Source organism: Marinobacterium sp. xm-g-48 (genome assembly GCF_013282925.1).
GTDB lineage: Bacteria > Pseudomonadota > Gammaproteobacteria > Pseudomonadales > Balneatricaceae > Marinobacterium_E.
This window is the reverse complement of record NZ_WBYQ01000001.1, coordinates 1-115,343: the sequence shown is the minus strand read 5'-3', so window position 1 is coordinate 115,343 and position 115,343 is coordinate 1. Positions and strand designations below refer to the sequence as shown.

106 protein-coding genes, 1 rRNA gene and 1 pseudogene (1 of these 108 running past the window's edge) are annotated in these 115,343 nt (G+C 48.6%); 50 read left to right on the top strand and 58 right to left on the bottom strand.

Annotated features, from left to right (window positions below):
• The 6 genes from XMG48_RS00540 to XMG48_RS00515 all read right to left on the bottom strand — a co-directional run.
• Positions 1 to 495 carry the 5' portion of a hypothetical protein gene (locus XMG48_RS00540; protein WP_173480122.1) on the bottom strand. It extends 111 nt beyond the left edge of the window, so only the first 495 of its 606 coding nucleotides appear in the window; it begins with the start codon at positions 493 to 495; its stop codon lies beyond the left edge, outside the window.
• A gap of 47 nt (positions 496 to 542) precedes the next feature.
• Complete coding sequence (locus XMG48_RS00535; protein ID WP_173480121.1) at positions 543 to 971, bottom strand: hypothetical protein; 429 nt, start codon at positions 969 to 971, stop codon at positions 543 to 545.
• A 104-nt stretch (positions 972 to 1,075) separates the two neighbouring features.
• Positions 1,076 to 1,513: a hypothetical protein gene (locus XMG48_RS00530; RefSeq protein ID WP_173480120.1), complete on the bottom strand. Its 438-nt coding sequence runs from the start codon at positions 1,511 to 1,513 to the stop codon at positions 1,076 to 1,078.
• A 1-nt stretch (position 1,514) separates the two neighbouring features.
• The gene (locus tag XMG48_RS00525) at positions 1,515 to 3,488 is read right to left on the bottom strand and encodes a hypothetical protein (RefSeq protein ID WP_173480119.1); all 1,974 of its coding nucleotides are present in this window, start codon (positions 3,486 to 3,488) and stop codon (positions 1,515 to 1,517) included.
• Between the two features lies 1 nt (position 3,489).
• Positions 3,490 to 5,508, bottom strand: coding sequence for a hypothetical protein (locus XMG48_RS00520; RefSeq protein ID WP_173480118.1), 2,019 nt, complete (start codon positions 5,506 to 5,508; stop codon positions 3,490 to 3,492).
• A complete protein-coding gene (locus XMG48_RS00515; RefSeq protein WP_173480117.1) occupies positions 5,501 to 7,093 on the bottom strand; it encodes a site-specific integrase in 1,593 nt (530 codons plus the stop codon). The genes XMG48_RS00520 and XMG48_RS00515 overlap by 8 nt, the downstream gene beginning before the upstream one ends.
• Before the next feature lie 106 nt (positions 7,094 to 7,199).
• Between XMG48_RS00515 and XMG48_RS00510 the strand changes: the two are divergent.
• Positions 7,200 to 8,309, top strand: a pseudogene (locus tag XMG48_RS00510) (O-acetylhomoserine aminocarboxypropyltransferase/cysteine synthase family protein); the annotation flags it as partial.
• A 70-nt stretch (positions 8,310 to 8,379) separates the two neighbouring features.
• Here XMG48_RS00510 and can read toward each other — a convergent pair.
• From can to pilM, 11 genes are all read right to left on the bottom strand, one after another.
• Entirely contained in the window at positions 8,380 to 9,078 is a 699-nt protein-coding gene (gene can, locus XMG48_RS00505; RefSeq protein ID WP_173480115.1) for a carbonate dehydratase, read from the bottom strand.
• Between the two features lie 58 nt (positions 9,079 to 9,136).
• Entirely contained in the window at positions 9,137 to 10,201 is a 1,065-nt protein-coding gene (hemE, locus tag XMG48_RS00500) for a uroporphyrinogen decarboxylase (RefSeq protein WP_173480114.1), read from the bottom strand.
• A 109-nt stretch (positions 10,202 to 10,310) separates the two neighbouring features.
• On the bottom strand, positions 10,311 to 11,735 hold the full coding sequence (locus XMG48_RS00495) for an FAD-dependent oxidoreductase (protein WP_173480113.1): 1,425 nt from the start codon (positions 11,733 to 11,735) through the stop codon (positions 10,311 to 10,313).
• A gap of 59 nt (positions 11,736 to 11,794) precedes the next feature.
• Positions 11,795 to 16,249, bottom strand: coding sequence for a glutamate synthase large subunit (gltB, locus tag XMG48_RS00490; protein WP_173480112.1), 4,455 nt, complete (start codon positions 16,247 to 16,249; stop codon positions 11,795 to 11,797).
• Positions 16,250 to 16,431: 182 nt separating this feature from the next.
• Positions 16,432 to 17,514 (bottom strand): 3-dehydroquinate synthase, encoded by a 1,083-nt coding sequence (aroB, locus tag XMG48_RS00485; protein ID WP_173480111.1) that lies wholly within the window; start codon positions 17,512 to 17,514, stop codon positions 16,432 to 16,434.
• 14 nt (positions 17,515 to 17,528) lie between these two features.
• The gene (gene aroK / locus XMG48_RS00480) at positions 17,529 to 18,053 is read right to left on the bottom strand and encodes a shikimate kinase AroK (protein WP_305792067.1); all 525 of its coding nucleotides are present in this window, start codon (positions 18,051 to 18,053) and stop codon (positions 17,529 to 17,531) included.
• A gap of 14 nt (positions 18,054 to 18,067) precedes the next feature.
• Positions 18,068 to 20,131, bottom strand: coding sequence for a type IV pilus secretin PilQ (gene pilQ, locus XMG48_RS00475; protein WP_254442890.1), 2,064 nt, complete (start codon positions 20,129 to 20,131; stop codon positions 18,068 to 18,070).
• Positions 20,132 to 20,134: 3 nt separating this feature from the next.
• Positions 20,135 to 20,683: a pilus assembly protein PilP gene (locus tag XMG48_RS00470; protein WP_173480110.1), complete on the bottom strand. Its 549-nt coding sequence runs from the start codon at positions 20,681 to 20,683 to the stop codon at positions 20,135 to 20,137.
• 4 nt (positions 20,684 to 20,687) lie between these two features.
• Complete coding sequence (locus tag XMG48_RS00465; RefSeq protein ID WP_173480109.1) at positions 20,688 to 21,305, bottom strand: type 4a pilus biogenesis protein PilO; 618 nt, start codon at positions 21,303 to 21,305, stop codon at positions 20,688 to 20,690.
• Positions 21,302 to 21,853, bottom strand: coding sequence for a PilN domain-containing protein (locus tag XMG48_RS00460; RefSeq protein WP_173480108.1), 552 nt, complete (start codon positions 21,851 to 21,853; stop codon positions 21,302 to 21,304). The genes XMG48_RS00465 and XMG48_RS00460 overlap by 4 nt, the downstream gene beginning before the upstream one ends.
• Positions 21,840 to 22,904 carry a type IV pilus assembly protein PilM gene (gene pilM, locus XMG48_RS00455; protein WP_173480107.1) on the bottom strand — a complete coding sequence of 355 codons (1,065 nt, stop codon included), beginning with the start codon at positions 22,902 to 22,904 and terminating at the stop codon, positions 21,840 to 21,842. Before pilM ends, XMG48_RS00460 begins: the two co-directional genes overlap by 14 nt.
• A gap of 132 nt (positions 22,905 to 23,036) precedes the next feature.
• Between pilM and XMG48_RS00450 the strand changes: the two genes are divergently transcribed.
• On the top strand, positions 23,037 to 25,499 hold the full coding sequence (locus tag XMG48_RS00450) for a penicillin-binding protein 1A (protein ID WP_173480106.1): 2,463 nt from the start codon (positions 23,037 to 23,039) through the stop codon (positions 25,497 to 25,499).
• Between the two features lie 76 nt (positions 25,500 to 25,575).
• Here the strand turns inward: XMG48_RS00450 and XMG48_RS00445 are convergent, their stop codons facing one another.
• From XMG48_RS00445 to rpmE, 3 genes are all read right to left on the bottom strand, one after another.
• Positions 25,576 to 26,823 carry a malic enzyme-like NAD(P)-binding protein gene (locus XMG48_RS00445; RefSeq protein ID WP_173480105.1) on the bottom strand — a complete coding sequence of 416 codons (1,248 nt, stop codon included), beginning with the start codon at positions 26,821 to 26,823 and terminating at the stop codon, positions 25,576 to 25,578.
• A 154-nt stretch (positions 26,824 to 26,977) separates the two neighbouring features.
• The gene (locus XMG48_RS00440) at positions 26,978 to 27,730 is read right to left on the bottom strand and encodes a thermonuclease family protein (protein WP_173480104.1); all 753 of its coding nucleotides are present in this window, start codon (positions 27,728 to 27,730) and stop codon (positions 26,978 to 26,980) included.
• Between the two features lie 13 nt (positions 27,731 to 27,743).
• Complete coding sequence (gene rpmE, locus XMG48_RS00435; protein WP_173480103.1) at positions 27,744 to 27,962, bottom strand: 50S ribosomal protein L31; 219 nt, start codon at positions 27,960 to 27,962, stop codon at positions 27,744 to 27,746.
• Positions 27,963 to 28,191: 229 nt separating this feature from the next.
• On the opposite strand from rpmE, the gene XMG48_RS00430 reads away from it, so the two are divergent.
• The 8 genes from XMG48_RS00430 (at position 28,192) to XMG48_RS00395 (ending at position 36,640) form a co-directional block, all read left to right on the top strand.
• The gene (locus XMG48_RS00430; RefSeq protein ID WP_217363794.1) at positions 28,192 to 30,381 is read left to right on the top strand and encodes a primosomal protein N'; all 2,190 of its coding nucleotides are present in this window, start codon (positions 28,192 to 28,194) and stop codon (positions 30,379 to 30,381) included.
• 76 nt (positions 30,382 to 30,457) lie between these two features.
• Positions 30,458 to 32,215, top strand: coding sequence for an arginine--tRNA ligase (argS, locus tag XMG48_RS00425; RefSeq protein ID WP_173480102.1), 1,758 nt, complete (start codon positions 30,458 to 30,460; stop codon positions 32,213 to 32,215).
• A gap of 2 nt (positions 32,216 to 32,217) precedes the next feature.
• On the top strand, positions 32,218 to 32,868 hold the full coding sequence (locus XMG48_RS00420) for an SPOR domain-containing protein (RefSeq protein WP_173480101.1): 651 nt from the start codon (positions 32,218 to 32,220) through the stop codon (positions 32,866 to 32,868).
• A gap of 62 nt (positions 32,869 to 32,930) precedes the next feature.
• On the top strand, positions 32,931 to 33,461 hold the full coding sequence (hslV, locus tag XMG48_RS00415) for an ATP-dependent protease subunit HslV (RefSeq protein WP_173480100.1): 531 nt from the start codon (positions 32,931 to 32,933) through the stop codon (positions 33,459 to 33,461).
• A 10-nt stretch (positions 33,462 to 33,471) separates the two neighbouring features.
• Positions 33,472 to 34,800 (top strand): HslU--HslV peptidase ATPase subunit, encoded by a 1,329-nt coding sequence (gene hslU / locus XMG48_RS00410; RefSeq protein ID WP_173480099.1) that lies wholly within the window; start codon positions 33,472 to 33,474, stop codon positions 34,798 to 34,800.
• A 14-nt stretch (positions 34,801 to 34,814) separates the two neighbouring features.
• On the top strand, positions 34,815 to 35,192 hold the full coding sequence (locus XMG48_RS00405; RefSeq protein WP_173480098.1) for a gamma-butyrobetaine hydroxylase-like domain-containing protein: 378 nt from the start codon (positions 34,815 to 34,817) through the stop codon (positions 35,190 to 35,192).
• Positions 35,193 to 35,253: 61 nt separating this feature from the next.
• Positions 35,254 to 36,009, top strand: coding sequence for a bifunctional demethylmenaquinone methyltransferase/2-methoxy-6-polyprenyl-1,4-benzoquinol methylase UbiE (ubiE, locus tag XMG48_RS00400; protein ID WP_173480097.1), 756 nt, complete (start codon positions 35,254 to 35,256; stop codon positions 36,007 to 36,009).
• Between the two features lie 25 nt (positions 36,010 to 36,034).
• Complete coding sequence (locus tag XMG48_RS00395; protein WP_173480096.1) at positions 36,035 to 36,640, top strand: SCP2 domain-containing protein; 606 nt, start codon at positions 36,035 to 36,037, stop codon at positions 36,638 to 36,640.
• On the opposite strand, the gene XMG48_RS00390 is transcribed toward XMG48_RS00395, so the two are convergent.
• The 3 genes from XMG48_RS00390 to XMG48_RS00380 all read right to left on the bottom strand — a co-directional run bounded on the left by XMG48_RS00390 (position 36,637) and on the right by XMG48_RS00380 (position 39,022).
• On the bottom strand, positions 36,637 to 37,050 hold the full coding sequence (locus tag XMG48_RS00390) for a CopD family protein (RefSeq protein ID WP_173480095.1): 414 nt from the start codon (positions 37,048 to 37,050) through the stop codon (positions 36,637 to 36,639). The genes XMG48_RS00395 and XMG48_RS00390 overlap by 4 nt on opposite strands.
• 17 nt (positions 37,051 to 37,067) lie before the next feature.
• Positions 37,068 to 37,769, bottom strand: a complete 702-nt coding sequence (locus XMG48_RS00385; protein WP_173480094.1) for an SDR family NAD(P)-dependent oxidoreductase — start codon at positions 37,767 to 37,769, stop codon at positions 37,068 to 37,070.
• Positions 37,770 to 37,834: 65 nt separating this feature from the next.
• Complete coding sequence (locus XMG48_RS00380) at positions 37,835 to 39,022, bottom strand: MFS transporter (RefSeq protein ID WP_173480093.1); 1,188 nt, start codon at positions 39,020 to 39,022, stop codon at positions 37,835 to 37,837.
• Positions 39,023 to 39,133: 111 nt separating this feature from the next.
• Between XMG48_RS00380 and XMG48_RS00375 the strand changes: the two genes are divergently transcribed.
• From XMG48_RS00375 to XMG48_RS00365, 3 genes are all read left to right on the top strand, one after another.
• Positions 39,134 to 39,415 (top strand): pyrimidine/purine nucleoside phosphorylase, encoded by a 282-nt coding sequence (locus XMG48_RS00375; protein ID WP_173480092.1) that lies wholly within the window; start codon positions 39,134 to 39,136, stop codon positions 39,413 to 39,415.
• 221 nt (positions 39,416 to 39,636) lie between these two features.
• The gene (gene serA, locus XMG48_RS00370; RefSeq protein WP_173480091.1) at positions 39,637 to 40,869 is read left to right on the top strand and encodes a phosphoglycerate dehydrogenase; all 1,233 of its coding nucleotides are present in this window, start codon (positions 39,637 to 39,639) and stop codon (positions 40,867 to 40,869) included.
• Between the two features lie 228 nt (positions 40,870 to 41,097).
• Entirely contained in the window at positions 41,098 to 43,263 is a 2,166-nt protein-coding gene (locus XMG48_RS00365; protein ID WP_173480090.1) for a malate synthase G, read from the top strand.
• 46 nt (positions 43,264 to 43,309) lie between these two features.
• On the opposite strand, the gene XMG48_RS00360 is transcribed toward XMG48_RS00365, so the two are convergent.
• Positions 43,310 to 43,981: a 2OG-Fe(II) oxygenase gene (locus XMG48_RS00360; RefSeq protein ID WP_173480089.1), complete on the bottom strand. Its 672-nt coding sequence runs from the start codon at positions 43,979 to 43,981 to the stop codon at positions 43,310 to 43,312.
• Positions 43,982 to 44,057: 76 nt separating this feature from the next.
• Between XMG48_RS00360 and XMG48_RS00355 the strand changes: the two genes are divergently transcribed.
• Positions 44,058 to 44,900, top strand: coding sequence for an NAD-dependent protein deacetylase (locus XMG48_RS00355; RefSeq protein ID WP_173480088.1), 843 nt, complete (start codon positions 44,058 to 44,060; stop codon positions 44,898 to 44,900).
• 51 nt (positions 44,901 to 44,951) lie between these two features.
• Positions 44,952 to 46,337 carry an ATP-dependent RNA helicase DbpA gene (gene dbpA, locus XMG48_RS00350; protein ID WP_173480087.1) on the top strand — a complete coding sequence of 462 codons (1,386 nt, stop codon included), beginning with the start codon at positions 44,952 to 44,954 and terminating at the stop codon, positions 46,335 to 46,337.
• Here dbpA and XMG48_RS00345 read toward each other — a convergent pair.
• Positions 46,334 to 47,317, bottom strand: coding sequence for a serine/threonine protein kinase (locus tag XMG48_RS00345; RefSeq protein WP_173480086.1), 984 nt, complete (start codon positions 47,315 to 47,317; stop codon positions 46,334 to 46,336). The two genes, dbpA and XMG48_RS00345, sit on opposite strands and share 4 nt — an antisense overlap.
• Positions 47,318 to 47,413: 96 nt before the next feature.
• On the opposite strand from XMG48_RS00345, the gene XMG48_RS00340 reads away from it, so the two are divergent.
• Positions 47,414 to 47,743 (top strand): hypothetical protein, encoded by a 330-nt coding sequence (locus tag XMG48_RS00340; protein WP_173480085.1) that lies wholly within the window; start codon positions 47,414 to 47,416, stop codon positions 47,741 to 47,743.
• Positions 47,744 to 47,790: 47 nt separating this feature from the next.
• On the opposite strand, the gene fba is transcribed toward XMG48_RS00340, so the two are convergent.
• Genes fba through tkt form a run of 4 tightly spaced genes read right to left on the bottom strand, consistent with a single transcriptional unit; the run spans position 47,791 to position 53,140 of the window.
• Positions 47,791 to 48,855 (bottom strand): class II fructose-bisphosphate aldolase, encoded by a 1,065-nt coding sequence (fba, locus tag XMG48_RS00335; protein ID WP_173480084.1) that lies wholly within the window; start codon positions 48,853 to 48,855, stop codon positions 47,791 to 47,793.
• Between the two features lie 31 nt (positions 48,856 to 48,886).
• Entirely contained in the window at positions 48,887 to 50,053 is a 1,167-nt protein-coding gene (locus tag XMG48_RS00330; RefSeq protein WP_173480083.1) for a phosphoglycerate kinase, read from the bottom strand.
• Positions 50,054 to 50,074: 21 nt separating this feature from the next.
• Positions 50,075 to 51,097: a type I glyceraldehyde-3-phosphate dehydrogenase gene (locus tag XMG48_RS00325; RefSeq protein WP_173480082.1), complete on the bottom strand. Its 1,023-nt coding sequence runs from the start codon at positions 51,095 to 51,097 to the stop codon at positions 50,075 to 50,077.
• 48 nt (positions 51,098 to 51,145) lie between these two features.
• Positions 51,146 to 53,140 carry a transketolase gene (tkt, locus tag XMG48_RS00320; protein WP_173480081.1) on the bottom strand — a complete coding sequence of 665 codons (1,995 nt, stop codon included), beginning with the start codon at positions 53,138 to 53,140 and terminating at the stop codon, positions 51,146 to 51,148.
• Between the two features lie 229 nt (positions 53,141 to 53,369).
• Here tkt and metK point away from each other — a divergent pair, with 229 nt between their 5' ends.
• From metK to XMG48_RS00275, 9 genes are all read left to right on the top strand, one after another.
• A complete protein-coding gene (metK, locus tag XMG48_RS00315; protein WP_173480080.1) occupies positions 53,370 to 54,560 on the top strand; it encodes a methionine adenosyltransferase in 1,191 nt (396 codons plus the stop codon).
• 118 nt (positions 54,561 to 54,678) lie between these two features.
• Entirely contained in the window at positions 54,679 to 55,410 is a 732-nt protein-coding gene (locus XMG48_RS00310; RefSeq protein ID WP_173480079.1) for a 16S rRNA (uracil(1498)-N(3))-methyltransferase, read from the top strand.
• Positions 55,411 to 55,422: 12 nt separating this feature from the next.
• On the top strand, positions 55,423 to 56,376 hold the full coding sequence (gene gshB, locus XMG48_RS00305) for a glutathione synthase (RefSeq protein WP_173480078.1): 954 nt from the start codon (positions 55,423 to 55,425) through the stop codon (positions 56,374 to 56,376).
• Positions 56,373 to 57,323 carry an energy transducer TonB gene (locus XMG48_RS00300; RefSeq protein ID WP_173480077.1) on the top strand — a complete coding sequence of 317 codons (951 nt, stop codon included), beginning with the start codon at positions 56,373 to 56,375 and terminating at the stop codon, positions 57,321 to 57,323. The genes gshB and XMG48_RS00300 overlap by 4 nt, the downstream gene beginning before the upstream one ends.
• A gap of 65 nt (positions 57,324 to 57,388) precedes the next feature.
• Positions 57,389 to 57,952 carry a YqgE/AlgH family protein gene (locus tag XMG48_RS00295; protein WP_173480076.1) on the top strand — a complete coding sequence of 188 codons (564 nt, stop codon included), beginning with the start codon at positions 57,389 to 57,391 and terminating at the stop codon, positions 57,950 to 57,952.
• Positions 57,953 to 57,962: 10 nt separating this feature from the next.
• Positions 57,963 to 58,430: a Holliday junction resolvase RuvX gene (gene ruvX, locus XMG48_RS00290; RefSeq protein WP_173480075.1), complete on the top strand. Its 468-nt coding sequence runs from the start codon at positions 57,963 to 57,965 to the stop codon at positions 58,428 to 58,430.
• Positions 58,420 to 58,932 carry a bifunctional pyr operon transcriptional regulator/uracil phosphoribosyltransferase PyrR gene (gene pyrR / locus XMG48_RS00285; RefSeq protein ID WP_173480074.1) on the top strand — a complete coding sequence of 171 codons (513 nt, stop codon included), beginning with the start codon at positions 58,420 to 58,422 and terminating at the stop codon, positions 58,930 to 58,932. The genes ruvX and pyrR overlap by 11 nt, the downstream gene beginning before the upstream one ends.
• A gap of 12 nt (positions 58,933 to 58,944) precedes the next feature.
• Complete coding sequence (locus XMG48_RS00280) at positions 58,945 to 59,949, top strand: aspartate carbamoyltransferase catalytic subunit (protein WP_173480073.1); 1,005 nt, start codon at positions 58,945 to 58,947, stop codon at positions 59,947 to 59,949.
• Positions 59,950 to 59,952: 3 nt separating this feature from the next.
• Positions 59,953 to 61,230 carry a dihydroorotase gene (locus tag XMG48_RS00275; RefSeq protein WP_173480072.1) on the top strand — a complete coding sequence of 426 codons (1,278 nt, stop codon included), beginning with the start codon at positions 59,953 to 59,955 and terminating at the stop codon, positions 61,228 to 61,230.
• 61 nt (positions 61,231 to 61,291) lie between these two features.
• On the opposite strand, the gene XMG48_RS00270 is transcribed toward XMG48_RS00275, so the two are convergent.
• Positions 61,292 to 62,425 carry a PilT/PilU family type 4a pilus ATPase gene (locus XMG48_RS00270; RefSeq protein WP_173480071.1) on the bottom strand — a complete coding sequence of 378 codons (1,134 nt, stop codon included), beginning with the start codon at positions 62,423 to 62,425 and terminating at the stop codon, positions 61,292 to 61,294.
• Between the two features lie 12 nt (positions 62,426 to 62,437).
• A complete protein-coding gene (locus XMG48_RS00265) occupies positions 62,438 to 63,472 on the bottom strand; it encodes a type IV pilus twitching motility protein PilT (RefSeq protein WP_173480727.1) in 1,035 nt (344 codons plus the stop codon).
• Positions 63,473 to 63,527: 55 nt separating this feature from the next.
• On the opposite strand from XMG48_RS00265, the gene XMG48_RS00260 reads away from it, so the two are divergent.
• From XMG48_RS00260 to hemW, 8 genes are all read left to right on the top strand, one after another.
• The gene (locus XMG48_RS00260) at positions 63,528 to 64,220 is read left to right on the top strand and encodes a YggS family pyridoxal phosphate-dependent enzyme (RefSeq protein WP_173480070.1); all 693 of its coding nucleotides are present in this window, start codon (positions 63,528 to 63,530) and stop codon (positions 64,218 to 64,220) included.
• Positions 64,221 to 64,236: 16 nt separating this feature from the next.
• On the top strand, positions 64,237 to 65,061 hold the full coding sequence (gene proC, locus XMG48_RS00255; RefSeq protein WP_173480069.1) for a pyrroline-5-carboxylate reductase: 825 nt from the start codon (positions 64,237 to 64,239) through the stop codon (positions 65,059 to 65,061).
• 60 nt (positions 65,062 to 65,121) lie between these two features.
• Positions 65,122 to 65,667, top strand: a complete 546-nt coding sequence (locus XMG48_RS00250; protein WP_173480068.1) for a YggT family protein — start codon at positions 65,122 to 65,124, stop codon at positions 65,665 to 65,667.
• A gap of 65 nt (positions 65,668 to 65,732) precedes the next feature.
• Positions 65,733 to 66,899: a homoserine O-acetyltransferase gene (locus XMG48_RS00245; protein WP_173480067.1), complete on the top strand. Its 1,167-nt coding sequence runs from the start codon at positions 65,733 to 65,735 to the stop codon at positions 66,897 to 66,899.
• Positions 66,889 to 67,479, top strand: a complete 591-nt coding sequence (gene metW / locus XMG48_RS00240; protein WP_173480066.1) for a methionine biosynthesis protein MetW — start codon at positions 66,889 to 66,891, stop codon at positions 67,477 to 67,479. The genes XMG48_RS00245 and metW overlap by 11 nt, the downstream gene beginning before the upstream one ends.
• A 12-nt stretch (positions 67,480 to 67,491) precedes the next feature.
• A complete protein-coding gene (locus XMG48_RS00235; RefSeq protein WP_173480065.1) occupies positions 67,492 to 67,929 on the top strand; it encodes a DUF4426 domain-containing protein in 438 nt (145 codons plus the stop codon).
• Positions 67,930 to 67,931: 2 nt separating this feature from the next.
• Positions 67,932 to 68,534: an XTP/dITP diphosphatase gene (locus XMG48_RS00230; protein ID WP_173480064.1), complete on the top strand. Its 603-nt coding sequence runs from the start codon at positions 67,932 to 67,934 to the stop codon at positions 68,532 to 68,534.
• The gene (gene hemW / locus XMG48_RS00225) at positions 68,535 to 69,680 is read left to right on the top strand and encodes a radical SAM family heme chaperone HemW (protein WP_173480063.1); all 1,146 of its coding nucleotides are present in this window, start codon (positions 68,535 to 68,537) and stop codon (positions 69,678 to 69,680) included.
• Here hemW and XMG48_RS00220 read toward each other — a convergent pair.
• The 6 genes from XMG48_RS00220 to XMG48_RS12135 are packed head-to-tail and all read right to left on the bottom strand — an operon-like array spanning position 69,670 to position 74,152.
• Complete coding sequence (locus XMG48_RS00220; RefSeq protein WP_173480062.1) at positions 69,670 to 70,386, bottom strand: HAD family hydrolase; 717 nt, start codon at positions 70,384 to 70,386, stop codon at positions 69,670 to 69,672. The two genes, hemW and XMG48_RS00220, sit on opposite strands and share 11 nt — an antisense overlap.
• Complete coding sequence (xerC, locus tag XMG48_RS00215; protein ID WP_173480061.1) at positions 70,373 to 71,281, bottom strand: tyrosine recombinase XerC; 909 nt, start codon at positions 71,279 to 71,281, stop codon at positions 70,373 to 70,375. Before xerC ends, XMG48_RS00220 begins: the two co-directional genes overlap by 14 nt.
• 1 nt (position 71,282) lies before the next feature.
• Positions 71,283 to 71,954, bottom strand: a complete 672-nt coding sequence (locus tag XMG48_RS00210; protein WP_254443108.1) for a DUF484 family protein — start codon at positions 71,952 to 71,954, stop codon at positions 71,283 to 71,285.
• Positions 71,951 to 72,784, bottom strand: coding sequence for a diaminopimelate epimerase (dapF, locus tag XMG48_RS00205; RefSeq protein WP_173480059.1), 834 nt, complete (start codon positions 72,782 to 72,784; stop codon positions 71,951 to 71,953). Before dapF ends, XMG48_RS00210 begins: the two co-directional genes overlap by 4 nt.
• The gene (gene lysA, locus XMG48_RS00200) at positions 72,784 to 74,040 is read right to left on the bottom strand and encodes a diaminopimelate decarboxylase (protein ID WP_173480058.1); all 1,257 of its coding nucleotides are present in this window, start codon (positions 74,038 to 74,040) and stop codon (positions 72,784 to 72,786) included. The genes dapF and lysA overlap by 1 nt, the downstream gene beginning before the upstream one ends.
• Before the next feature lie 10 nt (positions 74,041 to 74,050).
• Complete coding sequence (locus XMG48_RS12135; protein ID WP_371740260.1) at positions 74,051 to 74,152, bottom strand: lipoprotein; 102 nt, start codon at positions 74,150 to 74,152, stop codon at positions 74,051 to 74,053.
• 176 nt (positions 74,153 to 74,328) lie between these two features.
• On the opposite strand from XMG48_RS12135, the gene cyaY reads away from it, so the two are divergent.
• Complete coding sequence (gene cyaY / locus XMG48_RS00190) at positions 74,329 to 74,655, top strand: iron donor protein CyaY (protein WP_173480056.1); 327 nt, start codon at positions 74,329 to 74,331, stop codon at positions 74,653 to 74,655.
• Between the two features lie 3 nt (positions 74,656 to 74,658).
• Entirely contained in the window at positions 74,659 to 75,663 is a 1,005-nt protein-coding gene (locus tag XMG48_RS00185) for an NAD-dependent epimerase (protein WP_173480055.1), read from the top strand.
• Here the strand turns inward: XMG48_RS00185 and waaA are convergent.
• Positions 75,660 to 76,901 carry a lipid IV(A) 3-deoxy-D-manno-octulosonic acid transferase gene (gene waaA / locus XMG48_RS00180; RefSeq protein WP_173480054.1) on the bottom strand — a complete coding sequence of 414 codons (1,242 nt, stop codon included), beginning with the start codon at positions 76,899 to 76,901 and terminating at the stop codon, positions 75,660 to 75,662. The genes XMG48_RS00185 and waaA overlap by 4 nt on opposite strands.
• Positions 76,894 to 78,645, bottom strand: a complete 1,752-nt coding sequence (gene msbA / locus XMG48_RS00175; RefSeq protein WP_173480053.1) for a lipid A export permease/ATP-binding protein MsbA — start codon at positions 78,643 to 78,645, stop codon at positions 76,894 to 76,896. The genes waaA and msbA overlap by 8 nt, the downstream gene beginning before the upstream one ends.
• 114 nt (positions 78,646 to 78,759) lie before the next feature.
• Here msbA and lpxL point away from each other — a divergent pair, with 114 nt between their 5' ends.
• Positions 78,760 to 79,707, top strand: coding sequence for an LpxL/LpxP family Kdo(2)-lipid IV(A) lauroyl/palmitoleoyl acyltransferase (gene lpxL / locus XMG48_RS00170; protein WP_173480052.1), 948 nt, complete (start codon positions 78,760 to 78,762; stop codon positions 79,705 to 79,707).
• Here the strand turns inward: lpxL and XMG48_RS00165 are convergent.
• Together XMG48_RS00165 and gmd are read right to left on the bottom strand one after the other, a co-directional pair.
• Positions 79,662 to 80,624, bottom strand: a complete 963-nt coding sequence (locus XMG48_RS00165) for a GDP-L-fucose synthase (protein ID WP_173480051.1) — start codon at positions 80,622 to 80,624, stop codon at positions 79,662 to 79,664. The genes lpxL and XMG48_RS00165 overlap by 46 nt on opposite strands.
• Before the next feature lies 1 nt (position 80,625).
• On the bottom strand, positions 80,626 to 81,747 hold the full coding sequence (gene gmd, locus XMG48_RS00160; RefSeq protein ID WP_173480050.1) for a GDP-mannose 4,6-dehydratase: 1,122 nt from the start codon (positions 81,745 to 81,747) through the stop codon (positions 80,626 to 80,628).
• A 131-nt stretch (positions 81,748 to 81,878) separates the two neighbouring features.
• Here gmd and XMG48_RS00155 point away from each other — a divergent pair, with 131 nt between their 5' ends.
• Positions 81,879 to 82,910: a glycosyltransferase family 10 domain-containing protein gene (locus XMG48_RS00155; RefSeq protein WP_173480049.1), complete on the top strand. Its 1,032-nt coding sequence runs from the start codon at positions 81,879 to 81,881 to the stop codon at positions 82,908 to 82,910.
• On the opposite strand, the gene XMG48_RS00150 is transcribed toward XMG48_RS00155, so the two are convergent.
• Genes XMG48_RS00150 through XMG48_RS00120 form a run of 7 tightly spaced genes read right to left on the bottom strand, consistent with a single transcriptional unit; the run spans position 82,885 to position 89,810 of the window.
• The gene (locus tag XMG48_RS00150; protein ID WP_173480048.1) at positions 82,885 to 83,823 is read right to left on the bottom strand and encodes a glycosyltransferase family 9 protein; all 939 of its coding nucleotides are present in this window, start codon (positions 83,821 to 83,823) and stop codon (positions 82,885 to 82,887) included. The genes XMG48_RS00155 and XMG48_RS00150 overlap by 26 nt on opposite strands.
• Positions 83,820 to 84,209, bottom strand: a complete 390-nt coding sequence (locus tag XMG48_RS00145; RefSeq protein ID WP_173480047.1) for a DUF6165 family protein — start codon at positions 84,207 to 84,209, stop codon at positions 83,820 to 83,822. Before XMG48_RS00145 ends, XMG48_RS00150 begins: the two co-directional genes overlap by 4 nt.
• A 40-nt stretch (positions 84,210 to 84,249) precedes the next feature.
• Entirely contained in the window at positions 84,250 to 85,290 is a 1,041-nt protein-coding gene (locus XMG48_RS00140) for a glycosyltransferase (protein WP_371731427.1), read from the bottom strand.
• Between the two features lie 5 nt (positions 85,291 to 85,295).
• Positions 85,296 to 86,588, bottom strand: a complete 1,293-nt coding sequence (locus XMG48_RS00135; RefSeq protein WP_173480045.1) for an O-antigen ligase — start codon at positions 86,586 to 86,588, stop codon at positions 85,296 to 85,298.
• Positions 86,578 to 87,681: a glycosyltransferase family 4 protein gene (locus XMG48_RS00130; protein ID WP_173480044.1), complete on the bottom strand. Its 1,104-nt coding sequence runs from the start codon at positions 87,679 to 87,681 to the stop codon at positions 86,578 to 86,580. Before XMG48_RS00130 ends, XMG48_RS00135 begins: the two co-directional genes overlap by 11 nt.
• A complete protein-coding gene (gene tviB, locus XMG48_RS00125) occupies positions 87,682 to 88,971 on the bottom strand; it encodes a Vi polysaccharide biosynthesis UDP-N-acetylglucosamine C-6 dehydrogenase TviB (protein WP_173480043.1) in 1,290 nt (429 codons plus the stop codon).
• On the bottom strand, positions 88,962 to 89,810 hold the full coding sequence (locus tag XMG48_RS00120) for an ELM1/GtrOC1 family putative glycosyltransferase (protein WP_173480042.1): 849 nt from the start codon (positions 89,808 to 89,810) through the stop codon (positions 88,962 to 88,964). Before XMG48_RS00120 ends, tviB begins: the two co-directional genes overlap by 10 nt.
• Positions 89,811 to 89,975: 165 nt before the next feature.
• Between XMG48_RS00120 and XMG48_RS00115 the strand changes: the two genes are divergently transcribed.
• On the top strand, positions 89,976 to 90,977 hold the full coding sequence (locus tag XMG48_RS00115; RefSeq protein WP_371731428.1) for a branched-chain amino acid aminotransferase: 1,002 nt from the start codon (positions 89,976 to 89,978) through the stop codon (positions 90,975 to 90,977).
• 36 nt (positions 90,978 to 91,013) lie between these two features.
• Here the strand turns inward: XMG48_RS00115 and glnE are convergent, their stop codons facing one another.
• The gene (gene glnE / locus XMG48_RS00110) at positions 91,014 to 93,869 is read right to left on the bottom strand and encodes a bifunctional [glutamate--ammonia ligase]-adenylyl-L-tyrosine phosphorylase/[glutamate--ammonia-ligase] adenylyltransferase (RefSeq protein ID WP_173480040.1); all 2,856 of its coding nucleotides are present in this window, start codon (positions 93,867 to 93,869) and stop codon (positions 91,014 to 91,016) included.
• Between the two features lie 335 nt (positions 93,870 to 94,204).
• On the opposite strand from glnE, the gene XMG48_RS00105 reads away from it, so the two are divergent.
• From XMG48_RS00105 to XMG48_RS00090, 4 genes are all read left to right on the top strand, one after another.
• Complete coding sequence (locus XMG48_RS00105; protein WP_173480039.1) at positions 94,205 to 95,221, top strand: amino acid ABC transporter substrate-binding protein; 1,017 nt, start codon at positions 94,205 to 94,207, stop codon at positions 95,219 to 95,221.
• A 74-nt stretch (positions 95,222 to 95,295) separates the two neighbouring features.
• Positions 95,296 to 96,516, top strand: a complete 1,221-nt coding sequence (locus XMG48_RS00100) for an amino acid ABC transporter permease (RefSeq protein WP_173480038.1) — start codon at positions 95,296 to 95,298, stop codon at positions 96,514 to 96,516.
• Between the two features lie 9 nt (positions 96,517 to 96,525).
• Positions 96,526 to 97,626 carry an amino acid ABC transporter permease gene (locus XMG48_RS00095; protein WP_173480037.1) on the top strand — a complete coding sequence of 367 codons (1,101 nt, stop codon included), beginning with the start codon at positions 96,526 to 96,528 and terminating at the stop codon, positions 97,624 to 97,626.
• Positions 97,627 to 97,628: 2 nt separating this feature from the next.
• Positions 97,629 to 98,393, top strand: a complete 765-nt coding sequence (locus XMG48_RS00090; RefSeq protein ID WP_173480036.1) for an amino acid ABC transporter ATP-binding protein — start codon at positions 97,629 to 97,631, stop codon at positions 98,391 to 98,393.
• A gap of 39 nt (positions 98,394 to 98,432) precedes the next feature.
• On the opposite strand, the gene XMG48_RS00085 is transcribed toward XMG48_RS00090, so the two are convergent.
• Positions 98,433 to 99,392, bottom strand: a complete 960-nt coding sequence (locus tag XMG48_RS00085; protein WP_173480035.1) for an asparaginase — start codon at positions 99,390 to 99,392, stop codon at positions 98,433 to 98,435.
• On the bottom strand, positions 99,385 to 100,401 hold the full coding sequence (locus XMG48_RS00080; RefSeq protein ID WP_173480034.1) for a CYTH domain-containing protein: 1,017 nt from the start codon (positions 100,399 to 100,401) through the stop codon (positions 99,385 to 99,387). The genes XMG48_RS00085 and XMG48_RS00080 overlap by 8 nt, the downstream gene beginning before the upstream one ends.
• A gap of 119 nt (positions 100,402 to 100,520) precedes the next feature.
• Between XMG48_RS00080 and argE the strand changes: the two genes are divergently transcribed.
• A complete protein-coding gene (gene argE / locus XMG48_RS00075; protein ID WP_173480033.1) occupies positions 100,521 to 101,675 on the top strand; it encodes an acetylornithine deacetylase in 1,155 nt (384 codons plus the stop codon).
• A 2-nt stretch (positions 101,676 to 101,677) separates the two neighbouring features.
• Entirely contained in the window at positions 101,678 to 103,015 is a 1,338-nt protein-coding gene (argA, locus tag XMG48_RS00070; RefSeq protein ID WP_173480032.1) for an amino-acid N-acetyltransferase, read from the top strand.
• Here the strand turns inward: argA and XMG48_RS00065 are convergent, their stop codons facing one another.
• The 3 genes from XMG48_RS00065 to XMG48_RS00055 are packed head-to-tail and all read right to left on the bottom strand — an operon-like array spanning position 103,016 to position 105,559.
• Entirely contained in the window at positions 103,016 to 104,410 is a 1,395-nt protein-coding gene (locus XMG48_RS00065; protein ID WP_254442888.1) for an ATP-binding protein, read from the bottom strand.
• Entirely contained in the window at positions 104,388 to 105,068 is a 681-nt protein-coding gene (locus XMG48_RS00060; RefSeq protein ID WP_173480031.1) for a response regulator transcription factor, read from the bottom strand. Before XMG48_RS00060 ends, XMG48_RS00065 begins: the two co-directional genes overlap by 23 nt.
• Entirely contained in the window at positions 105,065 to 105,559 is a 495-nt protein-coding gene (locus tag XMG48_RS00055; protein WP_173480030.1) for a PepSY domain-containing protein, read from the bottom strand. Before XMG48_RS00055 ends, XMG48_RS00060 begins: the two co-directional genes overlap by 4 nt.
• A gap of 188 nt (positions 105,560 to 105,747) precedes the next feature.
• Between XMG48_RS00055 and ilvD the strand changes: the two genes are divergently transcribed.
• Positions 105,748 to 107,580, top strand: coding sequence for a dihydroxy-acid dehydratase (gene ilvD / locus XMG48_RS00050; RefSeq protein ID WP_173480029.1), 1,833 nt, complete (start codon positions 105,748 to 105,750; stop codon positions 107,578 to 107,580).
• 61 nt (positions 107,581 to 107,641) lie between these two features.
• Here the strand turns inward: ilvD and uvrA are convergent, their stop codons facing one another.
• A complete protein-coding gene (uvrA, locus tag XMG48_RS00045; protein ID WP_173480028.1) occupies positions 107,642 to 110,464 on the bottom strand; it encodes an excinuclease ABC subunit UvrA in 2,823 nt (940 codons plus the stop codon).
• A gap of 141 nt (positions 110,465 to 110,605) precedes the next feature.
• Here uvrA and ssb point away from each other — a divergent pair, with 141 nt between their 5' ends.
• The 3 genes from ssb (at position 110,606) to XMG48_RS00030 (ending at position 112,434) form a co-directional block, all read left to right on the top strand.
• A complete protein-coding gene (ssb, locus tag XMG48_RS00040) occupies positions 110,606 to 111,121 on the top strand; it encodes a single-stranded DNA-binding protein (protein ID WP_173480027.1) in 516 nt (171 codons plus the stop codon).
• A 69-nt stretch (positions 111,122 to 111,190) separates the two neighbouring features.
• The gene (locus XMG48_RS00035) at positions 111,191 to 111,817 is read left to right on the top strand and encodes a LysE/ArgO family amino acid transporter (protein WP_173480026.1); all 627 of its coding nucleotides are present in this window, start codon (positions 111,191 to 111,193) and stop codon (positions 111,815 to 111,817) included.
• An 8-nt stretch (positions 111,818 to 111,825) separates the two neighbouring features.
• Entirely contained in the window at positions 111,826 to 112,434 is a 609-nt protein-coding gene (locus XMG48_RS00030; protein WP_173480025.1) for a LysE family translocator, read from the top strand.
• Here the strand turns inward: XMG48_RS00030 and XMG48_RS00025 are convergent.
• Positions 112,423 to 113,196, bottom strand: coding sequence for a sulfite exporter TauE/SafE family protein (locus XMG48_RS00025; protein ID WP_173480024.1), 774 nt, complete (start codon positions 113,194 to 113,196; stop codon positions 112,423 to 112,425). The genes XMG48_RS00030 and XMG48_RS00025 overlap by 12 nt on opposite strands.
• 35 nt (positions 113,197 to 113,231) lie before the next feature.
• Positions 113,232 to 113,729: a hypothetical protein gene (locus XMG48_RS00020; RefSeq protein ID WP_173480023.1), complete on the bottom strand. Its 498-nt coding sequence runs from the start codon at positions 113,727 to 113,729 to the stop codon at positions 113,232 to 113,234.
• Positions 113,730 to 113,920: 191 nt separating this feature from the next.
• Here XMG48_RS00020 and XMG48_RS00015 point away from each other — a divergent pair, with 191 nt between their 5' ends.
• On the top strand, positions 113,921 to 114,829 hold the full coding sequence (locus tag XMG48_RS00015) for a dienelactone hydrolase family protein (RefSeq protein WP_173480022.1): 909 nt from the start codon (positions 113,921 to 113,923) through the stop codon (positions 114,827 to 114,829).
• A 78-nt stretch (positions 114,830 to 114,907) separates the two neighbouring features.
• The gene (locus tag XMG48_RS00010; protein ID WP_173480021.1) at positions 114,908 to 115,063 is read left to right on the top strand and encodes a hypothetical protein; all 156 of its coding nucleotides are present in this window, start codon (positions 114,908 to 114,910) and stop codon (positions 115,061 to 115,063) included.
• Between the two features lie 159 nt (positions 115,064 to 115,222).
• Here XMG48_RS00010 and rrf read toward each other — a convergent pair.
• A 5S ribosomal RNA gene (rrf, locus tag XMG48_RS00005) occupies positions 115,223 to 115,338 on the bottom strand.
• Positions 115,339 to 115,343: the final 5 nt, after the last annotated feature.

Below are 115,343 nucleotides of genomic sequence, written 5' to 3'. Positions count from 1 at the left end.
ATAAATTTGGTAAAACATATGCCCAAAATAGAGTGCCACACCAACCCATCCAGCATCAAAAATTAGTTGCCCAATAAAAATGTATGCCAGAAACGGCAATACAAACAGTTTTGCAGGAAGGTCGATAGGACTTCCCAGGTTAGGGGTTGTCCAACTGTTATTGTAGGCAATAACTTTCAACATGGTCCCAGCGGTGCCATCTTTAACTTTCTTATCGCCAACCTCATAAGCATGAACCATCATTTTCCGTCCCCCTGTATCGACAAGATGAAGGGTTACTTTGTCGCCAATTGATGCATCTTCCATTAACTGATGCATAAGCTTGCTATCGGTCGTTTCCAACTGATTTACGGACATTTTTAATCCATCAACATCGGTTAGAGTTCCCCCTCCAAGTCCAGGTGTACCGTTTTTAGCTTCTTCATACATAGCCTTTACATTGTCAATCATGGAATTTGTCCACTCGCAGGTGAAGGTAAAGTGACGTTTTGACATAAAAGCCTCCTTTGGCTTTAACTAGATTTTGTTTAATAAAATTTTTTTTACTTCTTGGTGCAGAAGTATTTTCCAATCTCGTTCATTTCTTTAAATTTACGACCTGCTGCTTCACTGGTCATTTCACTGTTAAATTCAGCCGCACCAATAGCGTAAGACGCTTCTTTGTAGCCGTTGTAGTTAATGGTCATAATCAATACCCAAGCCACTGTGCTCAAGTTGTAGAGGTCTTTTAAGCCGATCGTAATGCCTCTATTGGTTGTGATTAACGCCTGAAGCTTCGGATGATCTGCTAGTTTAAGTGAGCGTAGCGGCTTGTTCTTTGCTTTGCTCTCTTCCTTTATCCAGTCGGGTTTCGCGTTTTTGTCACTAATGTGCTTTTGGAGGGCGCTCAAAAGCGGATGAGGCATTGGAGTGGGCTCCATGCCTTCAACCGTATATAGAAAGACCGAATCAGACTTAATGGCTTCCTTCATTTTACCCCTCCATTAGTGTTTTTTAAGAATTAATTCAAAAAAGATTTTCAGCCAATTTAGTTTAGCCTTTGGCTATAGCACCCCACCCGAAGAAGTATCGTTCGTTATTGCTTGTCATTTTCAGCCTCCCGATTCTCAGCTTTATCAAAGTCAATTCCCTCAAAGCGCTCAGATATATCCGTCACGGTAGCAAGAGGGTTTGGCTTAACATCCAGATCTCTCATCTGAGCCTCTAGCGTGTAGAGCCTATAAAGCAGCGATATGTTCTGAGATTTCAGCATGTTATTTTCTTTCTCAAGCGAAGCAATATAAGAGGCATCATTATCAGACTTTCTTTGATTCCGACTACTTACCTTTTTATCCGCAGATTGCATATCAGCACTGTAGATTGAGATCTCTTCAATCAAATCATCATAACCACGACCCTTCCTGAAGATAGATCTCTGACGACCAGCCTCCCTTGCAACAGAAGCCAAATTAACGACTCCACCGTTTTTCTTGAGTCGCTCAAATGCGTCTCTTAGATCGTCTTTTAAAGCCATTTCAACTCCTATTCACAATTTGAATTCGCTCAAGCGCAAGCCTTGTCGCTTTTGCGGTCATAGAGGCAGGATCTTCATACTCAAGAGCGAGATTTACGCCCTCAACAAACGCCTCCAATTTTTCTTCATGTATTATGGAATCAGGACAGCCTTGGGCGCAGGGAGTTATCAACTCTATGCCAAATGATCCGCACAGCTCCGTGCGCATGCAGCCACCGACTGGAGTATTCTGATATACCAGGGGATTCCTTTTATCCTTGATTGCTTTTTGAGTGCTTTCACGATCCAAGAACCTAACAGGAATCTCATTGCGATCTTTTTGAATCTGCAACCCCTTACCTTTTGGTCCTTTTAGCTCAGAGGCATATTTAATAACCCCTTCCTCAAACTTAACGGCATCGCGCTCTACCAAACCATTCTGAAAATCAGTGACAACACCAAACTCAGAGACAGGTTCACCTTTAGATGACAACGGTATAAAACTTGTTGCGTAAGATGATCTGCGAGCGTAAAGAGCAGTCATTACCAGAGAGACGTGCTTATATTGAGATCCAAGAGAAGGGAGAGAAACCATCCCGCTCCTCGATGCGTAAACTGCCAGAGAGCGTCTAAACTGATGCGTATTGAAAGGCCAAACATTACCAACGGCATACTTGTCGTCACGCTTATTAAAAGTAAACAAATCAAATTCACGAAGCTCAACTCGGTCAGACTCAGATATGACACAGCCAAATGCCTCGAAAATATGAGTATTCACACCTTCTTTGATTTTGGGTCGGAACAACGGGTAGTTGAAGTGGTCATTCTTATTTCGTTCTGAACCACCGACGAGCAGAGGCATAAGTTGAGGATTAAACTCAAGCCCTAACATGTAAGTCTTAATTTCAGACACTAATCTCGCCAACCGAATAACTCTTTCAAGCTCTTTGGTAGTTACCCATTGCATCGGAACGGAATAGTTATCTTGAAGAATCTTTCTTGTTCTAGTTGTTAAGAAATAGACCTCACCATATTCACGGATGTTTTGTTTTATAAGACATCCCTCATAAGGGATAACTTCAACCTCAGATGTCCGACAACCAGTAAATGCGTGAATTAGATAAGCACAAACAAGGTGATAGTTTTGTAAGTCAGAGATAGCTTGTGTCCAATGAAGGCTAAGTCCGCTTTCTAAATATTCTTGACAGCGCTTAAGTGAAGAAAAACTATCACCTTTACCATATATTTTCTTTTGAACCATGACATCGCGCAATACCCTTAAACGCTCAAATCCTTCATCAATATATTGAAATCCAGAATCTATAAGGCAACCTAAAATTCGTGTTGGGATAAGTGGCGTAGGAAGAGTGTCATTTGCCTGATTTTTAGCACCTATTAATAGATTGGATATGACCTTATCTTCATGTTCTCCCCATAAAGGCTTAATCCCATATGTTGCCGCATCGGAAGCCTTTGAAATACCATTAAACTCATGCAACGCCGTTATACAGACGGATGCTGATTTCTTATTTTGAAATAAACCACCAGAAGCGATAGAAGCTTTTAATCTAGCTAAAAACTCAGGACTTTGATCTGCATTATTCAAATCAGTCGAACACGCATAGCAAACACTAGCGATTCTTTTTAAGTATCCAAGACGATTTTTTCTAACTGACTTTAACTTTAAATCTGCGCGAATCACCTCAGGAGAATAAAGCCAAAACCACATCATGGCTTTTACTTGAAGAACAAGATTTTTATAAAGATCGGATTCCTTATCTGAATCATGCTCGACATCAAAATCAAAATGAAAATTTGTAGAGTAATTTTTACTAAAGATCCAACTGTTATCTGAAAAAATAGACTGAACAGAACCACCTTCATCTCGACTTATAACAAAATCATGAGGGATATTTTTAGGACACACATCAAAATCATCCCCCTTATATCTCAGATCTATTTTGTCGAAACAGCCAGCCATTGAATAGATAGACATATTAAGAAACCTCCATACCAACCAGTGTTGAGATCCACATTTCCCAGAACGGATCAAGTTCACCATCAAGTATTTCACGCTCACATTCAGCTACCATATTAGCGTGACTCGGACTGATTAATTTAAATTGCGAAATAACATCATTTGCACGATCAATAATTGGAACGAACTTGATATTAAATTCATCTATATCTCTAGTATTTACATAGCCTGATGATCGAACATACTCTTTGAGTGAAAGGAGCTTCTTAATATCAGTTTTATCAGAATGTATTGCGTAGTGTTTACAAAATAAACATGTCGTATGCGCCGTGCATCTTGGCTCTTGAAGCGCCTCACCAAAGCTATCATCGCGTGCGGCTTGCGATGGGTCTTCAGCTGTGCATCCGCCTGATGCTGTTCTGGAAGAATCTTCGACAACCCTGATAGGAACGCCTGTCGAAACAACTTTACTAACCTGTGCCATTAGGTCAAAGAAAGGAGCCAGCTCTACTGCAGCATCCTCTATGCCCATCTTTCTAAGATAGACTTCACGAGTCGTCTGCATTGATCGACCTTGCATCTGTGCGGTTACAGCTAAGTCCCCGCCAGAATGCTTCATTATATTTATGTCACGTAAAGGTCTTATATCCATGAGATTAACGAACTTTATGCTTTCAGGCCATTGAAGTCTGGCTTGGTTGACATCTTCTTGGATTAGCTTGATGTATTTAGCCTTTGAAAGATCATGATCTTGCGCTTTACCGCTTTTTCTTGGACCAATAGACAGGGTTGGAAGGCCAGCCTGATCCCACTCCATCCCGATTAGGTTATTCATAGCTTTCATTAAAGCTTGGAATCTTTTGTAGACAGGTCCGAAGTTTTTTAAATCCCACATCACCGTCTGCATCTTGTTTTTGGCTCTAGCCTTAAAAACCCTCAACCCTTTCCCGCTACGATCTGCGGAAGCACTGCGGTAATCAACATCAAGAAGCGATTGCTTGTTTGCACCAGATTCATAAGCTAGAGCGTAGAGGAAGTGTTTAATTGCTCGTACAAAGAATATTTTGATGGCGTAATCGTCGAAAAAGCGATGTTCACTTCTGAATAGCTTGGATTTTTCACCTATGATCGATTTATATCGCTTTAAGAAGTCAGGCTCAAAACAATTAAAACCAGAATCGACAGCCTCTTGAATAGTCTCCCAAAAATACTCTCTATCTACGATGTGAGAAGGGTCAATATCCCCCTCCTTAACACCAGGAAGACCTTTCTCATCATCCTTAAATATAACAATGGTTGAGTATATGTATGAGTCGCGACCTAAAATATTTCTGACATTAATAGGAACAAGCCTTTCTGCCATACCAAGTTCATCTTTATCGATGATAATCTGCGAATAAACTTTAAAAAGCTCATAATGCAGTGTGTAGTTTATCTGATGAATATCTTCCGATATTCCCAGCTTATATGTGGTTGCTTTTGAGTTTTTTAATGAAATTTGTCTTGCCCAGCGACGGACTGCTGGCACCGTCAAATGATCTTCATATAGTGCAGCTATGTAATATGTTAAAGCCCGTTGTTGTTGCTGTGCAGATCTTCGAGACAGAGGTTTTCCTGATATTGAAGATTCGTCGATGCGCCTTTCAAGGTAGCGATGAAATTCTTGGTAAAATCTTTTCCATTCATCAATACTATCGAAATCAAACTCGGAGCCCTTAGAATCAATCTCATCCAGTATATTTATCAGCCCTTCAAGAATGTATAGAAAGTTAGAACCCTCGTTACTAATCAATCTATTAATGGCAACCTCACGATCAGCAACAAGCGATTCGATACATACCGTATTAATACCTACCCTTGAGAATTTATTAGCCTCAGACTTGAAAAACCTATCCCTGTAGCAGAGCTTATATACCACATAAGTTGATGACCTGTTTTTCCGCAAAACCAGACGAGATGCTGTAGGATAAATATCGACAAGACCAAGCTTTTCAAATGGAAACTCTATAACACCTGAGGGCTTAACCAATTTATTCATCACCTAAACCCTCAAGATTATCAATTGCTAATCCATACTTTTCTATCAACGCATGATTTCGGTCGCTGTGCCCCTTTTGAAGATTACGGGTATATTCCCCGACCATATCAAAGTCCACATAGTGAGCCGACATTAGGGGGCTCTCGTGGCTCATACGTTTCGCTAAAGCATTCATGATTTCAGTTCTGGACCAACCAGCATCCATAGCATCCCTTACAAAGTTAAGCCCATATGTCGCTCTGAGATCGTGAGGTCTGAATCTCCTAAAGCTCTCGTGACGCAGCTGTATCAATTCACATAACTGATTTGTCCACTGCCTAATACTTTCACCTTCTGTGGTTTTCCAGCCAGCAGCGTCCTTATAGTTAATGCGGGTGCTATATTCCGATGACCGCCTATCAGAAAACTCTTTATCAGACGTGTAGTAAGGAACCCCCCTTGAACTCAGGAATACATAATTCTCGTCAGAGACACCATAAAAGCTATTTTCATGCGCCATGCATTGTTGGTGATATTCACTATCGACATACTCAATCAGCAAATCCATTAAAGGAGCGGGAATATAAAGAAATCCAACTTTATTTAATTCATTTTGTTTCTTGAGATCTGTAGAAAATCCTGCACCAATAGGAATAACGTATTCAAAATGGCGTGAACCTTCATCATCAGTTAATCCCTCTACTTCCTCAATAACTCGATTGTCATATGCATACCTAAGATCCTTTATTCTTAATGTACAAGCAGTCTGAATTCGAGCCGAGGTCATGAGTATGACCCATGCAATTAGCTGAAAAGTATAGTTACCCATTAACTTTAGTTGTTCGTTAACAATTACTTGCTCGGCTTCTGAAAGAGGGCGTAAGCGCTCTTTTTCTTCAAGCAACTCACCGTTCAATTCAACAGGAGCCGTCGAAGATGGGATTGCCAGGTCTGTACTGACCTTATTGATAGTTCTTCCCCCAACTTGATCATCTACCGCTATCTTGGCTGTTTTTAATTCATAAGGCGGATAAGGGAACTTTTCTGGCGGGAGAATGTTTTGTAAGAACCGATAAAAATCAACGACAGCATTAATTCTGTTGGATGCGGTAGAGAAGCTAAGATTTTCATTGGGGTCACGAGCTCGCTCGACCAAATCCCTTCGGTACATATATGTAATGCGCTGAGCCTTTGGGCGTGGTAAGTAAAATTCATCAACAAGCTTGCTAGCAGGAAGATTGGGGGTTTTGTCGATTTGCTGCTGCCTAAATCTTTCAATAAAAGAAATGAAATCAGTAATATGAGTAGCAAGAACTCTAAAGGTGCTGACAGGTGGCTTTTTTAAAGCTGCGACTTCATCAAATTTACAAATTAGATATAGGTTACCCATCTCCCATGGCTCACCGTTACCCTTAAAAATAAAGGGGAATTTATCTATTCGCCCGTCGAAAACCGTAGCGCGCCTAGTGTAGTCATAGAAAGACCATGGAGTATAAACAGCAACAGCTTTTCCATCTTCTTCAAAGAATTCTATATCCATATGATGAAACTGCTTGATGTGGGTCCTACGCGCTTCACCTGTAAAAGCATTAGTTCGTCTAGGCATTGACATACTCCCTTTAATATGTCAACATAATATCATATTAAGTATAGGATGTCAACATTAGATCGCTTATTATGGATGGGTTGTCAACACTATCTTATTAGGGATGATCATGAACCCAACGACTGACGTTTTAGAGCAGCGTGTCGCAGCGCTAGAAGGTGGCATTGCCGGTCTTGCCGTCGCTTCAGGTATGGCAGCGATCACTTATGCGATTCAGACCATTGCTGAAGTCGGTGACAACATCATCTCTGCAAGCGATCTATACGGCGGAACTTACAACCTATTTGCACACACACTGCCTCGCCAAGGCATTGAGGTGCGTTTTGTTGCCAGCAATGACATTGCCGCTATCGAATCTAAGATTGATGCGCGTACCAAAGCACTCTACTGCGAATCGGTTGGCAACCCATCGGGTCGTGTTGCGGACATCGAAGCACTGGCAGAGGTTGCACACCGTCACGGCATCCCGCTGATCTGTGACAACACGGTTCCAAGCCCTGCGCTTTGGCGTCCAATTGAACAGGGTGCAGATATCATTGTGACTGCTGCCACTAAATACATCGGCGGCCACGGCAACTCCATTGGTGGTGTGATTGTCGATTCCGGCAACTTCCCATGGGCTGAGCACGCGGACCGCTTCCCACTACTTAACACACCAGACATCTCTTACCACGGTGTTGTCTACACAGAAGCCTTTGGTCCGGCTGCATTCATCGGTCGCTGTCGCGTAGTGCCTCTGCGTAATACCGGCGCAGCGATCTCTCCAATGAACGTCTTCTTGTTGCTACAGGGCATTGAGACCTTGCCACTGCGTATGGAGCGCATCTGCTCAAACGCACAGAAAATCGCTGAGTTCCTTGAGAATCACGATCAGGTAACTTGGGTGAAATACGCAGGCCTTGCCTCGCACCAAGATAACGCACTGGCTAAGAAGTACATGGACGGTAATGCGTCTGGTGTCATGAGCTTTGGTGTCAAAGGTGGACGTGAAGCAACGCGTAAATTCTACGATGCTCTGCAGATCTTCCTGCGCCTAGTGAACATCGGTGACTGTAAGTCACTCGCCTCTATCCCCGCCGAAACGACTCACCGTCAGTTGAATGCCGAAGAGTTAGCCTCTGCCGGTGTTACTGAGGATATGGTGCGCCTATCGATCGGTATTGAGCACGTTGACGACCTGATTGCCGATCTGGATCAGGCATTAGCAAGCGTCTAATACGAAGAAGAGCCAACAAAAAGCCCGCTGATGCGGGCTTTTTAATATTTATTAACTGTTCGGGCTCGATCTAATCGTGATCGCAGAAGGTACTGCAAGTATGACCTTCAACCTGCTTGCCTTTCGCTTCGATCAGATTGACCGCGTCGATAAAGGTAGGTCGGATTGACTCTTTACTGCTGACTGTGAAGCCAAGATCACGCAATAGGCCATCACCGAGACCGTAGATCCAACCGTGCACATTAAGCTCTTGCCCCCGCGCCCAAGCATCGGTAACGGTAGTGGTGTTACAAACATTGAGCGCCTGCTCGACGACGTTTAACTCACAAAGACGATCAACCTGGTAGGGTTTCGCTTCCCACTGACCGAGGAACTTGCGATGGTTGTAGTAGACATCACGAATGTGGCTTAGCCAGTTATCGATTAGGCCGTGACGCTCATCTTCCATAGAGGCAACGACACCACCGCATCCGTAGTGACCCACGACCATAATGTCTTTGACTTTCAATACATCGACTGCGTATTGAATCACCGACAGACAGTTCATGTCTGAGTGCACGACAAGATTCGAGACATTGCGGTGAACGAACAGCTCGCCCGGCATGAGATCCACGATCTCATTGGCAGGGACGCGACTGTCAGCACAGCCTATCCAGAGGTACTCCGGTGCTTGCTGTGCTGCCAAGGTTGCGAAAAACTCGGGATTAGCCTGGTGAATCTTTTCCGACCAGCCTCGGTTTTTTTCAAACAGCCCGCTCAGTTTTTTCATCGTCTCTCGTCTACCGCAGTCTCAGTTTAATCGTGGTGCTTCTTATTTGTAGCGCTTCTTATTTATGGTAAGGGGCACTCAGCTCATGCACCGCATCAACAAAGATTTTGGCATGATCTGGGTTCACAAACTGGTGAATACCGTGGCCAAGGTTGAATACGTGACCCGTACCAGACCCGTAACCTTCAAGAATACGGCTCACTTCAGCGCGAATAGTATCAGCCGGCGCATAAAGTACCGATGGATCCATGTTGCCCTGCAGGGCCACTTTATCACCGACACGACGACGCGCATCTGCAATGTCTGTTGTCCAATCAAGACCCAGTGCATCCGCACCCGCATCAGCCATCGACTCAAGCCACTGACCGCCGTTCTTAGTGAACATGATCACAGGTACTTTGCGACCATCGTATTCACGAATCAGGCCATCGGCGATCTTCTTCATGTAGTCGAGTGAGAAGGCTTGGTACATAGGTCCGCTCAGAGCGCCACCCCAAGTATCAAAGATCTGAACCGCTTGAGCACCGCTGCGAATCTGCTCATTTAGGTAGAGCGTAACTGACTCAGCAAGCTTATCCATCAATTTGTGGAGCACTTCTGGTTGTGAATACATCATCGCTTTGATGTGGCGGAAGTCTTTAGAAGAGCCCCCTTCGATCATGTAAGTCGCCAGTGTCCATGGGCTACCAGAGAAGCCGATTAGAGGAACACGGCCGTTCAACTCGGAACGAATGGTCTTCACCGCATCCATCACGTAGCCAAGATCTTTGACTGGGTCTGGAACCGGAATCGCGTCAACGTCTGCCTCTGTGCGTACCTCTTTCTTAAAGCGTGGGCCTTCACCCGCTTCAAAGTAGAGACCTAGACCCATCGCATCTGGAATAGTCAGAATGTCAGAGAATAGAATTGCCGCATCCAGATCGAAACGCTCTAGAGGTTGAATGGTCACCTCACAGGCTAGATCTTTGTTCATGCAGAGTGACATGAAGTCACCCGCCTGGGCGCGTGTTGCTTTGTACTCAGGAAGGTAACGACCCGCCTGGCGCATCATCCATACTGGCGTGTAATCGACTGGCTCTTTCAATAGAGCACGAAGAAAACGATCATTTTTCAATTCAGACATGTTCGCAAATTCCTAAAAATAACTGCGCAGATTGTACCTGCTTTGAGCCTGTTAAGCAGTTAATAAAAAGCCGCTGGGGTCAGCGGCTTTTGATGTAGATCAGCGAGGATTAAACCTCTAGGTAATCAAGAATACCTTCAGCTGCGTTACGGCCTTCGTAAATCGCGGTAACGACCAGGTCAGAGCCACGCACCATATCACCACCGGCAAACACTTTAGGGTTTGACGTCTGGAACGGCAGGCGATCACCCTCTAGTGCAGCATCGACACGACCGTCTTGGTGAAGGTTGATACCGAAATCAGCCATCCAAGGCGCTGGGCTAGGACGGAAACCGAATGCAACCAATACCGCATCAGCAGGTAGGATCTCTTCTGAACCTTCGACCACTTCTGCGCGACGACGACCGTTCTCATCGGGCTCACCCATCTGAGTGGTAACCACTTTGATACCGGTTACTTTGCCGTTCTCACCAACCACTTCAACGGGCTGACGGTTAAACATGAAGTTGACGCCCTCTTCACGCGCGTTTTCGACTTCGCGCTTAGAGCCTGGCATATTCTCTTCGTCACGGCGGTAAGCACAGGTTACGCTCGCCGCTTTTTGACGGATCGAGGTACGGTTACAGTCCATCGCAGTGTCACCACCACCAAGCACAACAACTCTCTTACCTTCCATGCTGATGTATTCAGAAGCATCTTTCTCGTAGCCACGGCAGTGGTTTACGTTAGAGATCAAGAAAGGCAGTGCATCGTAAACACCGTCAAGGTCTTCACCTGGGAAACCACCCTTCATGTAGGTGTAAGTACCCATGCCAAGGAAAACTGCATCGAACTGATCAACCAGTTCCTGCATCGTGATGTCTTTACCCACTTCAGTGTTCAGTTTGAACTCAACACCCATCGCTTCGAAGATCTCACGACGCTGAACCATGACATCTTTCTCAAGCTTAAACTCAGGAATACCGAAGGTCAGTAGACCGCCGATCTCTGGGTTACGATCGAATACCACTGGCTTAACGCCGTTACGCGCAAGGATGTCGGCACAACCAAGACCTGCAGGGCCTGCACCGATGACAGCAACCTTCTTATCAGTCCAGGTTACATTGGACATGTCTGGACGCCAGCCCATAGCAAAAGCGGTATCCGTGATGTACTTTTCTACCGAACCGATGGTCACTGCACCAAACTCTTCGTTGAGTGTACAAGCACCTTCACAGAGGCGATCTTGTGGGCAGACACGGCCACACACTTCTGGCAGTGAGTTTGTCTGGTGCGACAGAGTAGCCGCTTCAAACAAGTTACCCTCTGATACCAGTTTCAACCAGTTAGGGATGTGGTTGTGTACCGGACACTTCCATGAACAGTATGGGTTACCACACTCAAGACAACGGTGTGCCTGTGCATTAACGTCCTCTTGTTCAAACGGCTGATAGATCTCAGCAAACTCGCCACGGCGTACTTCTGCTTCGATCTTTTCTGGGCCCTTACGGCCTACTTCAACAAACTGAAAATTGTTGTGAAGACGGGTAGTCATAGTCCCACCTCTTGTCTAAGCCCAGACGCATCTGGGCGATAATCTAATAAACCTAAATCTTACTCTGGAGCGTGTGTCATGCTGTTTAGCAGAACATCTAGGCTCGCCGCTTTTGGCTTAACCAGCCAGAAACTGCCGAGGAAATCTTCGTAGTTATCAAGAATTTCCTGACCCCACGCACTGCCCGTTTCACGAACGAATTCGATGATCACTGAGCGTAGGTGGTTTTTGTACTGCTCCATGTGCTCGGTGTGGATACGGTGAATATCAACCAATTCGTGGTTGTACTTATCCACGAAGCTACGATCTTTATCCAGTACATAAGCGAAACCGCCCGTCATACCTGCACCAAAGTTGTAACCTGTATCACCCAGAACCGTTACCAAACCGCCTGTCATGTACTCACAACAGTGATCACCGGCGCCTTCAACCACGGCGTGTACACCTGAGTTACGAACACCGAAACGTTCACCTGCACAGCCCGCTGCGAACAACTTACCGCCTGTTGCACCGTATAGACAGGTGTTACCGATAATCGCAGTCTCTTGTGAGGCGTAAGTCACTTCTGAGAATGGTTTGATGACGATCTTACCGCCCGCCATGCCTTTACCAACGTAGTCGTTCGCATCACCCTCTAGAAGAAGGTTCTGACCACCGGCGTTCCAGACACCGAATGATTGACCTGCATGGCCACGGAACTTAAAGGTAATTGGGTTGTTTTCCATGCCCAAGTTGCCGTGTTTCTTAGCGATAGCACCCGAGGTGCGTGCGCCCACTGAACGGTCACAGTTAGTGATTGTCAGTTCAAACTCACCGCCGGCTGCTGAATCGATTGCAGCTTGCGCCATCGCTAACATGTCAGTGTTTAGACGGCCTTCATCAAACGGAACGTTGCGCTCTTGCTGAACCGTCTGTGGACGATCTGCTGGCACACCGGCATCGCTGATGAGTGGCGAAAGATCCAGTGATTTCTGACGATCTGTTTTGCCTTCAATGATCTCTAGTAGATCAACACGGCCAACCATCTCTTCGACAGTGCGCAGACCCAGCTGAGCCATGATCTGACGAACCTCTTCTGCCACAAAGCGGAAGTAGTTCTTAACCATCTCTACAGTACCGCGGAAGTGATCGCTACGTAGACGATCATTCTGCGTCGCAACACCGGTCGCACAGTTGTTCAAGTGACAGATACGTAGGTACTTACAACCCAATGCAACCATTGGCATAGTACCGAAACCGAAGCTCTCTGCACCCAGTAGCGCGCCTTTAACAACGTCTAGACCCGTTTTCAAACCACCGTCTGTCTGCAGACGAATCGCACCACGCAGGTGGTTACCGCGCAGTGACTGGTGAGTATCGGCTAGACCAAGTTCCCAAGGCGAACCTGCGTAGTGAATCGATGTTAGAGGTGATGCCGCAGTACCACCGTCGTAACCAGAAATTGTGATCAAATCTGCGTAGGCTTTTGCTACACCACAGGCAATGGTACCGACACCTGGACGAGAAACGAGCTTCACAGAGACCAGACCTTCAGGGTTCACCTGTTTAAGGTCGAAAATAAGCTGCGCCAAATCCTCAATCGAGTAGATATCATGGTGCGGTGGAGGCGAGATCAATGTCACACCTGGCACTGAGTAACGTAGACGTGCGATTAGGCTGTTAACCTTACCACCTGGCAACTGACCACCTTCACCCGGTTTCGCACCCTGAGCCACTTTAATCTGCATAACATCGGCATTAACGAGGTACTCCGGTGTTACACCAAAACGGCCCGAAGCGATCTGCTTGATCTTAGAGCGCTTAATAGTGCCGTGACGAACAGGATCTTCACCACCCTCACCTGAGTTAGAGCGACCGCCCAGTTCGTTCATAGCAACCGCTAGAGCTTCATGCGCCTCTGGAGAGAGTGCACCCAGCGACATTGCTGCTGTATCAAAACGAGGGTAGATCGCTTCAGCGGGTTCTACTTCGTCAATGCTGATCGGAGTGACATCTTTAAGCTTAAGCATGTCACGAATCGTCGCAATGCCACGTTCGTTAACCAGTTTAGCGTAACGGTCGTAGTGCTTCTGATCACCCGACTTAACCGCTTCGTGGATTGCTTGAACCACGTCTGGGTTGTAAGCATGGTACTCGCCACCAAACTTGTACTTCAGTAGGCCGCCATCAGTGATTGGCTTACGTGCGATGAAGGCTGTTTTAGCCAACGCCGCTTGGTCCTCTTCAAAGTGAGCAAATTTAGAGCCCTGAATACGGCTAGTAACCCCTTTGAAACAGAGATCAACCACTTCATCACTAAGACCGATCGCTTCAAACAACTGAGCACCACGGTACGACGCGATGGTCGAGATACCCATCTTAGACAAGATCTTGAACAGGCCTTTATCAATACCTTTACGGTAGTTCTCATGGCTTTGTAGAGCATCTTGTAGCATCTCACCAGTGCGACAAAGATCAGTCAGCACACGGTAAGCCAAGTATGGGTAGACCGCGGTTGCACCAAAACCGAATAGCACTGCGAAGTGGTGTGGGTCACGAGCTGTACCCGTCTCTACAATGATGTTGGCATCAGTACGGATACCAGTATCGATTAGACGGTGGTGAACAGCACCCGTCGCCATTGCTGCATGGATAGGTAACTTACCCTTCTCGATGTTGGCATCCGATAGGATGATGATCGATTTTCCAGCACGAACCTCAGCTTCCGCCTTATCACAGACAGCAACGATCGCTTTATCAAGCGATAACTCTTCTGGGTTGTAGTTAAGATCGATAACAGCAACTTCAAACCCTTTTTCATCGTTGTCACGAATACGGTAGAACTTGCTTGCAGAGAGTACTGGCATCGTCAATACAACACGACGAGCGTGATCCGCAGTCTCTTCAAATACGTTTTGCTCACGACCTAGGCAGGTCTCTAGTGACATCACGATCGCTTCACGTAGTGGGTCGATTGGTGGGTTGGTCACCTGAGCAAACTGCTGACGGAAGTAATCGTATGGCGAACGAATCTTCTCTGATAACACGGCCATCGGCTTGTCATCACCCATTGAGCCAACCGCTTCCATGCCACTTTCGCCCAACGGACGAAGCACCTGGTCACGCTCTTCAAAACTTACATTGAACATCTTCATGTAAGTCTTAGTCTCTTCTGGGGACATATCACTGAGCGCTTCCGCTTCAACGGAAAGATTCATCGTGTTCTCTAGACGCAGTGTGTTCTCTTTCAACCACTGCTTGTAAGGCTGTGCCTTCTTAAGACGATTATCGACATCATCAGTGTGCAGTACATCACCTGTCTCTGTATCGATTGCTAGAATCTGACCCGGTCCAACACGACCTTGAGCAACAATATCGCTTGGCTCGTAGCTGAATACACCGATCTCAGAAGCGGTACAGATCATGCCATCTTTGGTCATCACCCAACGAGATGGACGAAGACCGTTACGGTCTAGAAGACAGACCGCGTAACGACCGTCAGTCATAACCATACCAGCAGGACCATCCCAAGCTTCCATGTGCATCGAGTTGTACTCGTAGAATGCACGTAGCTCAGTGTCCATGGTGTCAACGTTCTGCCACGCAGGTGGAATGATCATACGAACCGCGCGGTAGATATCGATACCACCAACCAGTAGGAATTCGATCATGTTATCCATTGATGACGAGTCAGAGCCGGTGGTGTTAACGATTGGCTGTAGCTCATCAAGATTTGGAATCAATGGAGTAGCAAATTTAGAGGCGCGAGCACGTGCCCAGTTGCGGTTACCTTCAACCGTGTTGATCTCGCCATTGTGGGCAAGGAAACGGAATGGCTGTGCAAGAGGCCAGCGCGGTGCTGTGTTCGTTGAGAAGCGCTGGTGGTAGGTACACACCGCTGTCTTCAACTCAGGATCTGCAAGGTCTTTATAGAACACAGGAAGATCGACCGGCATCATCAAGCCTTTGTAGCTGATCACGCGCTCAGATAGGGTACAGATGTAGAAATCTGCATCATCAGACAGAGCGATCTCAACTTTACGGCGAGCCACAAACAGCGCAACTTCAAGCGCTTTTGCATCCATGTCTGACACATTGATCAGAACTTGTTCGATCTGTGGAAGCGTCTCTTTCGCGATAGGACCAAGGCAGCTGTCATCCGTCGGAACTACACGCCAGCCAGCAACGGTAAGGCCCTGCGCTTCAAGTTCGCGATTCATGACAGTACGAGCATTGTCAGCCGCCGCGGCATCCTTAGATAGGAATACCATGCCAACAGCAAAGGTGTCAGTTAGGTCGACATTCAACTCATTCTTAGCGGCTGCACGCATGAAATCGCGTGGCATCTGCATCAACAGACCACAGCCATCACCCGTCTTACCATCCGCTGCAATACCACCACGGTGAGTCATGCAGGCCAATGCTTCAATGGCGTTATCAAGTACCTTATGACTTGCTTCGCCCTGCATGTGGGCCATTAGACCAAAACCGCAGTTATCTTTAAATTCATCCGCGCGATACAGACCGTTGCTCATACGCTATTCCTACCTAAAAACTTAAATAAAATCAGGCACTTAAAACCTGAATACACCTCTAGAGAAATGACACAGAGGCAAAATGGGACCGTAATTCTACACTTCTACGGCTCTGGCTACAAATCGACCAAGAAAAAACAAAAAACGCGCCAAGTTGGCGCGTTTTGTAAGTCGGAATTTTTTTATTCGCCGCTGTAGTGCTGCTTTAGTGTCGATTTTAGGGCTTCGGGGTCGACCTCGCTGGTAACGACTGCCTGACCTAGCTGTTGCAGCAAGACGAGTCGAATCTGACCGTCTAAAACCTTCTTATCAACCGACATCAACTCAATAAACCGATCCGGCGTCATATCTGCTGGAGGTGCTATCGGCAACTTCGCTCGACGCAAGAGTGTTTCAACACGTGCTAAATCAGCAGGCTCTAACCAACCGAGACGCATCGAAAGATCTGCAGCCATCCACATACCTGCTCCCACCGCTTCACCATGCAGCCAATTTCCGTAGCCCTGATCAGTCTCAATGGCATGGCCAAAGGTGTGACCAAGATTCAAAATGGCACGAATACCGCCTTCACGCTCATCTTGTGCAACGACCTCTGCTTTGATTTCACAAGAACGTTTAATGGCATATGCCATCAACTCAGGATCACAGTCGTTAAGTCCATCGATGTTCTTCTCCAGCCAAGCAAGAAATTCAACATCGTAGATCAAACCGTACTTGATCACTTCAGCAAGACCCGCGGCCAACTCACGCTCTGGGAGTGTCTTCAAGACATCGGTATCGGCCAATACCGCTTTGGGCTGATAAAAGGCACCGATCATATTCTTACCCAGCGGATGGTTAACGCCCGTTTTCCCCCCCACCGATGAGTCTACCTGAGAGAGCAAGGTTGTCGGTATCTGAATGAAATCGACACCACGCTGATAGGAGGCCGCTGCGAAACCAGTCATATCTCCGATAACTCCACCACCTAGAGCGATCAGTGTGGTCGTGCGGTTGTGGCGCATCTGCAACAAGGCATCGAAAATAAGGTTAAGAGTATCTAAAGTTTTGAATGACTCACCGTCTGGCAGAATCACTTCGTCCACTTGAAGGCCAGGAAGCTGGTCACGCAGCGCGCTCAAGTAGAGTGGAGCAATCGTCTCATTGGTGACGATCATTACCTGCTTACCCCGAACCGCACCCGCAATATCTACTTTCTGAAAAAGATGGTCGCCTACGTAGATAGGGTAGCTACGGTCACCTAAGTCGACTTTTAACTCTTGCATGCGATGAATCCTGACTACGCGCTTTTCAGAACGCGATGTTTTTTAAGGGCTTTGACGATCTCACTGATGACCATACGCGGATGTCTGCGATCAGTGCGCAGTATCATATCGGCGGTGTCGCGGTAGAGTGGATCTCGTTTTTCTAAAAGGGTCTCTAGTGTCTTGCGAGGATCTTGGGTTTGCAGCAGAGGACGGTTGCGATCACGCGCGGTGCGCTCAATCTGCTGATCAATACTGGTTTCTAGGTAGATAACGAAACCACGGCTGCGGAGGAATTCTCGGTTGGCTGGGCGCATCACAGCACCACCGCCCGTCGCTAAGACGATGTCATCTTGCTGAGTGATTAGATCGATAACCGTCTGCTCGCGATCGCGAAAGCCCTCTTCACCCTCAACATCGAAGATCCAAGGAATATCGGCGCCAGCACGGTCAACAATCACTTTATCGGAGTCAATAAACTCCAATTTCAGCTCGTTAGAAAGCAAACGCCCTATGGTGCTCTTTCCAGATCCCATAGGGCCAATTAAAAATATTTTCAAAAAACAGCCTTACACTACCGCACGTTCAGTGACTCACGAATCAGTTTCGGGGTAATGAAGATCAACAACTCGTTCTTCTGTTCTGTTGTCTGTCGATTTCTAAACGCAGCACCAATAACAGGCAGGTCACCTAGACCTGGAACCTTCTGAACACCATCGGATGCTTCAGTACGGAATACCCCACCAAGCACTATGGTATCACCATCGTTAACCACAACCGAAGTAGTTAATTGGTTTGTATTGATAGAAATTTCACCATTAGCCAGGGTTGAGCCCACACTGTCCTGATTAATTGCCAGATCCATAGCGATTCGGTCACCTGGGTTTAGCTGGGGTGTAACGTTAAGCGAGAGCGCGACATCTTTGAATGCGGTTGTCGTTGTACCGTCTTCAACAGTTTGGTACGGAATCTGTTGCCCAGAGGTGATATTCGCCGCCTTACCATTGGTTGTAATCACCTTAGGTTGTGAAATCACCTCACCATTACCTGAGCTCTCAAGCGCAGAAAGTTCAGCCGAGAGCAGTAGCGAGTTTTTGATAAAGCCGACCGCTAGAGAGGGTCCTGCCACACCGAAGTCCACATTCAAACCAGACTGAGTGACGCCCGCCACACCTGGAGCCGTAATGCCTGAACCAAAAGAGAGCTGACCATCACCCAATACGGTGGTTGGGCCATTAGCAAAACCCCATTTAACACCAAGACTTTCTGAGAAGTTCGCCGAAGCCGTGACTACGCGCGCCTCCACCATGATCTGAGCGACTTCAACATCAAAGCGCTTCAGAGTTCGGCGGATATCTTCGATGGCTGCGTTAGTCTCACGCACCATTAGGACGTTGGTTTGGTCATCAGCCAATACAAAACCACGCTCACTGATCAGATTGGCCGCCGAAAGATACTCTTTCATCTCAGAGGCACGGCGGTAGTCGATCTGGATGTATTCGGTTACCAGCGGCGCCAGCTCTTTAACCTGTTGCTGGTTTTCAAGCTCTTGACGTTCACGATCGGCGATTTGTGTTGCATCGCCCACTAGCATGACGTTACCCACGACACGCTTATCCAGCCCGTTGGTCTTCAAAATAATATCCAGCGCCTGATCCCAAGGGACATTCTTCAGACGAAGCGTGGTATTACCGCTCACTTCATCGCCTACCACTAGGTTCTTCTCTGCCACTTCTGCAATGATTTGGAGTACAGAGCGCACCTCTACATTTTGGAAGTTTAGATCGATCTCTTCACCGGTAAACGGGAACAGATCTTTCTGAAGATCCGCTTGAGCACTCAACGAGATCGGTTTGAAATCTAGCACTAGTTGGTTGTTGGATTGGTACGCGAGGTAATCGTAAGGGTCGCTAGAGGGCAGAATCAAAATTGCCGCACTGCCATCAGCATTCATCGAGTCGATAAAGTTAATCGGTGTCGCAAAGGCTTTGACATCAAGCTTTTGAGACAGCCCGGGTGCCAAGGTTGCCCCGACCAGATTAACAATGACGCCGTTACCCTCTTCGATAATATCCAATCCAGCACGATCGTCACTCAGAGAGATCGTCACCCGACCTTGATTGCCTTCTAGACGCTCAAAATCGACACCCACTACTCGTGTTGTGTCATCTACAGTGGTTTTTTGAGCAGGAGCTGCTTTAGATGCCGTTGCTGCAGTAGCGGCTGAAGCTTGAGTTGAGTTACCCATTGAGAGGATCAATTGATTACCCTGCACTGAGGTTTGGTAGCCAACCGATTCCGTCAGCTCGACAACGACACGAAGGCGATCGTTGGTTTCTGCAAAAAGCAGTTTTGATACGGGACCAGAGCCAACACTGATTGAACGATCCAACTGCTCAGATTTATCAACACCCCACAAATCAACCACCAACCTCGCAGGTGTATCCACTGCGTAAATTTTTGGTTCGGCCGGTTGATCCGTGAAGTCAAACCTCAACTCTGTCTGATTGCCCGGCAGCGCAGTCGCAACCACAGCATTTAACGTTTGCGCCGACGCCATCGTCGACATAAGCATCAAAGTGACCAGAGTAACTAAACGCTGAACCGACATATTTAATTTCCATCTCTTCATATTCATGGCTTACTCCAATCCCGGCAGTTTGACGACTCTGGGTCTGCTCATCCAGCCGCCGCGGCCGTTCGATACAATCTCTTTCAACTCAATACCGCGTTCATCAATATTCACTACAACACCATAATCGATGCCCATGCGAGCACCCATTTTAATCTGATGCACTTCAGAGTTACTGTCTCTGACTAGGGCGATCAATTGACCATCCATTGGCGAGGTAATTGTTCCTACCATCTGCAACTGCTCAACCGGAAACTCTTCCAAGTACTCTTTAATACGATTGAAATCAGGCATGATTGTTGGTGCAACCACGACCTCATCGTCATCGAGAAACTGTTGTGGCAATAGCGGTACAAAGGGATCACGCTGCCAAGGTCCTTCATAAACAAAGGCTTCGTAGGCGATCAGCTCAGGCAGCGGTTCAATGCCACCTCCAGGCGCCGCCAGCTTCTCACGAACAAAGAGTTTAAGGTCCGACGAATCATCTACCCAGATACAACCCTGCAAAAGAGATGCCAATAGCGCGATGAGAGAGAGATGTTTGATTGTTCTATTCATCACATCACTCCTCATCATCATAGCGGTAAGTTTTAGCGCTGATGCTCATGGTCAAAAGATCACCATTGGCTGGGCTAAGGTTGAAATCATGTAGGGTTACGATGCGCTTAACGCTGGCAACACCCGACACGAACTGACCCATCTGATGGTAGGTACCTTTAACCTGAATGGCGATCGGTAGCTCGACATAGAATGAGGCTTTGCGTTCTGGCTGCAGCGCGATGGAGTCTATTTCAAGTCCCGCGTTTCGACCTGTCGCACTGATATCCTCGAGCAGACCCGGTACCTCTTTCTCTGTTGGCAGTTGCGCCAGCATCTCAGCAAAGCGCAACTCAACGTCCGCCATTTGACGTCTCAGTGCATCCAGTGAGGCCACTTGGTAGGACTTCGCTTCAAACTGAGTTTTGAGTGTCTGCTCTTTACCAATCTCTCTGTCGAGCGACTCTTTTTGATCCATCACTAAGAAGTTAAAGCCGACACCATTAATAACGATGAACAAAAGAGCAAACGCGATCGCTTTTACGCCATAAGGCCAGCTCCAAGCTTCGGACAGATCTAAGTTATTGATGTCAAAACCGCGAAACGCGCGTTCAAACTTCTGTTTTAGGGAAACTGAGCTCATTGTGCAGCCTCCTCAACATTGGGGCGCTCAAGCGGCACTCGCAAATTAAAACTCTTCAAACCATTCTGTGTCGCGACTTTCGACAACGAGGGCTCACCAAACCAGATGGAGTCATTTAATGTGCGCATCAACGACGAGACATCTTCATTAGCAACCGCAAGGCCATTGATCGACATCTCTTGGCCAGAGCGGTTCAGTGACTGGTAGTGAATGCCATCAGGCATAACCTCTACCAACTCATCAAAGGTGCGAACAATAATAGGACGTGTACCCTGCAGCTCTTGAATTGCAGTCAGTCGTTCTAGCAGGCGTTCACGCTTATTTTTAAGCTCTTGTATCTCTTTCAGTTTGACATCTAGACGCGAAATTTCGCTGGTTAAATAGGCATTTCGATCCTGCTGCCTATTCAACATAACTGTTAGGTAGTAGTAACTCGCTCCGACAATCGAAGCGGCCAACAGAGCAGTGACGATAAGTTGTGTGTAGAAACGTTTTTGCAGGAAAGCATTTCGCTCTTCACGCCAAGGTCTCAGGTTAATGGTTCTCATATTGCCCCCCGACACCACGCAAGGCTAAAGAGAGTGCTTTAGTCAAAGCGTTCTTCTCGGCATTTAATCGATCCATATTAATCTGGGATGCAATCTCTACCCTCTCAAACGGATCTAAACCATGAACCCTGATACCTAACTCACTACTCAATTTATCTTTAATACCAGGTAGAGAGGCTAGACCGCCCGTAATATACAGTGTCGATAACTGCTCTTGGGACCCCGAAGCTGAATAGAACTGCAAAGCTCTAGAGACCTGCTGAACCGCTGAATCAGCAAAGCTCTCCATGAGACTGATAAGCGAGGGATCTAGTTCACCGTGTCGCAGCTGTGCAGCCAATTCATCATGCGGCAGCTCTGTGTAGAGTTGCAGTTGCTGCAGTAGTTCCTCGCCCCCAAAGGTATGCTCACGATGGTAGCTAATCAAGCCATCCTTAAAAGCGTAAAAGGTAAGATTATGAGCGCCAAAATCGACAATCGCACAGGCTCTTCCAGGCACCAGCTCTTCTGGTGGGAGTGCGCGTTCATAGACATAGGTATCTACATCAACCACATCGCATTGGAGCCCAGCCAAATCTAGGCAATCCTCTCGAGCAGAGACGCCGTCGCGACGACAAGCGACAATCCCAATTCGATTAAATGCCGGATTACCTTGCACAGGCCCTAGCACCTCGAAATCCAGTGCAACATCCTCTATTGGATAGGGGATAAATTGATCGGCTTCAATTTTAACTTGCTCTTCAAGGTCAAAGCCGTAGAACAGTTCAGAAATTTGAATCTCTTTTGTGATCACGTCAGAGGCGGCTACGGATGTGATGGCTCGCGTGGCTTTCACACCCGCCAGACGTTGTGCTTTGACAATGGCATCGGCAACCTCTTCAGGTTTCTCAATACTGCCATCTACAAAGGATTTTTCTGGCAGAGAGATGACGCCAAAGCCGTCCAGCACAGGCGTCTTTCCACGAAAGCTTAAAGCAACAAGCTTAAGAGAGGAGTTCCCGATATCAACTCCCAAAACACTTTGTTTGTTACCACCAAAGAGTTTGAACACAAAAATACCTAATAATTAGTGGATATTATCTAACTTCACTCTAGACTAGGTCACAAAAGTTACAAGTGACATTATGGACCTAAATCAAGTTCTCGTTATAATCCTAGCTCAATTTAAGAAATTTGCAGATTAATGCGCATAATTAAAAAAATTATTAAATGGTTGATGGCACTGGCTGCAATTGGATTGCTGGGAGCCGTTTTGGCAGCCTGCGGAATCTACTACTACTTTAGCCCACAATTGCCTGACGCTGAGACCCTGCGTGAGGTTGAGTTTCAAACCCCTCTGCGCGTATACAGTGCAGATGAAAAGTTGATTGCTGAGTTTGGAGAAATGCGCCGAACGCCAATCAGCTATGCCGATATCCCGCAACACTTTATCCATGCTCTTCAAGCCGCAGAGGATGCTCGATTTTTTGAACACCAAGGGATCGATCTTCGCGGGCTTTTTCGTGCAGCCTTTCAGCTAGCCACTTCTGGCAAAATTCAGAGTGGCGGCTCGACCATCACCATGCAGGTGGCTAAGAACTTCTTCCTAACGCGCGAGCGTACCTTTGAGCGTAAATTTGTTGAGATTCTGTTAGCACTCAGCATTGAACAATCACTCTCAAAACAAGAGATCCTTGAGCTCTACATCAATAAAATCTATCTAGGCCACCGATCGTACGGCATACAAGCCGCCGCACAGGTCTACTATGGCAAAACCATTGATCAGCTCAACATCGCTCAACTGGCAATGATCGCAGGCTTACCTAAAGCCCCATCAGCTTATAACCCGATTACTAACCCGCAACGAGCCCTCGAACGTCGAAACTGGATTCTTGGTCGAATGCAGGAGTTAGGCTTCATTACAACAACCGACTACTCCGACTCGGTCAATCAACCGGTTACGGCTAGCTACCACGGTGCTGATATTGAAATCCCTGCGCCTTACGTTGCAGAGATGGTTCGTGCGGAGCTCTATGAAACCTACGGTGAAAAGATCTACACCGAGGGTATGAAAGCCTACACGACCATTGACAGCACCATGCAGCGCAGCGCCAATCAAGCGCTCAGAACGGCGCTGCTGGCTTACACGGAACGTCACGGTTACCGAGGCCCCGAGCAGCACTTTGATCTGACAGAGATCGAACCGTCCGCACTGCAGAAAAAACTAAAAGCGACACCAGCCTATGGCGGACTTGAGGCGGCTCTGGTGAAAGCGGTGGATGATTCTGAAGCGACACTACTACTCGGTGATGGCAGTGAAACGACTCTGCGCTGGTCAGGTATCAGCTGGGCTCGAGCATATAAAGGGGTTAACTCAACCGGCCCTGAACCGAAGAAAGCATCCGAAGTGCTGGCTGTTGGCGATAAGATTCGAATTCGCCAAACCGCTGAAGGTTGGCGTCTCTCGCAACTACCCGAAGTGCAAGGGGCGTTCATTGCCATCAATCCTGAGAATGGCGCGATTCAATCTTTAACAGGCGGATTCAGCTTCTATCTGAACAAGTTCAACCGAGCCACTCAAGCGTACCGTCAGCCGGGTTCTAATATTAAACCTTTCCTCTACAGTGCCGCTCTGAGCAATGGCTACACTCCTGGGTCAGTTATCAATGACGCTCCCGTTGTTTTCCATGACGTCAGCCTAGAGGGTAACTGGCGGCCTGAGAACGATAATGGCAAGTTTGGCGGTCCGACTCGACTTCGTGAGGCGCTATACCGCTCACGTAACCTAATCTCTATTCGTCTGATGCGTGCTTTGGGTATCGAAGAGACACGAAACTTCATACTCGGTTTTGGTTTTGAAGAGGATAAGCTTCCTAAAAACTTATCACTCTCGCTAGGCAGTGCTGATGCCACTCCGCTTCAGGTTGCAACAGGATACGCCTCGATTGCCAATGGTGGATTCAAAATCAATCCTTACATCATTGAGTCGGTGCTAGACCGTGAAGGACTACCTCTGTTTGCTGCCAATCCGAGTATTGCCTGCGGTAGTTGTCCTGAACGCCAGCAAGCAGAGTTAATCGCTCAAGAGCTCGCCGACATGGCTTCCAATGATACAGCTTCTGAGGCGCAAGCCAGCACCGAGAGTGACCCGCAACTAGTGACGTTAACGGGACAACCTCTCGCTGAACGTCTGCTAGATGAACGCACCGCTTACATCATTCACGACATGATGCGCGACGTCATTAAAAAGGGTACTGGTCGTCGAGCACTGGCTCTGAAACGTGGTGACCTAGCGGGTAAAACGGGAACAACCAATGATCAAAAAGACTCTTGGTTCAGCGGTTTTACCCCTAAATTGAGCGCAACGGCTTGGGTCGGCTTTGACCAACCGTCTCATCTAGGTAAGCGCGAATGGGGTAGCACGGCTGCACTGCCTATGTGGATCGACTTCATGGGAGATGCTCTTCGTAACATCCCTGAAAGTTACCTGCCTGAACCGGCAGGTATTGCGACGGCTCTGATTGATCCTGCGACAGGACTACTAGCTTACGAAGGACAGAAAAACGCTTACAACGAGATTTTCAAAGAGGAGCAGGTACCGACTGAGGTCGCTCCTAAACCGGGCAGTGAAGTCGCCCCTCCTACTTCTGAAGAGCTGTTCCGATAATCACTTAGGTTCTGTAATGTGTATAACACAAAAAAAGGGAAGCCAGTGGCTTCCCTTCTTGTTTACCTCAGAGTGATTAGCTCAGTGGGTAGTTCTCTGGCATGCCTTTAACGGCAACACCTGAATCGATCGCTGCTTTAGCCACTGCGTAAGATACCGCGCCCAAAAGACGTGAATCTGTCGCTTTCGGCAGAATGTATTCACGACCGAACTCTAGGCTCTCTAGGCCGTAAGCATCCAGTACCTCTTGTGTAACAGGTTGCTTAGCAAGTTCTGCTAGTGCGATAACGGCTGCGGCTTTCATCTCTTCGTTGATCGCTGTTGCACGAACATCTAGAGCGCCACGGAAGATGAATGGGAAACCTAGCACGTTGTTTACCTGGTTAGGGTAGTCTGAACGACCTGTTGCCATGATGACATCTTCACGAGTCGCGCGAGCAAGTTCTGGCTTGATCTCTGGATCAGGGTTTGCACAAGCGAAGACAACAGGATTAGTTGCCATCTTAGCTAGGTTCTCTGCTGAAAGCAGATCAGGACCTGATAGACCAAGGAATACGTCAGCGCCATCGATAGCATCTTCAAGTGAACGTTTATCCGTTTCAGTTGCGAAGATCGCTTTCTCGGGAGTTAGATCATCACGACCCGAGTGGATAACACCCTTACGGTCGATCATGTAGATATTCTCGTTGCGAGCACCCATGTTGATCAACAGCTTCATACAAGCACTTGCTGCAGCGCCAGCACCAAGACATACAATCGATGCCTCTTCTAGCTTCTTACCAGCAAGCTCAAGTGCGTTGATCATACCGGCAGCGGTAACAATCGCAGTACCGTGCTGGTCATCGTGGAAGACTGGGATGTTACAACGCTCGATCAACGTGCGTTCGATTTCAAAACACTCTGGTGCTTTGATGTCTTCTAGGTTGATACCACCGAAGGTATCAGCGATGCGAGCGACAGTATCGATAAACGCCTGTGGGCTCTCAGCATCCACTTCGATGTCGATAGAGTCGATGTTTGCAAAACGTTTGAATAGAAGCGCTTTACCTTCCATGACTGGCTTAGAAGCCAATGGACCTAGGTCGCCAAGACCCAAAATAGCAGAGCCGTTTGAGATAACGGCAACCAGGTTGCCTTTGGCTGTGTAACGGTAAGCATTTTCAGGATCTTTAGCGATCTCACGCACTGGCTCAGCAACACCTGGAGAGTATGCAAGAGATAGGTCGCGTGAAGTTTCAGCAGGTGTAGATAGTTCTACGCTGATTTTACCTGGCATTGGAAACTCATGGTAATCCAGTGCTGCCTGTTTAAAGTCTTGAGACATTGTAGAATCCTGAATGGTTATAGGCCCATAGGCATAATGCAGATAGGCTAAGTTATGTTCTAGTTAAAGGTCGTTGTGGGATGATATAAAAATAACCTCTCGGTAGAAAGGTCTATTCTTGGAAACTGTCTAAGCAATTGGGCTTATAACCGTTTCACATTTTGATATGCCGTTTATCTAAAACCGGCAGCAAAAAGGGTTTAAATCGCGAGCCCGGCTTTAAAGAGTCACGGCGATCCAAAATCCAGCCTCGTACCTCCAGTGAGTTGCCCAATGTAAAGAAGAGACTCCTGTTCCACTCTTTCGGTATGCGAACCGCCAATCGATCATCCAGTTCGACGTAGAGGTACTTTTTAGCCTGATCAATCTTGGTAATGCGTCCCGACACCAAATTGAAACCACCCTGTTCAATCTCTTTAGCGGCAGCAATGGATTTTGACCATACTCCTTTTCCTAGAGTTCTTGGTCTCTTTTCGGATGAGAAGAGACAATCCGCTAGTCGATCATTAGGGGGAACACTGATCGCCCAACCCAAACCCTCGTGGATCAAACGTTGCGAGAGCGTTTTCGATCCATCGAACAAGTAGCCCAATACACGACCGTAACGATCTTTAGGCTCACGTCCGAAATAGAGCTGCAAAGATTCTGACTCGTTTACCCAAGATTGCAATTGGCGTTTAGCCTGCAGGGCCCCCTCTTCAGCCCTTGGCTTTGAGTAGAGCTCAGGGGTATTAACGCCTATCAAGCGCACCTTTCGCCCATCGGTTAGATGAACGGTATCGCCATCGACCACTTTGGCTACCCGTACCGATTCAGATGCACCTTGTGGGGTACAACTACTCGCTTGCGCTGACTGACAGGCAATAAAAAAGGCACTCGCGATGAGTGCCTTTTTAATGTTCTGCATGCAGAGACCCAAGTTACTTCTTGAGGCTGCGAGCACCGAAGCGCTTGTTGAAGCGATCCACTCGACCACCGGTCTGAGCTTCTTTCTGCTTACCAGTGTAGAAAGGGTGACACTGACTGCAAACGTCGACAGCCATTGTGCTCTCTTTCATAGTAGAGCGAGTTGTCATTACGTTACCGCAAGAACAGTTGAAGGTAACTTCGTTGTACTCTGGGTGGATACCAGCTTTCATAGTATTAAACCTCTATGTTTTATGTGCCGCCACTTAACGCTTGATGCATATATTATGCTGCTTAAGCACCGCACGACTGACGAAAAATTCGCCGGGAAATGTCAAGGCGCGCAATTATACGCAGGCACTGTACGAATAACAACCACTGATCACCCAATACCTTGAAGCCGCTATTTCCAACTGCCCGATGGGTGCTAGACTTGCCCTTCGCTTATTAGACATTTTGACCATGATCGTACGTGTTGCACTACCGGTACCCCTAAACCGTCTGTTTGACTACGCCATTCCGCAAGGAGTGGCTGTGCCCGCTATCGGAGCTCGTGTGCTGGTCAAATTCGGGCAGCGCAGCTTGATAGGGATGATTCATAGTCTTAGCGAGCAGACCGAGGTGCCACTAAATAAGCTGAAACCTTTCGAAGCGTTACTCGATCAGGAGCCCCTCGTCGATGATGAGCAGATACAACTCGGTGAGTGGGCGGCAAGCTATTATAAGTACCCACTGGGCGATGCCTTAATTCACCTTCTACCCAACTTAGCACGCAAAGAGCAGCACCCCTTCTCAGCCCCCGATTACTGGCGTTTAACCGAGCACGCCGATATTGAATCGCTGCCCAAACGGGCCGTCAGACAGCGCGCCCTGTTTACGCTCATTAAAAACCGACAGCCAATCAGCACATCCGCAATTAGAGAGGCTGAATTCACGTCACAAGTGCAAAAGGCACTGATTGAATCGGAGCAGATCGAACCCTGTGAAGCGCCTTTAATCGGTGCACAGCTGGTCAACACTGTCCTACCTAGCGTTGCAGGCTTGGCACTGAATGCTGAGCAACAACGAGCAGTTGATCAGATCAAACAGAGCGAGGGATTCAGCCCAATTCTATTAGTCGGCGTGACCGGCTCGGGAAAAACCGAAGTCTATCTACAATCGATCGAGCAGGCGTTGGCCGACGGCAAGCAAGTGCTGATTTTGGTGCCCGAGATTGGCTTAACCCCACAACTGGTTGAGCGCTTTACTGCTCGCTTCAACACGAACATTGCTTCACTGCACTCAGGCCTTACGGATCGAATGCGCTTTGAGGCTTGGCAGTCGATCCGGTCCGGGGAGACATGCATCGTCATTGGTACACGCTCAGCGATCTTCATTCCTTTTGCTAATCTTGGGATGATCGTTATTGATGAGGAGCACGACCCATCGTTTAAACAGCAAGAGGGTTTCCGCTATCACGCACGAGACCTTGCTCTGGTTCGTGCAAAACAGCTTGATATACCGGTCATCATGGGCAGTGCGACACCGGCACTGGAATCGCTACTTAACGTTCAACAGGGCCGCTTCAAAGAGTTACAACTGACACAGCGTGCGGGTCGAGCAGCGGCGCCCAGCTTTGAGCTGTTTGATACGAAAGGTGTTGAGTTAGATACTGGCCTCGCTCCAGAGATTATCAGTCGCATTAACGATCACATTACCCTTGGCAACCAAGTCCTGGTATTTATCAACCGCCGCGGCTTTGCCCCAACGCTGACCTGTCAGGATTGCGGATCAACCGTTGACTGTACACGCTGTGATGCACGCATGACGCTGCACCGCAAACCACCAAAGCTGCACTGCCATCACTGTGATCGACAAACCCCTATCCCGCGCCACTGTCAGCACTGTGGCAGTGATCAACTAAGACCGGCCGGTAGCGGTACGGAGAGAATCGAACAGAGATTGTCAGAGCTATTCACCCATACCAGCATCAAACGTGTGGATCGTGATTCAACCCACTCTCGCCAAGCCTTTGAGTCCTTGATGAACGAAGTTAACAGTGGCGATCCATGCATCTTGGTCGGTACTCAAATGCTGGCCAAAGGCCATCACTTTCCGAACGTCACACTGGTCGTCATCGTCAATACCGACGCAGGCCTATTCAGTGCCGATGTTCGTGGCATGGAGCGTACCGCGCAACTTATTATGCAGGTTGCCGGCCGAGCGGGGCGAGCGGAACGTCCGGGCGAAGTGGTGTTACAAACCCACCAGGTTGATCACCCTCTACTAAACACCTTGGTAACCTCTGGCTATCTCACCTTTGCAGAACAGGAGTTGATGAGTCGCAAACAGGCTCAACTCCCCCCTTTTGCTTTCCAAGCGATTATCCGTGCTGAAGCGAAAAAACAGGGCTGGGCCGAAGCACACCTTATGCGTTTAAGGAGATCCCTAGAGGCTACCTACCCAAGAGAGCAGCTTCCGATGATCAGCGGCCCCTTCCCCTCCTTCATGGAGAAGCGCGCTGGCATGTTTAGAGCACAATTGATGTTCACTGGAGACTCTCGCACGTCGATCCAAGGCACTCTGAAAGCGGCACAAAATTGGTTGGAGCAAGACAAAGAGTCGAGTCGCGTTCGCTGGAACATAGACATTGACCCTGTCGATAGCTTTTAAGGGCTGCAAAACGATATAATGCAGCCAACTTTGTAGTGACAGACTACACCATCGATCTATTTCACTGAGTAAAGACATGAAAGAACAGATAGCGCTCCTGTTAAACGGCGCCATTGAAGCACTGAAAGCAGAGGGCAAACTCCCTGCTGATCTTGAGCCAAACATCCAAGTTGAAAACACACGTGACAAGGCGCACGGTGATCTTGCGACCAACATTGCGATGACACTGGCCAAACCGGCTCGCCAAAACCCACGCGCTATTGCAGAGATGATTTTGCACGCTCTTCCAGCTTCAACGGTCGTTGATAAAGCTGAGATCGCTGGTCCTGGCTTCATCAACTTCTTTGTCAACGATGCTGCAATCTACTCAGTAGTTGCCGATGTACTGGAGCAGACTGACCAGTTTGGCCGCAGTAAACCAACCAGCGATGATCGTGTACAGGTTGAGTTTGTCTCTGCTAACCCAACAGGACCATTGCACGTAGGTCATGGCCGCGGTGCCGCTTACGGTGCAACACTGGCCGACCTACTGGAAGCCGGTGGTATGAACGTTGAGCGTGAGTACTACGTCAACGATGCGGGTCGCCAAATGAACATTCTGGCGGTCAGCGTCTTTCTTCGCTACCTCGAGTTGCTTGGCGATACCATCACCTTCCCAGCCAACGGCTACCAGGGTGAGTACATTCGTGACATCGCTGCTAGCTTAAAAGCCACTCAGGGTGATGCTCTGCAGTGTTCACTCGATGATCTCTATCTCGATGTCCCTGCTGATGAACCGGCAGGCGGCGATAAAGAGCTTCACATCGATGGGCTTATCGATCGCGCTCAAAACATCCTTGGCGCACAGTACAGAACGCTATTCGATGCCGGTCTGGACTCTATCCTAGGCGATATTCGCGAAGACTTGGGTGAGTTCGGCGTGAACTACCAGTGCTGGTTTAGTGAGCGCTCACTGACTTCCAGCGGTGATGTTGATGAGGCACTGAAACGCCTTGATGATAAGGGCTACCTGTACGAAGAGGGTGGCAATATCTGGTTCAAATCGACCGATTTCGGAGATGATAAAGATCGTGTGGTTAAACGTGCCAACGGCCAAACCACCTACTTTGCCTCTGACATCGCCTACCACATGAACAAATTTGAGCGCGGTTTCCAAACAGTTATCAACGTCTGGGGTGCCGATCACCACGGCTACATTACTCGAGTCAAAGCGGCCATTCAGGCACTTGGGTACGATCCAGAGCGTCTGGTCGTAAAACTGGTTCAGTTCGCCATTCTTTACCGTGGCAGCGAGCGCGTTCAGATGTCGACTCGTTCCGGTTCATTCGTCACACTGCGTGAGCTTCGCGACGAGGTGGGCAATGACGCTTGTCGATTCTTCTATGTCACTCGCAAAGCCGATCAGCACATGGACTTTGACCTAGACCTTGCCAAGTCAGAATCTAAGGATAACCCTGTCTACTACATCCAATACGCACACGCGCGCATCTGTTCGGTACTGCGCAAATTAGAGAGCGAAGGGATGGCTTGGGATCAAGCGATGGGCTTAGCATCACTGGAGCGTTTGGATAGCGAAGCGGAGCGTGACCTTGTCACCGCCCTAGGTAAATATCCAGAGACGGTTAAACAGGCTGCAGCCAACTTCGAGCCCCACCAACTGGCTAACTACCTGCGTGACCTCGCGTCGGACTACCACACCTACTACAACGGCCATAAGATGCTGATTGAGGATGAAGCACTGCGTAATGCACGCATCACGCTTTCCGTGGCGGTGCGCCAAGTCATCGCAAACGGTCTCACCATTTTGGGTGTGTCAGCACCTGAACAGATGTAACCATGTCGAATCGAGACTTTGCATCCAAACCCAAGTCAAATAGGCCTCGAGCTGGTGCCACTCGTACCACTTCGAGCGCTCGCAAAACACCGGCTGCTCCTCAACCTTCAGGAGTATCTGCAGGTTTAGTGCTTGCTGTTGTCGTGGCTTTGGGTCTGCTTGCTGGTCTGATCTTCTTTTTGATTAAACAACCGGCACCAACGAGCAATAGCAAAGCGGTTCAGCAGGTTCCAACACTGGAGCCCGTGATTCCCGCTAAAGTCGAACCCCGACAACCTGGGGAATCTCTGCCTTTAGATAACATCGACCTAGAGTCACAGGATGAGCGGTTTGGTTTCTACAAGCTATTAGAAGAGAGCGAAGTCCAAACACCTGAAGAGTCAGCCTATGTTTCGACCCCCAAAACGGCTTCACTGGATGCCGTTTACCGACTGCAGACAGGCTCATTCCGCAATGCACGCGATGCTGAAGCTCAGCGTGCACGACTGGCACTTTCTGGCCTGCCAAACGTGACCATGTCCCGTACAGAGGGGAGCAACGGCGTTTGGTACCGAGTATCGACTGGAAACTTCTCGACCTATAACGAGTTAAAAAGCGCCACAGCCAAACTCGAAAAGCTGAACATCCACCCAGTTAAGCGCAAAGTAAACTAGCCTTGAAAACGGGCGATTCATCCCAATAAATGCAGATAAGCTTATGATTGGGAAAATCTCTAATGACCACTATTGTTTCTGTTCGCCGCGGTGATCAAGTCGTTGTAGGCGGCGACGGCCAAGTCTCTCTGGGTAATACCGTAATGAAAGGTAGCGCCCGTAAAGTTAATGTCATCGATAAACACAAAGTCATCACAGGCTTTGCTGGAAGTACTGCCGATGCGATTACTCTTCGCGATCTATTTGAGCAACAGCTTGATAAACACCAAGGCAACATTGTGAACGCGGTTATCCACCTTGCTCGCGAGTGGCGCTCGGATCGAGTGTTGCGTCGTTTAGAGGCCTTGATGCTGGTGGCCAACTCTGAGAAGACCTTTCTTATCTCCGGCAGCGGCGATGTGATCGAACCTGAAGACGGTGTTATTGCGATCGGTTCAGGGGGTAACTATGCCCTTGCTGCAGCTCGCGCGCTGGTCGATAACAGTGAACTAAACGCACGTGACATCGTTGAGAAGAGCCTTCAGATCGCAGCAGATATCTGTGTCTTCACTAACGCCAACCTAACCATCGAACAACTCGAGTCTGTCGCTTAAGGAGCCTTTTATGTCAGCTATGACCCCTCGCGAGATCGTATCAGAACTCGATCGTCACATTATTGGTCAGGATTCCGCTAAGCGCTCTGTTGCAATTGCCTTGCGTAATCGTTGGCGCCGCATGCAACTGAATGAAGAGATGCGCGGAGAAGTTACCCCAAAGAACATTCTTATGATTGGTCCAACCGGTGTGGGTAAGACTGAGATTGCACGTCGTTTGGCGAAGCTTGCCAACGCTCCATTCATTAAGGTTGAAGCGACAAAATTCACCGAAGTCGGCTATGTGGGTCGTGATGTTGAGACCATCATCCGCGATCTGGTCGACCAATCGATCAAAATGCTGCGTGAACAGGCGATCGAGAAGAACAAGTTCCGTGCTGAAGAGGCTGCAGAAGAGCGCATTCTGGACGCACTGCTACCTGAAGCACGCCCTATCGGTAGTGAAGAGCTAGACAAAACAGACTCAGCAACCCGCCAAATCTTCCGCAAAAAGCTGCGTGAAGGTCAGATCGACGATAAAGAGATCGATATTGAAATTGCTCAACCCAAAGTTGGTGTTGAGATCATGACACCACCAGGCATGGAGGAGATGACGAATCAGTTGCAGAGCCTCTTCGCCAACATGGGGCAGGATAAGAAGCAGTCGCGCCGTCTTAAAGTATCAGAAGCCTTCAAGCTTCTAACCGAAGAGGAAGCCGCTAAGCTGATTAAAGAGGACGACCTCAAACAGCAAGCGCTAGAAGCGGTAGAGCAGAATGGCATTGTCTTCTTAGATGAGATCGACAAGGTGTGTAAACGCGCCGAGTCTGGTAACGCTGACGTATCACGTGAAGGGGTACAGAGAGATCTTCTACCACTAATCGAAGGGTGTACGGTCAGCACGAAGCACGGCATGATCAAAACCGATCATATACTGTTCATTGCGTCAGGCGCCTTCCACTTGGCTCGCCCATCAGATCTGATTCCAGAACTCCAAGGTCGCTTACCGATTCGTGTAGAACTGGAAGCACTGACACCAGAAGACTTCTCTCGTATTTTGACCGAGCCCAAAGCCGCTCTTACAGAGCAATATAAAGCCCTGATGGCTACTGAAGGCGTTTCGATTGAGTTTACTCAAGAGGGGATTCAGCGCATCGCCGAGCTCGCCTGGTCGGTGAACGAGAAGACCGAAAACATTGGAGCACGACGTCTGCACACGATGATGGAGCGCCTACTTGAGGAGCTCTCTTTCAGCGCTGCGGATAAGAGTGGTCAAACCGTCGAAATTGATCGTAACTTTGTAGACCAATACCTTGGTGAACTGAGCGCCGACGAGGACTTGAGTCACTACATTCTGTAATACGAGGTTACCCCATGAGTTCTGTGCCCATGCCTAAACAGATCCATCTTCACAAGCGCTCTAAGACTCTTGAGTTGGTTTATGAAGATGGCAACTATGAGCTGACCGCAGAGTTTTTGCGTGTTCATAGCCCCTCTGCAGAGGTTCGTGGGCATGGCATTGGTCAAGAGGTCCTTCAGACTGGCAAGCGCTTGGTTGGACTTAAAGGTGTCGAAGCAAGCGGCAACTATGCTCTGAAGCTGATCTTTGATGATGGGCACGACTCTGGGCTCTATACCTGGGCCTACCTCCACGACCTAGCGCACAATCAACAGCAGTATTGGAGTGATTATCTCGCTCGACTTGATGCAGCCGGTGCTAGCCGAGACAACGGAATGATTGCGATAGGTTAACGACAAGCTCCCACTCAGTCGTTACAATAGCCCCATTGAACAGTTAAGTGGATCCAACCCCATGTCAGACAATCAGAAAAACACCACGCACTTTGGCTACCAAGAGGTACCGGTTGATGAAAAAGTTAACCGTGTTGCCGACGTATTTCACTCGGTAGCCGCTAAGTATGACGTGATGAATGATCTGATGTCGGGCGGTATTCACCGTATTTGGAAGCGCATTACGATCGAAAGTTCCGGTGCTCGTCCTGGACATAAAATTCTCGATATCGCTGGCGGAACAGGTGATTTAACACGCCGCTTTGCACAGATCGTTGGCCAATCAGGCAAGGTGGTGTTGGCGGATATCAACGACTCCATGCTAAAAGTGGGTCGCGACAAACTGATCGATAAAGGCGTTGCGGGCAACGTTGAGTACGTTCAAGCCAATGCCGAATGCCTCCCTTTTGAAGACAACACCTTCGATATCATCACCATCGCCTTTGGCCTCCGCAACGTGACCGACAAAGACGCTGCACTGCGCTCTATGAATCGGGTACTGAAGCCAGGCGGTAAATTGATGGTGTTGGAGTTCTCTAAAACTGAGAACCCACTACTGACAAAAGCCTACGACTTCTACTCCTTTAATCTACTGCCGAAAATGGGGCAGTTGATTGCTAACGATGCCGAAAGCTACCGCTACTTGGCAGAATCGATTCGCATGCATCCTGATCAAGAGACTCTGAAAGGGATGATGGACAGTGCCGGCTTTGTTCAGACGCGTTACCGCAACCTGACCCAAGGCATTGTCGCACTTCACACTGGGATTAAACCCTAACAGAGTCGGCTGAGAGGAGAGGTTTATGAATCTGATCGATGCGACTCTAACAGGCTCCATTGAATCAGCGATAAACGCTTATCTCGCTACGCGTCCTAGCGCTCGTAACACGCTCAGCAAGCTCGCCGGTCAGAGTTTAGGAATCACCCTGATACCACAAGAGCAGAGGATCACACTGATTTTTAGCGATGACCAAGTCGCAGTTATGCGTGAATTCGACGGCGAACCTACCACTCATTTAACGGGAGCAGCCTCAGATCTGCTTAAACTGCTGAATGACCCCAATAGCGTCATGTTCGGTCAAGGCGTCGAGGTAAAAGGCGATTCCGCGCTGCTACAACGCCTCTCTCACGCATTTGATAACCCAAGCCTAGATTGGGAAGATTGGTTAGCTGATCAAATCGGTGATCTTCCTGCCGCTATGATCATGAAACCGATCAATCAGTCGATCGAGTGGGCAAACAGCAGCCGTCAGACTCTGACAACGACCGCCAAAGAGTACCTCCAAGAGGAGATCAACTTACTGCCAACGCGCGTTGAGTTTGAAGGGTTTATTGACGACACTCGACAACTGAAGCAGAGAGCTGAGTTGATCGAGCGCCGTTTAGAGAGGTTGTTAAAAGGCGCTTAGAAAGGCTTCACAACAACAAAGATAAGTATCGGCACGAAGATGAGTAGTGGTAACTCATTAAAGAGTCGAAAGTAACGGCCACTCTGAGTAAGCTCATCGCGCTTTAGTCTCTGTAAGTAAGATCGACACCAGAAATGGAAACCGATCAAAAAACCAACAAACAGCAATTTAGCGTGCATCCAGCCACCGCTAAAGCCATATCCTAGCCATAACCAGAGCCCTAAGCCCAGTGTGAAAATCGCCATAATGGTCATAAAACCGTAGAGTTTTGACGCCATAATCGACAAGCGCGCAACATCTTGCCCTGCAGCCTTACCCTCTACATAGTGCACGAATATACGAGGTAGATAGAAAATACCGGCCATCCAGCTCGTCATCGCCAGAATGTGAAACATCTTAATCCAAAGCATACAAACTCCTTAAAGGCTTACCAGGGTATTGAAGAGCCATCCCAAGCTAAAAATTGACCACTCTGCCCCCCGCGAGCACTCTCCATAACATCCAGTAGCGCACTGGCGGCAAAGGTCGTAGTAAAGAGTTTACCTTCCGGTACTCTGGCCTGAAAGGGTTTAGACAGTTCTGTATCGGTTGTACCTGGGTGCAGCGCCAACAGTTGAACCTTAGGGTGAGTTCTTGCAAGTTCGATACTGAGGGTTTTAATCAGCATATTCAGAGCCGCTTTAGATGCTCGATAGCCGTACCAACCGCCTAGTTGGTTATCGGAAATACTGCCAACACGTGCCGATAGAAAAGCTATCTGCAGCTCTGACTGACGCGGAATAAGACGCATCAACTGGGCCAGAAACGCCATTGGGCCGAGGGCATTGACCTGCATTACTTGTGTCATCCAATCAAGATCTATTTCGCGCAGAGACTTCTCTGGACGTTGAGTCTCGTTGTGCAGCAAACCTTGAGAAAAAATGATTCTAACGGGATCAAATTCAAGCTCTTTCAACTGATCGATACAGGGCTTAAAAGTATTAGTATCGGTTAGATCAAGGACTATCGGCTCGTCACCCGATGAGGATCTTGTAGTTGTGAGCACTCGAGTGTCAGGGCTGCGAATGGTGGACTGTTCAGCAAACGCCTGACCAATTCCGCCACTGCCTATGATTAAAAGATCGGCCATGGTGCGTCCAAAATTAAAAGATACGCGTTAAACAGCGTTCTGGATGCAAACTGCTGTCAGGTTCTCTAACCCGCAAGGGCCTGACGTTTTCTCTCTAAGCGGATTGAGTAGCTGAAGGTCAGAACTAACACGATCAAAGAGCCTAAAATCACACCTGGCCAGTGCCAGATCGACCAGAAGGGCTGCAGATAGAAACCACCCAGACTAGCGCCGAGGTAGTAGAAGAGTAGATAGAGTGAAGAGGCGCTCGCTTTGGCATGCGTTGCTTGCTTGCTGACCCAACTGCTGGCAGTAGAGTGGCTAAAGAAGAAGCCAAAGCTATTAATTAAGAAGCCGATGATGATCATAATGAGCGAATCAAACAGAGTGACACAACTGCCCACCGCTAAAATGGCAATACCCAACGCCATCGCTCTCGGCTGAGAAAGATAGTCTGACACTTTGCCCGAAATGGCTGAGCCAAAAGTGCCGGTCAGATAGGTCAAAAACAACATACCCAGCAGACTGGCAGGCAAGTTGTAGGGATCATCCGCCAAAACGAAGGTAATGTAGCTGTACTGATTAATGAAGATAAAGAAGTTGAGGCCGCCAATGAGATACGCGCTCAGCAACATCGGATTGGAGAGGTGATCGCCCATTGATCGTAGCATGGGGCCTACTCTTAACGGTCTGGATTCAAAGCGTTTCGATCTAGGTAGCAGATAAACAAAGGTCGCCACGCAGGCTAGGCTGATCAGCGCCATCACTAGAAAGGCGCCTTGCCACCCCAATGACTCACCCACAAAGCCACCAATTAAGCGACCGCCAATTCCCCCAAGGGTGTTACCGCCAATGTACAGACCCACCGCCAAAGAGAGTGCGCGTGGAGTAAATTCATCGTTCATGTAAGCGATAGCAATGGCAGGCAACCCACCTAATAAAAGCCCTTGAGCGGCCCGTAGTATTAGAAGTTGGTGATAGCCTTCAACCTGACTCAACGCAAATCCACAGCCCATCACACCCGCCAGCGTCAGAATCATGATGCCTCGACGCCCTAAAGAGTCTGACAGTGCACCGTAGAACAACAAGGATAGACCCAAGGTCAGCGTAGTGATGGTGAAGGTCCAACTGGCCTCTAGCGCTGAGACCTGAAACTCTTCGGCTAGGGTCGGTAGGAGAGGTTGAGTGATGTAGACATTGGCAAAAATCATGAACGACCCTAAACAGAGGGCCAAGGTGGCACGCCAATATTCGCGGCTGTTCGCTTCAATCATGGTTAATCTGCAATCCGTGCAATGAATGGGCGAAGCCTACTCCTTTAGATCGGTAGTGACAAACCCAACAACTCTGAATACTATTTGCGTTCAATTTTTTAGGAGACACCCATGCTGTCAGTTAACTCTTACTTTGATGACAATGTAAAATCGATCGGCTTCGAGTCAGCCGACGGTCCTGTGACCTCTGGTGTTATGGCACCGGGTGAATATACGTTTGGCACTAGCCAGAACGAAGTAATGAAGGTGGTACACGGTGAACTGGTTGTTCGCCTCCCTGAAGCCACTGAATTCCAAAGCTTTCCAGCTGGCAGCCAGTTCAATGTTCCCGCTAACAGCTCATTCGATGTCAAAGTAGCAACAGCAACTGCTTACCTCTGCTACTACAGCTAACCGGCATTTTTAAAAGGCCCTCTTCTTAAAGAGGGCTTTTTTATGTCTAAAGATTCGTTCAGAACAAAATGGCGCCTGTTAAATCAAAATTCTTCAGCTTAACCTGAGAATATTTCGCCCACTACGATTGTATAAAAGCCGACCAATCGCCCGTTTGTGCTATAATCGCGCCCCTAAATTTTTAAGCCCTAGTGGTTAAACCTCAGAATCGAGTGGCAAAAATGAGCAAAGAGACGTCTCTAGAAAAAGGCAAAATTAAAATTCTTCTATTGGAAGGTGTGCACCAGTCAGCCGTTGATACATTGAACGCGCAAGGCTACACCAACATTGAGTTCCACACCGGCTCGCTTCCAGAAGAGGAGCTACTAGAGCGCATCGCTGATGCTCATTTCGTTGGCATTCGCTCGCGCACTCAGCTGACTGAAAAAGTATTTGATGCGGCCGAAAAACTGGTCGCAGTTGGCTGTTTCTGTATCGGCACCAACCAGGTTGATCTGCAAGCAGCGACTGAACGCGGTGTAGCGGTCTTCAACGCACCTTACTCAAACACTCGCTCTGTGGCTGAACTGGTTCTTGCTGAGACCATCATGCTGATGCGCGGTGTACCAGAGAAAAATGCGGTTGCACACCGTGGTGGTTGGCAGAAAACGGCTAAGAATAGCTACGAAGTGCGTGGTAAGAAGCTCGGTATTATCGGTTACGGTAGCATCGGTTCTCAGCTAAGTGTTATGGCTGAAGGCCTGGGTATGGAGGTCTACTTCTACGACGTCATCACTAAGCTGCCACTGGGCAATGCGAAACAGGTCGGCACTCTGCACGAGCTTCTAGGCATGTGTGATGTTGTCTCGCTTCACGTTCCAGAGACTGCTGCAACACAGAACATGATGGGGCCAATTCAGTTTGAAGCGATGAAGCAAGGCTCAATCCTAATCAACGCAGCTCGCGGAACCGTGGTTGATATCGATGCACTCTGTGAAACGCTAGAGAGCGGCAAACTACTGGGCGCTGCGATCGACGTATTCCCAGTTGAGCCACGCTCAAACGACGACGAGTTCATTAGCCCTCTACGCAAGTTCGATAACGTCATCCTAACTCCACACGTGGGCGGTTCTACAATGGAAGCGCAGATGAACATCGGCTACGAAGTGGCAGAGAAGCTGGTTAAGTACTCTGACAACGGTTCGTCGATCACCTCGGTTAACTTCCCAGAGGTGGCTCTTCCTGGCCACAACAATGCACACCGCCTTCTTCACGTTCACAAAAACGTGCCGGGTGTCCTTTCTAAGATCAACAACATCTTCTCGGAAAATGACATCAACATCGTCGGTCAGTACCTGCAGACCAATGAAAAAGTGGGCTATGTTGTGATCGATGTCGACGCTGACAGCTCAAAAATTGCGGTTGAAAAACTGTCTGAAATTGATGGCACGATTCGCTGCCGCCGACTCTTCTAAGTCGACTTTAAAGAGTGACCAAAGCCCAGCGATGCTGGGCTTTTTCATTTCTAATTTCACACTACGAAAAAAAGACCCATTTTCCACAGTATGAAATAGAACATTTCACACTTGAGACTAAAGGTGGGTTACATATAAGCAGCAGTCGTTTAATGTTGCATAGCACAAATTGAAACCGCGACCCCATCGGCGAAAAGATGCCGGCCTACGCGAAACTCAGGAGTAATTATGATTCAACGTACCGAAGTTAATGGCCTACAGGTCGCTACAGAACTCTACACTTTCGTTAACGACGAAGTACTTCCAGGCACAGGCGTCAGCACCGATGCATTTTGGAGCTCATTCGCATCAATTATTCACGATCTAGCTCCTCGCAACCGCGAACTGCTGGCTAAACGTGATCAGATCCAAGAGCAGATGGATGAGTGGTACCGCGCGCATCAGGATGGTTACGACTTTGCTGAGTACAAAGCCTTCCTAAAAGAGATTGGCTACCTGGTTGAGGAAGGTCCTGACTTTAAGATCACGACCTCGAATGTCGATCCTGAGATGGCGACCATGGCTGGTCCACAGCTGGTAGTACCGGTAATGAATGCACGCTTTGCACTTAACGCGGCTAACGCTCGTTGGGGCAGCCTATATGATGCGCTGTACGGTACCGATGCGATCTCTACCGATGGCGGTGCCGAGATCACTAAAGAGTACAACCCAGCCCGTGGTGCTAAGGTAATCGCATTCGGCCGCGACTTCCTTAACGAATCCGCACCACTTGCCTCAGGTTCACACGCTGATGTAACAGCCTACACCATTGCAGAGGGTTCACTGGTAGCTACCATTGGTGGCCAAGCCGTTGCTCTGGCTAACCCTGAGCAGTTCGTTGGCTACAAAGGCGATGCTGCAGCTCCAGAATCGGTTCTATTGATCAACAACGGTCTGCACTTTGAAATCCAGATCGACGCATCAAGCCAGATCGGTTCTGAAGACAAAGCCGGCGTTAAAGACATTGTGATGGAGTCGGCGCTAACAACCATCATGGACTGTGAAGACTCTGTTGCTGCGGTTGATGCTGAAGATAAGACGCTGGTTTACCGCAACTGGTTGGGTCTGATCAAAGGCACACTCAGCGAGACCATCGAAAAAGGTGGCAAATCATTCACTCGTACCATCAACGGTGATCGTGAATACACCGGTAAAGATGGTCAGCCTATGGCACTGAAGGGCCGCTCTTTGATGTTCGTTCGTAACGTTGGCCACCTAATGACCAACAACGCGATCATCGACAAAGAGGGTAACGAAGTACCTGAAGGCATCATGGATGGCATGATCACGTCAACGATCTCTATCCACGACGTGAAGCACAATGGCAAATTCAACAACACCGTCACAGGCTCTATCTACATCGTTAAGCCGAAGATGCACGGCCCTGAAGAGGTGGCCTTCACCAACGAGCTTATGGGTCGCGTTGAACAGGCACTAGGCCTAGCAGAGAACACCATTAAAGTTGGCATCATGGACGAAGAGCGTCGTACAACGATCAACTTGAAAGAGTGTATCCGTGCCGCAAGCTCGCGCGTTGTCTTCATCAACACTGGCTTCCTAGATCGCACCGGCGACGAGATCCACACCTCGATGGAAGCGGGTCCAATGATTCGCAAAGGTGATATGAAAGCAGCCTCTTGGATTGCTGCTTACGAAAACTGGAACGTAGATATCGGTCTTGCTTGTGGCCTAAGCGGTAAAGCGCAGATCGGTAAGGGTATGTGGGCGATGCCTGATCAGATGGCGAACATGCTCGATCAGAAGATTGGCCACCCAATGTCGGGTGCAAACACCGCATGGGTTCCATCACCCACTGGTGCAACCCTGCACGCTCTTCACTATCACAAGGTTGACGTCTTCGGTCGTCAGGAAGAGTTGGCTAAGCGCGAACGCGCTTCACTAGACGATATCCTAACCATCCCTGTCGAGCGAAACCCACAGTGGAGTGCAGAAGAGATCCAAGCGGAACTGGACAACAACGCACAGGGTATCCTTGGCTACGTTGTTCGTTGGGTTGATTCGGGTATCGGTTGTTCTAAAGTGCCAGACATCAATGATGTGGGCCTAATGGAAGACCGCGCAACACTGCGTATCTCTAGTCAGCACATCGCGAACTGGATTCGTCACGGCATCTGTTCAGAAGAGCAGGCAATGGAGACTCTAAAACGCATGGCGGCTGTTGTTGATCGCCAGAATGCGAACGACCCAACTTACACGCCACTGTGCGACGACATCGATAACAACATCGCGTTCAAAGCGGCGTGTGACTTGGTCATCGATGGCTGCAAACAGCCAAACGGCTACACAGAACCAGCACTACACGCACGTCGTCTAGAGCTAAAAGCGGCTCGTTAATAGATAACTCCGCACGATCAAAAACGGGCCTCTAGGGCCCGTTTTTTTATCTAGGTGGATCGACTCGATCTGGGGTTGTACCGTTGACGCGGTACCAGCCCGCAATGGAGTAGCGGTCTCGTTGTGCCGGTAACACTTCGTGGGGAAACTCTTCACTCAAAAACAGAACGACCGTGCCCATTAATGGGGTGACTTTAAGTCCTTCGGTATCTGCATCATTTTGGTAAAGCACCAGCTCACCGCCATCATCCGGACCCCAATTTGGATTGAGATAAACAACCAACGACAGCACCCGGTTACGCTGATCTCGGAACGCATCATAGTGACGCTTATAGAAGTCACCAGCACTGTAGTGAGCCAGATGGCTTTCAAATGAGAACAAGCCCAGAAATAGACGACGGTTCAAATAGCCTTGTAACCGATTTGCCCAAGCTAACCAGCGAGCACCTGTCGGAGTCTCGCCTGTAAACCAACAGATACGATCCGTTCGCACAAATTCATTGTGCATGTGCTGATCTTGACGACCAATACCCGCGGCAGTGAACTCAGTTTCATCTAGCCCGTATAACTGTTCACAGATCTCCTGCCCCAGCTCAATCGGCAGTGACGCTGGGCAGATTGCATAGCCCTGGCTTTGCAGGTTATTGGCGATCTGTTCAAATAGAACCTCTTCATCTGCATAGGTTTGCAATTCAGTTAGGGGTTGAGCAGGTGACATAGGGATGAACTCAAAAAGATAAGATCTGCATTTCATGCCTAAATCAGAGAATAAGCAAGCATTTAGAAAGCAATTGATGACAAAATTTAACCCTCAGAGCCAACAGCTGGCCGACTTTATAGAGCGATACCCAAAACTGTTCATACTAACGGGAGCGGGCATCAGTACTGGCTCAGGCATTCCGGCTTATCGCGATGCGGAGGGTAACTGGCAATCGCCTCCACCGGTGCAGCATGGTCAATTCATCAGTCAATTGGGGGTACGCCAACGCTACTGGGGAAGAAGTTTAGCCGGTTGGCATACCATGCGTGATGCTCAGCCGAGTAACGCACACAAAATATTGGCCGCACTTGAGAAGCAGAACCTCGTTGAACTGCTGGTGACCCAAAACGTCGATCGTCTGCATCAAAAGGCGGGCAGCCAGAAGGTGGTCGATCTGCATGGCCGTGCTGATATTGTGGCGTGCATTGAGTGTGATCATGAGATTACCCGAGACGAGATGCACCAGTGGTGTCGTCGTGAAAATCCAGAGTTTAACGTCCCGCTCTCGTCGCCAAGACCCGATGGGGATGCTGACCTTGAAGCCGACTTTAGTCACTTCAATGTGCCGAACTGCCCTGATTGTGGTGGCGTCATGAAGGCACGAGTGGTCTATTTTGGCGATAACGTTCCCAAGGAGACGGTCTTCAGTGCGATTGATGCTTTGGAGGGGTCAGATGCGCTGCTCTGTATTGGCACTTCACTACAGGTGTTCTCCGGATTTCGCTTTAACCGCCATGCACGGCAACAACAGATTCCACAAGCGGCGCTGACGCAAGGAGTGACTCGTGCCGATGAGATGCTAGACCTCAAAATCGATGCTGAGATTAATCACACCCTTGAAGAGGTCGCTAATCTGCTTGGAATAGATTGGCGCTAGTTGATATCAGCTCTGGTATACTTCGCGCACTATCAAGTTGAAGGCATACCCGTGAGCAAATCTAAATCGTTCAAATCCCTCCCCCTTTCTGAAGGCCAGTTAAACAATTTGGCTTCGATCGGCTACGAGTCGATGACCGAGATCCAAGCTGAAAGTCTTCCTTACAGCCTTGAGGGTACTGATCTGCTTGCACAAGCGGCCACGGGAAGTGGTAAAACATTGGCCTTTGGTCTGCCACTGGTGGAGCGCCTAGAGCCCAAACGTTTCTGCATTCAGGCGTTAGTGCTATGCCCAACACGCGAATTGGCCGGCCAGGTCGCCGATGAGCTTCGTAAACTCGCGCGCCACCCCGGTAATATCAAGATCTTATCACTCTGCGGTGGCCAACCTATCGGCCCGCAAATTGGTTCACTAGAGCACGGAGCACACATCATCGTCGGTACACCGGGGCGAATCGTTGATCACCTGCGCAAACGTACTCTCGATCTATCACAAGTCTCAACACTGGTGTTTGATGAAGCGGATCGTATGCTCGATATGGGTTTCCAAGATGACCTAGATCGTATCCTTGGCCAAATGCCGAAAGATCGCCAGACACTTCTGTTTTCGGCTACCTACCCTGAGAACATCCAAGCACTGAGTAAAGAGTATCAGCGCAACCCTAAAGAGGTGCGCATCGCTGCCAAAGATCCCGATATCAGCACGATTAAGCATCGTGCCTACCAGTGCGATCGAACTCAAATGGGGCAAGGCACTTTGGCGGTATTGACGTCCGTAATGCCGGAATCCGCCATCATCTTCTGTAATACCAAAGAGAGCTGTAACCAGTTAGGGCAAGAGCTACGCTCTTACGGTCTAAAAGCGGGCGTGTTGCATGGTGACATGGAACAACGTGATCGTGATCAGGTACTGATTCGCTTCAGTAACGGCACTTTAAGATTTTTGATCGCCACGGATGTTGCCGCACGTGGTTTGGATATCGACTCGGTTGATCTGGTACTCAATGCCAGCCTGCCCGGAGATTCAGCTGTCTACACACATCGCTGTGGCCGAACTGGCCGTGCTGGTCGTAAGGGCCAAGCCATCTCTCTGGTCGGCGCTAAAGATGGATTCCGTTTAGAGAAGATCAATACAGCAGTTGGTTTGTCACTGGAAGCTAAACCGATGCCCCGCCCACAGATTAACAATGTGATTAAACTGCAATCGAACCTGCGCACCATTGCGATCTCAATGGGTCGCAAGAATAAGATTCGCCCCGGAGACATTGTCGGTGCTCTAACCGCAACAAAAGAGATCAAAGGCGATCAGATCGGCAACATTACCGTACAAGACTTCAACAGCTACGTAGCCGTGCCAAGAACACTGGCTGATCGTGCTGTCGAGATCCTGCGCCAGCGTCCTCTTAAAGGGAAGCCAGCACGAGCTCGTAAGATCTAAAGCAGTTTCAGTACAGGCTCATCGAGGGCTGAGAGCTGCACTTTAAGATCGAGCAGATGCTCACCCCAGTAGCGCTCTGTGTTAAACCATGGGAAGGCTTTGGGGAAAGCGGGGTCATCCCAACGTTTTGCGATCCAAGCAGCGTGGTTCATCATTCTGAGTGTTCTAAGTGGCTCTACAAGGTTGAGCTCGCGAGGATTGAACTCAAAGAACTCTTCATAGCCGGCAATCACTTCACTCAGTTGCATCTCCATCTGATGGCGCTCGCCCGTCAAAAGCATCCAGATATCCTGAATAGCGGGAGCCATACGCGCGTCATCGAAATCCACGAAGTGCGGTCGATCATCACGCCAAAGTACATTGCCACTGTGACAATCCCCGTGCACACGAATGGATTCAAGGTCTGAATAGTCTGAGAAACGCTGCTCTACCCTCTCGAGCACCTCTTGTGAGATCGACTCGTAGGCTGCACGGAGGTTCTGTGGAATATGTTCAGACAGTAGCAACTCTCGACTCTGCCAGCCGTAGCTATCGACATCTAAAGAGGGCCTCTCTTTAAACGGCTTAGCTGCGCCAACTGCGTGTATTTGGCCCAGAGCGACACCCAACTGATAAAGGTGTTCAGGATCATCCAGTTCAGGAGCCCTTCCTCCTCGTCGTGGAAAGAGGGTGAAACGAAACTGATCAAAGTTGAGCAGGCTCTCTCCTTCGCTGTTTTTAAGGGGTGCAACGACAGAGATATCGGCATCAGCCAACTCAAAACAGAAATCATGCTCCTCTTGGATTTGCGCATCACTCCATCGGTTCGGGCGGTAAAACTTGGTAATCAAGGGTTCAGCTTGATCGATGCCAACTTGATAGACGCGGTTTTCGTAACTGTTTAACTCAAGAATACGGAAATCACTCAGCCACCCCTGAGACTCAACCGCATCGATGACACGATCAGGCGTCATTGAGTAGAAGGGGGTTTTGCTGTCCATCTTATGGCTCCATCGTTCGGTTATGACGGTATTCTATCATTGCGCCAATCGATTCAGCGTGATGAAACGTAACTATATTCAATTAAGGATCAGATCATGCGCAGAACAACCGATTATCAGCTCAACATAACCGAGGGGACAGGCTGGCCAGAGACCCCTTTCGTCGTCTACTCTTCAACGATCAATGGCAACTCTGATCTACTGGAGTTACTGGGTGAACACCTGCGCAAGATGGGACTGCAGCGAGAGTGGCAATCCCTTCAGATCGTCGATCATCATACCCACCAACAGGGCCTACAAACGCTACACAGTTTTGAAGTGAACTATGAGCAGCTAGAAGCGGGACAGATGGAGTATTTCAGTGCGGTCATCTGGTACGACATCACCGAGCCCTGGAGTAAGTTGCATACAGAATCCATACACTAGAGACAAAAAAGGAGGCCTAAGCCTCCTTGATATCCAGTGAACTTGGATTAATTCACTTTTGCGTCCAGTTCACCTGAGAGGTAACGCTCTGTCATATCTTCAAGGTTGATCGCTTTGATCTTGCTAGCATTGCCCGCCGCACCAAAAGCATCGTAACGCGCGTAAGCGATATCAGACATCGCTGTAATCGTTTTCGCTAGATACTTACGTGGGTCAAATTCAGCGGTATTTTCAGCCAAGAACTTACGCACAGCACCGGTCGACGCTAGACGAAGATCGGTGTCGATGTTGACCTTGCGCACGCCGTGCTTGATACCATCAACCAACTGCTCAACCGGAACACCGTAAGTTTCAGGAATCTCACCACCAAACTGGTTGATCACCTCTAGCCACTCTTGTGGCACGGAAGATGAACCGTGCATAACAAGGTGAGTACCAGGAATACGTTCGTGAATCGCACGAATACGATCAACGGCAAGAATGTCTCCTGTTGGTGGGCGAGTAAACTTGTAAGCACCGTGTGAAGTACCCACTGCAATGGCAAGCGCATCGACCTGAGTCGCTTTCACAAACTGCGCAGCCTCTTCAGGGTCAGTCAGCATCTGATCGTGGCTAAGCTTACCGACTGCACCGATACCGTCCTCTTCACCAGCCTCACCCGTTTCTAGTGAGCCCAGACAGCCAAGCTCGCCCTCGACAGAGACACCACATGCGTGAGCCATCTCAACGGTACGACGAGTCACCTCAACGTTGTAGTCGTAGTCGGTCGGTGTCTTACCGTCTTCACCCAGTGAACCGTCCATCATGACCGATGAGAAGCCTAGTTGAATGGAGCGCTGACAGACTGCTGGGCTTGTGCCGTGATCTTGGTGCATACAGACAGGAATGTGTGGAAACTCCTCAATCGCTGCCAAGATCATGTGGCGAAGGAAGTTAGAGCCCGCGTACTTGCGCGCACCGGCAGAGGCTTGCACGATGACAGGGGCATCGGCACGATCAGCTGCTTCCATAATGGCGCGCATCTGCTCCAGGTTATTCACGTTGAACGCTGGAATGCCGTAGCCATACTCTGCTGCATGATCGAGCAGCTGTCGCATTGAAATAAGAGCCATTTTTTACCTATTTGCTATTAATCGTTTGCTGTTAACCGTTAGCGCGTGCTTCAAGCACAGCGACTGCCGGCAGTACCTTACCTTCAACAAACTCTAGGAAAGCACCACCGCCTGTTGAGATGTAGGATACATCATCTGCAATAGAATATTTATCTACTGCCGCTAAAGTATCACCGCCACCTGCAATCGAGAAGCCGTTACTTTGAGCAATCGCTCTTGATAACGCTTCCGTACCGTTACCAAACTGATCAAATTCAAACACGCCTACTGGACCGTTCCAGATGATGGTACCGGCATTCTGCAATACTTGTGCCAACTGACCCGCAGTCTCTGGACCAATATCCAAGATCATTTCATTGTCGGCGACGTCGTCCGCTGACTTCGTAATCGCTTCCGCACTCTCTGCAAACTCAGTCGCTGTCACGACATCCGATGGAATTGGAATTTCACAGCGAGCCATTAACGCTTTCGCAGTATCAATAAGATCGGCTTCATGCAGTGACGTACCAACGGGCTTGCCCGCTGCAGCCAAGAAGGTGTTGGCGATACCACCACCAACGATGAGCTGATCACACTTCTCAGAGAGTGAGTTAAGTACTTCAAGCTTAGTAGATACTTTTGAGCCACCCACGATAGCCACCAATGGGCGCGCTGGGTTATCTAGTGCTTTACCCAAAGCTTCAAGCTCATTCGCTAGCAGTGGACCTGCACAGGCGATTGGCGCAAAACGTGCCACGCCGTGAGTTGATGCTTGTGCGCGGTGAGCGGTACCGAAAGCATCCATGACATAGACATCACAAAGCGCGGCCATCTTCTTAGATAGCTCTTCGTTATCTTTCTTCTCGCCCGCGTTGAAACGAACGTTCTCTAGAAGAACGACCTGACCCGGCTCTACTGAAAAGCCACCTTCAACCCAATCCTTAATCAGTGGAACATCACGACCCAACAGACCTTCCAAGTGGGCCGCTACAGGGGCTAGTGAATACTGCTCTTCATATTCGCCTTCGGTTGGACGACCAAGGTGTGACATCAACATCACTGTTGCACCCTTTTCAAGCGCTAGCTGAATGGTCGGTAGTGAGGCGCGAATACGAGCATCGGAAGTGACTTTGCCATCTTTAACAGGAACGTTCAGATCTTCACGAATCAATACGCGTTTGCCTGCAAGATCCAAATCTTTCATCAGTTTTACGTTCATTGTTATTCTCCAATCATTTAATTAATTCTGTTTCAGTGCGAGCCAATGCTCAGCAATATCCAACATTCGGTTGGCAAAGCCCCACTCATTATCAAACCAGCAGACCAGCTTCAGTAAACGCTTGCCGGACAATCGAGTCTGGGTGCCATCAACAACGACTGAGCGACTGTCGTGGTTAAAGTCGGTCGATGCATGCGGCTCCTCTGTGTATCCCAACAACCCTTTTAACGGACCTTCAGAGAGCGATTTAAAGAGTTGGTTGATCTCCTCTTCAGTGGTGTCACGCTCTAAGCTGATCGACATATCCATCAGTGAGACATTAAGGGTTGGCACACGTAAATGGAGGCACTTAAATTTCCCTTCCAGCGACGGCAGTAGGCGATCGATCCCTTTTGCCAACCCTGTATCCACCGGAATAATCGACTGCAGAGCACTGCGGGTTAGTCGCAAATCGGTGTGATGGTAAGCATCGATCACTGGCTGATCATTCATCGCCGAGTGAATCGTCGTGGTCACACCCTGCTCAATGCCAAAATGCCTATCGAGCTGATCTAATATAGGTATCACACAATTGGTCGTACAGGAGGCGGCTGAGACCACTTTATGATTCACGTTTATTGAATCTTGGTTTAAGCCAAACACAACGGTAGCGTCTACCTCAGCCGTAGCGGGCTGTGAAAAGAGTAGGCGCTTGGCCCCCTGCTTCAGATGCAACTCAGCTGTTTGACGGTCACTGAACGAGCCAGAACACTCCATCAGCAGATCAATACCCATTTCACGCCAAGGGAGTTGGTCGGGCTTGGGAGTATTTAAGATTTGGATGGCGTGGTCACGAATAACTAGCTGATCATCTTTAAGAGACACCTGTGCCGGGAAGCGGCCATGCGTCGTGTCATAACGCGTCAAATAGGAGACCGTCTCAGGCTCAGCCAACTCATTAATCGCAATGGGTTGAAGCTTAGTCTCTAAGCCACGCTCAAACAGAGCCCTGAGCAGACACTGCCCAATTCGACCATAACCGTTAATCGCTATTCGGTAGCTCATCTCACCTCTCAGAGAGTAAAACGCCGGTTAAAAACCAGCGTGATCAACTTAAACGAGGGCTAGCGCCTTCTGTTTAACATTCTCTACCGTGAAGCCGAAGTGCTTGAAGAGCTCGCCAGCCGGTGCAGATTCACCAAAGGATTCCATACCAACAATCGCGCCACCAAAGCCAACGTACTTGTACCAGAAGTCTGCAATACCCGCCTCAATCGCTACACGAGCTGTAACCGCAGCCGGTAGAACAGACTCTTTGTACTCAGCAGTCTGAGCATCAAAACGATCAGTTGATGGCATAGAGACTACGCGAACCGCTTTGCCTTCTGCTGTCAGTGCTTCGGCTGATGCCATAGCCAACTCAACTTCAGAACCTGTCGCGATTAGGATTAGATCCGGTGTGCCGGCACAATCTTGCAAGATGTAGCCACCTTTAGAGATCGCTGCGATCTGATCACCACTGCGAGATTGGTGCGGCAAATTCTGACGCGAGAAGATCAATGAACTTGGACCATCGGCACGCTCAACCGCGTTACGCCAAGCCACAGCGGATTCAACCGCGTCACAAGGGCGCCATGTCTCCATGTTAGGCGTCATACGCAGGCTAGCTACCTGCTCAACCGGTTGGTGAGTAGGACCATCTTCACCCAAACCGATAGAGTCGTGAGTGTAAACAAAGATAGCGCGCTGCTTCATCAGAGCCGCCATACGAACCGCGTTACGAGCGTACTCCATAAAGATTAGGAAGGTCGCACCGTATGGGATGAAACCACCGTGCAGTGCGATGCCGTTCATGATCGCACTCATACCAAACTCACGCACACCGTAGTGTAGGTAGTTACCGCTCGCATCATCAGCGCTAATTGCTTTAGAGCCAGACCACAGTGTCAGGTTAGAACCTGCTAGGTCGGCAGAACCACCTAAGAACTCTGGCAGGATAGGTCCTAGTGAGTTAAGAGCGTTTTGCGAAGCCTTACGAGACGCGATGGTCTCACCCTTTTCAGCTACTTCTGCAATCCAAGCATCCGCTTTTTCAGAGAAATCGGCAGGCAACTCACCTGACAGGCGACGCATCAACTCCGCTGCAAGCTCAGGGAAGGCTTCAGAGTACTCTGCAAGGCGTTCGTTCCACTCGTTTTCAAGAACACTGCCCGCTTCACGTGCATCCCAACCCTCTGCGATCTCTTCTGGGATCTCAAATGGGGCGTGTGGCCAGTTCAACTCTTGGCGAGCCAAAGCGATCTCGTCGTCACCTAAAGGTGCACCGTGACAATCCTCTTTGCCCTGCTTGTTTGGCGCACCAAAGCCGATGATTGTTTTACAGCAGATCAACGTTGGCTGATCTTCGTTCGCTTGAGCTGCTTCAACAGCAGCAATGATCTGTTCCGCATCGTGACCATCAACGCCACGAATCACCTGCCAGCCGTAAGATTCAAAACGTGCAGGCGTGTCATCGCTGAACCAACCTTCAACCTCACCGTCAATCGAGATGCCGTTGTCATCCCAAAATGCGATCAGTTTGCCAAGACCCAGAGTACCCGCTAGTGAACAAGCTTCGTGTGAGATACCCTCCATCAGACAGCCATCACCCATGAATGCGTAGGTGTGGTGGTCGATAATCTCATGGCCTGGGCGGTTGAATTGAGCCGCTAGTGTCTTCTCAGCGACAGCCATACCAACGGCGTTAGTGATACCTTGCCCCAAAGGCCCAGTCGTCGTCTCTACGCCTGGGCAGTAACCATACTCTGGGTGACCCGCCGTTTTAGCATGCAGTTGGCGGAAGTTAGCCAGATCTTCTGCACTGACGTCGTAACCGGTTAGGTGCAACAAGGAATAGATCAGCATCGAACCGTGGCCGTTTGACAGTACGAAACGGTCGCGATCAAACCAGTGAGGGTTGCTTGGGTTATGCTTCATGAACTCATTCCAGAGTACTTCGGCAATATCCGCCATTCCCATTGGGGCACCTGGGTGACCAGATTTGGCTTTCTGAACAGCATCCATGCTCAATGCGCGGATCGCATTGGCTAACTCACGGCGAGATGACATTAATCTACTCCTGCGGGGGGTATTAAAAATTGAGGAGTAAATTCTCTCGCAGACGGGGCTTAGATTCAAATGACATTAGCTAAAATGACTCAATTTCATGGGTAATGATCAAAGGTTTCATCGAAGAAGAGCTCTTTTTACTTAGAACTCGACTCTTAACCGGTTACAATGGCTGCCACATTTTGAGAGCTGTGCATGTGCGGCTCGACCTAACCCATAGGATTTACTCATGAGCGAATATTCGATTTTCACCTCTGAATCAGTTTCAGAAGGGCACCCAGATAAGATTGCCGATCAGATCTCTGATGCAGTCTTAGACGCGATTTTAAAAGAGGACAAGTACGCACGAGTGGCGTGTGAGACCATGGTGAAAACCGGGGTTGCGATTGTCTCTGGTGAGATCAGCACCACCTCTTGGATTGATCTTGAAGATCTTGTTCGTGACGTGATTAATGACATCGGCTACACCTCTTCAGATGTAGGTTACGATGGTGATACCTGTGGTGTGATCAACATCATCGGTAAACAGTCTGTGGATATCGCTCAGGGCGTTGATCGTGCGAAACCTGAAGATCAAGGCGCCGGTGACCAGGGTTTGATGTTCGGCTACGCGTCGAACGAAACCGATGTTCTAATGCCTGCTCCAATTACCTTTGCCCATCGTCTTGTAGAGCGCCAAGCAGAAGCCCGCAAATCAGGCTTGCTGCCTTGGTTGCGTCCAGACGCGAAATCTCAGGTGACTTGTCGTTACGAAAACGGTAAGCCGGTCGCGATTGATGCGGTTGTTCTTTCGACGCAACACAATCCAGATGTCACCCAGAAAGATCTTCAGGAAGCGGTTCAAGAGCTGATCATTAAGCATGTTCTGCCAGCTGATCTACTGCATGCTGGCACTAAGCTGCACATCAACCCAACCGGTAAATTTGTTATCGGCGGTCCCGTCGGTGACTGTGGTCTGACGGGTCGTAAGATCATTGTTGATACCTACGGCGGCATGGCACGTCACGGTGGTGGGGCGTTCTCGGGCAAAGATCCATCAAAAGTGGACCGTTCAGCAGCGTATGCAGGTCGCTATGTGGCTAAGAATATCGTCGCTGCAGGCCTTGCAGATCGTTGTGAGATTCAAGTCTCTTACGCGATTGGTGTTGCAGAACCGACCTCAGTTTCAATCAACACCTTCGGCACTGGCAAGATCTCGGATGAGAAGATCATCGAGTTGGTTCGCGAGACCTTTGATCTGCGCCCGTACGCAATCACAAACATGCTAGATCTACTGCACCCTATGTACCGCCAGACAGCGGCATACGGTCACTTTGGTCGTGATCCATTTGAGATGACCGTTGGTGATGACACCTTCACGGCCTTCCCATGGGAGAAGACCGATAAAGCAGACGCGTTAAAATCAGCTGCAGGCGTCTAATCGCCAACTAATAGTGGCTAAGGGTAGGCGAAAGCCTGCCCTTTTTTGTGTCTAAATCCAGCCTGACGCACCCTAATTGTCATGGCATAATCAGTGGCAGAGTAACCAGAGAATCAGTATGCGAATACCCCTTGTCTACCTAGACCTACCACTGAGCACCGGAACAGAAATTGAACTGCCAGAAGCCGCTCACAATCACCTAGTGAAAGTGTTGCGTATGAAGCAAGGGTTCAAACTCGTACTATTCAACGGTGATGGTTTTGACTATCAGGCCGAGCTATCGAGCGTGGCAAAGCGTGAATCCAGTGTGCGGATCATTGCGGCCGACCCGAATGATCGCGAATCCCCGATCGACATTCATATTGGGCAGGGACTTTCGCGCGGTGAACGCATGGACTATGCCGTGCAAAAAGCGACAGAGTTGGGAGTACAAAGCCTGACCCCCCTTTTCACGGATCGTTCCGAGGTCAAACTAACAGCCGATCGCCAAGAGAAGCGATCAGCTCACTGGCAGCAGATCGCGATCAGCGCCAGCGAACAGAGTTTTCGGGCTAAGCCGATGAGCGTAAACGCTCCTCTGTCACTGACAGAGTGGATCGAACAGAGTGATGCTGAATTAAAACTGATTCTTCATCCACACCTTGAGCTCACATCGCTCAACAGTGAGCCAAGACCCTCCAGCGTGGCACTGCTGATTGGACCGGAAGGTGGTTTAGAAGAGAGCGAAGTCGAGCTGGCACTGCAAAAAGGATTTAAGCCCTGGTTACTGGGCAGTCGAATATTACGCACAGAGACCGCCCCCGTCGCAGCGGCATCGGTACTAAACTACCTCTGGGGTGACTTCTCATAAAAGGAAAGAGAGATGAGCATTAAACTGGGCATCGTCATGGACCCTATTGACGACATCAACTACAAAAAAGACAGCTCTTTGGCGATGCTCTGGGCAGCGCAGCAGAAAGGGTGGGAGCTGTACTATATGGAGCAGTCCGATCTCTACTCAAGAGATGGGGATGTTCGTGCTCGTATGGCGCCGATTAGCGTCGATATGAACCCGAACAAGTGGTTCGAACGTGAAGCCTACCAAGATCTATCGCTAACAGAGCTCGATGTCATATTGATGCGAAAAGACCCACCTTTCGACAATGAATTTATCTACACCACCCATCTTTTGGCGGTTGCTGAAGCCGCCGGTGTGCTTATCGTAAACCGCACTCAGAGCCTGCGCGATTTCAACGAAAAACTATTTGCCACGCACTTCCCGCAATGCTGCCCGCCGGTACTGGTCAGTCGTTCAGAGGAGCGATTAAAAGCCTTTCATGCTGAGCATAAGGACGTCATTTTCAAACCCTTGGATGGTATGGGTGGCAGCTCTATCTACCGCATCAAAGAGGATGGTTTGAACCTAGGGGTGGTGATAGAGACGCTGACAAAATTTGGCCAAGAGACCATTATGGCGCAGCGCTACATCCCTGAGATTGTCGAGGGAGATAAACGCATATTGATGATCAATGGCGAGCCTATCGACTATGCACTGGCACGCATTCCAAGTCAGGGAGAGACTCGCGGTAATCTAGCCGCAGGGGGACGAGGCGAAGGCCGCCCACTGAGCGAACGTGATCGTTGGATTGCTGCACAGGTGGGGCCCAAACTGCGCGAAGCAGGGCTTCTATTTGTCGGCTTGGATGTGATTGGTGACTACCTAACCGAGATCAATGTCACCAGCCCGACCTGTATTCGTGAACTCAATGATCAGTTCGGTTTGGACATCGGCATGCAGTTAATGGACTGCATCGAGGAGCAACTCGCTCAGCAATGAACTTAACCGCCTCGCCAAAACCGATCAATCGATTAGCTGCATGGTGTGCAGATGCCGATGAGCGTCTGCGCTTTATGCTGGTATTGGCACTGGCTCTGCACGCACTGATCATACTTTTGGTCGGATTTGATGCACTGAAAACAGAGCAATCATCTAAAACACTAGAGATCACCTTTGCGATTAATCAGGATCCACAGGCACCTATAGACCCTGCCTATTTGGCACAGCACCAGCAATTAGGTCAGGGCGATTCACAAACAAACCAAGAGGCGAGTGTTGTTGAGCCTGCGCTGTTCAGGTCTGACAAGATCAACCAACTCTCGGCACAGATCAGTGCACAATCCGGAACGGGCTTAGCTCCTTCGAATGCTGAGGGCGTCAACGACCAAACTCAGCAAGCTAAATCGGGTACCAATGAGCTGTTAGCAGCCAATACCCAAGCGCTGCTTAAAGCCAATCAACAGACTGATTCCATTCAGACTAACGCCTCGAATCCCTTAGCAGGCGACTCAACGGCTCTGTTTAAAGCGTCAGAGGAGATCGCCTCTTTGGAAGCGCGCTTAAAAGATGAGCAGCGAAAATTAGAGAGTCGCTCACGCACGGGGCGTGTCACTTCGCTTTCGACCTTGGCCAAAGCTGATGCACTCTATCTAGAGCGCTGGCGTCAGAAAATCGAAACGATAGGTAATCTCAACTACCCTATCGAAGCGCGACGCAAGGGCATTGAAGGCAGTCTGCAGATGCTAGTCACTTTAGCCGCTGATGGGAGCGTCAAGCAGTTAGAGATCCTCAAAAGTTCTGGCTACTCAATACTGGATGATGCCGCCGTTCGGACAGTTAGGAGCGCTTCACCCTTCGAGCCCTTCCCTAATGAGATGCGCCAGCGGCTGGACCGACTGGAGATCATTCGCACTTGGAAATTTGAGAAAAATACCCAAGTGTACTGATATCGAAACATTTTCAGCTTACACTGAGGGTGTAAAAAGATTCGACGTTGTTAAAGGAGAAAGAGATGAGTAATGCCAACCTACTCAAGCACCACTTCTTGATGTCTATGCCCAGTCTGGAGAGTGACTACTTTAGCAACAGCCTCATCTATCTTTGTGAGCACAATGAAGAGGGTGCCATGGGGATTGTGGTCAATAAGCCGCATGAGATTCCTATGGATGAGATCCTTGATCAGCTCGATCTCCCTGAAAACTCTCCCTTGAACTATCAGCCTGTTTACCAAGGCGGACCGGTCTCTGAAGAGCATGGGTTTATTCTGCACAGACAGGGCGAGCAAGCTTGGAAATCCTCACTACACCTACCCGAGCAACTGACGTTAACCACATCCCTTGATGTTCTAGAGGCCATTTCGCGTGGCGAGGGGCCTGAAGACTATCTGTTCGCTTTAGGTTATGCGGGCTGGGGACCGGGGCAGCTCGATGAAGAGATGTGTCAGAACCTATGGTTAAGCTCACCCGCAAATTTAGATATACTGTTCGATGTTGAACCCGAATTTAGACTCTCATCCGCAGCGTCTACTCTGGGTGTCGACCTAAACCTAATCTCCGCACAGGCGGGGCACGCATAATTAAGGTCCAATGACTGAGTTAACTGAGAGCGCACTGGGATTCGATTTTGGCTTACGCAGAATTGGTGTTGCCTTTGGTCAGTCATTAACAGCCACCGCCCAACCTCTAAATCCAATTGCTGCAAAAGATGGCATCCCCGATTGGAGTTTAGTCGATAAAATTATTGCTGAATGGCAGCCAAAGACGATCGTTGTGGGACTGCCATTGAACATGGATGGCACTATCAGTGATATGGCGCGACGAGCGAGAAAATTCGCCAACCGCCTGCATGAACGATCTAAAATACCCTGCTTTCTTTTTGATGAACGATTAACATCTCAAGAGGCTAAATCGATTCATCTTGAGAATGGCGGATCAGCCGATTTCGGTGCAGAATCTGTCGACGGTATCGCCGCTCAATTGATGTTAGAAGGTTGGTTTCTTCAAGAACAGCGCATACCAAGCCATGCAAGGCTTGAGGACTATTATGACCAGTAAAACTTTGGACGCTGAACAGCTCCTAACAAGAATGTGTGACAGCACACAGCAGTTAATCGAGACACGCGGCTTAGATAACCCGTACATCATTGGCATTCATAGTGGCGGTGTTTGGTTGGCTGAACGTCTTCACCAACACCTGGGGATTCAGGATGAGATGGGGGTGCTGGACATCTCCTTCTATCGTGACGATTTCACTCGCGTTGGATTGAACCCTAAAGTAGGGGTTTCAAAGCTGCCAAGCGCAACCGAAGATCGCAACATTATCTTGGTTGACGACGTGTTAATGAGTGGTCGCACAGCTAGAGCCGCGCTCAATGAACTGTTCGATTTTGGTCGTCCAGCCTCTGTGACACTGGTCACCCTGATTGACCTACAACGCCGCGAACTGCCGATTCAAGCTGATGTCATCGGTGGAACCCTGACGTTATCAAGCGATCAACAGGTAAAGCTAACAGGCCCATCTCCCCTTGAACTGACCATCAGTCAGCGTAGCAAATAATAGGAAGCGAACATGTTTAACTTTCCTGACCCAACTCAAGCGCAGCTAACCGAAGATGGCCAGCTAAAGCACTTTTTAGATATCGAGGGGCTGCCAGAGTCACTGCTATTAGAACTGCTAGATACGGCTGACTCTTTTGTGGATATGAGTGAGCAGCAGGTTAAAAAGGTGCCGCTTCTTCGGGGTAAAACCGTGGCCAACCTCTTTTTTGAGAACAGTACACGTACATTGTCGACCTTTGAGCTAGCCGCTAAGCGCCTATCGGCTGACGTTCTGAATTTAAACATCAGCACCAGCTCCACAAAAAAAGGGGAGACGCTAAAAGACACCTTGATGACCTTGGAAGCGATGCATTCGGATATGTTTGTCGTTCGCCACTCGGATAGCGGTGCGGCTCACTTCATTGCCAGCCAGGTCACACCCAACGTCGCCATCATCAATGCCGGTGACGGTCGTCACGCACACCCGACCCAAGCGATGCTGGATATGATGACTATTCGTCGCCATAAAGGTGGCTTTAAGCATCTAAAAGTCGCGATCGTCGGCGATATACTTCATTCGCGTGTAGCTCGCTCACAGATTCATGCCTTAAGGATTCTCGGTGTACCCGAGATTCGTCTGATCGCACCTCGTACACTGCTACCGCGTAATGTCGAGATGCTTGGGGTCAAAGTTTTTACCGACATGGCACAGGGTCTTCGTGATGCCGATGTCGTCATCATGCTTCGTCTGCAAAAAGAGCGTATGACCTCCGCTCTGTTACCGAGCGAGTCTGAGTTCTTCAAACTCTATGGCCTATCAGAGGAGAAGCTCGCCTTTGCACACCCTGAGGCGATCGTTATGCACCCAGGGCCGATTAACCGAGGCGTTGAAATCGCGTCCTCCGTAGCTGACGGACCTAAATCGGTGATACTGAATCAGGTCACCAACGGCATTGCCGTTAGGATGGCCGTTATGTCGATGGCGATGAGTGGCCAGGTTGCGGAGAGAGCAAAAAAATTAGAGGCAGGAGAGTAAACAGTGCAGATTAAAATTGCCGGCGGGCGCATTATCGACCCTGCACAAAATATAGATCGAATTGATGACCTCTACATTGTCAAAGGACGCATCGCCGCCATAGGAGAGGCGCCAGAGGGCTTCTCTGCTGACGAAGAGTTTGATGCTGAAGGACAGATCGTCTGCCCCGGTCTCATCGATCTATGTACCCATCTGCGTGAACCAGGTTTAACGCAAAAAGGGACTATCGCATCCGAGACTGCCGCTGCCGCTGCTGGCGGCATTACCACACTGGTAGCCTCACCTAACACCAAACCGGTCGTAGACAGCACAGCGGTTGCTGAACTGGTACAAGATCGTGCAACCGATGCCGGTATGGCACGAGTGCTACCGCTAGGAGCGCTGACACAGTCAATGCAAGGCGAGCAGCTTGCGCCACTGCATGCACTGGCGAGCTCAGGCTGTATCGGTTTCACTAACGGTCGTCACCCGATCGATAGCTCGCGTGTAATGCTAAGAGCGCTTGAATACGCGGCCACACATGACCTGTTGGTAGTGTTTCAAGCGGAAGATCGAGCACTGGCTGCCGAGGGTTGTATGCACGAAGGCACCACCGCCACTCGTCTTGGCTTGAACGGCATTCCTTCCGCTGCTGAAACCATAGAGGTATCACGCTGCTTGATTCTGATTGAAGAGACCGGTGTAAGGGCTCACTTCGGCCAGCTTTCCTGTGCTCAGTCAGTTCTATTAATTCAGAGTGCCCGTGAACGAGGTCTCAATGTGACCGCTGATGTGGCGATTCACAACCTGCTTCTGACAGATGAGGAGGTTAATGGTTTTAACAGCCTATTCCATGTCATCCCACCGCTGCGTTCGCAGCTGGATCGTGCGGGACTGCGTCAAGGCTTAGTCACCGACACACTGGATGCCATCTGTTCCGATCATCAGCCTCAGGATGCTATTTCAAAAGAAGCACCTTTCGCGGCGACTGAACCAGGCATTAGTGGACTTGAAACACTATTACCGCTGAGCCTAATGTTGGTAGAGCAGCAGTTGATCGCCCTGCCTCAGCTGATTGAAAAATTGACAGCGGGTCCTGCGAAAGTGCTAGGCATCGAAGCCGGCTCTCTCGAAGTCGGGGCTGATGCAGATGTGTGTGTCTTTGATCCAGAAGCGACCTGGACGGTCAACAGTGAAACGCTCAAATCTCGTGGTAAGAATACCCCGTTCATCAACACTGAACTGAAAGGCCGTGTGACACTGACTCTACTCAATGGTCAGCCAGTACATCGCTTAAGTTAATAGTCTGAAAACGAAAAGACCCAGCCGATGCTGGGTCTTTTTTTGCCTATTTATGGACCAATCAGTGATTCAGAGTATCGTCTGAATCTTGAAGAGTAAATGACGGTAGATCCTCACCTTCTTGCTTACCCCCCTCATCACTGAGTTTGATCATCAAACGCAGATCATTTGACGAGTCAGCAAAGGACAGTGCCACTTCGTAAGTGATGACACCCTCTTTGTAGAGCGCAAACAGTGCCTGATCGAAGGTCTGCATGCCAAGATTGCTCGATTTCTTGATGACATCTTTAATCTCGTGCACCTCACCTTTGCGAATCAGATCCTGAATCAGCGGCGTGTTGATTAGCACTTCAATGGCCGCTCTTCGCCCCTTACCATCCGCAGTGGGCAGCAGTTGCTGCGCGACAATCGCTTTCAAGTTAAGTGATAGATCCATCCAGATCTGATTATGATGCTCAGGGCCAAAGAACGAGATGATACGGTCAAGGGCTTGGTTCGCATTGTTAGCATGAAGCGTTGCCAAACAGAGGTGGCCGGTCTCAGCGAATGCCAGAGCGTACGCCATGGTTTCAGCCGAGCGGATTTCACCCATCAAGATGACATCTGGTGCCTGACGTAAGGTGTTTTTCAGTGCTACTTCAAACGACTCAGTATCAAGCCCCACTTCACGTTGAGTCACGATCGACTTTTTATGATGGTGAATGTACTCAATGGGGTCTTCAACCGTAATGATATGCCCCGCAGCATGCTCATTACGGTAATCAATCATTGATGCCAGAGAGGTCGATTTACCGGTAGAGGTACCACCGACAAATAGGATCAAACCACGCTTCGTCATCGAGAGATCTTTAAGCACCTCAGGAAGTTTGAGCTCCTCCATAGTCGGTATGTGGTTAGCTATAGAACGCAGCACCATTCCCGGCGTGTTTCGTTGCACATAGGCGCTAACACGAAAACGACCGATACCGTTCACACTCAGTGCAAAGTTACACTCATTGGTTGCTTCAAATTCGGCCAGCTGCTTGTCACTCATCGTACTGTAAACCAGTGCACGTGATTGTGATGAGTTGAGCGACTCACGTGTCAGTGGCTTGATCGTGCCGTCCACCTTGATAGAAGGGGGTGCACCCGCAGTGATGAACAGATCTGAACCACCGCGCTCGGTCATTACTTTTAATAGCTGTGTAAAATCCACGGGTTACCTCACTTAAAATATCGAAGGGTCTTTAGCGCGAGCAGCCGCTTGCTCTGGCGTGATAAAGCCTTTTTGAACCAGCTCTAAAAGGGCCTGATCCAAGGTCTTCATACCCACCTGGGAACCCGTCTGAATGGCTGAATACATCTGAGCCACTTTATCTTCCCGAATCAGGTTACGTATGGCCGATGTCCCGATCATGATCTCGTGAGCTGCGACTCGACCGCCGCCTGTCTTCTTCAAAAGGGCTTGAGAGATAACGCCCTGCAGCGATTCAGAGAGCATTGAACGGACCATATCTTTCTCTGCGGCTGGAAAGACATCGATGATACGGTCAATGGTTTTCGCTGCCGAGGTGGTATGAAGAGTGCCGAAAACTAAGTGTCCAGTCTCTGCTGCAGTCAACGCAAGACGAATGGTCTCTAGGTCACGCATCTCACCCACTAGGATGACATCGGGGTCTTCACGCAGCGCCGAACGCAGTGCCGCATCAAATCCAAGGGTATCTCGATGCACCTCACGCTGGTTAATCAGACACTTTTTACTCTCGTGTACAAATTCGATGGGATCCTCAATCGTCAATATATGCTCAGATCGAGAGTCATTGATGTAATCGATCATCGCTGCCAGCGTGGTCGACTTACCGGAACCGGTTGGTCCTGTCACTAGAACCAGCCCTTTTGGCTGGTCGGAGAGCTGCTGGAAGACCTTACCCATGCCAAGATCATCCATAGTCAGCACTTTACTGGGGATGGTACGAAATACCGCTGCCGCTCCGCGGTTTTGAACAAAACCATTAACACGAAAACGCGCCAGCTGAGGTACTTCAAAGGAGAAATCGACTTCTAACTTCTCTTCGTACTCTTTACGCTGCTTGTCATTCATAATGTCATACAGCAACCCATGGACCTGTTTATGATCCATCGATGGCAGTTTGATGCGACGCACATCACCGTCGACACGGATCAACGGCGGCATACCCGCCGTAATGTGCAGATCGGATGCTCCTTGCTGTACAGCAAAGGCTAAAAGTTCGGTAATATCCATAATTGAGTTCACCCTAGCGGAAACGACCGCATCAACCTCATGAGTAGTGACACATATGACTAGCATAGCAGAGAGCCTGAAAAAGGTGAGATCCGAGATAGAAAAAGCCTGCGCTGAGTCAAACCGTTCTGAAAAAGAGGTATGCCTACTAGCCGTCAGTAAGACCCGCAGTGTGGATGAGGTCGTCGAACTGGCTCGCTTAGGGCAACGTGCTTTCGGTGAAAATTATCTGCAAGAGGCGCTGGATAAAATATCCGCTCTTGAGCCCCTTAATCTCGAATGGCACTTTATTGGCCCTATTCAATCCAACAAAACGAAGCCAATCGCAGAGCAGTTTGCCTGGGTCCATAGTGTCGATAGACTGAAAATTGCACAACGTCTGTCGGCACAACGTCCTCATTATGCCGAGGACTTAAACATCTGCTTGCAGGTTAATATTAGCTGTGAAGAGAGCAAATCTGGTTGCCTTCCAGATGAAGCGCTCGAGCTCGCCAAACAGATTGCCGAACTCCCCAAAATAAACTTACGTGGTTTAATGGCTATACCAGAAGCGACTGAGGATGTTGAACTACAAAAAGAGCGTTTTTGTCAGGTGAGAACTCTGTTTGAAGAGATCAAACAAACGATACCCAGTCTGGATACCCTATCAATGGGCATGTCGGGTGATCTGGATGCCGCCATTGAAGAGGGCGCAACCATCGTTCGTATTGGTACGGCTCTATTCGGCCCACGCAACTACAACAAATAATTTTTAGGAGAAAAGTGTGGCACAGCCATCTATCGCATTTATTGGTACAGGCAACATGGCCGGTGCAATCCTTGAGGGCTTAATTGCAACGGGATACCCCGTCGACAAGCTATGGGCCACACGTCGCCAGCTCGATAAGTTAGCAAGCTTTGCTGAGCGTGGCGTTCACACAACGACCGATAACCATCTCGCGATTAACGCTTCGGAAATTGTTGTAATCTCCGTTAAGCCGCAGATGATGCGCGATACACTGACTGAGTTAGCACCCACACTGCAACAGCGTAAACCGCTGTTAATCTCTGTGGCAGCAGGCATTAGCTGCGACTCTTTGGAGCGTTGGGCCGGCGGTGAACTGGCCGTGATTCGTTCAATGCCGAACACGCCATCTCTACTCAAATTAGGCGCCAGCGGCCTGTTTGCCAACCCTAGAGTGAGTGATGAGCAGAAAGCTCAAGCCTCTTCAATTGCAGAAGCGGTCGGCATTGCTACCTGGTGTGATACTGAAGAGGGCATCGATCAGGTAACTGCCGTTTCGGGGTCAGGCCCTGCTTACTTCTTCCTAATGATGGAGAAGATGATTGAAGCGGCACAAGCGCTCGGCATGAGTCCTGAAGCGGCGCGTCAACTAACCATTCAAACCGCCAAAGGGGCTGCAGAGATGGCCGCTCAAACTGGGATTGAACCGGCCCAGTTGCGAAAAAATGTCACCTCCCCAGGCGGTACCACTGAGCAAGCGATTAACAGCTTCGAACAGGATCAACTGGGCGAGGTTGTGTTACGAGCAATGACCGCCTGCAAGAACCGTGCAGCAGAGATGAGTGAGCAACTCGGTAAAGACTAATGGCTGCAAAACAGCTACTCTTAAACACTTGTCATCATTAAGCGAACTATAGGATTGAACATGGCTGGCGATACACTGACATTAATCATTCGAACGATTGGTGAAGTTTTTGCATTTATTCTGCTTCTGCGTTTTTTACTGCAGGCGAGTGGCGCTGACTATTACAATCCGATCTCTCAATCGGTGGTTCGCTTTACCCAAGTTCCTTTGGCTCCACTGCAGAAACTGGTTCCAAGAATTGGGCGTTTAGACATCTCCCCGTTGGTATTGGCCTTCGCAGTTAAAGTGGCTGTTGTTGTCGCGATTATCTTCTTTACACAGGGCAACATCCCCAACATGCTGGGTGCGGCACTGTTTGGCCTATTCGGGGTGCTTGACGGCATTCTCACCATCTATTTCTGGGCTGTTATTGGGTCAGTGATCCTCTCCTGGGTAGCCCCAAACAGCTACCACCCGGGTCCACAGCTCATTATGCAGATCACAGAGCCCGTGTTCTCTTTGGCGCGCAAAGTCATTCCACCTATCGGCGGTCTGGATCTATCACCGATTTTGATCTTTTTAGTGATTCAAATTCTACAATCTCAAATCACTCGTCTGGTCATGTAACTGAACCCGTGGTTTGCTAGAATTAAATACTGTTTCACGTACAGCATTGCACAGGAGATAGCCTAATGCCGGCTAGCTTGCCAACGGATTCCGTCGGTATCGTTACACCAGAATTGATTCACTTTGCCGAGCCTCTCTCTTTGGCTTCAGGCCGAGTGCTGCCTGAATACGATCTAATGGTTGAGACCTACGGGCAACTCAATGCAGATTGCTCAAATGCGGTTTTGATCTGCCATGCACTATCGGGTCACCACCATGCGGCGGGATATCATTCAGAGAGTGATAAATACCCTGGCTGGTGGGACAGTGCTATTGGTCCTGGGAAGCCGATCGACACGAATCGCTTTTTTGTTGTGTCGTTGAATAACCTTGGTGGCTGTCACGGCTCAACAGGCCCGACTTCCATCGACCCAAACACCGGAAAACCTTACGGACCAGACTTTCCTTTTGTTACCGTTCGAGACTGGGTCAACAGTCAGGTTCGACTTGCAGACCACTTCGGTATCCAACGTTGGGCAGCGATTGTGGGTGGCAGCTTGGGCGGTATGCAAGCGATGCAGTGGTCAATCGACTACCCTGAAAGACTGGGCCACGCATTAATCATCGCCTCTTCACCAAAGTTAACGGCACAAAATATCGCGTTCAATGAGGTTGCTAGACAGGCTATTTCGAAAGACCCTCAGTTCCACGAGGGACGCTATTACGATCACGAAACCCTTCCCAAAACAGGGCTCTCACTGGCTCGTATGATTGGCCACATCACCTATCTATCTGATGACGGTATGGCCGAGAAGTTTGGTCGTGAGATGCGCACGGGTGAGCTGAGTTTCGACTTAAATACTCAATTCCAAGTCGAAAGTTACCTTCGATACCAAGGTGAGAAGTTTTCGACGGCGTTCGATGCAAATACCTACCTGTTAATGACAAAAGCGCTGGATTACTTTGATCCCGCATCAGAGTATGGCGATGATCTTTCAAAGGCATTAAGCCAGGCTAGCTGTAAATTTCTCGTCGTCTCGTTTACAACAGACTGGCGCTTCTCTCCCGAGCGCTCGCGTGAGATTACCGATGCACTGGTCGCAGCCGATAAAGATGTCAGCTACGCAGAAATCGACTCTGATCACGGACACGACGCCTTCTTAATCGACAGCCCTCGATACATGGCTGTATTTAGAGCCTACATGAACCGTGTAGCCAATGAACTCAATCTAGGAGTCACCCATGAGAGCTGATTTAGAGATCATTGCAGACTGGATTCAACCCGAGGCGCGCGTCCTTGATATGGGTTGTGGTGACGGTGAACTGCTCGATTTTCTCTCCCAGCAAAAGCAGGTTGATGGCTTAGGTTTAGAGATCGATCATGACAATATCACTCACTGTATTGCGCGCGGTGTGAACGTCATTGAAAAAAACTTAGATGAAGGTCTTGCCAGCATAGACGACTCAAGCTTTGACAGCGTCGTTATGACGCAAGCGTTGCAGGTCATGCACCGTCCCGACTTGATCGTAGAGGAGATGTTGCGTATTGGTAATGAGGGGATCGTCACCTTCCCTAACTTTGCCCACTGGCGTGCGCGATTCTACTTGGCATTTCGCGGTAAGATGCCGGTCTCCAAGTTTCTCTCTTACAGCTGGTATGACACGCCAAACATTCACTTCTGTACCTTTAAAGATTTTGAAGCGCTCTGCATCGAGAGAAACATCCGAATCATTGAACGCACCGTAGTCGACAATGAGCACCGCCAGCGTTGGTGGCATAAGCTCTGGCCCAATATGATGGGTGAAATCGCGATCTACCGAATCACACGATAGAGGTTGAGATTAATGATGCGTTCTTTAATGGTTCTATTACTCACTTCGCTATTTGCTCTGTCCGGTCATGCGGAACAGAAACAGATTGAGCGCGGTTATGAAGTGCACTATAACGCCTTCAACTCAAGCTTTGTTACCCCTGAAGTCGCCGCTGCAAATGGCATCCTGCGCAGTAAAGTCAGAGCTCTGGTCAATGTGGCTGTTTTCAAACTTGAGCAGAACGGTGACAAAACGGCTGTACGAGCCAACATCAAAGGCGAAGCGAGTAATTTGCTTCAACAGATTCAGACCATTGAGTTCAAACCGATCATTGAGGGCGATGCAATCTACTACATTGGCGGGTTCCGCTTCAGCGAAGAGGAACGCATGACGATCGAGCTCGAGGTCACACCGGACCCTAACCAAGCTCCGATCAAGGTTAGCTTCAACCAAACCTTCTACACGGAGTAGGCATGAGCCAGCGGATTGTTTTAGCCAGCGGTAACCAGGGCAAACTCAAGGAGTTCTCAAAGATACTGGCTCCTCTGGATTTTGAGATCGTCTCCCAGGGAGACTTGGGTGTTGAAGATGCTGAAGAGACCGGTTTAAGTTTTGTCGAGAACGCGATCATCAAAGCCCGCAACGCCTGCGCTGCAACCGGCTTACCTGCCATTGCTGATGACTCAGGCCTTGAGGTGGATGCTCTCTCTGGAGCCCCTGGCATCTACTCTGCTCGTTTTGCAGGCCCAGGAGCCTCGGACCAACAGAATATAGATAAGCTTCTTCAAGAGCTTGGTGAGCTTGAAGCGGAGCAGCGCTCTGCACGATTTCGCTGTGTTCTGGTCTGTATGCGCCACCAGAATGATCCTACTCCACTGATCGCTGTGGGCAGCTGGGAAGGTAAGATTCTTGGTGCACCTGAAGGGGAGAATGGCTTTGGTTACGATCCTATATTCTGGTCACCTGAGTATGACTGCGCAGCAGCACAACTCACCCCAGAGCAGAAAAAAGCCGTCAGCCATCGCGGCAAAGCCGTTGCACAGCTGACAGAACAGCTGGCTGCTTTCCTCGCCTAAATGGATGCCAAGCTACCACCGCTGTCACTCTATGTGCACGTGCCTTGGTGCATTCGAAAGTGTCCATATTGTGACTTCAATTCGCACCAAGTCAGAGATGAGATTCCTGAATCACTCTACTTGGACCGCCTAATTTCAGAACTAAAAAACGAGCAACACCTAACGTCTGGTCGACCCATACATTCGATCTTCATCGGTGGCGGGACACCTAGCCTTCTAAAACCGGAAAGCTACGCCAGATTACTTGAGGCTGTTAAATCAAACTACAGCCTAGAACCAGACGCTGAAATTACTATGGAAGCAAACCCTGGGACTTTTGAACAAGAGAAGTTTGAAGGGTTTGCAGATGCGGGCATCAATCGGTTGTCGATCGGCGTGCAGAGCTTTGATGATGATCGGCTGAGAGCTCTTGGCCGAATCCATACAGGCGGCGAAGCCGTTAAAGCCATTCAATCAGCAACAAAACTGTTTCAACGGACCAATATCGATCTGATGCACGGACTACCCGGTCAAACCCCGGACGCTGCGTTGAATGATCTTGAGCAGGCTATCGCGTTTGAACCTGATCAAATCTCTTGGTATCAACTGACGATTGAGCCCAACACAGAGTTTGCAGCTAAACCGCCCTCTCTACCGATCGAGGAGTTCTTATGGGCTATTCAGGAGCAGGGCAGTGAACTGCTAAAACGTCATGGTTATGAGCAGTATGAGATTTCCGCCTTCGCACGACCAGGCGGTGAATCAAAACACAACCTCAACTACTGGCAGTTCGGTGACTACTTAGGTATTGGTGCCGGCGCACACGCTAAGATTTCCCGCTGGGAGCAAGGTCAGCTGCTGATTGAACGTATTCATAAACAGCGCCAACCCAAGGCTTACATAAATGCCATCGACCCAGTTGCAGGTAGAGAGATCATAGAATCCGAGGCTCTGCCCTTTGAGTTTATGCTCAACGCCTTGCGCCTGAAATCGGGCGTTGCCACAGAGCTTTTTGAGCAGAGCACTGGATGTTCGATTGAACGTATAGAACCTCTGCTATCAAAAGCTCGTCAACGTGGAATGCTAGTTGAAGACTTAACTAGAATTGCTCCAACCCAAGAGGGGCAGCTGTTTCTTAATGATCTTTTGGAGATGTTTATCGATTGAGATTGGCGACGATCTTAGGTATCTCACTAATCGTCTCAGCGTGCCAGTCAGCATCCACCTCAATGGCCCACTCCAGCCCTTCGGGGTTGACCCAGATGGTATGCATTCCCATCTCTTTTGCCGCCCGAATATCATTAATCGGGTGATCACCCACATGGACCACCTCATCCGCGTTGACCGAAGCAAACTCTAAAGCCTTCTCAAACATCAGAGGGTGGGGCTTCGCAGTACCCACCCCGTCGGCATTAAATTGAAAATCGAACCACTGCGCTAAGGGGGTTTTAGCCACCTCAGCATTACCGTTACTCAGTGCACCAATCAGCAACCCTTGATCTTTAAGTTGCTGCAACATATCGATCACCTGGTCGTAGGGCGTGACCGCGTGGCGATGATGTAAAAACAGATCAAAAGCTGCCGCCGCTTTTGATTCCGCCTCTTGTTGGGTAAGCCCCACTGAGACCATCCCCTCTTCAAGCAGACGTATACGCGTTTCTGTCATGCTGTGTGCAATTTCTGGATAACGCTCAAGTAGAGAGCGACGCAGTGCTGACCCTTCGGCAAGATCACTGAGTGAATATCGCTCTGTGTAAGCTGGAACCTCGCGTTCTAGCCACTCCCACAATAGATCGTTCGCTTTAATCACAACCGGGTGGACGGCCCATAAGGTATCGTCGAGATCAAAGGTGACACACTTAATTTTTTTCACGTCGTTTAGCCCTTGGGTGTGAGTTTTGATAGATCGATTTAAGTTGCTTGAAGTCTAGGTGCGTATATATCTGAGTCGTACTGATATCGGCGTGACCTAATAGCTCTTGCACGGCACGAAGGTCACCAGAGCCGGCGAGCATTTCAGTCGCGAAACTATGACGCAGCCGGTGTGGGTATAAATTGCCTGCGACACCCGACTGTTCACCAAGCTCTTTCAAACGTTTCTCGACGCTGCGGGATGAGAGACGCTTGCCCAGCTTCCCGACAAACAGAGCTTCTTCATTGTAGTCGGCTAATGCCAAGCGCTCCTTTAGCCAAAGCTTAATGGCCTGCAGAGCCGCACCGCCCACTGGAACTTGGCGCATTTTGCGACCCTTACCCTCAACGATGACGGAGCCTGAACCTAAATCGATATCGCTTAGATTAATACCAACCAATTCTGATACGCGCAGCCCACTGGAATAGAGCAGCTCCATCATGGCTAGATCACGAATCTTTAAGGGATCATCTTGTGGCGTGTCTAACACCTCATTCAAGGTCTCAGAACTCAGTGTTTGTGGAAGACGGCGAGGGGCTTTCGGCGCTTTAATGGCCAGAGCGGGATTATGTTCGCAGATCGATTGCTGATTCAGATATCGATAAAAGCTACGAAGTGCAGACAGCATTCGTTGCAACGATCGGCCCGACAGACCCTCTGAGTGCAGCTCGGCCACCGCGTAACGCAGAGGGCGCTCAGAGAGCTCAAGCCAGCCTGTGAATTCAATCAGTTGTAGCGTCTCTCGAAAGCGCTGAAGATCGCGCTGATAGTTGAAGACTGTTTTATCGGATAGCTGACGCTCGACACGGAGGTGCTCGGTAAAGCGAAATTCTAAATCGCTATCCGAGCAACCCATGCTAGCCTCGAATATTCATCAAACGCGCAAGGATTCTGCTTAGAACTTCGCCGATATACGCCAAAAATAGCGTTCCTTGCGTAGACTGGAAGTAGTTGGCGTCGTATGAGCCAATAACCAGAAGACCTAAAGATTCGCCCTTCACTAGAGGTACCACAGCGCAAGATCCAACGGGCTTTTGAGGGTTTCGGAATAAGAATCGGGTCATCTGATCCGACAACTGTCCGCAGACCGGGCTTGATGAGTCGATCAACGGCTGAACAATTGACGTTTGACTGCGCGGCAACACTCTTAGTGAGTTAACGTCGAGCTCCGTATCCGAGAAGAGGATTAGCTCCACCTCATCGCCACTGAAGTCGCCACACAAGCTCTCTTCAAGTGCAATACTGACTTCATCAAAGCTGTCTGCCTCTAGCAGTGACAGAACCATCCGCTTGGTCTTACCGAATTGCCCGTCGTTATGACGCGCTGCTTCGATCATATCCGACAGGTGGATTTCGAGTGTATTGGCTTTTTCTCGCAGCATGCTGGTTTGACGTTCAACCAAGGAGACCGCCGAACCTCTATGATGAGGTACCGTCAGCTTTTCAAGTAACCAGGTATGGTTCTCAAAAAAACTGGGATTCTGTGCAAGCCACTCTGCGACTTGGTTTTCATCTAGCGGTTGGCTCATAAGTAGATCTGCCCTTCGTAAACCGAACATACGGGACCAGTCATATTGACGGAGTGCCCTTCACCTAACCACTCAATCTCAAGATCACCACCAGGTAAGTGAACGGTAACTTTGCTATCGAGAAGGCCACGCAAACGACCTGACACGACGGCAGCACAAGCCCCAGTACCACACGCTTGAGTTTCACCTGCACCGCGCTCATAGACACGAAGATTCACCTCATTTTTGGAGATGACTTCCATAAATCCGATATTGGCACGACTAGGGAAGACAGCATGAGATTCCAGCTCTGGCCCCCAGCTCTCAACCGGCGCGCTTTCAATGGAATCAACGACCAAGACAGCATGAGGATTACCCATGGAGACCGCACCAAACTCAACAGTTTGACCTGAAGCCAGTTGGGTAGAGTAAGTCGTGCTCTTCTCTGTGAAGGTGGTAGGCACTTCGACCGGATCCAACTCTGGAGCACCCATATCAACTTCAACCAGATCGCGACCCACAATGTTCAACACCGCACGACCACGTGCTGTTTGCACCTTAATGGTATCTCGCAACACCAACCCTTTATCGCGAACAAATCGCGCAAAGCAGCGAGCGCCGTTGCCACAGTGCTCGACTTCACTGCCATCAGCATTAAAGATACGGTAACGAAAATCCATATCCGGATCGGATGGCGGTTCGACCAACAACATCTGATCAAAACCGACACCAAAATTGCGATCCGAAAGTTGACGCACAAGGTCCGCGTTGACACGGACGCGTTGTGAGATGGCGTCAATGACCATAAAGTCATTGCCCAAGCCATGCATCTTAGTGAATCGCAGTAGCATCAGCCTTCCTCTGACAGTAATGATTCACCGCGCACAAGATCAGCAAACTGCTCACGCTCACGAACCACTTGGAAGCGCGCATCATCCACCATCACCTCAGCGGCACGGCCACGGGTGTTGTAGTTAGAAGCCATGACAAAGCCGTATGCGCCTGCCGAGCAGACTGCTAATAGATCACCTGGAGTCAGTGCCAACTTACGATCTTTGCCAAGGAAGTCGCCGGTTTCACAAATCGGGCCGACAAGATCCCAAACGGCCTCTTCCGCGGATGACTCTAGCTGAGCTGGAATAATCTCTTGGTAAGCGCTGTATAACGACGGGCGAATCAGATCGTTCATTGCCGCATCGATAATGGCAAAGTTCTTCTCTTCATTACGCTTAAGGAACTCAACCTTGGTGAGTAGAATTCCCGCGTTCGCAGAGATCGAACGGCCCGGCTCAAACACTAACTTAAGCTGACGATCACCCAAACGATCAATGATGGCATCGATGTAATCTTTGGGCTCTGGTGGTGTCTCGTCGGTGTAACAAACCCCTAAGCCACCGCCAAGGTCGAGGTGTTCGATCAGGATACCCGCTTCCGCCAATCGATCGATCAATGCTAATAGGCGATCGAGCGCATCGAGGAAGGGATCGATTTCAGTCAACTGCGAACCGATGTGGCAATCAACGCCAACCACTTTAACGTTTGAAAGCTGAGCCGCTCGCTGATAAACCTCAAGCGCAGAATCAATGGCGATACCAAACTTGTTCTCTTTTAGGCCCGTTGAGATGTAAGGGTGCGTGCCCGCATCGACATCAGGATTCACACGGAATGAGACATCGGCCACCTTGCCTAACTCAGCAGCGACGGCATTAACACGTTCCAGCTCTGATTCAGACTCGATATTGAAACAGTGGATGCCAACTTCTAGCGCACGAGCGATCTCTGCAGCCTGCTTGCCAACACCAGAAAAGACCACTTTGGAAGGATCCGCACCCGCCAAAAGCACGCGCTCTAATTCACCCTGAGAGACAATATCAAAGCCTGCTCCCAACTTAGCCAATACGTTTAATACAGCTAGGTTGGAGTTAGATTTAACCGCAAAGCAGACCAATGCATCGCGCCCTGCTAACGCATCGGCATAAGCCAAATAGCCTCGTTCTAGGGCATCACGCGAGTAAACATAAGCGGGGGTGCCAACCGTATTAGCGATCTCTTCAACAGATACATCTTCCGCAAACAGTTGACCGTCGCGGTATTCAAAACTTTCCATTTTTTCTCTCTTAAGAGTTTGATTGCTGCGAAGTTTCAGCACCAGGCATAGACAATGGGCCCTTCTGACCGCATCCAACGAGTGCACAACAGAACACCAGTGCAAAGAACATTCGCATAATCCACTCCAATTACGACCAACCCTTTTTGTGTCGGGTTTTGATCAATAAAATTAAAGCCAGAGTATACCCTGATAATAGGCCTGTAGGCGACCACGAAAGGCCTATTTAGCACGGACAAAGCTGCGGAAATCAGTATAATGAAACCAATGTTTACAGGAGGTTAGACAATGAGTGATGCTATCTATTTAGAGCGAGTTGAAGAGACCCTCAACGCACTCGAAGAGCTGTTAGACGATGCGGAATCCGATTTGGACTATGACAATAACGGCGCGATGATGACGATTAAGTGCCCTGACCGAAGCCAAATTATCCTAACGCGCCAGCCTCCAGTGAAGCAGCTTTGGCTAGCAACCCGCACGCAGGGCCTGCATTTTGACTACGATGAAGCTCAACAGGCTTGGGTTTTAGACTCGGATGGCTCGCTGCTACGAACTCATCTAATGGCTGCATTCGCCGATCAAACCGACGAACAACTCGACCTATCTGAGATCTAATTAATGAAAATTCTTGTTACAGGTGCAGCCGGCTTTATTGGTTTTCATGTCAGCCAGTGGCTATGCAACCGTGGTGATGAGGTTGTTGGTATCGATAACCTTAATGACTATTACGAAGTGAGTTTGAAAGAGGCGCGTCTCTCTCAACTGGAACCCCTATCGAACTTCCGCTTTATCAAGCTCGACATTGCCGATCGAAATGAACTGTCTAATTTATTTGCAGAAGAGAAGTTTGATCGTGTTGTTCATTTAGCGGCGCAAGCGGGTGTTCGTTACTCCATTGAGAACCCGCATGCTTATGCAGATTCCAACCTTGTTGGATTTCTGAATATTCTTGAAGGTTGTCGCCACAATCAAGTCGAGCACTTGGTTTACGCATCATCAAGCTCAGTATACGGTGCAAACGAGACTATTCCGTTCAGCGAAAATAATAATGTCGACCACCCAGTTTCGCTGTATGCTGCCTCCAAAAAGGCTAACGAAGCGATGGCTCATAGTTACAGTCAACTCTACAACTTGCCAACTACTGGCCTGCGCTTCTTTACTGTCTACGGACCTTGGGGCCGTCCAGATATGTCGCCAATTCTTTTCGCAAAAGCGATAACAGAAGACAAACCACTGAAGGTGTTTAACTACGGCAAGCACCGCCGCGACTTCACCTACATTGATGACATCGTACAAGGCGTAGTGCGCACACTGGATAATGTAGCTCAATCCAATCCAGAATGGTCTGGCTTAGATCCTGATCCAGCAACATCAAAAGCGCCTTGGCGCATCTACAACATCGGCAATAGCCAGCCTGTAGAGCTGCTCTACTACATTGAGTGCATTGAGAAGGCGTTAGGAAAAACAACAGAGAAAGAGTTACTGCCTCTACAACCTGGCGATGTTGAGCATACCTATGCAGATGTAGCCGCTCTGATGCGCGACACTGGATACCAGCCCAATACACCGATTGAAAAGGGTGTGGAGCAGTTTATAGCCTGGTTTAAGTCCTACTATGGCTAATTCGTAATTAGACTTTGAACTTGCTCATAGAGGCGCTCCAGAGCGCCTCTATTTTTTTCTACCACCTGCATGCCGGCTTGAGACATTGCCTGGTTATCTTGGCTTAGCAAGCGCTCAATCTGCTCAGCCAATTCCTGTTCACATTGAACTTGCACCAATGCACCTTCACTTTTCAGCGTCGAGATAATCGAGCGGAAGTTATAATCACTTGGCCCCATGACAATTGGCAAACCAAGAGCGGCCGGCTCAAGCGGATTATGCCCACCCGTACCAGAGAAGCTTCCACCGACGAAGGCTAGATCCGCAGCTGAGTAGTAAGCAAACATCTCACCCAGCGAATCACCAATCCATATATCGATATTTCTATCGGCCGTAGATAGTGATCGCTTACTTACAAAATCAGAATAGCCTTTAGCCAACTGATAAACAGAGTCAAAACGCTCTGGATGGCGGGGTACGAGAATGAGTACCGGACGCTGATCTTGTGGAATGACACTCCAAGCATCCAACAAAATCTTATCCTCACCCTGATGGGTACTGGCAGCCACTAGCACTTTGCGGTCAAAAGCAGCTTTCCACGCTTTACCTATTTGAATCTGATCTTCAGGAAGATCGATATCGAATTTGATACTACCAGAAACCAGCAGTCGATCCTCTGGCATACCCAAGCTCTTAAACCTTTCTGCATCCGACTCATGTTGGGCTAGCAAAAGCGAAATTGAATTTAACGTATCCTTGGTCAACCCTGAAAAGCGCTTATATCCCTTGAATGACTTCTCAGATAGACGAGCATTTGCCAGAACGATGGGAATCTTCCGACTTGATGTAGCTGTCAAGAGATTCGGCCAAATCTCTGTCTCAACAATGAGCAGTAATTTTGGAGAGTGAGCTCCGAAAAACAGTGTAAAGAAGATCGGTAGATCCCATGGCAGGTAACGGTGCTCGACTCGCCCGCCAAAACGCTGTTTTACCTGTGCCGCTCCCGTTGGTGTGGTCGTTGTGAAAAGGACCGACTCACCCTGATCTAAAAGCCTCTCAACAAGCGGGCTAATCGCAATGGTTTCACCAACAGAAACCGCGTGAATCCAGATCGGTCTGCCTAGTGTTTTCTGCTGAATACCAAAACGTTCAATCAGACGCTGTCGATAGGCAGAGGCTTTTAAGCTACGAACTAACAGGCGAAAAACGAAGAGAGGCAGTAACAGTGTATAAAGCGCGGAATAGAGCAGCCTAGCCATCTAGCTGCTCACTAAACTGCATACGATGAAGCTGAGCATAATCCCCATCCAAAGCCAACAGCTCTGCATGAGTACCGCGCTCCACTATTTGCCCCTGATCCATTACAACGATCAGATCCGCTTTTTCAATGGTGGAGAGGCGATGGGCAATGATAAGCGTTGTCCGCCCCTTTACGACCTCATCGAGTGCTTCCTGGATGTGTCGTTCCGACTCTGTATCCAGTGCCGAGGTTGCCTCATCAAGAATCAAGATAGGTGCATTTTTCAAAATAGCGCGAGCGATCGCAATACGCTGACGCTGACCACCTGAGAGAAGCACGCCACCCTCGCCAATCTCAGTTTCAAGACCTTTGGGCAGTCGCTCAACAAACTCCATGACATGCGCAGCCTCTGCGGCCACTTTAATCTGTTCTGGAGTCGATGATGCAAGCGCACCATATGCAATATTGTCAGCGATCGTGCCGTTAAAAAGCACAACTTGCTGGTTAACTAACGCAATTTGTTCACGTAGCGACTCTAGCGTACAGGACTCAAGCGCTTGGCCATCCAGTAACAACTCACCACGCCAACCATCATTAAAACGCGGTAACAGACTGACCAGCGTCGATTTACCCGAGCCAGACTTACCAACCAACGCAACGGTCGTTCCTGCAGGAATATCCAAATTAATCTGCTTCAGCGCATCATCTTGAGTTCCGGGATAAGCAAAGCTTAAATCCGAGAATTTAAGATCACCAACCGCTCGACCAAGCTCAATCGATCCGGTGTCGACCTCAACCGGTTCATCCATAACCGCAAAGACACCCTCTGAGGCGGCAATACCTCTCTGAATTTTACTGTTCACATCGGTAAGTAAGCGCAATGGTTTTGTAATCAAACCTGCCGCGGTTAAAAAGGCGACAAAACTACCCGTGGTCATTCCTTGCATTACCGATGGATGCATAGCAATAAACATTAATACGGCTAGTGCAGCCGCCACAAGTAACTGAATAATGGGGGTATTGAGTGATTGAGTAACCACTAGCCTCATGAACTGCCTACGATTGAGATCACTCGCTTTAAAGAAGCGATCACTTTCAAATTCTGCACCGCCAAATATGCGCACAATTTGATAGCCTCGCACAGCTTCAGATGCTGCGTCAGTGATATCTCCAACCGATTCCTGTAACTGTTTTGATTGTCTGCGCATTTTGCGAGAGGCAATCATAACTACAATGCCTATAAATGGTGCTGCACCAATAAAAATCAGAGTCAATTTCCAATTTAAATAGAGCATGTATCCGAACAGCCCAATAACTGTCATGCCTTCGCGAAGCCCAACCTTTATTGCTTCAGTTACAGCCTCAGTAACCTGTTCAACGTTATAAGTCAGCTTTGCTAGAATTTGACCACTACTCGATTTGTTATAAAAAGAAGTGGGTAATCGCTGTAGTATTTCAAAAAGATCCACTCGCAAACCATGAATTACTTGGCGTGCAATGTAAGCAATACTGTAGCTTCCAATAAAGGTTCCCAAACCTCTACTGGCGAAAATAGCTAAGACCATAATGGCCAAAAGGTAACGTTGATCAAGCTCGCCTGCCTCAACGGCATCAACAACCATCTCTAACCACTTTGCAGAGGCTGCTTGAGAAGCACCATAAAGTCCAAAACCCAAAAAGCTGATAGCAAAACCGTGCCAATATGGACTGACATAGCGCAATAGGCGTTTATATAATGACCAACTTGTTTGCTCAGAGTGCATATTTTAACCTAATAAAGCGTTAACTTCTAAAAAAGTGGAGTAAGTATACCCTAGGGAATTGCCCATAAAGCACTTAAACCTATAAACTTTGTGGATTCCAGCTTAGCTATTGTTATGAAAACTGAAGCTCACACCAATTTTCTAGCTCCAAGGTACTGGCCTACATGGTTAGGTCTAGGAGCTTTGCGTCTAATTAATTGGCTTCCTTTTGGACTTCAAATAAAAATTGGAGCGGCCTTAGGCTCTATTATTAAAAACATAGCTTCAAAACGCCGACATGTTACTGAAGTAAATATTCGCCTCTGTTTTCCTCAACTAACTGAAAATGAGCACACTCAGTTGGTGGCTGACACTTTTAAAAACAATGGCATTGGGATCATTGAGACGGCTATGGCTTGGTGGAGCGATAGAGAGTTTTTTCGCTCCAAGGTATCTATCGAGGGTAAAGAGTACCTAGACGAAGCTCTTTCAGAAGGTAAGGGCGTTATTCTCTTAGGAGCCCACTACTCAACACTCGATTTAGGTGGCCTTCTATTCTCACTTTTCTACCCACTTCACACCATGTATCGCCCACACAACAATCCACTGATGGACATGGTGATTACAAAGGGGCGCTTAAGATCGATCAAATCAATGATTGACCGATCAGATTTTAGATCTGTGATCAGAGCCTTGAAAAGAAATGAGATTGTTTGGTACGCGCCAGATCAAGATTTCGGGCCTAAACATTCAGTTTTTGCACCATTTTTTGGAGTTAATGCCGCGACAACAACTGCTACCGCTAAGCTTGCTAAATTGAGTAAGTCACCTGTTATTTTGCTCTCTCATCACCGCAACCCAAATGGTAATTACATTTTACGCCTGCACCCCAGAATCGAGACAAACTCAAATGAAGACGAGATAGACTCAGCCACACGTATAAACATTGAGATAGAGAAAGGTATTAATTACGAACCCTCTCAATACATGTGGATGCATAGGCGATTTAAATCTCATCCATGCGGAAAAAACTACCTCTACGCACAACGAAAATCGTCATCGTGGCTCAGAAACCAATCGTAAGCATAGGTTAATCCCTCATAAAGTTGGAATTGCGGCAGCCATCCTGAACTTTGAAGTTTAGATGAGTCCAAAAGCTTTCTTGGTGCGCCATCTGGCTTAGTTGGATCAAAAACCAAACTACCCTGAAAACCAACTACCTCTTTTATCGTTTCAGCTAACTCACAAATAGTACAATCAACCCCTGATCCAACGTTGATATGTGAAAGCTGAGGCTCAGTAATATCTCGGTAGGATTGAACATCCAAATTCATAAGGTGAATACAGGCTGTTGCCATATCATCAACATAAAGAAACTCCCTCATGGGAGTACCGGAACCCCACACCTTAACCTCATCTGCACCCTCTAACTTAGCCTCATGAAAACGACGCAGCATCGCAGGGATTACATGAGAGTTCTCTGGATGAAAGTTATCACCGGGCCCATACAAATTAGTGGGCATGATACTACGGTAGTCACGCCCGTACTGACGAGCATAAGACTCGCACATCTTGATACCTGCAATCTTAGCTACTGCGTAGGGCTCATTTGTAGGTTCAAGAATTCCAGTTAGCAGAGAATCCTCTTGCATTGGCTGCTCAGCATATTTAGGGTAAATGCATGAAGAACCTAAAAAAAGAAGTTGGTTAACACCCGCAACATGAGAGCCATGAATTAGATTACTTTGAATCATCAGGTTCTCGTAAATGAACTGTCCGGGATATTCGTTATTGGCATGTATGCCTCCCACTTTTGCCGCAGCAAGATAAACTTGATCAATAGAGTGGGCTGCAAAAAAGTCGTGAACGGAGCGCTGATCTATCAAGTCTAGCTGATGCCGGTCAGCAGTAATAATTTCTACGCTAGTATCCTGTTTTAGCTGCCGAACAATTGCACTACCAACCATACCACGGTGACCAGCGACGAAGACTCTCTTCATTCTAGTTCTCCATACTTACTGATATGTCATGACCGTGAGCCTTTAGTAGAGCTAATCGCTGGGCTGCCATGAGATCACCTGCCACCATCTCTGCGCACATCTGCTGCACTGAAATTTCAGGGGTCCAACCTAACTGACTCTTAGCTTTAGAAGGATCACCTAGCAGGGTATCAACTTCCGAAGGCCGGAAATAACGAGGATCAATTCGAACGATGACATCCCCAACAGAAACATGAGGCGCTTTATCACCCTCAATACTGACTACCTTACCGATCTCATGAATACCTTCTCCAGAGAACTCGAGCTGAATACCTAGTTCCGCCGCAGACCACATAATAAATTCACGCACACTGTACTGAACTCCAGTCGCGATAACATAATCTTCTGGTTTTTCCTGCTGAAGCATCATCCATTGCATACGCACATAATCCTTAGCGTGCCCCCAATCTCGCAAAGAATCGATATTGCCCATAAACAGGCATGAATCCAAACCCTGAGAAATATTAGCCAAGCCCCTAGTAATTTTGCGAGTTACGAAAGTTTCACCACGGCGCGGTGACTCATGGTTAAAAAGAACACCATTACAAGCATATATGCCATAAGCTTCTCGATAATTAACCGTAATCCAGTAAGCATAGAGCTTTGCGACTGCATAGGGGCTGCGAGGATAGAAAGGTGTTGTTTCTTTTTGAGGCACTTCCTGAACTAACCCATATAGTTCAGACGTGGACGCTTGATAAAAACGGGTTTTCTTTTCAAGCCCCAAAAATCGAATCGCCTCCAGTAGTCGCAGGGTACCCATGGCATCAACGTCAGCAGTGTACTCTGGGGATTCAAAAGAAACAGCGACATGAGACTGCGCACCAAGATTATAAACCTCATCAGGTTGAACCTCCTGCAAAATGCGAGTCAGATTCGAAGAATCAGTCAGGTCACCATAGTGGAGTACTAAGTTCTGATTTTCGACGTGAGGATCTTGGTAAATGTGATCAATGCGTTGAGTATTAAACGAAGATGCGCGACGCTTGATACCATGAACTTCATACCCCTTTCCAAGCAAAAACTCAGCTAGATATGAGCCATCTTGACCTGTAATGCCGGTTATAAGCGCACGTTTTTTCACAAGCTAATTGCCTCTATTTTTGTGATACTGATATTCTTAAAGAGAATCTTATTACTCCCAGAAAATGAATGTAATCTCTCAGTAAGGAATTTAACTATTATATGTATAATTCGAACTTAAAAGTTAAATTTATGTCCCGCCCAGGCGAAAGAGTTTGGCGCCATCAGTTAAATTCCTCATACCCAGTAGTAAACAATTGCACCTTCACATTCGATATTGACGAGCGCGAATATGACTGGCTTGTTGTCTATGATGACTTACCGCCTTCAAATAAAGAGCGCAGGTCAATGCGACAAGAAAAATTAGCATGCCCCCCTGAAAAAACTATACTAGTGACATCAGAACCAAGCTCTATTAAGTCTTATTTCTCTGAGTTCACTGATCAGTTTGGGTTTGTCCTGACCAGCCAACCAGAGTGGGCATTGCCCCATAAAAATCGAATTTTTAGCCAGCCCGCACTCCAGTGGTTTTATGGGGTAGGCAGCAAAAACACAATAGATTTTGAAGGCCTTCATGAGAGCAATGAAAGCTGTAAAGACAGATTAATTAGTGTCGTCGGGTCATCAAAGAAAGAAAAGCACACCCTACATGCTCTTCGATATCAATTCATCAAAGCATTGACGGACTCTCTTCCAAATATAGATATATATGGCAGGGGCTTTACTGAAATGGATGATAAAGCAGAGGCTATTCAGCCTTACATGTTCCATATCGCTGTTGAAAATCACTACAGTGAGCACCATTGGACCGAAAAACTAGCGGACGCATTTTTAGGTGAAGCTGTACCTCTTTATGTGGGCTGTCCAAATATCAAACAATACTTCCCGGAAGATTCAATTATCATTCTTGATATAAGCAATCCCGAGGAAGCCATTAAAACAATTAGTTCTCTAACAGCGAAGGAATACTTCAGGAGAAGACCCGCTGTACTTGAGGCAAAAAGAAAAATTCTTCATGAGTACAACCTATTCTCCGTAATCGAAAAAATCGTAAACTCAGCAAACACAAAAACAAATAACGATAATGAAACAAGAATTCTAAAATCTCGACGTTCAATGATAAAGAGGTCTCTTAGATCTAGCGTAAAGCACCTATATCAAAAAATACGACTTAGAATAATACATAGATATAAAGACTCTAATCTTCTAAAGCTATTGAACTAGTCACTTTATTAAAAACATCATCAACTGAGATATCCATCAGGCTTTTGGATATCATTACCTTCATGTGACGGCGCATCATATTTAAGGCGTACCGCTCAGTTTTAGAGGAGAAAAGCGCAACACCGTTACACCCCAAAGATGCTGCCAGATGCGTTGGCCCAGAATCATTACCAACAACAAAAGAGGATTTAGATAATGCACCTGCTAGCTCAAAAAAATTCAGCCATCTGCCTTCAGTAAGAAGTAATTGACCCGGCATCTCTTTGCACAATTCCATATCATCAGGGCCCGGAGCAATAAAAACATCAATTCCAGAAGAAATTAATATCTCAGCGAGTGCATGATAACCATGCCAAATTTTATGTTGATGACGGGCGGATGCACCAGGTAACAAAATCACTGAGCGATTAGATTGGCCAACAAGAGTCGATGCGGCACTCTCATCACACAACCAACCCAAGTCTCCTTCAATTAAACCTGCAATCGAGTAACCTGATTGGCTCAATTGAGTTGCAAATTTTGCTAGAACTGGGGAAGTGACATTTTCAAAAGTGAAGTTTTCTGGCGACTCTGTACCAAGCTGGCACCAGTTAGAACTATTGCAGGATAATAAACGGTATTTATAAGTGCGAGCGGAATTTTGCAAATCCACTATCTCGTCATACGGGTGCTTACGAAAATAACTGAGTAGCATTTTCAGGTAACTGAAATTGAAAAAACTTAACCGGTTATCTACTAAAACTTTTCTTACAAAGGGAGATCGTTCAAAAATTTTAGCGTACGGCCCCATTGTTAATACATCAATAGGACCCCCAGATTTTTCGCTAATATCTTTCAAAGCCCCAAGCATTAAAAATATATCACCAAGTGATCCGTGTTTAATCAACAAAGTACTTTTAGGTGAAGATCTCACGTATAGTCCTCATATGATTTTTCCTCAATAAGCTCTGAGCCAAGTCTTAAGTTGATTTGTTTTTTTACATTGGCACGTTTGTCGTTTGTGACATATACAGCTCTAGCCAGGCGAATAAACTCTTCGTCAAACTCTTTCCTAGACTCTTTGACCCTTATGTCATCTTCAATGACCCAAAGTTCCTCATTGACTGATTTTAGGCTAGAGTAAAGCTCCTCAACACTTTCAAGTAATCCATCAATAGAACCTAGCAAATCTAGAAGCATGTTAAGTTCTTTTTTGATGTTAACGAGCTTAGACTCGTCCTGAATACGCTCAGATTTAATCTCTAAAATGGATAATTTATCCAAAATTTCGCCGACAGAGACAGGGGTTTTTAAAAGCATTAGAAATCCTTTATGTAGAAATAATTAGATTGATAAATTCTTAGTTACTCGCCTTTTTATAAAGCTCCATATATGAATCAGTAATGGCTGATTCACTGAACTTATTAAGCAGCTCCGAATAACCGTTCAGAGATAGGTCTCCATACTTACCTGAAGGGCTTATTAGCCAGTCTCGAATAGACTCTGATAGTACAGTGTCGTCATCTATTGGAAAGAAAATAGCTGAAGACCCATCTTCAGCCAATTCTAATGCGCCAGATGTCATTGATGTAATTACAGGTAGTTTTTGCGACCAAGCTTCGAGAATAACGTTTCCTAAGGGCTCAAAGCGTGATGGACAAATAAAAAGATCTGATGCGGCCATTAAATCCGGTACGTCCTGGCGCCAGCCTAACCAAATGACATCATTTGCAATTGATAATTCTTCAGCAAGAACACTCAGTTCAGTTTTTAATGGCCCATCCCCAGCAATGATCAGTTTTGCATTATTTGAACGTGCCGTGGTTAAGGTTTTACTAAAAGCACGAAGTAAACAGTCAAAACCTTTATTAGGATGAAGGCGCCCTAGAGAAAATATTATTTGAGTATCTTGATGTAACCCAAGCTCATTTCTAACGGACAACCTAGCAGCTGCTTTATCCAGCTCAACAGGTTTTACAAAGTTTGAAATGTGATGGACTTTCTTAGAAGAAACACCCTCTTTCACCAAATAATCACATATACCCTGAGTGTTTCCAACTAAATAATCTGCTGACCGGTAGTGAGATACATCGTAGTAGCCACCAAGCCTAGCAATGTGCACAAAGCTGCGTTTCTTTGGAACCAATCGAGTTGCTCGTCCCATCCAAGACTGAACGATTTGAGGGGACTCAGAAACCAATTTTTGCTTTACATTAAATTTCGAGAGAGGGTCTGATGGTCCAAGAATTAAAGACTCAGAATAAGAACAATTTAAATGGTGTTTAATCTCAGATCCTTTGGCTATGAGAGCAGAACAATCAGACAAGCTCGACAAGCTGTTTGTAAGTCTTATAAAGAAATTTTCTGCACCGCCAAGTTTTTTACTTCCGATAAACTGCACTATATTCAAGCGTTATTTCCTTTACTATCAACCTTTCTATTCAACATTGACAAAAGTAGACCCACCCACACCCAAAAACTTGCTGTTAACCAACCACCATGAAAATTTAAATGTGTATTTAATGGGAAGAAACCCGACCAGATAGCTGCAGTTAGTCCAAAAACCAGTAAATTATGATGCTTTAGACTTTTTACGGTTGCATAAAGTAACATTGAATAAAAAATCAAAATGCCCAAAATGCCAAAAACCCCAGCACCAGAAAATTGCTGAAGAACAAGCTGATGGGGGTACATTGCACCGGTAAATTTATGCTCCGACTTCCTATCTGAATTTGGAAACTTAAATCTTGCATTGTCTGGGGCATAGTATGGGTAGGCAAATCGAAACGCACCAACACCTGTTCCATTCCAGAAATTTTTTGTACCAATATTAATTGAAGTCATCCAAATTTCACCTCTACCAGCAGAAGAATTATCGAAGCTACTAAAAGAAGGCGATTTGAAAAACTGAAGGGTTTGATTCAAACGTTCACCAAGTGGGGTTCCTTGAGATAGATATCCACTCATAATAACCAGCATGACGGCAGCAATACTAAAGGCCAACTTAACTTTTTTTCTAATGTTTTGATTAACCAGGAAAAAGAGAAATACGCTGCATAAAAAAACTAATACGGATACCCAACTAGCCCTATTGCCACTAATGAAACAGACGCTCATAAGAAATAAGCTAAAAATAACCGCCGTTTTCTTAAAACCAATAGACCAATATCCATAAGCAATTAGAGGAACTATTGGTGCTAGAACATAACCTAAAATCATATCAGACTGACCGAAAACACCCTGATATCGTGCTCCAGATGGAGCTGGAAATGGATTGAAATCTGGTAATGAAAATTGCCAGAATGCAGAAATACCCCATGTAAAGCTGATAACAGAAGTTGTGAAAAGAAGTGGTTTTAGATGTTTGGTAATATCAAACCTAGTTATTAGGAAGAAGCCGACCATTGCGAACAATGGGTATGTTACCAAAAATTTTACAGTTCGATCGATTGCTAAAGAATCGGGTAATGATAAGGCGGCAGGAACCATGAAACATAATGAGATTGCAAACCAGGTTACAGTCGCTTTAGGAAGAGTTGATTGCCTTTTATGTCTAATGAAATCAGAAAAGCCATAAAAGCACATAGCTAAAAGTGGTAACCATAAAGTTTTTCCAATAGGAAGTGAAAAAAAATACAGCCCTAACAGGGCAACAGAGGTGTTATGTCTCCACCATTCTTTAAATTTTCTACTTAGCATACAATTCTTCATAAACCCTTATCGTCGAAGAGAGCATAGTCTTTTTTGCAAAGAGATCAGTTCTTTTAACCGTTTGATTATTCCTCAAAACAAAATGAGTCTTATCCGTCAGATCCACTTGATTACTCACAGCACACTTACCTAGTTTAAAGATATTAGAGAGCACCTCACCCACTCCTCCATGATCATAACCCAATACAGGCTTACCTAGGGAGAGTGCTTCCAAAACAGTTCTACCAAAGGATTCAGGCTTGGTTGAGAGTGAATAGACAATTTCACTGATCGAAAAAATTTCGCGAATATCTCTTCTCGCTCCGGTGAAGGTAACTCGCTGCTCTAGGCCAAGGTCTTTCACTCTCTGGTAAAGCTCTTGGGCGTACTCTTTTCTTTTTGGGTCCTCACCGCCGACGATGATCGCATGAATATCTTCATAATCTGAGGCAAGAGAGCTGATTAGATCTAAGAAATCATTATGCCCTTTCAAACGGGTTAGTCGCCCAGGTAGGCAGAGCAGGCGCTTTCCTTCTAATTGCGGAAACTCAGTAAAAAAAGCCTTTTTCCACCCGGGGCTAGCTTGATAGCCATAAGGCCATTCTGCTGGTTCAACACCGCGATAAATCAGATGAATATTGCTCTCTGGTGTCTCTGGGTAATTCTTTAATATGTAGTCGCGAACGGTCTCAGAAACGGCTATGACCGCCTCTCCTCGACACATGATTTGTGAATACTTACTAACCGAATAGAGCCCGTGAACTGTAGTTACTAATTTAGGCCTAGTAGTTTTTGGCAGGCCGTTCCACGCAAACCATGCGACCCAAGCGGGCATCCGAGATCGAAGATGCAGAATATCAGGTTGCTCTTCTCTCAAGAATTTTCGAAATGCCCAAATATGTCGAAAAGTTAGTAGAGACTTTTTACCTAAATCCCACTGAATGTGTCGACTGCCTTCACCTTCTAACTGCTGAACCATACCGCCACCAGCCGAAACGACGATTGATTCATGCCCGTGATCGACAAGGTACTTAGCAACTTCCAAAGTGCCTTTTTCTACCCCGCCACCATTCAGGGCAGGTAAGACTTGAACAACTTTCATCTAGAGACGAAGGTCCGTTTCTGACAGCTCAAAGAGGTACTTTAGATCGTAAAGAACATGCGTATCACGTCCCCAAGATCTAAGGGTATCTAATCCATACTCTTTAAACTGATTATGTGCGACAGCGATGATGATGGCGTCATATTGATCTGGCTGGGGTTGTGACACCAGCTCGACACCATACTCCTGTTTGGCCTCTTCAGCATCGACCCAAGGATCATGAATATCAACGGCGACACCGTAGGTTTCTAGAACCGAGACAATATCGAGCACCCGAGTATTTCGAAGGTCTGGGCAGTTCTCTTTAAACGCCAATCCCATAACGAGAATGCGACTCTCATTGACATGAATGCGACGCTTCAGCATCGCCTTAACCAATTCGTCTGCAACAAACGCCCCCATTCCATCATTGATGCGACGACCTGCAAGAATGACATCAGGTATATAACCAGCAGATTGAGCTTTGTATGTCAGGTAATAGGGATCCACTCCAATACAGTGTCCACCTACAAGCCCTGGACGGAATGGTAAGAAATTCCACTTAGTGCCTGCCGCTTTGAGAACCTCTTCGGTATCAATACCCAAGCGATTAAAGATAATCGCTAGCTCATTAATCAGAGCAATATTAAGGTCTCGTTGGGTGTTCTCAATAACCTTTGCAGCTTCTGCAACACGGATACTGCTGGCCTTGAAGGTACCTGCCTCAATGACAGAGGCGTAGAGTTGATCCACAAAGTCTGCGACCTCAGGTGTGGAGCCAGAGGTCACTTTCATAATATTGACCAGTCGATGAGTTTTATCGCCTGGGTTAATTCGCTCTGGGCTGTATCCGGCATAAAAGTCTTCGTTGAAAACCAAACCTGAGCCAGCCTCAATCACAGGGATACAATCTTCCTCTGTAGCACCTGGGTATACCGTCGACTCATAAATAACAATGGAGCCCTGGCTGATCACGCGACCAAGCAGCTCAGACGCTTTAATCAATGGGGATAGGTCAGGCTGTTTATGGCCATTAATCGGAGTGGGTACAGTTACAATAAAGATTGAGCAATCTTTAAGTTCTGTCTCTTCAGCAGTAAAGCTTAGGCTCTGCGCTTCGCTCAGTTCTTCTAGGCTAACCTCAAGCGTTGAATCTTTGCCACTGGACAGCTCATCAATACGTGCTTGGTTAATATCGAACCCAACAACCGAACGACTCTTTCCAAACTCAACAGCTAATGGCAAACCAACATAGCCAAGCCCAATAATGGCTATTTTTGCTTCAACATAGTTTGGCAGTTTTACAGCCATGCTCTCTCCAAAATAATCTCTGCGCAGCGAACTGCTTCTCGAAAATTCGACACTGGATTGGCCGGTTTTTGGTCGGCTGTAGCGCCCACTAAACCTTGCTTTACCAATGCATCGATGCCCTGTTGCGTTCTTGAATTAGGCGTAGATTCTAAACGTATCAGCGAAACAGTGCACCCGGCGCTTAATGCTTCGTAGACCATTGAGACACTGTCTGAGCTGACAATCACCTGTTCGGTGGTTGCTAAAGTGCTGGGTAACCAATCACTATCGACTGAATCAGGCTCAATTAATCTGATGCTCGTTTTCGATTCAAGCCGTTTTAATAGGTCGCTGGGGGTTCTTCGAGAGGTCGCTACATTCAATAAACCAATGGATGGTTCAGTTAGCTCGTCGATCTGCTCAATAATGCGATCATCATCCCAGATCACGTGCTTACTTGGCCCACCTAAAAGAACCAATCGACTCTCCGGCTGTTTATTGGACGGTTTCATTCGATTGATAGCTCCCTTGGTCCTTACAACACGATCATTAGCGGGGGGCGCATCATGCTCTGGGACCAGGGCTAAATTAAAGAAGCTGTAAGGGAGGGATGGACGCATCAGTACGACATTTTTCGCCCCAAAACAAACGGAGAGCGCCCAATTCCAAAAGTGAGTGGCTCGACCTGCACTGATAATCAACTTAGGGCGATCTGAAGCAAACATTACGCTACTGATGCCCTTCAGCGGAAGGGTTTTGAACGTCAGATTCGGATTAAACTCAAGCAACGCTTCAACCAGCCCAAGGGACTGATTAACGTGCCCAGGCTTTCCATCACTGATGATCCAGATATCTGCCACAACAAACCTTTTCGCTTATAGATTCCTAAGGATAAACAGTTCCCGCCCTAAACACACTTCAATTTAATAAATATCGATTCCAATTTTCCCTCTATGGCTTACAATTGATCGATTAAATTTTGGCGCACTGTATCGATTCAACAGAACAGTTGTAATTTTAGGAAGATTTTCATGGCAGCATTTGGTTCTCTCTTTATGCCAGAGATGGCGATAACTTGGTTTGATGGCGACAGCTGGAGCCCAACTGAAGTGGTCGCTAGTGACTCCATCTCATTTCATCCAGGCGCACATGTGCTGCACTACTCAAGCACCTGCTTTGAGGGGTTAAAGGCGTTTCGACATGCTGATGGTTCAGTCAAAATTTTCCGTATGGACAAGAACATTGAACGCTTTGCGCAGAGCAGCCGCCTTCTTGGTTTACCTGAGATTGATAAGGCGCAGACGCAACAAATGATCGAGTCAATCGTTCGACAGTACGCTGCAGATGTACCAGAGCCACCGGGTTCGATGTACATTCGTCCAACACACATTGGTACTGAGCCTGCGATTGGTAAAGCGGCGGTGCCGTCGGTTACCTCATGTCAATACATCCTTCTATCACCTGTAGGTGATTATTTCGCTGGTGGCGATAAAGCACTTCGCCTACTGGTCGACGATGAAGCGATGCGCTGCCCTCCACACATGGGCATGATCAAGAGCGGTGGTAACTACGCTGCAGCCATGGGACCCATCTTAAATGCCAAAGCCCAATACCAGGCGGATCAGGTACTCTTCTGTCCGGGTGGTGACGTTCAAGAGACCGGCGCTGCGAATTTCTTGCTTATTGATGGCAACCAGATCATCACAAAAGCGTTGGATGAGAGCTTCCTGCACGGTGTCACTCGTGACTCCATTCTGACATTAGCTCGTGATCTAGGCATGGATGTTCAAGAGCGCCAGCTTTCAGTAGAAGAGCTTCTGGAACGTGCTGCAAAACCAGGTTGTGAAGCGGCTTTGTCGGGTACGGCTGCCGTTCTGGCCCCTGTAGGTACTCTGATCTACAAAGATAAAGAGTACAAAGTCGGCAACGGTGGAATCGGCGAGACTACCGTTAAGCTTCGTCGTGCACTGAATGACATTCAGTGGGGTAAGGCCGAAGACCCGCACGGCTGGTTAACCCACCTATAAATTTTCAACTAAAAAGGGGCATCAGCCCCTTTTTATTTAGCGTATTTCTAACAGTACTTTCCAGATATTAGAAACGGCCTCTCGCATCTCAGACAGGGCATCTTTTGTTACCACTCCCTTCGCGTTTTGTAGAGTCTGGCGATGGCCTAATGCGCGGTAAGTTTTATAACTCTCGCTTAACACTTCAGCCTGGGTTTGATCCAAATAACCCGCATCCGCCAGAGCCTCAATAATGCGCACGTTATCAGTGAACTCATAAAGCGCAGCTGTCTCTTTAGCGTATCTGAGCACAAGGTACTGCACCGCAAACTCGATATCGACAATACCGCCAGCATCCTGTTTGATATTGAACGCTTCTGAACCCTCTGCAGTGCCAAGATGATCACGCATCTTCTGGCGCATTGCGATCACCTCTTCACGTAACGATTCAGCTTCCCTATCCTTACAAAGGACCTTAGCACGCACCGCTTCAAATTCGGCTTTAAGTCGACTCGACCCTGCCACTACACGGGCACGCACCAGTGCTTGGTGCTCCCAAGTCCAGGCTTCATTCAGTTGATAGGCCTCAAAGGCATTCAGGGAGCTGACCAATAGTCCAGAATTGCCAGAGGGTCGCAGACGCATATCGACCTCATAAAGCTGACCCGAGGTCGTGAAGGTGTTCAATATATGAATGATGCGCTGACCTAAACGCGTGAAAAAAACGTCATTGGCTATCTCTTTATTGCCCCCAGCAGTCATCAAATTACTGGGCGCATCATGCACAAAAACCAGATCCAGATCCGATCCATAAGAGAGCTCAATCCCACCCAATTTACCAAAGCCGATAATGACAAAGTCTTGATCGCATGGAACGCCTGCCGATCGCTGCGGCGTGCCATATTTAGTTGTCATATCGCGCCATGCGATCTGCAAAACCGCCTGAAGAATTGCTTCTGCTAGCCAGGTTAAGTAATCACTCACTTTCATCAGAGGCAATGCACCTGTGATATCCGCAGCAGCCACTCGCAGAATATGGGCATTTCTAAAGTAACGCAGCGCTTCCATTAACTGCTCAATGTCATCCTCTGGGATACGCATCAACTGCTGTCGTAACTCATTGGATAAAGCTTGTGCGTCCGGTGGATTGAACAGTGATGATGCATCAATCAGCTCATCAAGAAGGACCGGTTGATGAGCTAACTTCTCTGCAAACCATGGACTGGCTGAACAGAGCTTTACCAACTGCGCTCGAGCACTGGGGTTTTCGGCTAGCAGAAGAAGATAGGCTGAACGACGCACTACAGCTTGAATCAGCTGCAAAACCCGCTCCAAAGTCTCTTCTGCGTTTTCCACGCCCGACAGATCCCGGAGCAAACGAGGCAGCAGATCCAACAAACGCTCCTGCCCGACATTTTGCAACGCCTGTACCGTTCTTAACTGGCGCAGCGATACCAGTGCCTTCAACGCTCGATCGGTTTCGCTGTAACCCAGCTCTGTCAGATAGTGAGCCAGCGCCTCCTGATCTGCAAACTCCTCATGCCAGAGGCCCGTAAGATGCGCATCGCTCTCAGTTTGCTCGGCATTGCCTTCCTGATCCACTGGTGCAATAACATCTGCAAAGTGCTGTGAGACTCGACTTCGATGCTCATTTAGCTCTGTTAAAAGCGCCTCTGGACTCGTAAAGCCCATGGAGTAGGCAAGGCGCTGCATACCGAGATCATCAGCTGGTAGCTCTTGGGTCTGCTTATCTGCTTGCGCCTGAATCGCATGTTCCACATTACGCAGGAAGACGTAGGCATGGGTTAGCTCTGTCACAACCACGTCTGGAATGCCGACTACCTCTGGGAGAAGTGGCAATATGTTGCACAACTCTCGTTGCTGCAAACGTGTATCACGCCCGCCGCGGATTAGCTGAAAGGCTTGAGCGATGAACTCAACCTCGCGAATACCTCCGGCTCCCAACTTAACGTTATTCTCACGACCCTTTAAACGGTTCTCACGCTCAATCATCCCTTTCATTTCACGCAAAGATTCAAAGGCGCTGTAGTCAATGTACTTACGATAGACAAAGGGGCGCAGATCCTGCATCAACTGGGCGCCAGCTTCCTTATCACCCGCGATGATACGCGCTTTGATCAACGCATAACGCTCCCACTCACGCCCCTGTGTCTGGTAGTACTGCTCCATGGCATCAAAACTGGCAACCAATGGACCAGAAGATCCAAACGGACGCAGACGCATATCGACACGGAATACAAAGCCCTCGGCTGTGGGGGCATCTAAAACACGAATCAATCTTTTACCCAGTCGTGTAAAGAACTCTTGGTTGGATAGTGAACGGCGGCCACCTTGGGTTTCGCCATTGGCGGGGAAGGTAAACATCAGGTCGATATCCGAGGAGAGATTGAGCTCATGTGCCCCCAATTTGCCCATTCCAATGACGGCCATGCGTTGCAAATTTCCATCTAAGTCCATTGGCTCACCCAGATCTTTGACTAGATCTTGGTGCAGCCAATTCAATGCTGCATCAGTAGTGGCATCGGCCAGTTCGGAGAGCATCCGGGTGGTTTCTGTTAGATCGGCCAATCGGTTCAAGTCGCGCCAAATAATTCTAACCATGGCCAATCGACGCAGGCGACGCAGCGCAACACTCAGTGCCTCTTCACTCCCCACAGCTTCAACAGCCGCCAACACTTGCGCTGTTAAAGCACCTGTTGGAAGCTCACCAACATCAAGGTTTAACTGCTCAATCAATTCGGGATGACGCTGCAGCTGATCCGCAACATAGTCAGATCCCAATAGCACTCGATCTAACTCCGCCAACCGATTGTGATCTGATTCAAGCAGATCTCTTGCTGCTGAAACCTTTTGCTGCTGTTTTTCTAGGTAGTCATTCAATATCGCTGTCACTCAAACCACTCCGAAATCTTGCCAATAGGACTAATATACTGCGTTCAGTTATAAGAGGAACAGGACTTAAATCAAATTGCACCAATACTGTGCAAAAGCTCAATTTAAGCCCTACTTTAGTATTGACCTTTGAGTCAGAATGACACAATCTTAAACGAGTAAGCAGAGTGCTGGCGTTGGGTATTAAAGATTATTTGATCAAAACACCCCGTTATACCGTAACTTTCAGACAATTTTTAACGATGAATGTCGATGAAAATGACTCACTGAAAATTGTTGGCACACTAGTTGCTGTGGAAAAAGAACAACAACCTACTCAAAAGAGGATCTACATAATGGCTAAGAAAGCTTTACTAACCGCTTCTATCCTTGCTGCAACAATGACTGCTGGTGCAGTTCAAGCAGCTACTCTTGACGATGTTAAGAGCCGTGGCACCCTAACTTGTGGTGTATCTACTGGTCTTGCAGGCTTCTCTCAAAAAGATGAGAACGGCAAATGGAGCGGTCTCGACGTTGATATGTGTCGTGCGGTTGCAGCTGCAGTACTTGGCGATTCAGAAGCTGTTCAATACAAACCGCTAACCGCTAAAGAGCGTTTCACTGCGCTAGCGTCTGGCGAAATCGACATGCTATCTCGTAACACGACTTGGACTCACACTCGTGATACATCACTAGGTATCAACTTTGCTGGTACTAACTACTACGACGGTGCGTCATTCATGGTCATGAAAGACCTAGGCGTATCAAGCGCAACTGAGCTAGACGGTGCAAACGCATGTATCCAAGCGGGTACCTCTACTGAGCTTGCAATCGCTGACTACTTCCGTGAGAACGGCATGTCATACAAAGCGGTTACTTTCGATACCTCTGACCAAACTCGTCAAGGTTTCGAATCAGGTCGTTGTGACTTCCTAACATCAGACGGTTCTCAGCTAGCGGCACTTCGTATCGGTCTAGCTAACCCAGGCAATGCAGTGATTCTTCCCGAAGTTATCTCTAAAGAGCCTCTAGGCCCAGTAGTTCGTCAAGGCGATGACCAGTGGTTCAACATTGTTAAGTGGTCTCTAAACGCAATGATCGAAGCAGAAGAGCAGAAGGTCACTTCTGCAAACGCAGCTGACATGAAAGCGAACGGCAACCCAGCTAACAAGCGTCTACTAGGTGCTGAAGGTGAACTAGGTGCTAACCTAGGTCTAAGTGCTGACTGGGCTTACAACATCATCACTCAAGTAGGTAACTACTCAGAGTCGTTTGAGCGTAACGTGGGTATGGATTCACCACTTAAGCTAGCACGTGGTATCAACGCGTCTTGGCGTGATGGCGGTATCCTATACGCACCAGCTATGCGCTAAAACCGAAGCGATCTAAAAAGGGGCACAACAGTGCCCCTTTCTGCGTGAAAGCACTCTATTTTTAGGTTAATTCAATGTTCAAACAAAAAACCATTGAAGAGGTTAAGTCAGCGAGCCGTAAATCGAGCTCCGGAACCACCTCCAACGCCTTTTATAACAACCCACGCATCCGCGGTTTCTTCTATCAGATCGCACTGGTCGCTGGGTTGCTCTATTTCTTTGGCACCATCATTGGCAACACGCTGGCCAACATGGAAGCGACGGGGATCAAAACCGGTTTCGACTTCTTAGGCGCAGCTGCAGGCTATGATGTCTTGATGTCGTTGATCTCCTTTGAGTCGACCGACACCTACGGACGAATATTTGTTGTCGGTTTCTTAAACACCCTTTTGGTCTCGGCCATCGGTATCTTCTTCGCGACGCTACTTGGATTTATCTTTGGTGTGGCGCACTTCTCGCATAACTGGTTGATTCGTAAGATTGCTCTGGTCTATGTAGAAATCTTCCGAAACGTACCGCTTCTGCTACAGGTGTTCTTCTGGTACTTCGCCGTTCTATCCAGTCTGCCTGGCGCTCGCCAAAGCTTGAGTTTAGGCGAAGCTGTGTTCCTCAACGTTCGCGGCCTCTACCTACCTAAACTGATTGGCGGCGATCTATCATCTTTGGTCTGGATCGCTTTAGGCGCTGCCGTTGCAGGAATTTTTGTACTGCGTCGCTGGGCCAAAAAACGTCAAGAGCTGACCGGCCAACAGTTCCCTGTGCTGAAGACCAGCATCGCCATGGTGATTCTATTTCCATTAATTGTTGCAGCGTTAACGGGCTTTCCATTCACCGTTGAATACCCAGCTCTAAAGGGCTTTAACTACTTCGGTGGTATTACCGTCATCCCAGAGCTGATGTCGCTTGCCATTGCGCTGTCGGTCTACACTGGTGCATTCATTGCCGAAGCCGTGCGTGCAGGTGTGCAATCGATTCCACACGGTCAAACAGAAGCGGCTCGCAGCATTGGTTTGCGTGAGAATAAGATCATGTCATTGATCATCGTGCCTCAGGCAATGCGTGTCATTGTGCCGCTACTGAACTCCGAGTATCAGTCACTGGTGAAGAACTCTACGCTAGCGGCGGCGGTCGGTTATCCCGATCTATTCAACGTATTTGTCGGCACCGCTCTTAACCAGACTGGACAAGCGATTGAGACCATCTTTATGACCATTATCGTCTACTTTGTGGTCAATATGGTGATCTCGTTCCTCATGAACCGATTTAACAGCGCGGTTGCGTTGGTGAGCCGATAGGAGAGCATAATGAAAGAATTTCAGCCTATTGCAGCCCGCCCGGCACCGATTAAAACCGTCGGTTTTACAGCCTGGCTGCGTGACAACCTTTTCTCTTCGATCCCGAACTCGGTCGTAACCCTTTCAGTCATTGCACTGTTGGCTTACTACCTACCACTTATCTTTGACTGGGCTTTTTGGTCGGCAAATTTCACCGGCACCACAGAAGATGCCTGTGTCAAAGAGGGGGCTTGTTGGGTCTTTATTAACGCTTGGTCTTACCAATTCTTCTATGGGACTTACCCTGTTGAAGAGGTATGGCGTATCAACCTAACCCTAATCTTACTAGTGATGGTGATTGCGGCGTCATTCACACTGCCAAAATCGATTCGCCTGAAAGCTTCCATCACATCTTGGTTACTACTACCGATTGTGGGTATCGCTATCCTAGATGGTCGTTGGTTAGGTCTAGAGGTTGTCAGTACTGACCTTTGGGGTGGATTTACGCTCAACGTCTTTATGGCAGCCGCCAGCATTATCGTCGCCTTCCCATTCAGCTTCCTGTGGGCTTTGGGCCGTCGCTCAGAGATGCCATTTATCCGATCCGTTTCAGTTATCTTTATCGAGTTCTTCCGTGGTGTTCCGGTACTGTCGCTCTTCTTCATGGGCTCAGTCATGCTGCCACTCTTCTTTGCAGAAGGAACGAACGTCGATAAGTTGATTCGTGTCTGGTTGGTATTGATCTTCTTCATGTCAGGTTACATGGCAGAAGTGTTCCGTGGTGGTTTCCAAGCTGTCCCGTCGGGTCAATACGAAGCGGCAGATTCGATCGGCCTTAGCTACTGGCAGAAGATCCTGTTGATCATCTTGCCGCAGGTTATCAAAGTGTCGATGCCGAACATTCTGGCTACCTTTGTCATGCTGTTTAAGAACACAACCTTCTTGTTGATCATCGGCATCCCAGAAGTCGTTCAAACACTACAGACAGCTCTGTCTAACTCCTACTGGCTAGGTGGCCATGCGCTTGAAGGTTACCTATTCGTCTTCCTCGTGTTCTGGGGAAGCTGTTTCAGCATGTCGGTGCTTGCTCGCCGCATCGAACGTCAAATGAATACTGATAAGAGAGACTAATCATGACCGCAACTAACTCAGCAGCAGACTCTCAAGATGTCATCGTTATTGAGAACCTAAACAAGTGGTACGGTAATTTCCATGTACTACGTGATATCAATCTGCGTGTTAAAAAAGGTGAGCGTATCGTTATCTGTGGCCCGTCGGGCTCAGGCAAATCGACCACCATTCGCTGTATCAACCGCCTAGAGGAGTTCCAAGAGGGATCTCTAGTGGTTGACGGTGTCGAGATGATTGAAGATGTTAAGAATATCGAAAAGATCCGCCGCGACGTGGGCATGGTGTTCCAGCACTTCAACCTATTCCCGCACCTAACCATTCTGGAAAACCTAACACTCGGTCCGATCTGGGTTCAGAAGAAGCCAAAAGCGGAAGCTGAAGAGATCGCAATGAAGTACCTAGAGCGCGTTAAGATTCCTGATCAGGCTGATAAGTACCCAGGCCAGCTATCGGGTGGTCAGCAGCAGCGTGTCGCGATTGCGCGCTCCCTCTGTATGAACCCGAACATCATGCTGTTTGATGAGCCGACGTCAGCTCTCGATCCTGAGATGATCAAAGAGGTACTCGACGTCATGGTTGAGCTCGCTGAAGAGGGTATGACCATGTTGTGTGTGACACACGAGATGGGCTTCGCTAAGAAAGTTGCTGACCGTGTCATCTTCATGGATGCAGGACAAATTGTGGAAGAGAATGAACCCAACGAGTTCTTTAACAATCCACAGAACGAGCGTACTAAACTCTTCCTAAGTCAGATTCTGGGGCACTAATACAGAGCCTTCACCCCTCAATGAAGGCTAAAGCTCTTCTCAGGGCTGAAGCTCTCCACAAAGCGGTTGTTGCCATTGGGCCTCAACCGCTTTTTTGTCTAAGCCTTTTGCAAACAGATAGTGCAGCTTGGCAAAGGCCGCTTCAGGTGTCATATCAAAGCCCGGCAATGCGCCCAACTCTGCTAACAAAGCTCCGGTCTCATAAGCCCCTGGAATGACTCGACCTTTCAGACACTGGGTCATGTTGACCAACAGCACACCTTTCTCATGAGCACGCCTTAGTGCATCGCCAAAGTCACTGCTGGTCGTTGGAATATTGCCACTGCCAAAGCTCAACAACACAACAGCTCGCAGGCGATCATCCGTCAGAAGCCCATCCATGATAGCGGCAGACATTCCGGGGTAGATCAAAAGGGTCGCGACTGCGCCCTCTTGGTAGCCCAGCACTTCTGGAACCGCAGCTTCATGGATAGATGAGATCTCACCGTTTGGCATCTCAAAAGCGACATAGTCCTGAGCATCCACTTTTCGAACGCGGTTTGCCTGAAGATTAAGTCCGCCAAAACAGACACGAACGCCTTCAACATCAGGCTGGGCCAGATAGCTAAGCGAATCCAACAGGTTAGTTGGCGCATCACTGCCCTCAACACCTAAGGGGTACTGAGATCCCGTCACCACAACAGGCTGACTCAAACCCAGCAGCGCAAAGCTTAACGCCGATGCGGTGTACGCTAAGGTATCCGTGCCATGAATCACAATAAAGCCGGCATAGTGATGCTGTTCAGATAGGATCGTTTCGCAGATGCGCGTCCAATCATTTAAACGAAGATCGGAACTGTCGATGAGGGGAAGCAGGTCGACGAGATCAAATGAATAGTGCGCCAACTCTGGTACCTGTTCTCGCAGCCGTAATTCAAGATCGGCAGCGGGCGCCAGCCCGGCTTCACCTAGCACCATACCAAAGGTGCCACCGGTATTAATGATCAGAACCTTATTCATCACCCGCTCCTTGAGTCGTTTCACGAATGAAGTGAGCCGTTCTGAGCGCTAACTGACCGATTGAAGGATCATTCAAAAGATCAGCAGAGATCGATCGTGATCTCTCTTGAATGGTCTTATAAAAGGTTGGAGTGGAGCCGCTGAAATAGGCCAAATCATAAAGAGGCATGACTCGAGTAAGCAGTGCTTCGTACTCCTTCAGCAGCCCTGCAGAGGCTTCTAAATCACTTAACTGTCGCAACAGTGCAATCTGTTGTTCCAGGGCAGAACAGAGGGTGGTAATGACCGTTGGTGCGAGAGTGATTGGAATCAATTCATAACAGCGCTGCCAACAGATGGTCATGGCCGAGAGGCGCTCAACACGCTCAGCCAAATCGCCACGCTCCATGATAAGCGATGGCAACTCTGGGGCAGGAGGGTGCTCGAATCGTAGCTCCCAGCCACGCTGCGCCTTGCTACGCTGACCAATCCACAGTGGGCTCAATCGAGTCAATTGTTCAGCAAGATCAAACAGAGCACTGGCATCGCCCTGTTTTAGCTCTAACTCCACTTCAGAGATCGGCTCAATACGATTACCGGTTCGTACTTCACCCTGATCACAAGCGATCTCGATCTGCGTCTGTTCGCGTTGATAGAGCCAAGTTGTGCGCTTAAAGTTGGTTGAAAAGACAGGGTAGAGGCTGTCACTGTCGAGATCGGCGGGCAGCAACTCCTTTAGAAGATCCAACTTGAGATTGGGCCCATCGATCACCCACTCATATTCACCACGAGTGGAGAGCCCCGATGCATCGGTTATCCCAGTCGTTTTCAAAGTCTGCAGCCACTGATCGCCAGATTTACGAATGCGCAGCGCCATTTTCATCCGTTTCAAAGACTCATCCGGCGTATCGTAGTAGAGATTGAGAAGGAGCTTTGATTCACTGGGTAAGTCACTTAAAAACGGCAGTGCGCAGACCTGTGCTGCCACAGTCGGAAGGCAACCTAACTTTAACTCAAGCTCTTTGGACATGATTCCATTCTCAATAACGCGGATGTTTAAGCCATTGTACAAGAGTTTTGAGCTCTGAATCAGTGACCAACGCACTGGAACAGGATAAAGTCAGATGAAATATTTATGGAGAGCCGACCATGCCCATGCCACCCAAGCCGATAGAGATGATCAGTTCACTGATAGCTGTGCCCTCTATCAGCTCAACCACACCGAAATGGGATCACTCAAACCTCGGCGTCATTGAGTTACTGCACAGCTGGTGTGAATCGCTAGGGTTTCAATGTGAGGTGATGCCGGTTCCCAACAACCCAGGCAAAGCCAATCTAATAGCAACCTTGGGCACAGGACCTGGCGGTCTCGTTCTCTCTGGCCATACCGATACTGTGCCCTGTGATCCAGAGCTGTGGAAATCAGACCCTTTTAAAGTCGAAGAGCGTGATCAAAAACTGTATGGGCTGGGCACCTGTGACATGAAAGGCTTTTTAGCACTGGCGATTGAAGCCGCCAAGCAATACAAAGATACACCCTTACAAGCACCGCTGATCATTCTCGCAACAGCCGATGAGGAGTCCTCGATGTCTGGGGCAAGAGCCTTGGTCGATGCGGGCAAACCCAAAGCACGTGCTGCGTTGATCGGCGAGCCGACCAGCCTGAAACCGATCAGAATGCATAAAGGCATGATGATGGAAGCGGTTCGCATTGAGGGGCAAGCGGGTCACTCATCCGATCCATCGCTTGGGGCCAATGCGCTAGAGGCGATGAGTGGTGTGATGAATGAGCTGCTCACAATACGCAGCGAGCTTCAGTCTAAGTATCAGAACTCAAACTTTAGAATCGACGTCCCGACCATGAATTTGGGCTGTATCCACGGTGGTGATAATCCCAATCGGATCTGTGGGCAGTGTGAGTTGGAGTTTGACCTTCGCCCGCTACCTGGCATGTCGATGGATGGACTGCGAAACCTAATCAGCGATCGGCTCAAGCCGATAGAGCAGAAGCACAGAGTGGATCTGAGTGTTCGCTCACTATTCCCCGGCATCCCTCCGTTTGAACAGAGCGAAAGCGAATTTGTGGCATGTGTCGAACGACTCACTGGACACAAAGCGGAAGCGGTCGCATTTGGCACAGAGGCGCCCTTCCTGCAGCAGATGGGGATGCAGACACTGGTACTCGGACCTGGGTCGATTGATCAGGCTCACCAGCCAGATGAGTTCTTAGCGCTGGATCAATTCGCTCCAACCCTCGATCTGTTGCATAATCTAATCAATCAATACTGTGTGAAAGGCTGTTAACGATGGATAGCTCATCGAACTATGTGAAGTGGTTTAGGCACTCATCACCCTACATCCACCATCATCGTGATAAAACGATGGTGATGATGCTGACGGGTGAAGCCGTTGCCAGCGACAACTTTGCTAATATTATTCATGACATTGCGCTGCTGAATGGCTTAGGTGTTAAGCTCGTTCTGGTGCACGGTGCGCGCCCACAAATTGATCAACGCCTTCAAGCTGCCGGCAAAGAGGTTAGACTGCACCACGATCAGCGTATTACCTCACCCGACCTAATGGGTGATGTCATTGATGCCGTGGCCAATGTCAGAACCGAATTTGAAGCACGCCTCTCTATGAGCCTTGCCAACACACCGATGCACGGCGCCAAAATACGTGTTGTTAGTGGCAACTTTGTTATGGCTAAACCGCTGGGTGTTCTTGATGGCGTGGACATGGGATTAACCGGCGAGCTGCGTCGCGTCGACAGTGAAGCGATTCAGCAGCAGTTAGCCCTAGAGAACATAGTGCTGGTGACCAACCTGGGTTACTCACCGACTGGAGAGATCTTCAACCTATCGGTTGAGGAGGTCGCAGTGAATGTAGCGACAGCATTGAACGCCGACAAACTTGTGCTGTTTGGCGCACAGCAGGGTATACGTGATAGCCAAGGCGAGTTACGCAGTGAACTGCTCGCGTCGACGGCTAAACGTCTGGTTTCGCACTATTTAGCGAATATTGATGACCCGACTCAACCACACTCCGAGATCGCTTGTCTGCTTGGTGCCGCGGCCGATGCTTGTGAGCGTGGTGTGCCACGTTGTCACCTAGTGAGCTACCAAGAGGATGGTGCACTGCTAACGGAACTGTTCACCCGAGACGGTTACGGCACAATGGTCAGCCGCCACTCCTATGAGCAGGTCAGGGAAGCGAGCATCGATGATGTCGGCGGTCTGATTGATCTTATCGCCCCTCTAGAGCAGGCCGGTGTGTTGGTGCGCCGCTCTAGAGAGCTGCTCGAATCTGAAATTGAGCGCTTCTCTGTCATTGAACGAGATAATGCGATCATTGGCTGTGCCGCCCTCTACCCCTTCCATGAAGAGGGCGTTGGTGAGCTTGCCGGAATAGCCGTCAGTGATGAGTATCGTGGTGGTGAACGTGGTGATAGTCTGCTTGAGCACATTACTGAGCGAGCTAAAGCCATTGGCCTTAAAGAGTTGTTTGTACTGACAACAAGAACCGCACACTGGTTCTTGGAGAGAGGCTTTGTAGAGCGCGATTTAAGCGCACTACCCACTGAACGTCAGGCGCTCTATAACTTTCAAAGAAACTCAAAAGTCTTCTTTAAAATCTTGGAGTAATCACTCCTCACCAGCCGGAAGGCGGAGTCTAATCTGGGCTCCGCCAAGCTCCGACTGCGCTATTTCGATACCCCCGTTGTAACTGCTGACAATATCCGTCACAACGGCTAAACCTATGCCCTGACCAGGTCGAGAGGTGTCGAGACGAGCACCTCGTTCAATGACAACCTGATGTTCCTCTGTCGAGATAGCTTGGCCATCATTCTCTATAACAATCTCTAACCACTGCTGCTCTTGCGTCGCAGAGAGACGAACCTGATGATCACAATACTTAAAGGCGTTCTCAATCAGATTACCCAGCATCTCCATCAGATCTCGTTCATCACCCGCGAAGAAATGATTTAACCCTTCACGCTCGACATCGATCTCTTTTGCGGCATAGACCCGGCCAAGTGCATTAACAATACGATCGACCGACAACAGCAGGCTGGTGGCGCCTGTCATAGCCTGCTCTTTAGACTTCACCGCACGGCTCAATTGATACTGCACAATCTGAGTCATGCGATCACTCTGCTCTTCAACCAAGCGTTTATAGCTCGATTGCGAGTGTTGCTCTTCTCCGGCACCACGAATCACTGCCAGTGGTGTTTTAAGACTGTGTGCAAGGTCGCCTAGGGTGTTGCGGTAGCGCTCTCGTTGCGAGCGCTCGGATTCGATCAGGCGGTTCAAGTTCTTGGTAATACGCTCCACCTCATAGGGATAGACACCTTCAAGCTTCTCCGCATCACCCTGCTCAATCATAGAGAGGTCGTCCGCAAGATCATCCAAGGGTTTCAGACCCCAACGAAGAATAAAGAACTGCAGCAAAAGAGCCAGCAAGTAGACCGCTAATAACCAACCCCACAACTGGCGTTGGAAGGCTAGCAGCTCTTCCATCGCGGCCGCATCTGAACTCACTATCGCGATGGTGTAACGAAACTCCTTCTCTTCAATCTCCCAAACCAGTGGGTAGACGTAGAGGTAGAATCCTTGATCTTTTAAGTGCTGAAATCGACTACTGCCCGGCTCCGGCTGGATGGTTGAAACCTGAATGAGAAACTGCTCTTCGAGCAGTGCACTCGACTCAGACTGCCAACGCAATAGACCTTGAGCATCGAACACCAGCCCTGATAATCCAGATTGGACCTGACTGAAACGCGGCTCTTGAAGGCGGCGTGGTAGGACGAGCTCCCCCTCCACCAGATCAGCGGACCCCAAAATACCATAGGTTTGCAGTTGCGCTTGGGAGCGCTCCGATGCAAACAGACTGCTCTCGTAGGCGTTCTGCAGTGCTGCACCGGCGAAAATAATCAGAATAGGGAGCAGCACAATCGACGCCCAAAGGAGTCGAGTCTGCAGAGATCCGGGCACCCATTTGATGCCCGAAAAGAACTTATTCAGAGGCTTCCAGAGCAAAACGATAGCCTAGACCTCGGACGGTCATGATCGGATGCAAGGTCTGATCAGGATCCAGTTTTTGACGAAGACGACGAACAAACACTTCCAACACATTGGAGTCGCGATCGTAATCTTGATGGTAAAGATGCTCAGTCAACTCAGCTTTAGAGATTGTCTTACCGGCGTGCACCATTAGGTACTCCAATGTGCGGTATTCATAGCTGGTCAGTTTAATTTCTGAGCCATTAACAAATACGGCACGTGCGACCGTATCCAAAGTAATGGGGCCAAAGGTCATCTGCGGGGAGGCGTGACCAGCTGCACGACGAAGCAGTGCATTCACGCGCGCATTCAGCTCTTCCATGTGAAAAGGTTTAACAAGGTAATCGTCAGCGCCCGCTTCTAACCCCTCTACCTTATCCTGCCAATCACCGCGTGCCGTAAGAATCAAAATAGGAAACTGTCTCTGCGCTTTACGCCAGCCTCGAATAACATCAAGGCCTGACATGCCGGGTAGGCCAATATCGACAATCGCAAGATCGTATTCAAACTCACTGCCCTGGTAGAGCGCTTCGTTACCATCACCGCAATCTTCTACAGTATAAGCACGACCCGATAGACCGCTGACTAGCTGACGACGTAGATCCGGATCGTCCTCAACGACGAGTATTTTCACTGTGCAGCCTCCTCACTTAAAGGAGCTTTCTCGCTTACAGGAACATCCTCGGTTACCGTATCCGATTCAGCTTCTGCAGCAAGCGGCTCTTCAAGAGGCTTAATAATGTCACCATTAGCTGCATCAATAACGACGTCTTTAACACGCCCTTCGTTAACAATACGGATAGTGAAAAGAAGCAGTCCAGCTTCGTCCGGTGTCTCTTCCGCTTTCACCACTTCACCACCGAATGTGTCGATGGCCAGATCAGCTGCAGCCTTAAGATCAAAGGGCAATTGCACATCAGCCACACTCACTTCAGCGGCACTGGTCGACTCAGGGGTGACAACAGGATCAATGACACCTTCAGGAATTGCAACGGCTTCAGGCGAAGTAACATCTGCTTCAACAACAGCAGTAACCGCATCGGCCACGGCCTCTTTATCAGCGGCACTAGCAACAGAAAACCCCAAAAACACGGGGCTCAACATCAACAAAAATAAGTGTTTCAAACACTCCTCCAAACACGAGGATAGAACAATGATTATTAGAATAACTCAGCACATATTAATTGAGTCTGAATCGGTAAAAAACCCTACTCAGAATAAGGAACCTGCGAACAAGTCTTTAAGCTGATCATTTCGTTCAATCTGATATACTGAGTGGATAATTTTTTGGCGTAATCAAAAGAGAGAAGACGATGCCACAGTACCGTTCAAAAACATCCACCGCTGGCCGCAATATGGCTGGTGCCCGCGCGCTTTGGCGTGCAACTGGCATGAAAGATGATGACTTTCACAAACCGATCATTGCCGTAGCCAACTCATTTACTCAGTTCGTTCCCGGCCACGTTCACCTAAAAGACATGGGGCAGCTAGTCGCACGTGAGATCGAACGTGCGGGCGGTGTTGCAAAAGAGTTCAACACCATTGCCGTCGATGACGGCATCGCGATGGGCCACGACGGTATGCTCTACTCTCTACCTAGCCGTGACATCATCGCCGACTCAGTGGAGTACATGGTGAACGCACACTGTGCCGATGCCATTGTCTGCATCTCTAACTGTGACAAGATCACACCGGGAATGTTGATGGCCTCTATGCGCCTGAACATCCCTGTTATCTTCGTCACCGGCGGCCCAATGGAAGCCGGCAAGACAAAACTAGCAGAGCACAAACTCGATCTAGTCGATGCAATGGTACTGGCAGCCGATCCAACGGCTTCCGATGAGACAGTAGACGCCGTTGAGCGCTCAGCCTGTCCAACCTGTGGTTCTTGTTCTGGTATGTTTACGGCCAACTCGATGAACTGTTTGGCAGAAGCTTTAGGTCTTGCTCTACCAGGTAACGGTACGGTCGTGGCAACCCACGCTGACCGTGAAAACCTCTTCCTAGAGGCAGGCCGCCGCATCGTTGAGATGGCAAAGGACTACTACGAGAATGACAACGAACGCGTTCTACCTCGTAGCGTTGGATTCAAAGCCTTTGAAAACGCGATCACGCTGGATATCGCAATGGGCGGTTCTACCAATACCATTCTTCACCTTCTAGCGATTGCTCAAGAGGCAGAGATCGACTTCACATTGGCTGACATCGATCGTCTTTCACGCGTCGTCCCACAGCTCTGTAAAGTGGCGCCAAATACACCTAAATACCACATTGAAGATGTACACCGTGCGGGTGGCATCATGGCCATTTTGGGTGAGCTCGATCGTGGCGGCAAATTACACACCGACGTTCCAAGCGTAGCTGGTAAAGATATGGCTGAAGTGCTCGACAAATGGGACATCATGCGCAATCCAACACCGGAAGTCGTTGAGTTCTACAAAGCGGGTCCTGCCGGCATTCCAACTCAACAAGCCTTCTCTCAATCGACGCGCTGGCCATCTCTTGATGGGGATCGCGCCGAGGGTTGTATCCGTTCAGTAGAGCACGCTTTCTCTCAAGAGGGTGGCCTAGCTGTACTGTTCGGCAACCTAGCTCAAGATGGTTGTGTTGTGAAAACAGCCGGTGTTGATGACTCGATCCTTGTGTTTGAAGGTCCCGCACACATCACCGAATCTCAAGACGAAGCGGTTGATCATATCCTAAACGACCAGGTCAAAGCGGGCGACGTTGTCATTGTTCGTTACGAAGGTCCTAAGGGTGGCCCAGGCATGCAAGAGATGCTCTACCCAACGTCATACATCAAGTCTAAGGGTCTAGGTAAAGCCTGTGCTCTTCTTACTGATGGTCGTTTCTCGGGTGGTACTTCAGGCCTATCGATCGGTCACGTCTCACCAGAAGCTGCTGGTGGCGGTAACATCGGTCTTGTTCGAGATGGCGATATAATTCGTATCGACATTCCAAATCGCACCATCGACGTGCTTGTCAGCGATGAAGAGCTAGCGACTCGTCGCGCAGCGCAAGATGCAGCGGGATGGAAGCCTGCTAAAGAGCGTCCTCGTAAAGTCTCTGCAGCGCTAAAAGCCTACGCGAAGCTTGTTACGGCAGCGGATAAGGGTGCCGTTCGCGATCTTAGTCAGCTGGACTGATCTAATCGCAAGCGACATAAATAAGCCGGCAGAAGTGCCGGCTTTTTTGTAGGTGTAGGGTTTAGAGCATCGGTTTTAAGAAACGCCCCGTCTCAGACCCTTCAGTATCAGCCACCTGCTCAGGGGTTCCTTCAGCGACAATACGACCACCGCCACTGCCACCTTCAGGCCCCAAATCGACTATCCAATCCGCCGTTTTAATCACATCGAGGTTGTGCTCGATAACAACGATGGTATTGCCGTGATCGCGCAGACGATTAAGGACCGTCAACAGCTGCTCAATGTCATAGAAGTGCAGACCGGTCGTCGGCTCATCGAGAATGTAGAGCGTCTTGCCTGTATCCCGCTTAGAGAGCTCTTTGGCCAACTTAACGCGCTGCGCCTCACCACCGGACAGCGTCGTTGCCGCTTGGCCTAATCGGATGTAACTCAAGCCGACATCGATCAGGGTCTGTAATCTGCGAGCCAAGGCAGGGATAGCATCGAAGAACTCTCGTGCGTCCTCAACCGTTTGGTCCAGCACCTCATGAATATTTTTACCCTTGTACTGAACTTCCAGAGTTTCGCGGTTGTAACGCTTCCCTTTACAGACATCACAAGGCACGTACACATCCGGTAGGAAGTGCATCTCTACCTTAATAACGCCATCACCCTGACAGGCTTCACAACGTCCGCCTTTGACGTTGAAGCTGAATCGTCCTGGTTTGTAGCCACGTGAACGAGCCTCTTGGGTACCGGCAAACAGTTCGCGTACCTGAGTAAAGATACCGGTATAGGTTGCAGGGTTTGAACGAGGGGTACGACCGATTGGACTCTGATCGATATCGATTACCTTATCGAAGTGGTCCATACCGACCACCTTTTTATACGGAGCTGGCGTTAAGGTCGTCGCGTTATTCAGTTCCGTTGCCGCAATCGGGTAGAGCGTATTATTAATTAGTGTCGACTTACCAGAGCCCGATACACCGGTGATACAGGTAAACAGGCCAACCGGAATCTCTAGGTCGACGTTTTGCAGATTGTTACCAGAGGCCCCAAACAGTTTGAGCGACTTCTTAGGATCACGCTCATGGCGCTGCTTGGGCACCTCAATGGCACGCTTGCCGGAGAGGTATTGACCAGTAAGTGAGCGCTCACTGTTAACGATATCCTCATAGCTTCCAGAACCAACAACCTCGCCACCGTGTACACCGGCACCAGGACCAATATCAATAATATGATCAGCTTGGCGGATCGCATCCTCGTCGTGCTCAACGACAATCACGGTATTACCCAGGTCGCGTAGATGCTCAAGCGTCTTCAAAAGACGCTCATTATCGCGTTGGTGCAGACCGATAGAGGGCTCATCTAGGATGTACATCACACCGACTAGACCGGCACCAATCTGACTGGCCAGACGAATACGCTGAGCTTCGCCGCCTGATAGAGTCTCTGCACTGCGCTCTAGAGAGAGGTAATCAAGTCCGACATTGACAAGGAAGCTGAGTCGTTCACGGATCTCTTTCAGCACTTTCTCTGCGATCTCGCCCTGTTTTCCCTCTAGCTTCAAGCCATTGAAGTAGTCCAATGCTGAACCAATGGGGTAACGTACAAGCTCTGGCAGTGTCTTGTCATCGATGAATACGTGACGCGCTTCACGACGCAGACGACTGCCAGAACAACTCGGACAAGGCTGCATGTTGATGTACTTCGCTAAGTCATCACGCACCATGTCTGACTCAGTCTCTTTATAACGACGCTCAAGGTTATTAATAACCCCTTCAAAAGCGTGTGATTTAGAGACGATATCGCCACGATCATTCAGGTAGCGGAATGGTACTGTCTCAGTACCGCTGCCATAGAGGATCACCTCTTGATGCTTTTTAGACAGATCCTTAAACGGCGTATCGATATCAAAGCCGTAGTGTTCGGCAACTGCTTTAAGCTGTTGGAAATAGTAAAGCGTGCGTCGATCCCAACCACGAATTGCCCCTTCAGAGAGCGTCAGAGTGTTATCTTGAACAACCTTGTTGGGATCAAAATACTGCTTAACCCCCAAACCATCGCAGCTTGGGCAAGCGCCGTGTGGGTTGTTGAAAGAGAAGAGGCGCGGCTCTAGCTCTTGAATGGAGTGCCCACACTTAGGACAAGCAAAACGCGCAGAGAAGATCATCTCTTCGCCCGCACCCTCATCCATCCAATCAACCGTTGCCAGACCGTCGGTAAGATTGATGGCGGTTTCAAACGACTCAGCAAGACGTTGCTGTAGGTCAGATCGCACTTTAAAACGATCTACGACCACATCAATACGGTGCTTCTTGTTCTTATCGAGCGCCGGGACATCATCTAAATCAACAACCGTGCCATCAATACGAGCTCGAACAAAGCCTTGGGCTCTTAACTCATTCAAAGTGTGCAGATGCTCGCCTTTACGATCCTGCACAACAGGTGCCAGTAGCATCAGTTTAGACCCCTCTGGCAGTGCCAACACTTGGTCGACCATCTGACTGATAGTTTGCGCCTTTAGAGGTAGATCATGATCAGGACAACGCGGTTCACCCGCACGAGCGTAAAGAAGGCGCAGGTAGTCATAGATCTCAGTAATGGTACCGACCGTTGAACGCGGGTTGTGGGAGGTCGACTTCTGCTCAATAGAGATGGCCGGCGAGAGACCTTCAATGTGGTCCACCTCGGGTTTTTCCATCATCGATAGGAACTGACGCGCGTAGGTAGAGAGTGACTCGACATAACGTCGCTGTCCCTCAGCATAGAGCGTATCGAAGGCAAGTGAGGACTTACCAGATCCCGATAGACCGGTCACTACGACTAACTTATCGCGGGGTATCTCTAGATCGATCCCTTTAAGGTTATGGGTGCGCGCACCGCGTACCAGAATTGTGTCCATTACTGCTCCGGCCGTGAAAAAACGAGTACTATATCATGCAGTTCAATACGACAGATAAGTAGATTGCAATTACGGCTGAATCGCCGCTTTTGATCTGTTAAAGTAACCTAAATTGATTAAAGTTTTTGTGCGGAGATAAGAATGGCACGCGGTATTAATAAAGTAATTCTAGTGGGTAACATTGGTGGTGACCCAGAGACTCGTTACATGCCAAACGGTGGTGCGGTGACCAACATCACACTGGCAACCAGTGACTCTTGGAAAGACAAGAACACGGGGCAAATGAACGAACGTACCGAGTGGCACCGCATTGTATTCTTTAACCGCCTTGCTGAGATCGCTGGTGAGTACCTTCGCAAAGGTTCAAAAGTCTACGTTGAAGGCGCACTGCGTACCCGTAAATGGCAGGGTCAAGATGGCCAAGATCGCTACACTACTGAAATCGTAGCGAGCGAAATGCAGATGCTAGATGGCCGAAATGGCGGTGGCGACAACATGGGCGGCGGTTACCAACAGCAGGGCGGCGATATGGGTTACAACCAACAACCTCAGCAAAGTGCACCGCGTCAACAAGCGCCTCAGCAGGCGCCGCAACAACAAGCCCCGCAACAGCAGCCTCCTGCGTTTGATGACTTTGATGATGACATCCCGTTCTAAGCGATCGCTTAGATAGGATAGCCATCAAGAAGCCACGAACTCCGTGGCTTCTTTTGGTTTGGACCGACTATGACATTGCTACCGACTGCTTACATTACAGGTGCCATTACCGGAGCGAGCTTAATCGCTGCGATTGGTGCTCAAAATGCCTTTGTATTAACCCAAGGAGTTAAGCGGCACTACTTTTGGCAGATTGCCCTCACCTGCGCATTGATCGATACCCTGTTAATTTTTGCGGGTGCCGCTGGCATGGGTGCTTTAATCAATCGCTCCGAGCTATTTTTAACCTTGGTTACCTGGGGCGGTGCTGCCTTTTTGATACTCTATGGATGCAAAGCAGGGTTGTCGGCACTCAAAAGCAACACTCTACAAGCTAATAAAAGCGCAGGTTTTAGCAGCCTCTCTACAGCATTGATGGCAACCGCAGCCTTAAGCCTGCTTAACCCCCATGTCTACCTAGATACTGTGGTACTACTGGGCAGCATTGCAGGGCGTTATGACAGCCTAGACACTTATTGGTTTGCAGCCGGTGCATCCAGTTTCTCTCTGCTCTGGTTTTTAACCATTAGCTACGGTGCGAGAGCGCTTACACCTCTGTTTGCCAATCCACTGGCTTGGCGCGTATTAGATTGCCTCGTAGCCCTTACTATGTGGACAATAGCTTACCTGCTGTTAACCGACTCTTTAGGGAAATAGGGAGAGATATGAACGAAGCTCAATGGTGGATATTCCTTCCAGCCTGTATCGGGATGAACTTTTTCCCTGGTCCCAATAACCTGATAGCACTGATACATGGGACACGCACTTCACTCTTTGCTGCATCAGTTGCCGGTCTTGCGCGTCTACCCGTCATGGTGGTGATGCTGGTTCTGCTTGCTTATGGCCTAGAAGCGCTGCTTGCACTAAGCGAACACGCTTTCTTTGTTATGAAGCTAATCGGTGCCGCTTACTTGCTCTACATGGCCTGGCAATCACTCCGTGCACAGGTCAACCTGAACAGTGTCGATGCACAAGAGACAAAAATCTGGGAGATGGCTCGATCAGAAGCGATCGTCGCCTCAACCAACCCTAAGTTGATCCTGATCTTCACCGCCTTCTTTCCACAATTTATGGATCCAACAGCCAATATCGCCGAGCAGGTTACTGTCATGGGCGGAACCTTTATTGTGATAGAGATCGGTGCGTTAATTGCTTATGCATCGGGTGGCCGCTGGTTGCAGAAAAAGCTCGCTGATGAGTCAAACACTAAATGGTTGGCACGTTTCACCGCAACAGCATTAACGGCCGCGGCTGGTTTGGTGTTAATGCCATAAAAACGATTCGACCCCCTGCCACAGTAATCGCAGCGCAAGCAGAGTAATGACCAGTCGAAACAGCTGATTAAAGAGATCAGAAGAGATCTTATGCAGAATGTTGAGCCCGACCCAAGTGCCTATTGCGCCCGATAGAATCATTAGTGCGATGAGGGGCAGCCACTCAAGGAATGAGAATCCAACAAACGCGAACACAACACCCTTTAATAGATGTTGCCCCGTCAATGCAGCGGCCATTGTCGCTACTTTCGATAGCTTATCCGCTCCAGTGCGGTAGACAAGCCCTCCGACTAAAGGGCCGGTTGCTCCAACAAACATCGAGATAATCGTGGTTAACCCACCTGCTACAACTGCCCCTTTTGGAGAGAGACCACCCCCTTTCGGTTTAGGCCCCCAAACGATCCATAATATAAATAGGCCAACCGCAATTTGAATCCACGTCAGGGGCAACTGAACGACGATGAACGACGCAATCACCGCTCCTATGACGGCACCCGCCATAAATTGAGCGATCAATGGACGATCAATATGGCGCCAAGTCAGCAGTGCACGATTAAAATTAGAGCCAAATTGGACCAATCCATGCACCGGAATCAGTGCAGCAAGCGGCATTATCTGCGCCAAGACCGCTAGCAACAGCGCGCCGCCACCAATGCCAAGCGTTGCCGTTAGCAGCGAGGTAAAGCCTGAAAGCACAATTAGAAACCAAGATTCTGATACGGTCAGCAAATCGGGTAGCAGGGCGTTAATGGATGCGAGCATAGTAAATAAACTGTTAATGGAATTTTGACGCGGTCTTAATGGACCAGGGCCGGCTGAGTCACTGAGGGGGACTGCTGAAGCCAACTAGGCCATTTATCATAGTGCCACTCAGCGACCTCAAATAGCCGGTGCATAATATTCAGCCACTGACGAGCATTAACACGAGGCATGGCAAGAGTGGCACACTCCTCATCACAGAATAGCTTTAACGTCAGTCGCTCATGCGAGACATTCAGATCAACACGATTGATTAACCACTCAGAACTGCCCTCTATCGCCTTAACAGGTGCCTCTTCGACCTGAGCTTGTTGAGCACGGTATTGAGTAAATGATTGAAGAGTATCCGACTCAGGACGCCCCACTGTCTCTGATTCAATCGCTTTAACCATCGCCCCAATGAGTCGCACCAAAAGACGACGCGTTAGCCAAATGACAATCGTTTGCTGCTGACTCTCTTCGACCACCATTCGAATTCGGTCCTCAGACGGTGAGAACTCGGTGGTGAAGCGATTAATAGTGAAATCTGATGGCATATTAGAATTAGATAAACGGAACGAATGGCACGCAGCCCGACACAAGCAGGGCCGTTAATAAAAATATCATTAGGCGCATTTCAAAATCCTAAGCTATAAATAAGAGACTCATTATAGAGTTTGCTCCAGTAGTAAGAAACCGACGCATAGGCAAAAGAGTATCTGTAAATCATCAGCACAGGAGTGCAACCATGGATATGCAACAAAAAGAACAAACCCCGCTGACCATTCCTCAGGTCGCGTTTGATTGGTACGACGAATATGCACACGGTGATATTGACCGACGCACCTTCCTAGCGCGCTTAGGCACTTTAGGCATTGCAGGATTAACCCTTGGCGCAATGACGACAGCACTGACACCAAACTACGCCCTGGCGGAACAGGTCTCATTCAATGATCCCGAAATCAAAGGGAGATATGTAGAGTTCGAGTCGCCTGAAGGCCATGGAAAAGGGCGCGGATACCTAGTTGTTCCAGCAGGGGTCGATGAGATGAATGATGCGCCGACCGTACTGGTTGCCCACGAGAACCGTGGTTTGAATCCATACATCGAGGACGTCGCTAGACGTCTGGCCAAAGCAGGCTATATCGCCTTTGCACCCGATGCTCTCTATCCATTGGGTGGTTACCCAGGCAACGATGACGAAGGCCGCGCAATGCAGCGTACGTTAGAGCGAAGCAAAATCGTTGCAGACTTCATTGCAGCCGCTCAGTTTATTAAGAATCACGAGTTCAGCAGTGGCAAACTGGGTATGGTTGGATTCTGCTTTGGTGGCTACCTAGTCAATCAACTAGCGATCGATCTAGGATCAGATTTGAACGCCGGTGTTCCCTTCTATGGAACGCCTGCTGAAGACGGATTTGAGAAGATCACTGCTCCATTACAGTTCCACTTTGCAGAACTGGATAAGCGCGTGAATGGAACCTGGGTCGACTACCAGCCTATATTGGATAAGCTAGGTAAAACTTATACCGCTCACACCTACGCAGGAGTGAACCACGGCTTCCACAACGACTCGACTGCACGCTACAGCGAAGCTGAAGCAGAGCTGGCTTGGGAGAGAACCTTGGCGTTCTTTGCAGAGCATTTGAGAGGGTAGTTGGAGCGGTCTTGCGAAGGCCGGGAAGGTTGGGCGCGTAATTGGAGAGCAGATGACAGGCTAAAGCCAGTCACTGGTGTGCTTAACTCACTACGAAGCTACGGTGACTGGCCTTCAGCCTGTCATCCGCTCTATCCGTTGGCAGAGATTCTGTTAAAACGTTGGAGCGGTCTTGCAAAGGCCGCGATGGATTTGGCAGAGATCCTTTACGAAGCTCTCAATGACCTACAATAGGTGCCGAGCGTTGCTCGTCATCGCTTCGCGACGCTTGCAGCGCCTCAACCCCGCCCCGTTGGGGCATGGGTTGTCACATGGGCATTCGCTCAGAAGTCTCCTTGCTCCAAACATAAAAAAAGGGTCATCCGAACGGATGACCCTTTTTCTATGTTAGGTGCCTGGCAATGACCTACTCTCACATGGGGAAACCCCACACTACCATCGGCGATGACGCGTTTCACGACTGAGTTCGGTAAGGGATCAGGTGGTTCCACGTCTCTATTGTCACCAGGCAAAA

Excerpts from the sequence above, each read along its gene's own strand:
- XMG48_RS00535 (WP_173480121.1), bottom strand. The coding sequence starts at position 971 with ATGAAGGAAGCCATTAAGTCTGATTCGGTCTTTCTATATACGGTTGAA.
- XMG48_RS00530 (WP_173480120.1), bottom strand. The coding sequence starts at position 1,513 with ATGGCTTTAAAAGACGATCTAAGAGACGCATTTGAGCGACTCAAGAAA.
- XMG48_RS00525 (WP_173480119.1), bottom strand. The coding sequence starts at position 3,488 with ATGTCTATCTATTCAATGGCTGGCTGTTTCGACAAAATAGATCTGAGA.
- XMG48_RS00520 (WP_173480118.1), bottom strand. The coding sequence starts at position 5,508 with ATGAATAAATTGGTTAAGCCCTCAGGTGTTATAGAGTTTCCATTTGAA.
- XMG48_RS00515 (WP_173480117.1), bottom strand. The coding sequence starts at position 7,093 with ATGCCTAGACGAACTAATGCTTTTACAGGTGAAGCGCGTAGGACCCAC.
- can (WP_173480115.1), bottom strand. The coding sequence starts at position 9,078 with ATGAAAAAACTGAGCGGGCTGTTTGAAAAAAACCGAGGCTGGTCGGAA.
- hemE (WP_173480114.1), bottom strand. The coding sequence starts at position 10,201 with ATGTCTGAATTGAAAAATGATCGTTTTCTTCGTGCTCTATTGAAAGAG.
- XMG48_RS00495 (WP_173480113.1), bottom strand. The coding sequence starts at position 11,735 with ATGACTACCCGTCTTCACAACAATTTTCAGTTTGTTGAAGTAGGCCGT.
- gltB (WP_173480112.1), bottom strand. The coding sequence starts at position 16,249 with ATGAGCAACGGTCTGTATCGCGCGGATGAATTTAAAGATAACTGCGGT.
- aroB (WP_173480111.1), bottom strand. The coding sequence starts at position 17,514 with ATGCAAGAGTTAAAAGTCGACTTAGGTGACCGTAGCTACCCTATCTAC.
- pilQ (WP_254442890.1), bottom strand. The coding sequence starts at position 20,131 with ATGAATATGAAGAGATGGAAATTAAATATGTCGGTTCAGCGTTTAGTT.
- XMG48_RS00470 (WP_173480110.1), bottom strand. The coding sequence starts at position 20,683 with ATGAATAGAACAATCAAACATCTCTCTCTCATCGCGCTATTGGCATCT.
- XMG48_RS00465 (WP_173480109.1), bottom strand. The coding sequence starts at position 21,305 with ATGAGCTCAGTTTCCCTAAAACAGAAGTTTGAACGCGCGTTTCGCGGT.
- XMG48_RS00460 (WP_173480108.1), bottom strand. The coding sequence starts at position 21,853 with ATGAGAACCATTAACCTGAGACCTTGGCGTGAAGAGCGAAATGCTTTC.
- XMG48_RS00450 (WP_173480106.1), top strand. The coding sequence starts at position 23,037 with ATGCGCATAATTAAAAAAATTATTAAATGGTTGATGGCACTGGCTGCA.
- XMG48_RS00445 (WP_173480105.1), bottom strand. The coding sequence starts at position 26,823 with ATGTCTCAAGACTTTAAACAGGCAGCACTGGATTACCATGAGTTTCCA.
- XMG48_RS00440 (WP_173480104.1), bottom strand. The coding sequence starts at position 27,730 with ATGCAGAACATTAAAAAGGCACTCATCGCGAGTGCCTTTTTTATTGCC.
- rpmE (WP_173480103.1), bottom strand. The coding sequence starts at position 27,962 with ATGAAAGCTGGTATCCACCCAGAGTACAACGAAGTTACCTTCAACTGT.
- XMG48_RS00430 (WP_217363794.1), top strand. The coding sequence starts at position 28,192 with ATGATCGTACGTGTTGCACTACCGGTACCCCTAAACCGTCTGTTTGAC.
- argS (WP_173480102.1), top strand. The coding sequence starts at position 30,458 with ATGAAAGAACAGATAGCGCTCCTGTTAAACGGCGCCATTGAAGCACTG.
- XMG48_RS00420 (WP_173480101.1), top strand. The coding sequence starts at position 32,218 with ATGTCGAATCGAGACTTTGCATCCAAACCCAAGTCAAATAGGCCTCGA.
- hslV (WP_173480100.1), top strand. The coding sequence starts at position 32,931 with ATGACCACTATTGTTTCTGTTCGCCGCGGTGATCAAGTCGTTGTAGGC.
- hslU (WP_173480099.1), top strand. The coding sequence starts at position 33,472 with ATGTCAGCTATGACCCCTCGCGAGATCGTATCAGAACTCGATCGTCAC.
- XMG48_RS00405 (WP_173480098.1), top strand. The coding sequence starts at position 34,815 with ATGAGTTCTGTGCCCATGCCTAAACAGATCCATCTTCACAAGCGCTCT.
- ubiE (WP_173480097.1), top strand. The coding sequence starts at position 35,254 with ATGTCAGACAATCAGAAAAACACCACGCACTTTGGCTACCAAGAGGTA.
- XMG48_RS00395 (WP_173480096.1), top strand. The coding sequence starts at position 36,035 with ATGAATCTGATCGATGCGACTCTAACAGGCTCCATTGAATCAGCGATA.
- XMG48_RS00390 (WP_173480095.1), bottom strand. The coding sequence starts at position 37,050 with ATGCTTTGGATTAAGATGTTTCACATTCTGGCGATGACGAGCTGGATG.
- XMG48_RS00385 (WP_173480094.1), bottom strand. The coding sequence starts at position 37,769 with ATGGCCGATCTTTTAATCATAGGCAGTGGCGGAATTGGTCAGGCGTTT.
- XMG48_RS00380 (WP_173480093.1), bottom strand. The coding sequence starts at position 39,022 with ATGATTGAAGCGAACAGCCGCGAATATTGGCGTGCCACCTTGGCCCTC.
- XMG48_RS00375 (WP_173480092.1), top strand. The coding sequence starts at position 39,134 with ATGCTGTCAGTTAACTCTTACTTTGATGACAATGTAAAATCGATCGGC.
- serA (WP_173480091.1), top strand. The coding sequence starts at position 39,637 with ATGAGCAAAGAGACGTCTCTAGAAAAAGGCAAAATTAAAATTCTTCTA.
- XMG48_RS00365 (WP_173480090.1), top strand. The coding sequence starts at position 41,098 with ATGATTCAACGTACCGAAGTTAATGGCCTACAGGTCGCTACAGAACTC.
- XMG48_RS00360 (WP_173480089.1), bottom strand. The coding sequence starts at position 43,981 with ATGTCACCTGCTCAACCCCTAACTGAATTGCAAACCTATGCAGATGAA.
- XMG48_RS00355 (WP_173480088.1), top strand. The coding sequence starts at position 44,058 with ATGACAAAATTTAACCCTCAGAGCCAACAGCTGGCCGACTTTATAGAG.
- XMG48_RS00345 (WP_173480086.1), bottom strand. The coding sequence starts at position 47,317 with ATGGACAGCAAAACCCCCTTCTACTCAATGACGCCTGATCGTGTCATC.
- XMG48_RS00340 (WP_173480085.1), top strand. The coding sequence starts at position 47,414 with ATGCGCAGAACAACCGATTATCAGCTCAACATAACCGAGGGGACAGGC.
- fba (WP_173480084.1), bottom strand. The coding sequence starts at position 48,855 with ATGGCTCTTATTTCAATGCGACAGCTGCTCGATCATGCAGCAGAGTAT.
- XMG48_RS00330 (WP_173480083.1), bottom strand. The coding sequence starts at position 50,053 with ATGAACGTAAAACTGATGAAAGATTTGGATCTTGCAGGCAAACGCGTA.
- XMG48_RS00325 (WP_173480082.1), bottom strand. The coding sequence starts at position 51,097 with ATGAGCTACCGAATAGCGATTAACGGTTATGGTCGAATTGGGCAGTGT.
- tkt (WP_173480081.1), bottom strand. The coding sequence starts at position 53,140 with ATGTCATCTCGCCGTGAGTTAGCCAATGCGATCCGCGCATTGAGCATG.
- metK (WP_173480080.1), top strand. The coding sequence starts at position 53,370 with ATGAGCGAATATTCGATTTTCACCTCTGAATCAGTTTCAGAAGGGCAC.
- XMG48_RS00310 (WP_173480079.1), top strand. The coding sequence starts at position 54,679 with ATGCGAATACCCCTTGTCTACCTAGACCTACCACTGAGCACCGGAACA.
- gshB (WP_173480078.1), top strand. The coding sequence starts at position 55,423 with ATGAGCATTAAACTGGGCATCGTCATGGACCCTATTGACGACATCAAC.
- XMG48_RS00300 (WP_173480077.1), top strand. The coding sequence starts at position 56,373 with ATGAACTTAACCGCCTCGCCAAAACCGATCAATCGATTAGCTGCATGG.
- XMG48_RS00295 (WP_173480076.1), top strand. The coding sequence starts at position 57,389 with ATGAGTAATGCCAACCTACTCAAGCACCACTTCTTGATGTCTATGCCC.
- ruvX (WP_173480075.1), top strand. The coding sequence starts at position 57,963 with ATGACTGAGTTAACTGAGAGCGCACTGGGATTCGATTTTGGCTTACGC.
- pyrR (WP_173480074.1), top strand. The coding sequence starts at position 58,420 with ATGACCAGTAAAACTTTGGACGCTGAACAGCTCCTAACAAGAATGTGT.
- XMG48_RS00280 (WP_173480073.1), top strand. The coding sequence starts at position 58,945 with ATGTTTAACTTTCCTGACCCAACTCAAGCGCAGCTAACCGAAGATGGC.
- XMG48_RS00265 (WP_173480727.1), bottom strand. The coding sequence starts at position 63,472 with ATGGATATTACCGAACTTTTAGCCTTTGCTGTACAGCAAGGAGCATCC.
- XMG48_RS00260 (WP_173480070.1), top strand. The coding sequence starts at position 63,528 with ATGACTAGCATAGCAGAGAGCCTGAAAAAGGTGAGATCCGAGATAGAA.
- XMG48_RS00250 (WP_173480068.1), top strand. The coding sequence starts at position 65,122 with ATGGCTGGCGATACACTGACATTAATCATTCGAACGATTGGTGAAGTT.
- XMG48_RS00245 (WP_173480067.1), top strand. The coding sequence starts at position 65,733 with ATGCCGGCTAGCTTGCCAACGGATTCCGTCGGTATCGTTACACCAGAA.
- metW (WP_173480066.1), top strand. The coding sequence starts at position 66,889 with ATGAGAGCTGATTTAGAGATCATTGCAGACTGGATTCAACCCGAGGCG.
- XMG48_RS00235 (WP_173480065.1), top strand. The coding sequence starts at position 67,492 with ATGATGCGTTCTTTAATGGTTCTATTACTCACTTCGCTATTTGCTCTG.
- XMG48_RS00230 (WP_173480064.1), top strand. The coding sequence starts at position 67,932 with ATGAGCCAGCGGATTGTTTTAGCCAGCGGTAACCAGGGCAAACTCAAG.
- hemW (WP_173480063.1), top strand. The coding sequence starts at position 68,535 with ATGGATGCCAAGCTACCACCGCTGTCACTCTATGTGCACGTGCCTTGG.
- xerC (WP_173480061.1), bottom strand. The coding sequence starts at position 71,281 with ATGGGTTGCTCGGATAGCGATTTAGAATTTCGCTTTACCGAGCACCTC.
- XMG48_RS00210 (WP_254443108.1), bottom strand. The coding sequence starts at position 71,954 with ATGAGCCAACCGCTAGATGAAAACCAAGTCGCAGAGTGGCTTGCACAG.
- dapF (WP_173480059.1), bottom strand. The coding sequence starts at position 72,784 with ATGCTACTGCGATTCACTAAGATGCATGGCTTGGGCAATGACTTTATG.
- lysA (WP_173480058.1), bottom strand. The coding sequence starts at position 74,040 with ATGGAAAGTTTTGAATACCGCGACGGTCAACTGTTTGCGGAAGATGTA.
- XMG48_RS12135 (WP_371740260.1), bottom strand. The coding sequence starts at position 74,152 with ATGTTCTTTGCACTGGTGTTCTGTTGTGCACTCGTTGGATGCGGTCAG.
- cyaY (WP_173480056.1), top strand. The coding sequence starts at position 74,329 with ATGAGTGATGCTATCTATTTAGAGCGAGTTGAAGAGACCCTCAACGCA.
- XMG48_RS00185 (WP_173480055.1), top strand. The coding sequence starts at position 74,659 with ATGAAAATTCTTGTTACAGGTGCAGCCGGCTTTATTGGTTTTCATGTC.
- waaA (WP_173480054.1), bottom strand. The coding sequence starts at position 76,901 with ATGGCTAGGCTGCTCTATTCCGCGCTTTATACACTGTTACTGCCTCTC.
- msbA (WP_173480053.1), bottom strand. The coding sequence starts at position 78,645 with ATGCACTCTGAGCAAACAAGTTGGTCATTATATAAACGCCTATTGCGC.
- lpxL (WP_173480052.1), top strand. The coding sequence starts at position 78,760 with ATGAAAACTGAAGCTCACACCAATTTTCTAGCTCCAAGGTACTGGCCT.
- XMG48_RS00165 (WP_173480051.1), bottom strand. The coding sequence starts at position 80,624 with ATGAAGAGAGTCTTCGTCGCTGGTCACCGTGGTATGGTTGGTAGTGCA.
- XMG48_RS00155 (WP_173480049.1), top strand. The coding sequence starts at position 81,879 with ATGTCCCGCCCAGGCGAAAGAGTTTGGCGCCATCAGTTAAATTCCTCA.
- XMG48_RS00145 (WP_173480047.1), bottom strand. The coding sequence starts at position 84,209 with ATGCTTTTAAAAACCCCTGTCTCTGTCGGCGAAATTTTGGATAAATTA.
- XMG48_RS00135 (WP_173480045.1), bottom strand. The coding sequence starts at position 86,588 with ATGCTAAGTAGAAAATTTAAAGAATGGTGGAGACATAACACCTCTGTT.
- XMG48_RS00130 (WP_173480044.1), bottom strand. The coding sequence starts at position 87,681 with ATGAAAGTTGTTCAAGTCTTACCTGCCCTGAATGGTGGCGGGGTAGAA.
- tviB (WP_173480043.1), bottom strand. The coding sequence starts at position 88,971 with ATGGCTGTAAAACTGCCAAACTATGTTGAAGCAAAAATAGCCATTATT.
- XMG48_RS00105 (WP_173480039.1), top strand. The coding sequence starts at position 94,205 with ATGGCTAAGAAAGCTTTACTAACCGCTTCTATCCTTGCTGCAACAATG.
- XMG48_RS00100 (WP_173480038.1), top strand. The coding sequence starts at position 95,296 with ATGTTCAAACAAAAAACCATTGAAGAGGTTAAGTCAGCGAGCCGTAAA.
- XMG48_RS00095 (WP_173480037.1), top strand. The coding sequence starts at position 96,526 with ATGAAAGAATTTCAGCCTATTGCAGCCCGCCCGGCACCGATTAAAACC.
- XMG48_RS00090 (WP_173480036.1), top strand. The coding sequence starts at position 97,629 with ATGACCGCAACTAACTCAGCAGCAGACTCTCAAGATGTCATCGTTATT.
- XMG48_RS00085 (WP_173480035.1), bottom strand. The coding sequence starts at position 99,392 with ATGAATAAGGTTCTGATCATTAATACCGGTGGCACCTTTGGTATGGTG.
- XMG48_RS00080 (WP_173480034.1), bottom strand. The coding sequence starts at position 100,401 with ATGTCCAAAGAGCTTGAGTTAAAGTTAGGTTGCCTTCCGACTGTGGCA.
- argE (WP_173480033.1), top strand. The coding sequence starts at position 100,521 with ATGCCCATGCCACCCAAGCCGATAGAGATGATCAGTTCACTGATAGCT.
- argA (WP_173480032.1), top strand. The coding sequence starts at position 101,678 with ATGGATAGCTCATCGAACTATGTGAAGTGGTTTAGGCACTCATCACCC.
- ilvD (WP_173480029.1), top strand. The coding sequence starts at position 105,748 with ATGCCACAGTACCGTTCAAAAACATCCACCGCTGGCCGCAATATGGCT.
- uvrA (WP_173480028.1), bottom strand. The coding sequence starts at position 110,464 with ATGGACACAATTCTGGTACGCGGTGCGCGCACCCATAACCTTAAAGGG.
- ssb (WP_173480027.1), top strand. The coding sequence starts at position 110,606 with ATGGCACGCGGTATTAATAAAGTAATTCTAGTGGGTAACATTGGTGGT.
- XMG48_RS00035 (WP_173480026.1), top strand. The coding sequence starts at position 111,191 with ATGACATTGCTACCGACTGCTTACATTACAGGTGCCATTACCGGAGCG.
- XMG48_RS00030 (WP_173480025.1), top strand. The coding sequence starts at position 111,826 with ATGAACGAAGCTCAATGGTGGATATTCCTTCCAGCCTGTATCGGGATG.
- XMG48_RS00025 (WP_173480024.1), bottom strand. The coding sequence starts at position 113,196 with ATGCTCGCATCCATTAACGCCCTGCTACCCGATTTGCTGACCGTATCA.
- XMG48_RS00020 (WP_173480023.1), bottom strand. The coding sequence starts at position 113,729 with ATGCCATCAGATTTCACTATTAATCGCTTCACCACCGAGTTCTCACCG.
- XMG48_RS00015 (WP_173480022.1), top strand. The coding sequence starts at position 113,921 with ATGGATATGCAACAAAAAGAACAAACCCCGCTGACCATTCCTCAGGTC.